The organism is Streptomyces sp. NPDC007264 (assembly GCF_042869095.1).
Classification (GTDB): domain Bacteria; phylum Actinomycetota; class Actinomycetes; order Streptomycetales; family Streptomycetaceae; genus Streptomyces.
The window spans coordinates 1-114,324 of record NZ_JBIAFD010000019.1 but is presented as its reverse complement, the minus strand read 5'-3'; the positions used below and the strand labels follow the sequence as shown (position 1 = coordinate 114,324).

Here is a 114,324-nt window from a genome sequence, read left to right as displayed (position 1 = left end):
CATCCGGCGGCTGGGCTCGCCGCTGCCAGGAGACGTCGCCGTCTCCGCGGACCACACCGACGCGCTGCTTCCCGCGCTGGCGGGCCGACTGCGCTCCCGGGAGGTGATGTTCTTCGACCACCATCTGTGCCATGCCGCCCAGGCGTACTGGATGAACCCGCACGCCACGGCGGACGTCCTGGTGCTGGACGGTTCCGGCGGCGCCTGCTCGACCTCGCTCTACCACGTGCAGGACGGCGGTTTCCGGCTGCTGGAGCGGTACCCGGCCAAGCACTCGCTGGGGATCCTCTACGAGGCCGCCGCCTACTACGCCGCCATGGGCTGGAACGCCGCGGGCAAGCTGATGGGGCTGGCCTCCTACGCCGCCCCGAGCGGACGGCGGCTGATGACCTTCGACCCGGCCGTCGGCGCGTTCGGCTTCGAGCCCGGCAGCCCCATGCCGGCCCGGCTGGCCTCCGAGGACGGCGGCGAGATCGCGAACGCCTGGCTGAGCATGTTCGAGGAGCGGGTCTTCCCCTACTCCGGGCGCTCCGGCAACGTCTTCGACTACGCGGGCTTCGCCGCCGATGTGCAGCTCACCCTGGAGGAACTCGGACTGGCGCTCGCCGAACGGCTGAAGAGGATCTCCGGCGCGGACCAGTTGCTGCTGTCCGGGGGCGTGGCGCTGAACGCCCACATGAACCGGAGGATCGCCGAGACGGGCTGGTACCGGGGCGTGGCCGGGACGGTCGCCCCGCACGACGGCGGCACGGCGGTGGGTGCGGCGATGCTGGCCGCGGCGACCCTCGGCGAGCCGGTTCGGCCGTGGTCCCCGGAGGCCGCCCTGCCGGTCATGCTGGGACCTCGGCCGGCTCCCTTCCCGGCGGCGACGGCCACCGCTCCGGGTGTGGCCGCCCTGCGGACCGATCCGGACAAGGCCCGGTCCGAGGCGGTGGAGGTGCTGGCCCGGGGTGGGGTCGTGGCCTGGTTCGACGGCCCGGCCGAGTTCGGTCCCCGGGCGCTCGGGGCCCGCAGCCTGCTGGCCGACCCGACCCGTCGCGAGACCCTGGACCGTGTCAACCACATCAAGGGCCGGGCCCCTTGGCGGCCGGCGGCGTTGTCCCTGACCGCCGACGGCTTCACCGCGCTGGGTCTGACGCCGCCGGTCACCGGGCTGAGCGAGTACATGCTCTGTGCCCACCCCGTGGCGGAGCAGGGCCGGCGGGCCGCCGCGGCCGGCGTGCACGTCGACGGCACGACCCGGGCGCAGCTCGTGCCGTCGGAGACCTCCTTCGGCCGGCTGCTGAGCGAGTTCGCGGCGACCACGGGTGCGGCCCCCGCCCTGATCAACACCTCGCTGAACACCCGCGGCGAGCCCATGGTGCTGCACGCGGACCAGGCGGTCGCGCTCATGGCGGAGTGCCCGGAGGTCGATCTGCTGGTCACGCCGGAGTGCCTCGTCCGGCGCTGAGCGGGGCCGTGCCGTGCCGTCCGGCCGGCACGCGGACGGCACGGCCCCGGGCGGGTCCGGTAGTCTCGTCGAGTGCGCTATTTCATCCAGTATCCGGCCGGAACCACCGATCTGGTGGCCGATGCCCTCTCGCATTTCGTCGATGATTTCAGCGTGCATTACAGCGACGACAGCGCCATGATTTTCGACTCCACGTCGAGCGCGGAGCAGGTGGCGCAGATCCCCTTCGCCAAGAACGCGTTCGTGGTGCTGGCGACGACCCCCCGCAAGGGAATCGACCAGAGCGCCCGCCAGTTCTCCGGAATGCTCGGCCGGGAGCATTTTCCCGCACTGCCCGGCCGCACTCCCGGTTTCCGTGTCATGGCGCACGTGGACGGCGAGCTCACCTCCCTCGACCCGGCGGCTCGCCGGGATCTGGAGAGGGCGGTGTCCGCGAGCACCGGCCGGCGGGTGGAGCCCCGGGGCAAGTGCCAGGAGTACTGGCTCATCGGCCGTCTCGACCTGCGGGAGCTGATGTTCTGCGCCCGGCTGCCCAAGCCCGCCCGGGCGAAGAAGGGACGCGGCGCCGTGTCCCACGAGCTGTCCTCGATGCTGGTTCTCGCCTCCCGGCCCGGCGACCGGGACGTGTATCTCGACCCCTTCGCGGGCAGCGGCTCCTTCGTCCTGGCCCGGCTGGACATGCCGGCGCACCGGATCATCTATTCCGACACGGATCTGAAATCCCATCGGGACGATTTCCCGGCCGAGCTGACCGGGGACCAGCGGGTGCGCCTTCTCTCGGAGGACGCCCTGACCCTTCCCTCCCTTGCGGACGGGGAGGTCGACGTCATCGTCACGGATCCGCCGTGGGGGGAGTACGAAGAGCTTCCCCTGCCCTACGCGGAATTCACGCGCGCCGTTTCCGAGTCGTTCGCCCGGGTGCTGGACGCGGAAACGGGCCGGTTCGTGCTGCTGTGCGCGCGCCGCGGCGCCCCCGACTACCGCACGAGCCTGGAGGCGGCGGGGCTCGCCGTCGAGGCGACCCACGAGATCCTCGTGAACGGCCACCCGGCCACGGTCTTCGTGGGCGGGCGCCCCTCCGACGGCCGGACGGAGCGGGAGGGGGAGCGGGAGGGGGAGGGGGAGCGGCGACGGGACGACGAGGGCCGCGCGGCCTCCCGTCAGGGCCCGCTGCTCGTGGGCATGAGCACCTATCGCCGCACGATGCGCCGCTTCTCGCAGTAGCACGGCGGCAGACGGGGCGGCGCCCCCGACGGCACGGCGGTCCACCTGTGTGGGCCGCCGCTTTCGTCTGCCCAACCCCTCCGCAAGGCACCGCCGTTCACGCCCGTCCCCCGGTATAGTACTTGTGTCTATACGGCAATCGGGATGACGATTGCTCGTCTATACAGCAATCGGGGGAATCGTGGCAGTGCCACCGCAGGGTGATGCTCCGCACGGACGCCGGCCGGCACCGGCGCTGACGGAGGACATGCTCATCCGGCAGAGCGCCCGCTCCGGCGGGCGCTCACGCAGTGCGTTCCGGCGCGGCAAGGCCGCCGAGCCGGCGCCGCCCGACGCCTGGCCGCCGGCTGCGCCCGCCGCCGCACAGGAGGCCGCCGCACAGGAGGCCGCCGGAGAGGCGGAGGCCGGGAAAGGCAAAGGGAAGGCCGGGGAAAAGGGCAGGAAGAAGGGCGGGAAGAAGGGCGGGGACAAGGGCGGGGACAAGGCCGGGCAGGCCGACGCCTCCGCCGGCAACGGCTGGTTCCACAACCCCTTCGCCAGGCCCGGGACCGCCACCGCGGCCGGGGACCGGTCCGGCGTCTCCTCCGCCCAGATGTGGGCGGGCCCGCGCCGCGGCATCCTGGTCCGCCGGCTGCTGGGCGCCTTCGCCGTCCTGCTCCTGCTGTTCCTGTTCGCCAAGGTGAACGGCAAGGCCAGCAAGGCGGACGTGCGGGCCGAGGTGGACGCGCGCGTCCGGTCGTCCGCGAGGACGTTCCCGCGCGGCGCGGCCCAACTGTGGGCGGCGCCGCTGGTGAAGCTCTTCACCACGTACGACCCGGACCACGCCGACGACCGTTCGCGCGCGCTGGAGCCGTACGCCATCAACGGCCTGGACGCGCAACTCGGCTGGAACGGCCAGGGCGCGCAGTCGGTCATCGACATGGTGGTGAGCGACGACGTCCAGGTGACCGGGCGGAGCCAGGGCGTCGTGCGGGCGACCGTCCAGGTGCAGGACGGCTCCTGGCGCTGTGTGGCCGTGCCCGTGTACACCGTGGAACGCGGCGGCTCGACCGCGTTCGGGCTGACCTCGGCTCCGGTGTACGTGCCGTGCGCGGGGCTGACCACGCCCCCGCGCGGCAGTTCCGAGAGCACGTCGAACGACACCGACCTGGCCGGGACCTTCAAGGACGACCTGCTGCCGCCGTTCCTGGCGGCGTGGGCGCAGAGCGACACCGACAACCTGAACCGCTATCTGCTGCCCGGGACCGTCTCGTTCGGGCTGGGTGGCGCCTACACCGGCTCCGACGACGGCGGGCGCCCGAAGGTCGACAACGTCTACATCCCGCAGGTCGGCAAGGGCGGGGACGCCGCACACCGCACGGTCACCTTCACCACGACCCTGCTGAGCACCGACGGCAAGGCGGCGCAGACGTCCACGTACCAGGTCGCCGTGGTGCAGAAGAACGGCCAGTGGTACTTCGCGTCCGACCCGACGCCCGCCGTGGGCTCGGCGGGCGGCGACCAGCTCCCGGACGTGCAGCCCTCGCAGGGCACGGGCGGAATGTATTCGCACAGTCCCGCTCCTTATCCCGGTGCAACAACATCGACAGACGTGCAACAGCCGACGCCCGGCGCATCCACCACACCGTGAACACCGTCTATACATAGCGATGTGATCGCGCACCGGCGGTCCCGACGGGGGAAATCCGGCTGCCGCATCCAGCTTGTGTATATACGATCAGCTCGCGCGAGTACGCAGCTCCATGCGCGCCCAGCAGAAGAGGAACGGACACCCACATGCTCAGCCACGCGCTCCAGGCCATGCCGGCCGACACGCACGTCTACCTCGCGGCCGCCAACCAGATCACCACCAAGACGAGCACCATCGGCAAGGCCATCCTCGCCGCCACCGTCGTCTTCGCCGTCGTCGCCGCCTTCTTCACGCAGGCGCAGCGCAAGTGGATGGTCGTCGTGACGATCCTGCTGATCGGCAGCTTCACCTTCATGATCGTCGACAGCCCGACCGCGCTGCTCCAGGACGGCGGCAACTTCATCAAGACCAACGTCTGGGACCCGATCCTCAGCTCCTGACGTCCCGGGTCCCTCGGCAGTAACCAACGGGAAGGGTGGGGGAGTTGAGCGACGACGAGACAGTGACGCTGCGGGACTACACCGAGGCGTTCAAGGTCAAGAAGGCGCTGCGCAAGGTCGGCAAGGCGAACATCCCGCTGAAGGAGGGTCTGTTCGTCGACGACATCAAGGTCTTCGCCCTCACCCTCTTCCTGTGGATCACGGCGTACAACATGATCCTCGCCCCGCCGATCAAGGTGGTCGCCCATCTCTTCGGGGCGAGCGCACCGGTCGGCATCCCCTATCTGTTCGTCCTGTTCGTGCCGCCGGTCTTCGCGGTGGCCCTCTCCCGCCGCCCCGTCCGCCACAACCTCGGCATCTTCGGCCTGGTCCGGGCGGTGGTGCGGGACTGGATGGACGACCCCGTGCACCGCAAGGGGGTGCCGGTCCGCAAGGGGCACGGGCCGGCGGCGTACCGCATCGTGCTGTGGCGGGCCCGGCCGGACCTGCTCCCCGGGCTGGCGCCCAGGACACCGCTGCCGAACGGCTTCGGGACGGTGCGGCCGGCTTCCGGGACGCAGCCGCAGACGAAGTCGCAGCCGCAGCCGCAGCCGCAGCCGCAGTCCACGAGCGCATGGAAGGCGTGACAGGTGAAGAACGTCGTCTCCCGTCTCATCCCGGACGGCTACCAGGCACCGTCCCGCATCGGCTACCGCTACCTCGACGATGTGATCCTGCTGGACGCCGACGGGGCGTACACACTGGTGAGCGTGCCCACCCGGAGCTGGGAGCTGATGAGCCCGCTCGACAAGCGGGCCGGGCTCGCCCAGGTGTACGCCGGACTGTCCGGACTGCCCCGCGGGGCGGCCCAGCAGACCCGGCTGATCACCACCGAGTTCCCCTTCAACGCCGACAGCTGGGCCGAGCGCCTGAACGAGCGCACGCAGAAGCACGGCATCCCGGCACCCGGCTGGTCCACGCTGCTGTCCGACACCCGCGACCGCATCAATGACGCCGCCTGGCCCATCAAGCGGGTCTACCTGGCGGTCCGGCTGGGCGACCGGGCCTCGTACAACGGAGCCTGGGGGCGGGTCCAGCGCCTGTGGGAGCAGGTGCGCAAGCCGCTCGACCTCGACGACCAGATGCCGGCCCTCGACGAGATCGAGGTGTGGCACGACCTGGCCGGCGACGTCCGCACCACCCTGGCCGGATCCCCGCTGCGCTGCCAGCCCGTGGGCCGGCAGGAGGCGGAGATGCTCCTGCTGCACCTCACCCACCCGGGACTGCCCGCCCCCGACCCCGCCGCCGTGACGCCGCAGCGCTACGGCCCGGGCGAACTGCAGGCGCTGTGCGGCGGGGAGCTCACCCGGGAGCCGCTCGGACGCATCGGCAAGTACGACTACAAGTGCCTGCGCCACGAGACGGTGACCGGTACCTCGTACCAGATCTGGTTCGCCTTCTCGCTCGGCCCCGAAGAGATCAACTTCCCCGGCACGCTGTGGCTGCACCGATCGGACGCGCTGCCCTTCCCCGTCGTGCAGTCCATCGGATTCGAGGTGCAGGAGCTGGCCGACACCCGCAAGGACGCGGACAAGGCGCTGCGCAACGTCGAGGAGCAGTTCTTCAACGACAAGGAAGCGGGCGTCGCCACCGACCTGACCTACCACCAGAAGCGCGAACTGGCCACGCAGATGAAGTACCTGGTGGACCACCACCGCACGCCCTTCGTGCGGATGCGCGCGCTGTTCGGTGTCGCCGCCACGGACAAGGAGCGGCTGCGGGAGCACGCACGGGATTTCGTCCGGTCGATGCGGGAGGCCGGCTACACGGTGGACGCGCCGCCCACCCACCAGAAGTTCTTCTTCTACGAGTCGCTGCCCGGCGGCCGCCCCACGGACAGCGACTACATCCGGCGTGTGCCGCTGGACTACCTGGCCTCCGGCATGCCGCACATCTCACCGTCGGTGGGTGACGGCGAGGGCCTCTACCAGGGCTACACCATCGGTGCGGGCGGCCTGCCGGCCGAGCCGGTCTTCGTCGACCACATGCTCTACGCCACCCAGTCGCAGCTCGCCCCGACCGAGGGCGTGCCGGGCGACCCCGGCGGCGGCAAGACCGTCAGCCGCGGCCTCAAGCCGGTCTGGGAGGACGCCCTGCGCGGCATCACCCAGGTGGTGTGGGATCCCAAGGGCGACTACCTGGTCCTCAAGAAGTACGCGGGTGAACTCGGCCTCAACCCCGACAAGATCATCTGTGTCAACGTCTACGACGCCGAGCCGGGCATGCTCGACCCGGCCGCCCAGGCGGAGACCCCGGAGGACGCCGCGCAGCTGATGCGCGAGACGCTGCTGCGGCTGGTCCCCGACCTGCTCGCGGGCCAGAACGGCAGCGACTTCGGCGACGTCATCCGGCAGGCGGTGGGCGCGGCCATCGCGGAGGGGCACGGTTCGACCTACCTCATGCGCGTGGTGGAGATCCTGGAGGCCTGGGAGAAGCTGCCGCCCTCGCCCCACAACATCAACCAGGAGCGCTGCCGCCAGTTCTCGGGCCCGCCCGGCCGCCGCTACCGCGAGGTCTCCCGCACCAAGCTGGGCCAGCTGGTCTTCGGCCGGGCGCCGCGGCCGTTCCGCATCCCCGTCGGCTACACGGTGATCTTCTGCACCCTGGGCCTGCAGATGCCGGACCCGGGCAAGCCGCCGGAGATGATGTCGGAGCGCGAACTGCTGTCGGACGTGATCTCGGGCCTGATGGCCGACAACACCTGGAACATCATGGCCACCCTCGACCCGGCGATCCCCAAGGCGATCACCTGGGACGAGTGGCACACCAGCAAGGACAATCCGCGCGCCCGCACGCTGGTGGACCGCATCAAGCGCCTGGGCCGCTCCCGCAACACCTTCCTGCGGCTCATCTCGCAGTCCGCCGGTGACTTCGACTCCAGCTTCGTCACCGGCGTCTGGGCCTTCGGCACGACGTCGAAGGACGAGGCCGTGAAGACGTGCGAGTTCCTCGGCGTCGAGCCGAACGGCGCGAACGTCGGCACGGTCCTGTCGCTCGGCGGCAGCGGGAAGGGCGTGTGCGTGTTCAAGGACCGCACGGGCAAACTCGCCCGCGTCAAGGTCGAGTTCGTCCACGACTTCGCGCTCGACATCTTCGACACGAACCCGGAGAAGGACCCCGAGAAGATGACCCGCATCATCGCCGAGATCTTCGGCGAGGAGGCGGCCGGGGCGCGGCGGGAGCTCGAGGCGAAGCGGGACGGCGCGAAGAAGGAGGCGGAGGACGAGGCGCAGGAGGAGGGGAAGGAGGAGGGCCGGGGCGCACCGGGGAGGGAGGACGACGACCCGGTGCCGCCGGAGGCGTTGCTCGGAGTGTGAGGCCGCCCCGTCGCCGGGACGGCCAGCCTCTGTGCCGGGGCACTAGGACGCCGGCACGTCGTAGACGAGGCGGGTGATCCGGCCCCTCGACGCCTGGGTGCCGTTGCCGACGGCCTGGCCGGTGAGCCACTTGCCGTCCGTGGTCCTCACTTTGAACGCGAACTTGTAGTCGGCATCGTCCGCATGGGGTACCGAGTCGGCACGGGTGACGGTCAGGGTCGAGGCGATCACCGTGTCGTCCCTGGTGATCGCCTTGAAGAAGGCGGTCTTTTCCGCCTTGCCGAGCTTGCCCGGATAGACCGGCACGTAGCCCTCGCCGGTGCGGTCCGCCCAGCCGGGATCACCGGCTCTGCGTGGGGTGTAGGTGAAGTCGTGGTTCCAGTAAGTGGCACTGTCCGACATCCAGGAGCGGTACCGCCCGTCCTGTGGAGTGCGCAGCGCGTTGAGGAGGTTGACGACCTGCAAGCGCCAGGGGGCTTTCCGGTACGGGTCCGCCTGCGCGGTCGGGGAGGCGGACGCCGTGTCCTTCGAACCGGACGCGTCGCCGCTCCCGCACCCTGCGAGCGCCAGCAGCGCTGCCGTCACGGCCAGCGCACCTTTGGTTCGGCTTGCCTTGAGCACACCGTCTCCGTTCTGTTCTCGGGTTTGCTGCAGGGGCGCGGGTCAGCCGTGGGAGGACGCGTCCGCCGCCGGGTACACCAGGCGCAGGATCACCGTCGCACCGGACGGCTTGGTGTAGCCCTCGGCCCGGCCCTCCAGCCATGCGTCGCCCTTCGCCGCTCGGGTCTTGACGACGAAGTCCACGCTCCAGCTACGGTCGCTGCCTGCGGACTCGGCCACCGCGAGGCTGGACGGCTGCACCGCGCCGCGGCGGGACACGGCACTGAGCACCGCAGCCGTGTCCCGCGCCGACAGGTCGTGGTAGGGCACATGGGCCAGGCCGTCCGGCCGGTCCGCACCGGGGTCCCGGGAGGAGAGCGGCGTGTAGGTCAGGCCGTCCCTCGCTGCGGCCGCCCCTGGGAACCACGCGTCGCCGTGGCCCCGGGCCGCATCGCCGAGGAAGGCGGCGAGCCGGTCCCGCCATACGGCGGCACCGCCGACGGAGGATCCGGGCGACGGGGAACCGCCCGCGCCGGACGTGCCCTCGGCGACCGCGGGCCGGCTCGGCATGTTCTGCTGGACGAAGACGAAGCCGCCCACCACGAACAGGGTCATCAGGCCGAACACCGCGCCGAAGAAGATCAGCACCGGCTTGGTGCCGCGCCGCAGATTGTCGAGGGCGGCCCGATGGATCGACGGGGTCCCCTCACGCCCCCGGTCGTCGTACCGCATCGCTCGCCCCCTTCGCCGCATGTGCCTCGTGCGCCGTGATGTGCCGTCATCCTGCCGTGCGGACACGGCAGTTGTGTCCGATCCGCGTGCTAACGTCTCTAGCGTATATACACATGAAGAGAAAGTCCTAGGAGTCACGGGGGATCCATATGGCCATCGCCTCGACAGCCGAGGCCCGCACCAGGATGACGTCGTTCCGTGACGTCCCTGCCGTGCGGCGGCCCCGATCCGGTGGCGGAGGACGTGCCCGCAGGCGCGTCCTCCGCCGACGGGCCGGGGCCGTCCTGCTCACTGTGCTGTCCACGTTCACACTGTGGTTCACGATGGCCACTCCCGCGCAGGCGATCACCGACGACCTGATCTCGATCTGCGGCCCGATGAACGTCCCCATACCCGAGAACCGCAGCTCGGGCATCGAGGCGTTCTTCGGCACGAACAAGCCGGATACGTCCATCCCGCCGTCGGAGTTCGAGACCTACATCCCCAAGGCGGACAAGCCGTACGACGGGCCGGCGCCCTCCTTCCACCGCTACGGGATGTCGGGTCTCACCTGGAACGTCTTCGGCTGGAACCCCGGCTGCTTCTCGGTCGGCCGGTTCATCAACTTCGTCCCGAACACGATCTTCAACGTCTCCAAGACCTTCGCCGCCTTCACCATGGCGCTGCTCGGCTGGTCCTTCGGCAAGGACCCGTTCAGCTTCCTGGAGGGGCCCATCGGCAACGTGGCAGGGGCCGTGTCGAACATCGCCACGCCGTTCCTCGGGCTGGTCGGGGCGCTGGGCGGCATCTATCTGGGCATCAAGAACTGGGGCCCCAACGGGCGGATCACCGCCGTGCTGAAAGGCTTCGGCTGGATGCTCCTGATCACGGGGCTCTTCTTCTGGTTCCAGGCCAATCCCACGGCCGCCGGCACCAAGATCAACAGCGTCGTGGGCGACGTGACGTCCACCGGCTTCCAGTCCCTCGCGGAGTTGCCGACCACCGGAGGAGCCGACAACACCTCGCTGTGCAACAGGGCCGCGGGGGACGGCTCCGCGTCCGCTGCATCGTGCGTCCAGGACGCCCTCTGGGTGCCGCTGGTGTACGACCCCTGGCTCTACGGCCAGGTCGGCAACGACGCCGCTGCGGCCAAGAAGTGGGGCCCCGAGATGCTCAACGCCCAGTTCGTGGGCGTGACCGCACAGGGGAGGATCGACGAGAAGGGCGCGAAGGTCGTCAGTGGCTCCGTCGAATGGAACGGCACCGACGACGAGGTGGGCGGCGACTCGAAGTCCGGCTCCAAGGCTTGGGACGGCTTCGTCGACAAGGTGCCCTACCTGAAGCTGTGGGCCAACGACCTGTGCCATGAGGACGGTGACAAGAACCTCCGCATCTGCTTCGGCGGTGAGGACTCGGGCTGGTTCTCGGACGACAAGCGGAAGGTGAAGGCCGAGGACGAGAACGCCATCGCCATCGCGGGCGGCAGCGACTACATGGCCCGGCTCTCCGCGGCCGCCATGAGCGTCATGGGCGGCATCGTCATCAACGCCTCCGTCTACTTCATCTGCGCCATGCTCCTGGCCGCCAAGCTGGGCGTGTTCGTCCTGATGATCTTCGCGCCCTTCTACCTCCTCCTGGGCATCTTCCCAGGGCCCTCCAGGGTGGCCGCGATCAAACTGGGCGAGCTGCTCCTCACCAATCTGTTCCGGCAGGTCGGCTGGGGTCTCGGCCTGGTGATCGTCACCTACCTGGACACGCTCATCCTCGCCCCCGGCGGCGACCAGAACTGGGTGCTGAAGATCCTCACCTGCGCTCTGATGACCGTCCTGCTCGGCGTCTACGCCAAGCCGGCGATGCGTGCCCTGTCCGGCATGGCGATGGGCGACAAGAGCGCCGGCGACGCCATCGTGGGCGTCGGCGCCGACTTCGCCAAGAAGGCCGCGCAGACCACCGTGCAGGCGGGCGTCGCGGTGGCGAGCGGGGGCGCCAGCCTCGCGATGGCCGGTGTGTCCGCGGGCGCGGCCGTCAAGGGCGCATCCACCGCGGCCGCCGCCTCCGGACAGCGCCTGTCGGCGGCCGAGGGGTTCAAGGCGGCCGGGCTGGGCGTGCTGAAGAACGCACCGAACCTCGGCCGGCGCACCCGCTCGGCGTTCGGCAAGTTCGGCGCCGCCAAGGAAGCGGGCAAGGAGAACTACGAGAACACGCAGAACCGCCAGGAGGAGAAGGCGGCCGGCGAGGCGATCAAGCGGAGCGAGGCCGCTCGCGAGGGCCTGGCCAGGCGTCGCTTCAACCGCACCCAGGAACCGGCGCACAGCGCCGCGCTGGATGCGATCCAGGAACGGCGGCGTCAGGGCGACCCGGCCGGGGCCGACGCCCTGGAGCGCCAGCACTACGACTCGCTGCGCGATCCGCGCACCGGCGCCCGGCATCCCGACGACCCGCTGCACCACAGCAACCTGCGGCGCAGCGCGACCGGTGGGGTCGACCCCAGCCGGCGGGTGCGGGCCACCGACCGCGGCGACGAGATACTGTCCGGCAATTTCTCGAACGTCCAGCAGGCGGCGGCCAACCTGGACCGCGTGCTGTCCCTGTACGGCAATCCGGCGCACATCGACCACAACCACCACGCGGGCGTCGCCCTGCGAAGCCTCGCCGTCCAGATCGACTCCGGCGGGCCGCACACCGAGGCGGCCCGGTTGACCGCCGCGCAGGCCGTCGCGCAGTACGGCCTGCCGGACAAGATCGACGCCGTGGGCCTGCCGGCCAACGCGCACGTCACCTTCGAGGTGATCTCCCGCGTGGCCAACGAGCTGCCGGTCACGCCCTCGGACGAGGCGCTCTCGCCGCGCGGGCGCATGGAGTTCCTCAACCGCGTCGAGGCACTTGCCCTGCAGATACCGGTGGCCACATCGATGTCCACGGCCCTGAACGACCTGCGGGAGACCCTCGCCAACATGAAGGCGCCCGCCACCCAGGTCGAGCAGGCGCTGCAGAACGTCCGTCAGGCGGCCGGCCTGGACAACGTGGCGCGGAACGGGAGTGGTGGCGCATGACCCACCGGGGCAGAAGGCTCGCGGTCCTCTTCATCACGCTGGTCGTCCTCGGACTCGCCCTCAACAACATCGCCGGCAGGGCGCGTTCCGGCCAGGGGCAGGCGGGCGGCGGCGAGACGGCGGCTCCGGGCGCCCGTCCGCTCGCCCCGCTCTACGTGCCCCGTCCGGCATCGCTCATCTCCGGCGGCTACGGCGGATCGCTGACCAGCGAGGCGACGCCACAGGAGGTGGCACGGGCGGTCGCCGGGGCGTACGTCAAGTACGACCCGGACCGCACCACGCCGCAGACCTTCGTCGACCGGCTGCCACGGGTCGCCCCCGCCGCCCGCGCGCAGTTGCGCCAGCAGATGGCCCAGGACTGGCAGGACCATCTGTCGAAGCTCTCCGGCGCCACCGCGACAGGGACCCTCAGCGCTCCGGACACGAGCGCGGAGCAGAGCGGGAAGACCGAGGTCACCGTGGACTTCGGCAAGGGCGAGAACTCCTCGGAACTGCTCCACGTCACTCTCGGTCTCGAACAGGGAGACGACGGCTGGGTCGTCACGTCGGTGAAGCTGGAAGAGGGGTGAGGCCCGTGGGAACGACGAAGACGGCGAAGGCCGTGAAGAAGGCGAGGACGACGAACGACAAGGCGGGCAAGGCCGCCCGGGGCAAGCCGAGCTGGCGCGCCCCGTCCGGGGCCGCCAAGGTACTGGAGCACCTGAAGGTCGCGTTCGCGTTCCTGGTCTGGATCGCCCTCGTACGACAGCAGGCGTCCGCGATCGTGAACTGGCAGATGTACTACGCCCACGCGCTGGTGGCCACGGCCGCGCTGGCGGTCGGCAGCGTCGTGGTGGTGTACACGTATCCGCCGCGGACGGCACGCTGGCGCACGATCGTGTGGACGTTCTTCGCGTCGTCCGCGGGCGGCGCGCTCGTGTACGCCGCGCTCGGCGGCCGTGCGGGCCTGTTCGGCGCCCTGCTCAGCGGCGCGGTGGTGCTGTGGGCGCGCGCCGAGGAACGCGGCCGGCGCGCGGTACGCCGACTGCGGGCCCGGTGATCGCAGGGGCGCCGTCGGCGACGGAGGCGTCGCCACCGGGAGACACGCGAGGTCCCGGGCGGCGATCGAGCTCTCCCTTTGGGGCAGGCGTCGCCGAGGCGACGCACCGTCCCAGTGCGTCGCCTCAGGCCGGATAGCGTGCGGCGATGTCCTTGCCCCGAGGCGTGTCGGGGTCCGGGGACTCCTGGGCCAGGGCGATGAGTTCGTCCAGGTTCAGGACGACGCCCTTGTCGTCCACCATCACCCGGTCCCGCAACGCGAGCAGGCAGGAGGTGCGGTACGCCTTGGGCCAGCCGCGATTGATGTTCCGCCACACCGACAGGGAGCCTTCCTCCCAGGTGACGCCGCCCGCGGGAGGCGGAGCAGGGGCCTCGGCAGGCACCACCGGTGCCGGCGCCCGTGGGGGCACCGGGGCCGGTGCCGAGACCGGCTGCGGTGCCGGGTCGGGCGCCGGAGCCGTCGACGCGGGCGCCGGGGCTGCCGCAACAGGCGCCACCGCTTCCGGCACGGCCGCCGCGTGATCCCGCGCGGTCCGCTCCGCGCGCATCCCGGCGCTCCCCCGCTCACGCTCCCCGGAGTCGCTGATGTGCAGCACGCGCTGCTCACCGGAACCGCTCGCGGTCAGCAGCAGCCGCACCCCGTGTCCGACCAGCGACTGGGCCCGCTCCAGCACGTCCCGCGCTCTGCGGCGCGTCAACTCCTCGGTGTGGAAGGAGCGTTCCTCGCTGACACCCTCCCCGTTCACCGTGCGCACCACGAGCCGGGCCCGGCCCCGGTCCCCGTCGACGTGCGCGTGCGCCAGCACGCCGTTGACCGGTGTGCACGAGGAGAGGTCGGCCGCCAGCCGGGCGGTGGAACCGCCGGGAGCGGACATCAGCCACAGGTCGACGGCCGTGCGCTCGACCTCGGCGAGCCAGGCGTCGTAGGCCCGGTCGCCCATGGCGCCCACCGCCTGAACGGCCATGCCGACCCAGGCCGTCATGCCCGCGCTGCTCGTGTTGCTCATGAAGCCCCCTCGTGAGTGTCAATACACAGTGTACTGTCGAAGGGCCCCCGTACCATGGCCGGGAAACAGCCTTCACCAACCCCGTACCGGACCGTCCACGCCCAACCGCCCGCGCTGCGGGACGAGCCGCGAAGGGGGCTCATGGACACCAATACCGCCTCGGAAGCCGGGACTTGGGAACCGCCCCGGCTGACCATCGTGGTGTACGCGAACGGGCGGGCGAGCGTCGGCGGCATCCCTGTGGTCGTCCCCGACGGCGGGGACCTGGCCGACGTACGCGCCGCCGCCATGCGAACCGCCGTCGACATGGCCGTACGGCAGGACCGGCCCGTCCATGCCCTCGCTCTCGAACCGGACGGCACCACATGGCCGTTGGTCATCCATCCGGACGGACGCGTGGAGGAGGACACCGGGGTGGGCCCGGGCGACCCCGGACCCGCCGCCGACGGTACCGGCGAGAGCGGACGTCCGGCGGAGCCGACACCCCCGGCCGCCCCCCGCAACCCGCGCAACCCGCGCACCGAGACGCTCGTGCTCACCGTGGAGGTCCAGGAGCCGGTGGAGACCCCGCCGCCGCCCGAGCAGTTGCGGGAGCGACTGGCGCGGATCGCCGAGGCCGGGGAGGGCGGGCGGCTCGAGGCCGCGATCACGCTCGCCGCGGACCTGGAACGGGAGGCGGCCCTGCTCTACGGGGCCACGCACCCCCACGTGCTGCACGCCCGTGCCGTACGGGCGCATGTGAGCACCCTCGCGCGGGACTGGGCCCGCGCCGCCGATCTCTACCTCGGGATCGCCACGGCCTGGCGGCGCATGTCCGACGACCGCGGTCCGCAGGTCCGGCGGAACGCAGCCAACGCCCATCACTGCTGGTGCCAGGTCACCGACGCGGCCGAGAGCGAGCGCATCGGCGAGGCCGTGGTCCGTATGTGGCTGGACGTGCGGGGCGCCGAGCGGGAGTCGGCCGCAGCCCGGCGGCGCTGCAACGCTCTGAGGCACCGGCTGAGCCTCGGCATCTGACCGTTTGCGACCCGCAACCGGCGTCTCACGCTTGACACCTTTCATTGATGCACAGAGAGGATCTCACTGTGTCTGAACGGTGACGCAATGAGTCCGATTCGCTGCCATGATGTTCCTGCTACGGGAGTTGCGGGCTCAATTGCCGCTTCTCCAAGGGCTGCTGTCGGGGGAGCTGTACTGTGAAGCGGAATGTCGTACACGGAATCACCCGGGGTTCTCTCACACTCGACGTCCAGGAATGGGAATGGTCCGCGCGGCTAACCAGCGATCTTGATCAAACCGAGCCCTCTTTGCTGCTGTCACTCCCGCGGGGCCTGTTTCTCGCCCACGACCGGGAGATGCGCAGGGTCGGCGCGCGCAGCGGACCGGCCGTACGGAGCGACGCCGAGTACGTGTCCGAGGTGTGGGGCTTCACCCGCGCCGACCGGGACGATGTGCTTGAGATAAGTGAGATTCCACTGGTCAGGGTACGGTTGGCCAGTGACCGTCTGGCCGTGGACCTGGCCGACTGCCCCTGGCTGCTGGGCCGGGGACCGCTCACCCTGCCCGAGGAATGGCGCCAGCCGGGCACCGATCGCTGGTGCCTGCTGGGAATCTGCTTCGGCGTGGATCTCGAGGCACCGGACGCCGGTGAGCGTTTTCTGTACGAACTCGCCGACGGAGGCGCGGTTTTGGGACAAGTGAAAACCGTGACGAAGCTGTAAGCGGGGGACGATCCACCTGGACCGAATGTCATGAGGTAACGTCTGTACACAACGTGTAGACCTCGTGCGCGGACAGTCCGGCCGGGTCGTCGATGACGTTACTGGAGGAGCCATGAGCACTTCGGACATTCCCCAGCGGACTCGGTCCCATCGGCGTCGCATGGTGACCGCGAAGGCGGCTCTGACCCGACGACCGGACGGAGTGGACGAGGACACCGCGCTGCCGGGCGAGCTCGAGCCTCTGGTGTGGACCCCCAACCGGGGCCCCATCACCGAGGAGGAGGCCCTGGGCGTGCTGCGCAGGCGCCGCCGCAACGAGCTGAGCCAGGCGCCCAAGCGCGAGGGCGCCAAGCGCCCGGAGATCCCCTCGGAGCTGCCGCCCGAGAACGCCCGCAAGGTGCCGGTCGTCAACCGCTTCCCGGCGCGCTACCTGGCCATGGCTCACGCGCGTGCCGAGGTCGAGGGCACCAATCTGACGGCCATCCTCGAAGAGATGCTGGTCAAGTACGCAACAGGCAAGCCCACCCGGCCTCAGGCCGTCAGCCGGCGACTGCTGTCCTTGTACACTCCCAAGGACTAGCCAGTCGGTTCGGTTGACGGCTTGCGGCCCGGCCGGGCTCGAAACGGTGGGGGAGAACAAGCGTGTCCGAGAACAGCGCCTTCGGCGCGTCGTCGGCCGCCGACCAGGACGAGGACGAACTGCCCCCGAGCCACGCGCGCACCCTTCCGGCCTCGGGCACGCAGCCGTCATCGGCACAGCAGGCGACTGTGCACCCAGCGGGGCCGGCACCGTCCCCTGCTCATGCTCCTTCCCCGGCGCCCGGGCCCGCACCGGTTCAACGGCCGCCGTCCGGGCGTGAACCGGCCCCGGGACCGGCCGCCACACCTGCGCCCGCGCCGCTGCCCGGGCCGGCCGGCGCCCCGGCGCCCGCGCCCGCCCCGCTCCCCAACGGCTCCTCACCCAACCCATACGTCAACCCGTACGCGGGCCAGTACCAGCCGCCCTCCCCGGCGGTCTCGGCGATCTCGACGGACGCCCAGCGCTCCGGGCTGCTGCGGCTCGTCGGCCGCGGCGGCGCACGCTCCTCCGGCCCCGAGCAGCAGCGGCTCGCCCGGCTGCAGACACCCGTGCCGCGTCCGTACCGGATCAGTGTCACCAGCATCAAGGGCGGCGTGGGCAAGACGACGACGTCGGCCATGCTGGGCCTGACCTTCGCGCACTACCGCGCCGACCGGACCGTCGTCATCGACGCCAACCCGCACGCCGGAACCCTCGCAGACCGGCTGCTGGGTGAGCGGATCATGCCGACCGTCCGCGACCTGGTCGGCGCCGAGCGACACCGCCGGGCCCTCGGCGGGCAGGGCCTGACCGACCCGCTGCACATCCACCAGTACCTCGGCCAGGCCGACCGGCTGATGGTGGCGGCGAGCGAACAGAGCCCGGACATCAGCGAGTTGTTCGACGAGGAGCAGTACCGCACCGCCCAGGACGTCCTCACCCGGGCCTTCGACATCGTCGTCACCGACAGCGGCACGGGCATGAAGCACTCCGCCATGAAGGGGACGCTGGCCACCACCGACCGCCTCATCGTCGTCGCGGCCCCGCGCTTCGACGCCGCACGCCGCGCCGCCAAGACGCTCGACGAGGTGTACGCGCAGGGCTATCCGCACCTGGTGCGCGACGCCGTGGTGGTGATCACGATGGACGCGCCGAAAGCCGTCGGCATCAACATGAACACGCTGGTGGACTACTTCCAGCAGTTGTGCACCCACGTGGTGCGGGTCCCCTACGACCAGCATCTGTACGCGGGCGGCACGATCCAGTACGACCGGGTCTCCCCGACCACCCGGGGCGCCTACATGGACCTGGCGGCCCTGCTGGCGGACGGTTTCGGGAACGTGCTGCCGGGCCGGTGACCGGCGCTTCGTGGCGCGGTCACCACCTCTGCGGGCGGGGTGCCCCGGACATCCGGGCGCTCAGGTCCCCTGGCGCCCGTCCACGAGCCACTTCCCGCCGCTCCGAGTGAGCTTCAGGACCATGCCGGTCTGCGACGACTCGCCGCCGTTGCTCCAACTGGTCCGCTCCGCGTACGAGACCTGCACCCACACCTCGCTGCCGGAGCGCGGCGCCTCGTCCGGAATCACCGTGTGGATCTCGTCGGCGCTGACCTCGACACGGCTCTTCCTGGCGGTCTCGCACGTCACGTCACAGCGGTCACTGCTGGAGTCCCGCAGCCGCTTCACATAGGCGGCGGTGGCGTACGGCCCGATCCGCTCGAGGTACGCACGCGGGCTCGGGTCCTGCCAGCTGTGCCGGACGTACGCCTGGACGTACGCGGCGGCCACCGCCTCGGGGTCGGTGTAGTCGAACCGTTCGCCACCGGGACTCGCCGAGGCTTCCCCGGCCGGGGTCGCCGTCACCTTGCCGGGGCCGGGGGCGGCGTTCACCGGCGGGGCGGAGGAGGACGGAGGGGCAGCGGGCTTCCCGGCGCCCTTCGTGCACCCCGCGGTGAGCACGGCGGCCGCCGCCACCGCCAGGCACAGGGCCGCCGCACGGCGCGCGACCGCGGTCACAGCGTCCCCCCGGCGAAGCCCGTACCGGCGGCGTCCTGAGCGGACCCGCCGTTGTCCTTCAGCAGCCGCGAACCACCGATCCACTGGTCCATCCAGTACCTGTTCCTGCTGACGTTCTGGACGATCTCCACCGTCTTCCCGGTCCGGGGCGCATGGATCATCTCGTCATTGCCGAGATACATGCTCACATGATGGATACCACCCACCGTGCCGTCACTGCTCCAGAACATCAGGTCTCCCGGTTTGAGGTCCGAATAGTCGCGTACCCGGCTGCCCGCCTCCCACTGGTCGCCCGTGTAGTGGCCCAGAGTGATGCCGACCTTGGCGTAGGCGTAGAGGGTGAGTCCCGAGCAGTCGAAGCCCTTGGAGACGCCCTGGGGGCAGTAGGAGGTGTGAGTCGGGCCGTTCGCGTCACCGCCGGCCCAGCAGTAGTCCACGCCGAGCTGCGCCTTAGCCGCCTGGATCACCTTGCCGACGTCCCCGCTCAGACCGACGTCCTCGCACTTGATGTCCTTGGCCCGGCCGACGATCTGGCCGGCTATCCCCTCCCACTTGGTGTATGCGTCGGGGTAGGCGGAGACCTGGACGGCCTGGGCGGCGGCACCCTTCTCCAACTGCTGCCAGCCGGGCACGCCGAGAAGACCGCGGGGGTGGGGCGGGCTGGGGTGGCTGGGGCCGCCGTAGAACGCCATGGACGAGTAGTCGGGGTCCATGATCTGGTCGTGTGTGCCCCAGCCGGCGGCGGGACGCTGCTGGAACAGGCCGATGCTGTCCCGGTCGCCGTAGTCGATGTTCCGCAGCTGGCTTTCCTGAAGGGACGTCATGATGGCGATGACGAGCCCGTCATCGGGAACCTTCTCCTTCTCCCCGACGTGAACGATGATGGCGGCGTTGCCCATCTGCTCGTCGGTGACCCGGTACGGGCCCACACCGGGCACGTTGGCGTGCAGGGTCTCGCCGCCCGGGTCGCACACGGTCCCGCCCGGCACACCGGCCCCACCGTCGTCACCGCCCCCGCCCACGGCGGCTCCCAGCATCCCCGCCAGGCCCACCACCGTTCCGGTCCCCGCGATGAAGAACAGGCCGCCACCGCTGAACAAGAACGCGCAGACCAGGATGATGCCTATGACCGTCTTCTTGTCCACAGCTTGACGTGCCCCCCGTCTGTGACACCCTGCGCGAGCGCCCCTGTGTATATACCTTACGAGCTAGTGTCTATACTGCCAATTGCCTTGGGTACTGACGGCATTGACTGGGAAGGGACCGACCCGTGACCGAACAGCCGCCGCCTCCCACCCCCTCCGCCCATGCGCTCGCCGTGGTGATGCGCGACTACCTCTCGTACGGCGAGAGCGGCATGGCAGACCTGAAGGAGGCGGTGCACTCCCGCAGTCGCAAGCCGGTCATCGGCGCGTTCTGCCAGGAGTTGCGGCAGATCCTCGCCGGTGAGGTGGCGGTGCCGACCGGCGTCATCAACCGGGAGTTCCGGCGGCGCGCCGAAGAGGACGCCGCGCTCGGCCAGGGCGACGGCGACGACCCCATGCACTACGACGACCAGCAGGCGTACGAGGCCCTCGCCGACCTCTGGGAGTACCTCGACCTGACCCCCGAAGGAGAGCCGCACGACGCCCACTCGGTGCTCAAGGCCACCGTGAAGAAGAGCCGTTCACAGCTCCTGTGGATCGACGGTGACCCGGTGCAGGCGCTGCGCACCTGGATGTCCTGGCGTTCCCTGGCGCTCTTCGTCGCCGGTGTCGTCGTCTGCACGGTGAGCTGGGCGGTCCGCGAACGGGTTGATGTCACCTTCCTGCGCAGCCTCCTCCTGCTGCTGACCATCGCCGGATTCGCGATGGCCGGCATCGGCGGCGGAGCCCTGTGGCTGCGCCGGGTCCGCTACGTCAATCCGGACGCGTTCCTGCCGACGGAGGACAAGCCGAAGGAAACGCGCCGCTGAACGCGACGGCGGCCCACCGGCGGTCCCGCCCCGGACCGCTGCTCCGGAACGCCGCCGTCTGAGCTGGGGTCACGGACCCACTCGCCGATCTCCGGAACAGCTCGCCGTTCGCGAGCGGTTCACGATGGTACTGCCCTGCCGAAGGTCAAACGCGAGGTCGGATTCCCGCCAGCCGCCGACGAGGGGGCCCGCAATGCTCGACGCCATGAACCAACTCGAAGGAAACGTGGCCTTGGTCACGGGCGGAAGCCGGGGCATCGGTGCGGCTGTGGCGGTACGGCTCGCCGAAGAGGGCGCCGACGTCGTCGTGACCTATGAGCACAACGCGGAACGCGCCACCGAGGTGGTGGAGCAGATCCATGCCAGGGGGCGCCGGGCGCTGGCCGTCCGGGCCGACAGCGCGGTCCCCGAGGAACTCACCGCCGCGGTGGACGAGGCCGCCGCGATGGCCGGCAGACTCGACATCCTGGTCAACAACGCCGGCGTCTTCCTCGTCGGCCCGCTCGAGGACCTGGGGCCGACAGAGATCGATCGCACCCTGGCGGTGAACGTCCGGGCACCGTTCACGGCATCCCGGGCGGCAGTGCGTCACATGGGCCGAGGCGGCCGCATCATCAGCATCGGCAGCAATGTCGCCGAGCGCGCGGTCTTCCCGGGACTGGCGCTGTACTCGATGAGCAAGACGGCTCTCGTCGGGATGACCAAGGGCCTGGCCAGGGAACTCGGCCCGCGGGGAATCACCGTCAACCTGGTGCACCCCGGTCCCACCGACACGGAGGCCAACCCCGCCGACGGGCCGAACGCCGAGACGATCGCCGGCTTCACCGCCCTCGGCCGCTTTGCGGAAGCGGCCGAGATCGCGGCCACCGTCGCCCATCTGGCGAGTGCGGACGGCGGATACGTCACCGGAGCCTCGATCCACGTCGACGGCGGCTTCACCGCCTGACACGCGGACTCGACGCGCGGCTACGACGCCCGGTCCGCGCCCTGGCCGACGGAGCGGTATTCCACCGGGGCCCGGTGGGCGCGGGGAACCGTCAGCCCCGTCGCGCAGGGTGCAGGAGGCCCCCGAAAACGCCACGGCGCCCGAGTCGGCCGAAGCCGACCCGGGCGCTGCGTAGCAGGTCGGAGGGGATGAACCCTCCCCCGCAGCCGTAGGCCCTGTGGGACTCGAACCCACAACCAATGGATTAAAAGTCCACTGCTCTGCCAATTGAGCTAAGGGCCCTGGCGTTGGTGCCTCCCCGAGCATAGCCGGAGGAGGGCCGGAGGCCGATCGGGTATCGGTGTCCCGGCCACACCAACGGCCGAGACCCTGCGCAGGGGCCCTCGTCCGGGGCGTGCCCGAGCGGCCCGCCCGCCGTCGCGGACACGAGCGCCGCGGCCCCGCCGAATCGGGGGCCGCGGCGCTCGTGTCCTCGGGTGCCGTGCTGCCGCCTGAGCGGTCGGCCCGGCCTGCGTCAGGCGTCAGCCGTTGCGCTTCCAGCGCGGCTTGTCCTCGCGGCGGCCGAACGTGCCCGTGCCGCGGTGGTCGTCACGGCGGCCGTAGGGGCGGTCATGGGTACCGCGGAAGCCGGGGCGGTCGCCCTGGCGGTCACGGTTGAACGGGCGGTCGCTGCCCCGGTGCCCGCCGCGCTCGTCGCGCCGCTCGAAGGGGCGACGGTCACGGTCGCCGTCGCGGCGGAAACCGCCACGGTCGTCACGCCGCTCGAACGAACGTCCGCCACGATCGCGGTCACCGTCCCGGCGCTCGAACCCGCGGTCGCCACGGTCACGGTCACGGTCCCGATCGCGGTCCCGGTCGAAGGGACGGCGGTCACGGTCACGGTCGCCGTCGCGGCGGAAGCCACCACGGTCGTCACGCCGCTCGAACGGGCGCGGCCGGTCGCCGTCACGACGCTCACGGTCGAAGGGACGGCGGTCACGGTCACGGTCGCCGTCGCGGCGGAAACCGCCACGGTCGTCACGCCGCTCGAACGAACGACCGCCACGATCACGGTCACCGTCCCGGCGCTCGAACCCGCGGTCGCCACGGTCGCCACGGTCACGGTCCCGATCGCGGTCGCGGTCCCGGTCGAAGGGGCGACGGTCACGGTCACGGTCACGGTCCCGGTCGAAACCGCCCCGCTCGTCACGCCGCTCACGGCGCTCGTACGACCACGATCCGGCCGTGCGCTCCTCGCGCTCGCCCCGGCCGGTCCGCTCCGCCCGCTCGGCGTCCTGCGCCGTCGGCTGCTCCGGCAGGGAGACCGCGGAGACCGGCGCCGCGTCGGCGACCGGGTCCGTGTGACCCGGTTCGGCGGCCGTCGAAGCCGCCGCGACCGCCGCCTCCGGGTCCTCACCGCGCTCCCGCGCGGCCCGCGCGACCAACCGGTCGGCCTCCTCGCGCAGTTCGGCGGCGCGCCGGGTGGCGCGCTCCAGCTGCTTCGTGAGCTGGGCGACCTCGCGTTCGGCCTGCTGTGCGGCGTTCCCGGCGGACTCGGCCTGGACCTCCGTCATGGAGCGGGCCCCGGTGATCTCGGCGACCTCGGGGTCGAACGCGGCGCCGCCCTGGATGATGTGGCGCGAGGCGTCCACGCCCGCGTCCTCCATCAGCCGGAAGATCTGCCGCCGCTGGTGCGGCAGGGCGAGGGAGACGACCGTGCCCGTACGGCCCGCACGCGCCGTACGCCCGGCGCGGTGCAGATAGTCCTTGTGGTCCCCGGCGGGGTCCACGTTGAGCACGAGGTCGATGCCGTCGACGTGGATGCCGCGCGCCGCGACGTCCGTGGCGACGAGCACGCCGACATAGCCGTCCTTGAAGTCGGCCAGCGTCCGGGTGCGCGCGCCCTGGGTCATGCCGCCGTGCAGCGCGTCCGCCCGCACACCGGCGTCGCGCAGCTGCTCGGCGACGCGGTCCGCGCCGAGCTGCGTGCGGACGAAGATGATGGTGCGCCCCTTGCGGGAGGCGATCGCGGCGGTGACCGGCGCCTTGTCCTTCGGCTTCACGATGAGGATGTGGTGCGACATCGTGGTCACGGCCCCCTGGGCCGCGTCCACCTCGTGGCTCACCGGCGCGTTCAGGTACCGGTCGACGAGTGTGCGGATCTCGTTCTCCATGGTGGCGGAGAAGAGCATCCGCTGGCCACCGGCCGGCACCTGGTCGAGCAGTTCGGTGACCTCGGGCATGAAGCCCAGGTCGGACATCTGGTCGGCCTCGTCGAGCACGGCGATCTGCACGTCCTCGAGGGAGCAGGCGCCGCGGTTGATGATGTCGCGCAGCCGGCCCGGCGTGGCGACCAGGACGTCCACCCCGCGCTCGAGGGCGTAGATCTGGTTCCCCATCGACGTGCCGCCGCAGACGACCTTCATCTTCAGGCCGAGCACGTCGCCGTACGGCTGCAGCGCGTCCGCGACCTGCATGGCCAGCTCGCGGGTCGGCGTGAGGATCACGGCCCGCGGCCGCTTCTTCTCGGTGTGACCGCCGGCCAGCGTGGCCAGGGCCGGCAGTCCGAAGGACAGCGTCTTGCCGGACCCGGTCCGGCCACGGCCGAGGATGTCCTTGCCGGCCAGGGCGTCCGGGATGGTCGCGGCCTGGATCGGGAAGGGGACGGTCACGCCGTTCTGCGCGAGCTTGCGGACGACGCCCTCGGGCAGTCCGAGATCGGCGAAGGTGACCTGGGGAGCGGCGTCGGCTGCCTCGGTTCCGGCCTCGACGGCCTCGGCGGCTTCGACGGCCTCCGTGGTCTCGACGGCCTCTGTGGTCTCGGTCAGGACGACGTGCTCACTACTGACGACAGACATGCGAAATGCGAACCTTCCGGAGTTCACGGCACGCGCCCAAACATCCGTGAAGTCGCAATCGACCGCCTCTATGCGGTCCGGCCACGGCAAGGGAGAGTACGCGCCACACGCGGCGCGTCATTACCGGCGCCGGGCAAATGGGATCAAACGATCTACCACCATACGCACCTGACCCCGCCCGGCGCAAACCGAGCCCGCCCACCGGCGGGTGACCCTCACCACAGGACGGCCCGCGGGGCGGCCGTCCCGCGCAGCGCCGCCACGGCCCGTCCGTCAGCGGGAGGCGGAGCGGCGGACGGGCCACCGGCGGCCGCGGACCGGCTCGCCCGCCCGGGGCGCCGGCACCCGCGTGCCCACCATCTGGGCTGCCTGCTCGTGGGCGGAGGACGACGGCTCCGCGGTCGTCGGGGGCGGCGACGACGGATCCGGCTCCTGTGTCGGCGAGGGATCCGCCGACGTCTGCGTGGGGGTCGGCTCCTGATCCGTCGGCGCGGGCGGCGGCACCGTCCCGCCGCCCCCCTTGCCGTTCCGCGACGGCCCCTTGTCCGTCGGCCGCCCCTTCCCGCCCTCGGCGCCGGGCCCGGACGCCGACACGGAGGGCGATCCGGAGGTCCCGGACGCGTCCGGCTCGGGCGAGCCCCCCTTGGGTGCCGTGCCGTCCGGGTTCCCGATGACGCGCCCGGACGCCCCCGGCGCCCCGTCCCGCGGGGCCCTGCCGTGCCGGCCCGCCGAGTGGGACGGGGAGGGGCTGCCCGCGTCGTCCCCCACGCTCATGCAGCCGACGGCCGCGGCGGCGCCCAGGACCGTGGCGGCCAGACGGACGAGTACGTAGCAGGCGCGCACGGGCAGCCACCTCCGATGGGGCTCTCCCGCTCGAGCACGGCCGAGAGCTTGGGGAAGGTTCGGAAAGTCCCCCTGCCCAACTCCCGCCGTCCGTGCGAGGACACGCGGCCCGCACGGAGAACGTCACGCGATCCGGAAACCGAGGTCACCCGTATCCGAGCGCGTGCAGCCGGGCGTCGTCGATCCCGAAGTGGTGCGCGATCTCGTGCACCACCGTCACCTCGGTCTCGGCCACCACGTCCTCACGCGTCTCACACATCCGCAGGGTCGGCCCCCGGTAGATGGTGATGCGGTCCGGCAGCACTCCCGCGTACCACTCACCCCGGTCCGTCAGCGGAGTGCCCTCGTACAGTCCGAGCAGCTCCGAGTCGCCGGCGGGCGGCTCGTCCTCGACGAACACCGCCACGTTGTCCATCAGCCGCGTCAGCTCCGGCGGGATCCGGTCGAGCGCCTCGGCGACCAGTTCCTCGAACTCCTCGCGCGTCATCTCCAGCACAGGCCCATTGTCCGGCACCGCGCCCCCGAAGGAGACGCGTGAACCGTCCCGCATACCAACCGCCGTACCTGGGCATATGGGATCAATGGCCCGTGTCCCCGCCACAGCTCTGCACCGCATACGAAGGGCGTCAGGCACGTTCACCCGGCACTACCGCTCGCTCCGCCCGCACCCGTCCGCCGAACTCGTCCCGCAGCCCCACCCCTGGCTCCGGGCGCTCGGCATGGTCGCGGTCGTGCTCCTGGGTGCCTGGCTCGGCCTGCTGATCGTGGGCGACGTGCGCGTCCCGGTGGGTCCCATGAACACCACCATGACCCTGCACCCCTCCGTCACCGGCGGCACGAAGATCAGCGTGTCCCCGCTCGGCGCCCTGGAGCTGGACAGCCACAAGGCCCCCGTCCGCCTCGACGTCAACGTCGACCAGCTCGACCCGGTCCGCGCCCAGGCCCTGGTCGACCACCCCGAGCGGATCTCCGGCCTCCAGCAGGAGATCACCCAGGACGTCGAGCACGGCACCCTGGACCTCGCCGCACGCTCCTGCGTGGCGGTGGTCTCCGGCGCCACCGCCCTCGGCCTGGCCGTCTACCGCCGCCCCCGCCGGGCGGTGGCCGCGGGCGGCCTGGCGCTCAGCCTCCTCGCCGCCTCCGGGGCGAGCGCGTACGCCACCTGGAACCCGAAGTCGGTCCTGGAGCCGAAGTTCTCGGGTCTGCTCTCCTCCGCTCCGTCCCTGGTCGGCAACGCACGCAGCATCGTCACGGAATTCGACGTCTACCAGAAGGAGCTGGCGCGCCTGGTGACGAACGTGACGAAGCTGTACGACGTCACGTCCACCCTCCCGGCGTACGAGCCCGACCCGACGACCATCCGGGTCCTGCACGTCTCCGACATCCACCTCAACCCGGCGAGCTGGAAGATCATCGCCTCACTGGTGCGCCAGTACGACGTCAATGTGATCGTCGACTCCGGCGACACCATGGACCACGGCACGGCGGCGGAGAACGGCTTCCTGGACCCCGTCGCGGACCTCGGCGCCCCGTACCTCTGGGTCCGCGGCAACCACGACTCCCTCATCACCCAGCGCCACCTGGAGCGCATCAAGAACGTCCGCGTCCTGGACGACGGCAGGGCGATCACGGTCGCGGGCCTGCGCTTCGCCGGGATCGGCGATCCGCAGTTCACCCCCGACCGCTCGGTCGCGCCGGGCGGCGACCGTGCCGAGGAGCTGGCGGGCGCGCGCCTGGCCTCCGCCCTGCGCGACCAGAGGGCCGCCGGGACGCCCGTCGACGTCGCGATCGCCCACGAGCCGACGGCGGCCCGCCAGGCAGACGGCGAGGTACCGCTGGTCCTGGCCGGCCATCTGCACCACCAGCACATGGAGGTCATGAGGTACGGCACCCGGCTGCGGCTGGAGGGATCGACGGGCGGCAGCGGGCTGCGCGCGGTCGAGGGCAGGTACCCGGCCCCCATCGAGGCGTCCATCCTCTACCTGGACCGGGGCACCCGCCGCCTCCAGGCATGGGACGAGATCAGGCTCGGCGGCCTGGGCCGCACGACCGCGGAGGTGACCCGCCACCTGCCCGAGGAGAACCAGCCGGGCGCACGCCCCGCCCCCAGCGCCACCTCCCCCTCCCCCAGCGCCGCCTCCCCCGGCACCGGGCCCTCGACCGGCCCGGCCCGCGCCCGCGCGACCCCCGCGCCGACCACCCCGTAAACCGTTTTGGCGAACCCTCCCCCCATCCCATATGCTTCTCACGTCCCCGACGCGCTGAGAAGCGCCCAGGCGGGCCGATAGCCCTCATCGTCTAGCGGCCTAGGACGCCGCCCTTTCAAGGCGGTAGCACGGGTTCGAATCCCGTTGGGGGCACGCACCACCATGTGCGACACTGTCGTACACCACGCTTGGTCCTGTGGAGCAGTTTGGAGTGCTCGCCACCCTGTCAAGGTGGAGGCCGCGGGTTCAAATCCCGTCAGGACCGCTGAGGTTTCACGTGAAACCTCGTGGCTGGGTAGCTCAGTTGGTACGAGCGTCCGCCTGAAAAGCGGAAGGTCGCCGGTTCGACCCCGGCCCCAGCCACAACCGCCCCCACCAGGGCACGAGCCCCTCTCCGTCACCACCGGAGAGGGGCTCTTTCATGTCGGCCGGCCTCCGGAGCGTCTTCACCGGCGCATCAGTGACTGGCGGGCACCTGACGTACCCTCACGCGGAACGCTCTCTCATCCACCGTTCGCCGAAGGGACGTCAGATGCGCCGTCGTGTCATGATCACGCTCGCAGTCCCGCTCATCGCCGGCCTCCTGCTCACGGGCTGTTCGTCCGGCGGCGGCCACTCCGGGTCCACGGCATCGCCGAGCGGCAACTCCGAACTCATCGAAGCGTGCGCCAAGGCTCGGGACCACCGACACGGATCGGAGTGCGAGGCGCTGATTCCAGCATGCAGCAAGGAGGCCGAACGGACGGAGGACGAGGGCGTCGGCTCGCCCGAATGCCTGTACCTGCCGCTCGAGCTCTACATACGAGCGGTGCGAGAAGCCCGCAAGGCCGGCAAGGACCCGCGGCCGTCACGCCCGGGCTCGGCGACGACACCTGAGCCGGTACCCGCAGCAAGCGCTCGTCCACGACGATGAATCCGCGGCCACGGCCGGGCCGCAGCCGCACACGACGAGCAGACACCCGTCCTTTCGGGTAGTGGTCCGTACATGACGGATGGCGTGACGGATGTCAGGACGGATGTCAGGACGGATGGCGTGGCAGAAGGACCGCGGACGGCTGGACGGGCGCGGTCCCGGTGGGTACACCACTCGGTGATGTCGGGCTCGGTGGTGCTCCTCTACGCAGGCGGCGCCGCCCTCTTGCACATCTGGGTGGGGCTGCCATGGGTCGATGCCTTGCGGGCGGGCGCCGCGGCGGTGGCCGCATGGCTGGTGGCCGGGGGAGTCCGGGCGGGCAGGAGCCGCAGGCGGGCCGGCCCCCGTCGCCGTCACCGCTCACGCCTGCTTGGCATGTCCCCTTCCGGGCGCTACGTTCGGCCCGTCCGGGGCGGCCACGGAGACACGGGGGAATCATGAGCCACGACGAGGCGGGCATCGACTGGGATCTCGAGCTGGAGAGGAACCGGGCCCGCTACGGACTGCTCGCGGTGGTCGTCACGAACCTCGCGATCGCCGGCGTCGCGATCTTCGGGGTCTGGCGGCTGGGCGGCGACAAGTCGGTGATCGTGGGGGTGCTCACCGCCGCCTTCACCGCGGTCAGCGGGGTGACGACCGCGTATCTGGGCATCAAGGCCGTCTCCAACACCGCCAAGTCGATGGCCCGGGCGAGAACACCGCACACCCCGGGCCAGGCACCGGCCCCGGGCCAGGCACCGGTGCCCCGGCAGCCGGACGGCCGCTGAGCCGGGCGGAGACGACGCGCCCCGCATGGGTGCGGCGGGAGCGGGAACGACGGCGGCGCGGGCCGGCCGCCCGGGGCCGTGGCACACGCCCGGGCGCCCGGCCGGGCCGTCGAGGACAAATCGTTAGCCACGCATTTCGCCGGGATGAGATCCTGGACCGCGTATGTCTACGCATCCTGCCCCCGCACTCGGCACCCTCGCCCCCCGCCTGACCGAGCTGTCCCTGCGCGACGCGCACCGGCTCGGCCGCAGGCTCGAAGGCGCGCGCAAGATCCGCAAGCCCGAGGCCCGGGCCGCCGTACTCGCCGAGATCGAGGCGGAGGTCGCCAAGGCCGAGGACAGGATCGCCGCGCGCACCGCCCGCGTGCCCTCCGTGACCTACCCGGAGCAACTCCCCGTCAGCCAGAAGAGGGACGAGATCGCCGATGCCATACGCGACCACCAGGTCGTGATCGTGGCCGGCGAGACGGGCTCCGGCAAGACCACCCAGATCCCCAAGATCTGCCTGGAGCTGGGCCGCGGTGTCCGCGGCATGATCGGCCACACCCAGCCCCGCCGCATCGCCGCCCGCACCGTCGCCGAACGCGTCGCCGAGGAGCTCGACACCCCGCTGGGGGAGGCCGTCGGCTGGAAGGTCCGCTTCACGGACCAGGTGAACCAGGACGCCACCTTCGTCAAGCTGATGACGGACGGCATCCTGCTCGCCGAGATCCAGACGGACCGCGAGCTGCGCGCCTACGACACGATCATCATCGACGAGGCGCACGAGCGGTCCCTCAACATCGACTTCCTGCTCGGCTACCTCGCCCAGCTGCTGCCCCGGCGCCCGGACCTCAAGGTCGTCATCACCTCGGCGACCATCGACCCGGAGCGCTTCTCACGCCACTTCGGCGACGCGCCGATCGTCGAGGTCAGCGGCCGCACGTATCCGGTGGAGGTCCGCTACCGCCCGCTCCTCGAAGAGGACTCCGAGGACGCCGACCGCGACCAGATCACGGCGATCACGGACGCCGTGGAGGAGCTGATGACCGAGGGCCGGGGCGACATCCTGGTCTTCCTCTCCGGTGAACGCGAGATCCGCGACACCGCGGACGCGCTCGCCAAGAAGCAGTACCCCCGCGCCGCAGGCGCTCATTGGCAGGGCACGGAGATCCTTCCGCTGTACGCCCGGCTCTCCCACGCCGAGCAGCACCGGGTCTTCCAGCCGCACACGGGCCGCAGGATCGTCCTCGCCACCAACGTCGCCGAGACCTCGCTCACCGTTCCGGGCATCAAGTACGTCATCGACCCCGGCTTCGCCCGCATCTCCCGCTACAGCCACCGCACCAAGGTCCAGCGCCTGCCCATCGAGCCGATCTCGCAGGCGAGCGCCAACCAGCGCAAGGGCCGCTGCGGCCGCACCAGCGACGGCATCTGCATCCGCCTCTACTCGGAAGAGGACTTCGAGGCCCGCCCGGAGTTCACCGACGCCGAGATCCTCCGCACCAACCTCGCCTCCGTCATCCTCCAGATGACCGCCGCCGGCCTCGGCGACATCGAGAGGTTCCCCTTCATCGACCCGCCGGACCACCGCAACATCCGCGACGGCGTGCAGCTCCTCCAGGAACTGGGCGCGCTGGACCCGGCCCAGAAGGACCCGCGCAAGCGCCTGACGGACACCGGCCGCAAGCTCGCCCAGCTGCCGGTCGACCCCCGTCTCGCGCGCATGGTCCTGGAGGCGGACCGCAACGGCTGTGTGCGCGAGGTCATGGTGATCGCCGCCGCGCTGTCCATCCAGGACCCGCGCGAGCGCCCCGCCGACAAGCAGGCCCAGGCCGACCAGCAGCACGCCCGCTTCAAGGACGAGTCCAGCGACTTCCTCGCCTACCTCAACCTGTGGCGGTACATCCGCGAGCAGCAGAAGGAGCGCGGCTCGTCGTCGTTCCGCCGGATGTGCAAGCAGGAGTTCCTCAACTTCCTGCGCATCCGCGAGTGGCAGGACATCTACGCGCAGCTGCGGACCGTCGCCAAGCAGATGGGCATCCACCTCAACGAGCAGGACGCCCCCGCCGACCACATCCATGTCTCGCTCCTCGCCGGCCTGCTCTCGCACATCGGGATGAAGGACGTGCGGGAGTCCAAGGACTCCGGCGCCGGCGCCCGCAGGGACGGCGGCGGACGGGGCGAGTACATCGGCGCCCGCAACGCCAAGTTCGCGATCTTCCCCGGCTCGGCCCTCTTCAAGAAGCCCCCGCGCTTCGTGATGTCCGCGGAACTCGTCGAGACCTCCCGGCTCTGGGCCCGCGTCAACGCGAAGATCGAACCGGAGTGGGTGGAGCCCCTCGCCGGCCACCTCCTCAAGCGGACGTACAGCGAACCGCACTGGGAGAAGGACCAGGCGGCCGTGATGGCGTACGAGAAGGTCACGCTGTACGGCGTCCCGATCGTCGCCCAGCGGAAGGTGAACTACGGCCGCATCGACCCGGAGACGAGCCGCGAGCTGTTCATCCGCAACGCGCTCGTCGAGGGCGACTGGCGCACGCACCACAAGTTCTTCGCCGACAACCGCCGGCTCCTCACCGAGGTCGAGGAGCTGGAGCACCGCGCGCGGCGCCGCGGCATCCTCGTCGACGACGAGACGCTGTTCGACTTCTACGACCAGCGGGTGCCCGAACACGTCGTGTCGGGTGCCCACTTCGACTCCTGGTGGAAGCACAAGCGGCACGAACAGCCCGACCATCTCGACTTCGAGCGCGAGATGCTCATCAACGAGAAGGCGGGCGCGGTCACCAAGGACGACTACCCCGACACCTGGCGCCAGGGCGGCCTCAAGTTCAGGGTCACCTACCAGTTCGAGCCGGGTGCGGACGCGGACGGTGTGACCGTCCACGTCCCGCTGCAGGTCCTCAACCAGGTCACGGACGAGGGCTTCGACTGGCAGATCCCGGGGCTGCGGGAGGAACTGGTCACCGAGCTGATCCGCTCCCTGCCCAAGCCGATCCGCCGCAACTACGTCCCGGCGCCCAACTACGCGAAGGCGTTCCTGGAGAGGTCGGTCCCCCTCCAGGAGCCGCTGACCGTGACCATGGCCCGGGAGCTGAGGCGCATGGTCGGCGTGCCGTTCGGGCCGGAGGACTTCGACCGGTCCAAGGTCCCCGACCACCTCAAGATCACCTTCCGGATCGTCGACGAACGGCGCCGCAGACTCGCCGAGGACAAGGACCTCGAGGCGCTGAAGCTCCGGCTGAAGCCGAAGGCGCGCCAAGCGCTCTCGCAGGCGGCCGCGGCCACCGCCGAGCGGTCGGGCGGGGAGTCCCTGGAGCGTAGGGGGCTCACGGACTGGACGATCGGCTCGCTCACACGCATCTTCGAGACCCGGCGCGCCGGCCAGCCGGTCAAGGCGTACCCGGCCCTGGTCGACGACGGCGACACCGTCTCGGTGCGGCTCTTCGACACGGAGGAGGAGCAGGCCGAGGCGATGTGGAAGGGCACACGGCGGCTGATCCTGCGGAACATCCCGGTGAATCCGGCGAAGTTCGCGTCCGAGAAGCTGACGAACGCCCAGAAGCTCGCCCTCTCCGCGAACCCGCACGGCTCGATCCAGGCCCTGTTCGACGACTGTGCGACGGCGGCCGCGGACAAGCTGATCGCGGACCTGGGCGGACCGGCGTGGGACGAGGAGTCGTACCGCAAGCTGTACGACAGGGTCCGCGCGGAGATCGTCGACACGACGGTCCGTACGGTCGGGCAGGTGCAGCAGGTGCTGGCCGCGTGGCAGGCGTGCGAGCGCCGTCTGAAGGCGGTACGCAGCCCGGCGCTGCTGCCGAACCTGGCGGACGTGCGGACACAGCTGGACGCCCTCGTGAAGCCCGGCTTCGTCACGGAGGCGGGCGTACGGCGGCTGCCGGACCTGATGCGCTATCTGGTCGCCGCCGACCGCCGTCTGCAGCAGATGCCGACGAACGTGCAGCGGGACACGACGCGCATGGCGAAGGTGCACGAGATGCGCGACGAGTACGCGTGGCTGCTGGAGCAGTTGCCGCAGGGACGGCCCGTTCCCGCACCGGTGCTGGACATCCGCTGGATGATCGAGGAGCTGCGCGTCAGCTACTTCGCACACGCGCTGGGCACCGCGTATCCAGTCTCCGACAAGCGGATCGTGAAGGCGATCGACGCCGCGGTTCCGTGACGGTCCGGTCACACCCGGTCAGTTCGACCAGGCGCTCACCCTCCTGTACAGTCTCTTCTCGCAGCGCACCGCACGCAGGGCCGGGCCTCCGGATCCGGTGGGCGGGTGCCGCGACACGAGGTCCTGTGGAGCAGTTTGGAGTGCTCGCCACCCTGTCAAGGTGGAGGCCGCGGGTTCAAATCCCGTCAGGACCGCACCAGGAAGCCCCGCATCCACGCGATGCGGGGCTTTTTCGTGCCACGCCCCTCGCCTTCTCGCGGGGCCGGGCGCTCACGACACCCCACCGGGCACCCTGCCGCGCTCCGGGCGCCCCTCGGCCGTCGGCGGCCGTCCGGCCGCGGGGCCGGCCGCCCCGCACCGCCCCGCACCAGGGGCCCCTCGGGCGTCACCCCCACCAGTGGTACCCGTCAAGACCCCCTCGCCGGGGCGAGCCGGGGCCCGGCCGGGTGGCGTATGCCTTTCGGGGCGTCTTGACGGCGTCACATTCCACCGGTACCCCGTAATGCAGGGCACCGACTGCCCGGTCTCCGGGAGGTGGCGTATGGCGGCGTCCGCTCGGCACGAGACGCGTGCTCTGCTCCGTGCCCATCTGTCGGCCGCTTCCGGGTACCGCCATCTGACCCGGCACTGCCCGGTCTGCCACCAACTGCTGCGCCTGGCCATGGAACCCTCCCAGCAATCCGGCGAGGAGCACACCGAGACGCCGTCCGAGGACGACAGTCCCTCCACCGTGTGAAGCGGCGGCCCGGGAGGTTCGCACCGCCTCCGTGTGGGCACTCCTGGACGTACGTCCGCCCAACACCCGCCCCGCACCGGCGTGTTCCTCTAACAAAGACAGCACCGGCGCGACAAGCACCCTGCACTGTGACGGGTGTCACTGTAGAAGTATCAGAGGACACCCCCCTTACCGCCCCCCTATGCCCAGTCAATTTAATATGTGCAATTGCACCTCTGGTCCGAGGTCGCCCACAGCAGATCCGACACCCCTCCCCAGACTCCGACAAGGCCGCTCACCGACCGGCCCCCGCCCCACGGACCGGGGCACAAAAAAGATCGCGCTGGACCCGGCGGAGTCCAGCGCGATCGACGACGCACCCATGTCGTGCCTCTGATGAGCCCGGGCGAGAGCCCTGTTGGGGCAGGACCCGCGTCGCTTGGAGCTGTTGTCCGGACGTCGCGGCAGATTGGGGGAACCTGCCGGTGTGCCCGGCTATGCGATTGTTCAGGCCTCGCTGCGCTGCTGCGGGATACCCGCCAGCAGGGCGCGGACCTCGGCCTCGCGGTAACGGCGGTGTCCGCCGAGCGTACGGATCGACGTGAGCTTGCCGGCCTTCGCCCACCGCGTGACCGTCTTCGGGTCGACGCGGAACATCGTGGCGACCTCAGCCGGGGTCAGCAGCGGCTCGGCATCAGGGGTGCGAGCGGTCATGAGCGGCCTCCTCGGGAGAACCGAACCTTCTCGGTTCTTTCCTCTAAATTCTGCACCTTGACCCGCGTTGCCCGAAATGGCGGACGCGAGTCGAGTCGGTTATAGGACGAACGGCTTGTCCTCGGCACTACAACTACACCATCTGTCCAGCCGCGTCGGCCAAACCGATGGAATTGCCCTCCCAGGTGTTCATCAGCGACGGAAGCCGATGGACCATGCCATAACGGACAGTCACGCCACTGTGACGATCAGTCACAGCGCGATCAGGAGGCACCAGACCCCCCAAAGCCTTCGGATGTCGACTTTCCGCCCATAAATGGACAGAGAGAGCATTCCCCGGGCTCCTTGTCCTATTTTGGCACGAGGAGGGCCGTACGACGCAAGGTCCTTGTAAGTGCCGTCCGTCACGCTTGACGGCATAAGCCCGGATCGGACCCTACGTCCCCCGTAGGACCTGTGATACGTCAACCATGGGCCAAGGGTTGTCACTTCACCATGTCACGCGGGTCACAATTCGCGCACCGGTTCGCCGGAGCCCGGGGCTCAGTTCGCCGACCGGCGGTCCCGCACGGCCCGCCAGCGCTCCACCAGCCGCCCGTACGCCTCCCCGGCCGCCGCGCCGTCCCCCTGCCGCAGGGCCTCGATGCCCTTGGCGACGTCCGCGGCCGAATGGTCCCCGTCCAGCTCCGCGGCCGGCAGGACATGGACGAGGCCGCCGTAGTCCAGCTCGACCAGCGACCGCGGATGGAACTCCTCCAGCCAGCGCCCCACGTCCACCAGGCCGTCGATGAGCGGCCCCTCGTCGATCGTCTCCCGCAGCGTCCGCAGCGCCCGTGCGGTGCGCCGCCGCGCCTGCACCATGGGCGTGCGGTAGCGCAGCATCGGAGGAACCTCGCCGGAGCCCTTGTCGTAGCGCCGCTCGGCGTCGGAGACCAGCACGAACCAGTTCAGCGGCACCTGCCAGGTCGCGGTGCGGATCCACGGACGGGCATCCGGGTTGCTCGCGAGCCAGCGCTCGTAGTCCTGGGCGGCCTGGCCGCGCACGACGGGCGGCAGCACCGCGTCCAGCACCGGCGGCGGCAGCTCCTCCGCCAGCTCCCCCAGCGCCTGCCAGCCGCGCAGCCGGGTGCGCCAGGGGCAGACGTACAGCACCGCCTCGACCTCGGTCACGAAGGCGTCGCTGCTCTCGTGCACCGGCACCGGGATCGGCGGGGTGGGCAACAAGTCCGCCAGGGACCGCCGCAGTTCGTCCTGGTACGAGGGGCGGTCGGGGCGCCGGGCGTAGCGCGTCCAGTGGCTGCGTTCCGGCTCGGGGAAGGCGGCCAGCGGCTCGTACACGCGCAAGTAGGACGCGTACGGGACGATCACCGAGGACACCTTGGGCACGCCTGCTCCCTCCCCATCGGACCGGACCCGAAACCCGCCCGAGCAGGGCCCGGGCAGGGTGGAAAACCACTGCAAATCGTCCCACGAACCCGCCGCGGCGTACTCCGAGGGAGGGTGATCCTCGGCACTGCGCGGCTGGCGGGCGCGCTCACGCTCTACCCTCATGCCCACGGGCCCCGCCACCCGCACGGGACCCGCCCTTCAACCGCCGCTACACCACCGGGAGTCACCACAGTGACCGACGTAACCGACGGCGTCCTGCACACCCTGTTCCGCTCGGATCAGGGAGGTCACGAGCAGGTTGTGCTCTGCCAGGACCGGGCCAGTGGCCTCAAGGCCGTCATCGCGATCCACTCCACCGCGCTGGGCCCCGCCCTGGGCGGTACCCGCTTCTACCCGTACGCGACCGAGGAGGCGGCCGTCGCCGACGCGCTGAACCTCGCGCGCGGGATGTCGTACAAGAACGCCATGGCCGGACTCGACCACGGCGGTGGCAAGGCCGTGATCATCGGTGACCCCGAGCGGATCAAGACCGAGGAGCTGCTGCTGGCGTACGGCCGTTTCGTGGCCTCGCTGGGCGGGCGCTACGTCACCGCGTGCGACGTCGGCACCTATGTGGCCGACATGGACGTCGTGGCGCGGGTGTGCCCCTGGACCACCGGCCGCTCCCCGGAGAACGGCGGGGCGGGCGACTCGTCCGTCCTGACCGCCTTCGGTGTCTTCCAGGGCATGCGGGCCTCGGCCCAGCACCTGTGGGGCGACCCGACGCTGCGCGGCCGCACGGTCGGTGTCGCCGGTGTCGGCAAGGTCGGGCACTACCTGGTGGAACACCTGCTGGAGGACGGTGCCCGGGTCGTGATCACGGACGTGCGGCCCGACGCCGTGCGCCGGGTCACCGACGCGCACCCCGAGGTCGCCGTGGCCGCCGACACCGAAGCCCTGATCCGGGGCGACCACTCCTTCGGGGCGCTGGACATCTACGCCCCGTGCGCGCTGGGCGGGGCGCTGGACGACAACTCCGTGCCGGTGCTGACGGCGGCGGTCGTGTGCGGCGCGGCCAACAACCAGCTCGCACACCCGGGCGTGGAGAAGGACCTCGCCGACCGCGGGATCCTGTACGCGCCGGACTACGTCGTCAACGCGGGCGGCGTCATCCAGGTCGCCGACGAGCTGCACGGCTTCGACTTCGAGCGGTGCAAGGCGAAGGCGGCGAAGATCTTCGACACCACGCTGGCCATATTCGCACGTGCGAAGGCGGACGGTATTCCGCCGGCCGCCGCGGCCGACCGGATCGCCGAGCAGCGGATGGCGGAGGCCCGTGGTCGCTGACCCTCCCGGCCCGGCCGTCCGGGTTTGACCGGTACCCGCCGATGGGCAGTTAGAGAGAACTCTCACTCTTATCGGCGGGTCGTCCGCGGATAAGTGGTTAAAATCGGCCGTGACCAGCGAGGACGGGGCGCCTCGGTGGTCTTGGGCACACGCCCGTCCTGCGGGCGACGTACCGTATGGGCGCGGGCTCAGGTACCGTGGAAGCCCTACGGACCGGCCTCTCCACGGAGAGTCCGTTCCGGATCATGAACGCGTGTCAGACTCTGGGGCCGTTGAGCCCCGTCGTTGAGGGGGTCGAGCCATGGGGCGCGGCCGGGCCAAGGCCAAGCAGACGAAGGTCGCCCGCCAGCTGAAGTACAACAGCGGTGGGACGGATCTCTCACGCCTGGCCGAGGAGCTGGGCGCATCGACGTCGAACACGTCGCCGAACGGCGACCGGTTCGAGGACGATGAGCAGGACGACGACGTGTACGCACGGTACGCCGACCTTTATGAGGACGACGAGGAGGACGAGGACGACCAGTCCTCGCAGCACCGTCGCGGCGCTTGACCCTGCGCTGAGCTTTCACCCGGTCCGTGGCCCCGGCCACGGACCGGCTTCTGTGCTGTCCGCCGGGCTCAGCCCGCGTAGTCACCGACCAGTGCGGCACCCGTGCCGTGCTCACCCCGGGCGGTGATCTCGCCGGCGACCCATGCCTCGACCCCGCGGTCGGCGAGGGCGTCAAGAGCGACCTGCGCCGATTCCTCGGGCACGACGGCGATCATGCCGACGCCCATGTTCAGCGTCTTCTCCAGCTCCAGCCGCTCGACGTCGCCCGTCCTCCCGACGAGTTCGAACACCGGCGCGGGAGTCCAGGTGGAGCGGTCGACGACCGCGTGCAGGTCGTCCGGGATCACGCGGGCCAGGTTGGCGGCGAGTCCGCCGCCCGTGATGTGGCTGAACGCGTGCACCTCGGCGGTGCGGACGAGGGCCAGACAGTCCAGCGAGTAGATCTTCGTGGGCTCCAGCAGTTCCTCGCCGAGGGTGCGGCCCAGTTCCTCGATGTGCCGGTCGAGGCCGAGCTTCGCCCGGTCGAGGAGGACGTGCCGGACGAGGGAGTACCCGTTCGAGTGAAGCCCGGAGGCCGCCATGGCGATCACCGCGTCACCCTCACGGATGCGTTCCGCGCCGAGCAGCCGGTCGGCCTCCACGACGCCCGTACCGGCCCCGGCGACGTCGAAGTCGTCCGGAGCGAGCAGTCCGGGGTGTTCGGCCGTCTCGCCGCCCACCAGGGCGCAGCCGGCCAGGACACAGCCCTCCGCGATGCCCTTCACCATCGCGGCGACGCGCTCCGGGTGGACCTTGCCGACGCAGATGTAGTCGGTCATGAACAGCGGCTCGGCACCGCACACCACGATGTCGTCCATGACCATGGCGACCAGGTCGTGGCCGATGGTGTCGTAGACGCCCATCCGGCGCGCGATGTCCACCTTCGTGCCGACGCCGTCGGTGGCGGAGGCGAGGAGCGGACGCTCGTAGCGCTTCAGGGCGGAGGCGTCGAAGAGGCCGGCGAAGCCGCCGAGGCCGCCGAGGACCTCGGGGCGCTGGGTCTTCTTCACCCACTCCTTCATCAGCTCGACGGCGCGGTCGCCCGCTTCGATGTCGACGCCCGCGGCTGCGTAGCTGGCACCTGTGGTCTCAGGCATGGCTGAAAACTTTCGTGTCGTACGGCAGGTCTTACGGGCTGGCTACGGGCGACGGATCGCGTCGGTCGCGGCCGTGGCGGCCGGACCGGCCGCCAGCTCGGTCTCCAGCAGTTGCTTGCCCAGCAGCTCCGGGTCGGGCAGTTCCATCGGGTACTCGCCGTCGAAGCAGGCGCGGCACAGGTTCGGCTTGGCGATGGTGGTCGCCTCGATCATGCCGTCGATGGAGATGTATGAGAGGGAGTCGGCGCCCAGCGAGGTGCCGATCTCCTCGATGCTCATGCCGTTGGCGATCAGCTCGGCCCGGGTGGCGAAGTCGATGCCGAAGAAGCAGGGCCACTTCACCGGCGGCGAGGAGATCCGGATGTGCACCTCCGCCGCGCCCGCCTCACGCAGCATCCGCACCAGCGCCCGCTGTGTGTTGCCGCGGACGATGGAGTCGTCGACGACGACCAGTCGCTTGCCCTTGATGACTTCCTTCAAGGGGTTCAGCTTCAGGCGGATGCCGAGCTGCCGGATGGTCTGCGAGGGCTGGATGAACGTGCGGCCGACGTACGCGTTCTTGACCAGTCCGGCGCCGAACGGGATGCCGGAGGCCTCCGCGTAGCCGATCGCGGCGGGCGTGCCGGACTCGGGCGTCGCTATGACGAGGTCGGCGTCCACGGGCGCTTCCTTGGCGAGGCGGCGGCCCATCTCGACCCGCGAGAGGTACACGTTCCGGCCGGCGATGTCGGTGTCCGGGCGGGCCAGGTACACATACTCGAAGACACAGCCGCGGGGCTTCGCTTCCGCGAACCGGGACGTCCGCAGGCCGTTCTCGTCTATCGCGATGAACTCGCCCGGCTCGATCTCGCGCACGAAGCTGGCGCTGGTGATGTCGAGCGCGGCGCTCTCGGACGCGACCACCCAGCCGCGCTCCAGGCGGCCGAGGACCAGCGGACGGATGCCCTGCGGATCGCGGGCGGCATACAGCGTGCCCTCGTCCATGAAGACGAGCGAGAAGGCGCCCCTGACCTGGGGCAGGACCGTGATGGCCGCCTCCTCCACGGTCAGCGGCCTGCCGTCCTCGTCGGTCTGGCCGGCGAGGAGGGCGGTGACGAGGTCGGTGTCGTTGGTGGCGGCCACCTGGGGCGCGCGGCCGTTCTCCTTGGGGAGGTCGGCGACCATCTCGGCGAGCTGCGCCGTGTTGACGAGGTTGCCGTTGTGGCCGAGCGCTATGGAGCCGGTCGCCGTGGCGCGGAACGTCGGCTGGGCGTTCTCCCATACGGAGGCCCCGGTGGTCGAGTAGCGGGCGTGACCGACCGCGATGTGACCCTGGAGCGAGCCGAGCGAGGTCTCGTCGAAGACCTGGGAGACCAGGCCCATGTCCTTGAAGACGAGGATCTGGGAGCCGTTGCTGACCGCGATACCCGCGGATTCCTGGCCCCGATGCTGGAGGGCGTACAGCCCGAAGTACGTGAGCTTTGCGACCTCTTCACCCGGAGCCCAGACACCGAAGACGCCACACGCGTCCTGGGGGCCTTTCTCGCCGGGGAGCAGATCGTGATTGAGTCGACCGTCACCACGTGGCACGCCACCGAGTGTAGGCGAGATCGCGCAGTGGTCCGAATCCGGTCATCCGGCTCGTACGGCGCCCCGGATCGCGGTGCCTTCGGGGTCACCGCTCCGCGATCGCACTGATCCCCTTGCCGTTTGCGCTGGTCAGCGAGATGCCGCGGTGATCGATCCGGTAGGCGAGGGTCCCGTGGAGGAGCTTGCCCAGCGTCTTCTCGGTGTCCATGAGTGAGCCGTCGCACATCCTGCGAGTGGTGCGGAGGGCGCCCAGGGTGAGGTGACCGTCGCGTACCGTCGCCTTCGCCGTGAACCGGTTGCAGCCGAGGCTGCCCGACGCCGTGCGGGTCTTCGCGTCGAGGCTGAACCACGCCTTGCCGGCGGCCGCCGCGGGCAGCGAGGAGGCGACGTCGCCGTCGACCAGCGACGTGACCTGCCAGCGCGTGCCGTACAGCGGCGCGTCGCTCTCCTTGGTCAGGCGCACCCGGTCGCCGTCCTCGGTGGTGAGGGTCAGCCGGTCCCGCTCGACGGCCGCGGTGAGGGAACGTCCGGCGAGCGTGCGGGAGAAGGCCGCCTCGAACGCCATCGGCGCCTTCTCGCAGGCCATCTCGGTGGACTGCGCGGGGCCGAAGTCGATGCGGTCGCCCCGGACGGTGGCGGAGGCGCCGAAGCTGTTGCAGCCGTAGTTGCCGTGGACCTGCCCGTGGTCGTCGATCTGGAGGTAGGCACCGGTGGGGGCGGCCTTGGTGGTGCCGCCGCTGGTAAGGCTGTCGACGCGCCAGTGGACGCCCATGACGGCCGGAGTGCCCGAGGTCGAGCCGCCGGAGCCGCTGCCGCCACCGGGGCCCGCTTGCGTTCCGCAGGCCACGGCGAGCGGGAGGAGCGTCAGAACGGTGAGGGTCAGTCGGTGCTTGTCCATGGCGGTGGGACGGCCGGCACTCGGGGCCGGTTCCCCGACGGGCAACAGGACGCCCGATCCCGACCGACCGCCGGACCGCCGCCCCCGCACAGGAGCCGGACCACCACCCCCGCACAGGAGCCGGACAGGCGACCCCACGCAGGAGCCGGACCGCCGACCCCGCAGGGTCGGCCCCGTCGCCCCGACCTGGGCACCGATCCACCGGCCCCGGAGGGGCGCCGGAAACCGCCGGCCCCGGCCGAGCCCGGACGGTCGACCCCCGCCGAGCCCGGACCGCCGGCCCGGAAGAGAGCCGGGCTGCCAGGCCGGACGGTCAGCCCGGACGCGTGTCGGACGGGCGGCCGCGCGCGGGCGCCGCTCCGTGGTCGTGTCGGTGGGTCCGGGACGTCATGCCATGAGGGGCAGGAGCCCGCTGAGGTCGGCTCGTTCGCCGCTCGCGCCGACCTTGGCGTCGGCGAGGGCGGAGCGCCAGTCCGTGCGACCGGTCGCCAGCCGGATCCAGGTCAGCGGGTCGGTCTCGACGACGTTCGGCGGTGTGCCGCGGGTGTGGCGGGGGCCCTCGATGCACTGCACGACCGCGTACGGCGGGATGCGGACCTCGGTCGAGGCGCCGGGTGCCTTCACGGCGAGGGCGTCGGCCAGCAGCCGGGTGCAGGCGGCGAGGGCCTGGCGGTCGTACGGGATGTCCAGCCCCGGGACGGCGGCGTTGAGGTCGTCGGTGTGGACGACGAGCTCGACGGTGCGGGTGACCAGGTAGTCGGCGAGGGTCATGGCACCCGTCCGGGCGGCGAGCAGGCGCGTGCCCGGCGCGGCGGCCAGGCGCTCGGTGAACCGCTCCTCGGTGCGGGCGTAGAGGGCGTCGAGGTCCGGGGTGTCCGCGGCGAGCCCGCGCGTGCCCTCGGCGATGTCGGCGGCCCGGACGGCGGTGGCGAAGGGCCAGTCCAGCAGGGCGAGCTCCGGCTTCGGCGGCTCGTCCCGGTCGAGGTTGCGGCTGACCGTCTCCACGGCCATGGTCACGTGCGCGGCCAGCTCCCGCACGGTCCACTCCCCGAGCCGCGTGGGGCGCGCGAGCTGCTCGGGGGTGAGCGTGCCGACCGCCTTCCGCACGTTCCCGAACTGGGTGAGGATCGCGGAACGGATCGTGGCGGGGTCGTAGGTCCGGGTGCGCTTCTTCGCCGGTGGCATGGGGCGAGCCTATGCCGTCACGGCGCGGTCCTTCAGGCCCCTGCCGGACAGGCCGGCGCCCACCAGGCCGACGGCATGGACGGCGGCATGGACGGCGGCATGGACGGCGGAAGGCCCCGCCCGGCGAACCGGGCGGGGCCTTCGGCACGTACCTGCCGCCCGCTTGCCGTGGGGTTACCCGAGCAGCGCCGGGATGGTGCCCTCGTGCGCCTCGCGCAGCTCCTCCAGGGACAGCTCGAACTCGCCCTGCACCTCCACCGAGGCACCGTCCACGACACCGATGCGGGCGGCGGGCAGCCCCCGCGCGCCGCACATGTCGTTGAAGCGGATCTCCTCGGAGCGCGGCACGGCCACGACCGCGCGGCCGGCCGATTCCGAGAAGAGGAAGGTGAAGGCGTCGAGCCCGTCCGGCACGACCAGCCGCGCGCCCTTGCCGCCGAGCAGCGCCGACTCCACGACCGCCTGGATCAGGCCGCCGTCGGACAGGTCGTGCGCCGAGTCGATCATGCCGTCGCGGGAGGCCGAGATGAGGATCTCGGCCAGCAGCCGCTCGCGCTCCAGGTCGACCTTCGGGGGCAGACCGCCGAGGTGGTCGTGGATCACCTGCGACCAGGCCGAGCCGCCGAACTCCTCCCGCGTGTCGCCGAGGAGGTAGAGCAGCTGGCCCTCCTCCTGGAAGGCGACGGGCGTGCGCCGGGCGACGTCGTCGATGACGCCCAGGACCGCCACGACCGGCGTGGGGTGGATGGCCGCCTCACCGGTCTGGTTGTAGAGGGAGACGTTGCCACCGGTCACCGGGGTGCCCAGCTGCAGGCAGCCGTCCGCGAGCCCGCGGACGGCCTCCGCGAACTGCCACATCACGGCCGGGTCCTCGGGCGAGCCGAAGTTCAGGCAGTCGGAGACGGCGAGCGGCTTGGCCCCGGTGGTCGCCACGTTGCGGTACGCCTCGGCGAGCGCGAGCTGCGCGCCCGCGTACGGGTCGAGCTTCGCGTACCGGCCGTTGCCGTCGGTCGCGAGGGCGACACCGAGCCCCGACGCCTCGTCGATGCGGATCATCCCCGAGTCCTCGGGCTGGGCGAGCACCGTGTTGCCCTGCACGAAGCGGTCGTACTGGGAGGTGATCCACGCCTTGGACGCCTGGTTGGGGGAGCCGACCAGCTTCAGGACCTGCTCGCGCAGCTCCTCGCCGGTCTGCGGGCGCGGAAGCTCGTTCGCGTCGTCGGCCTGAAGGGCGTCCTGCCACTCCGGACGGGCGTACGGGCGCTCGTACACCGGGCCCTCGTGCGCGACCGTCCGCGGGTCGACGTCGACGATCTTCCCGCCGTGCCAGTAGATCTCCAGCCGGTCGCCGTCCGTCACCTCGCCGATCACGGTGGCGATGACGTCCCACTTGTCGCAGATCTCGAGGAAGCGGTCGACCTTGTCCGGCTCGACGACCGCGCACATCCGTTCCTGCGACTCGCTCATGAGGATCTCCTCGGGCGAGAGCGTCGAGTCGCGCAGGGGCACGTCGTCCAGGGTCACGCGCATGCCGCCGGAGCCGTTGGAGGCCAGCTCGGAGGTGGCACACGACAGACCGGCCGCGCCCAGGTCCTGGATGCCCACGACCAGCTTCTCCCGGAACGCCTCCAGGGTGCACTCGATGAGCAGCTTCTCCTGGAAGGGGTCGCCGACCTGGACGGCGGGGCGCTTGGACGGCTTGGCGTCGTCGAAGGTCTCGGAGGCGAGGATCGAGGCACCGCCGATGCCGTCGCCGCCCGTGCGGGCGCCGTACAGGACGACCTTGTTGCCCGCGCCGGACGCCTTCGCGAGGTGGATGTCCTCGTGCCGCATCACCCCGACACAGCCGGCGTTGACCAGCGGGTTGCCCTGGTAGCAGGCGTCGAAGACGACCTCGCCGCCGATGTTGGGCAGGCCCAGGCAGTTGCCGTAGCCGCCGATGCCCGCGACGACGCCCGGCAGCACGCGCTTGGTGTCGGGGTGGTCGGCCGCGCCGAAGCGGAGCGGGTCCACGACGGCGACCGGGCGGGCACCCATCGCGATGATGTCGCGCACGATGCCGCCGACGCCGGTCGCGGCGCCCTGGTAGGGCTCGACGTACGACGGGTGGTTGTGCGACTCGACCTTGAAGGTGACGGCATAGCCCTGGCCGACGTCCACGACACCGGCGTTCTCGCCGATGCCGACGAGCAGGGCGTCGTTCTCGGGGGCCTTCTCGCCGAACTGGCGGAGGTGGACCTTGGAGGACTTGTACGAGCAGTGCTCGGACCACATGACCGAGTACATGGCGAGCTCGGCGCCGGTGGGGCGGCGGCCCAGGATCTCCACGATCCGCTCGTACTCGTCCTTCTTCAGACCGAGTTCGGCCCAGGGCAGCTCGGCGTCGGGGGTCGCGGCCGCGTGCTCGACCGTGTCCAGAGGCGTCCGGCTCATGTGGTGACCAGCTTCTTGAGGATCGAGGTGAAGAACGGGAGGCCGTCGCTGCGGCCGGTGCCGATCAGCGGCTCGACGGCGTGCTCGGGGTGCGGCATGAGGCCCACGACGTTGCCGGCCTCGTTGGTGATGCCGGCGATGTCGCGGAGCGAGCCGTTGGGGTTGAAGTCGACGTAGCGGAAGGCGACCCGCCCCTCGGCCTCCAGCTTGTCGAGCGTGTACTCGTCGGCGACGTACCGGCCGTCCATGTTCTTCAGCGGAATGTGGATCTCCTGGCCGGGCGTGTAGTCGCCGGTCCAGGTGGTCCCCGCGTTCTCCACCCGCAGCTTCTGGTCGCGGCAGATGAAGTGGAGGTGGTTGTTGCCGAGCATCCCGCCCGGGAGGAGGTGGGCCTCGGTGAGGATCTGGAAGCCGTTGCAGATGCCGAGTACGGGGAGGCCGGCCTTCGCCTGCTCGATGACGGTCTCCATCACCGGCGAGAAGCGCGAGATGGCGCCGGCGCGCAGATAGTCGCCGTAGGAGAATCCGCCCGGCAGCACCACGGCGTCGACCTGCTTGAGGTCCTTGTCCTTGTGCCAGAGCGCGACGGGTTCCGCACCGGCGAGACGGATCGCGCGCTGCGTGTCCCGGTCGTCCAGGCTGCCGGGGAAAGTGACGACGCCAATACGAGCGGTCACTTTGCGGCCTCCGCGACTTCCTCCACCTTGACGGTGAAGTCCTCGATCACGGTGTTGGCGAGGAAGGATTCCGCGAGATCATGGATGCGGGCGAGGGCGGCGTCGTCGACGGGCCCGTCCACCTCGAGTTCGAACCGCTTTCCCTGACGTACGTCGGAGATGCCTTCGAAACCCAGCCGCGGCAGTGCGCGCTGCACCGCCTGGCCCTGGGGGTCGAGGATCTCCGGCTTGAGCATGACGTCGACTACGACGCGTGCCACTGGCACTCCCGGTGTGTGGTGCTGAGCAGGTCCCTTCAGACTACCCGCACGGAATTTCTACTCGCGTAGATTCGTAGTATCCTACGTGACCACCATCACGATCCGGCATCGGCGCGGGCCCTCACACGGAAAATCCTCGGAAAAATCGCAGAAGGGCGACAGTCGGTCATTGCCCGTGGACACGCGGAAGTATTCCTCCGGGCTTCCCAATGCATTGCCGAGCACTGTACAAAGGAAAAGGCAATAGCCGATACTTTGCTCAATTACTGCCGGACAGTCGACATCTCCTCGACATACCCCGGACGTCTGTGCACGTCATGGTGTGATCGCTGAGGTGCCGCACGAAGGGACCGATATTCGTGGCGCAGCGTGTCGTGGTCACTCTCTTTGACGACATCGACGGCTCAGAAGCGGCGGAAACGATCGTCTTCGGACTGGACGGCAAGTCGTACGAGATCGACCTCAATCAAGCCAATGCCAAGAAACTGCGTAAGGCGCTGGCACCCTACGTCGAGGCCGGCCGCAAGAAGGCCAAGTCCGGGAAGACGTACACGCACACGGCACTGACCCCCGACCCGGCCGCGGTCCGGGCCTGGGCACGCTCCCACCAGATGGACGTGCCGCCGCGGGGCCGCATCCCGAAGAAGGTGTACGAGGCGTTCGCGCAGGCCCACTGAGCCGTGCGGCGGCCGGCCGCCGGGCCCCTGGTTCGGCGGCCGGCCGCGTCGGCCCCGGACGCCCCACCGGGCCCCGCACGCAACCGACTTGCACAGCACCCCTGCTGATCAGCTAGAGTCTGGAGCACGCCGAGGGGCAAGGCCGGAAGGCCGAGACCCGAGGAATCGTGCGGGTGTAGTTCAGTAGTAGAACACCCCCTTTCCAAGGGGGAGGCGCAGTGTGCAATCCCTGTCACCCGCTCCACGGCACCGGTCCCACCATTCATGGGGTCCCCCTGCTCGAGCTTGTCGAGAGCCGGGGAGACGATCAGGTAGGCTGGTGCCCGCACCGATCGGTGAAAGCCGGTCGGGGGCCATGCGGACGTAGCTCAGTTGGTAGAGCGCAACCTTGCCAAGGTTGAGGTCGCGAGTTCGAGCCTCGTCGTCCGCTCCAGGAAGAAGGGCCCCGGTCGGACGACCGGGGCCCTTCTCGCGCGCCCCGCCCGCAACGCGCCGCCACCGCCATACCGTTGCGGGCGCTGCATACCGGCGCGCGGCTGCGCCGGACCCTCGTCGGCCGGGGCGGCCCATGTGAGGGTCACCACATCCTCGGGCGCCGAACTGCCCGGGAAGCACCTGTGGATCGTGCCCCGCCACGGGCGGCCGGCGCATCCGGAGCGGGCGCGGGAGGCGGGTGCGCGCGGCGTCGGGGCCGAGACCGTCCGTGCCCGGCGGCGCGCGGAGACCTCCGTACGGTGCGGGCGGAAACCGCCGCAGGACAGCCGAGTTGGCCGCGCCGGCCCTCTCCGTCCGGGGTTCCCGGGCGGCCGCGGCGGACGGCCGGGGCCTCCGTGTCCGCCGCGGCCGGGACGCCCGTGGCGGAGCTCGCCGAGCGGACCGCACGGTCGTGCCGGACCGCGCGCGACGACCTTCCAACGGCCTTCCGCGCCCGGGGCGGCGGACCGTCGTGCGGCAGTGTGTCCCGCACCGGCAGCGCGGTTGGGTATAGTTGCTGTCGCGCAGCGCGCAGTGCGGACGTAGCTCAGTTGGTAGAGCGCAACCTTGCCAAGGTTGAGGTCGCGAGTTCGAGCCTCGTCGTCCGCTCGTGAGAGAAGCCCCCCGGCCCGGGCCGGGGGGCTTCTTCGTGTGTCCGGACCGTGGGGGCCGTCACCGGGTGGGCCCCACGACCGGGAGGGCCGGTCGCCGGCCCCACCCGGTGACGGCTACGACCAGCGAAGGCCGGTCAGGCGCTCGTACGCCTCCACGTACTTCGCCCGGGTCGCCTCCACGATCTCCCGCGGCAGCGGCGGCGGGGGCTGCTCGCTCGTGCGGTCCCAGCCGGAGGCGGGGGAGGTGAGCCAGTCCCGCACGAACTGCTTGTCGAAGGACGGCTGGGCGCGGCCCGGCTGCCACCGGTCGGCCGGCCAGAAGCGCGAGGAGTCCGGGGTGAGGACCTCGTCGGCGAGGACGAGGGTGTCGCCGTCGTAGCCGAACTCGAACTTGGTGTCCGCGAGGATGATCCCGCGGTCGCGGGCGATGTCGCGGGCGCGCCCGTAGACGGCGAGGGTGGCCTGCCGCAGGAGGGCGGCGGTCTCGGAGCCGACCTGGCGGGCGACCTCCTCGTAGGAGACGTTCTCGTCGTGCTCCCCGACCGCGGCCTTGGTCGCGGGGGTGAAGATCGGCGCGGGCAGTTCCGAGCCGTCGACCAGGCCCTCGGGCAGGGCGAGGCCGCAGACGGTGCGGGATTCCTTGTACTCGGCGAGACCCGAACCGGTGAGGTAGCCGCGGGCCACGCACTCCACCGGGACCATGCGCAGCGACTTGCAGACCAGGGTGCGGCCGGCCCAGTCGGCGGGCGCGCCGGGCGGGAGCTCGCTGCTCAGGACATGGCTCGGGACCAGGTCGGTGAGCTGGTCGAACCACCACAGCGACAGCTGGGTGAGGATCCGGCCCTTGTCCGGGATCTCGGTCGGCAGCACCCAGTCGAACGCCGACGTGCGGTCGCTGGCGACCATGACGAGGTCGCCCGCATCGTTCTGGTACAGATCGCGCACCTTTCCGGTGTGCAGATGCACCAGACCCGGCACCTGCACGGGCTCGGGCTTTTCGACGAATCCGGACACGGTTCCTCCCCGTGGTTCTTTCTCTTGCCTCGATTCTCCCGTATGCGGGCGGAGAACCCGTGCAGGGGGGCCGGTACGGAGGGACTCAGTCCCGTTTGCAGATGCGGTCCAGAAGGTTCGCGGTCGCCTGCTGGACACGGGCGTCCACGTGGCCGGGGCGGTCCAGCGCGGGGGACCAGGCGAACGTTCCGGCCGCGAAGACCAGTGCGCCGGAGGGAGCGCGGTAGAGAGAGGACTCCTGGTGGCGCAGGGCGCCGTCGCCGTCGCGGTAGGGGGAGTGGGCGAGCAGGATGCGGCCCTGGTGCTCGGGCAGCGGCGCGCGCGGGAAGTAACGGTCCGCCTCTCCGGCGACCATGCCCTCCAGTTCGTCGCCCTCGTGGGCTCCCGTCGACTCCCACAGCCAGTGGCCGGCGTTGCGCACGACCAGAGGGTGGGGCTCGGGCACCCGGCCCGCGTACTGGATGCCGACCAGTTCCTGCTCGGGACGGTCGATCTCCCGCCACAGCACGGGCCTGCCGGGGCCCCGCCGCTTGCGGCAGGTGAGCAGCCGGTCGGGGACGCCGGACGGGGACGGGCCCAGCTCCACCTGCCAGTACATGGTGTTGGCGGAGAGGAAGACGAGCGAGGTGCCGTGATCGCGGGCGAGCTCCACGGTGCGGCGCATCGCGGCCGACCAGTACTCGTCGTGGCCCGGGAAGACGAGGCCGCGGTAGCGGGTGGGGTCGACGCGGCCGGCGTGCAGATCGCACGCGTCGGCGTAGGCGAGGTCGTAGCCGTAGCGCTCGGCCCAGCGGATGACGTCGTAGGCGTGGCCGACGTGCAGGGGAAGTCCCGCGCCGGCGTACGGGCGGTCGAAGGAGACCGTGGTGGCGGCGTCCGCCTCGCCGAGCAACCGGCCGTGCTCGTCCCAGGCGTGGTACAGGCTGGCGCCGGTACGGCCGTCCTCCGGGTACAGGTTGTACGCCTGCCACGTGATGTCCGGGAGCAGCAGGAGGAGGTCCGCCGGACGGTTGTCGCGCACCGTGAAGGGCACGTGGGAGCGGTAGCCGTCGGCGGTGGTGAGGACGGCGACGTAGGCGCCGATGTTCCAGTACGAGGGAACCTGCAGTCGCCAGGAGAGCCACCAGTGGTGGCAGGACACCGTCCGGTCGGCGGTGAGCGCGGGCGGCTGCACGATGCCGGAGAGACGCGGACTGGTGGTGATCTTGGCCGCTCCGTCGCCGCCGTAGTGACCGATCCGGTAGATGTCGACGGCGAACTCCTGGGGCGGGTCGACCGTGATGCGGAAGTCGATGGCCTCGCCGGGGGCGACCGCTCCGGTGGAGGTGAAGCCCTTGATCTGCCGGTGGACGTCGTCTGCGGAGCGCGGGCCGCTGCTGCGGGGGGCCGGGATGCGCGCCCCTGCGGGGCCCTGGGCGGGGACGTGGGGCGGGGCCGGGTCCACGTACCAGGGGACCACATGGCCCGTGTCGTCGAAGTAGGTCTCGCTGCCCCGGAGCCAGGGCACCGGGCCCAGGCCGAAGGGGTCCGACACGGCGTGCGCGAGGGCGCCCGACTCCCAGCGGCGAATGTGTTCCGACCCCATGATTCCCCTCCCTCATCCCCCGCGAGCGGTATCGGCGTCCTTCGTGTGCCTCGTGTGCCTCGCCTTGTGCGCGATCGGTCCCAGCACATCACATTACGCACGCACTCCGTCACCGTTCGTCGCGAATTGACGTGAACGGAGTGGGAGCCTCCGGCCAGCAGTCGGGGTTGCGGCGGCGCGATACAGGGTGTTGTCGCAGGTGGGGGAGGGAAAGGGGAGCGGCTGTCGCCGGACCCTCGTCGAGGGCCGACCGGGGCGGACCGGGGCTGGCGGGCGTCCGGCGCACCCTCTCCGAGGGCCGACCGGGGCGGACCGGGGCTGGCGGGCGTCCGGCGCACCCGCGCCGGGCCTGCGGGGAGGAGCCGGTCCCGGGCGCCGGACCGGGGCACCGGACCAGGGGCCGGTCCAGGGCCGGTCCAGGGCCGGTCCAGGGCCGGTCCAGGGGCCGGTCCAGGGGCCGGATCAGGGCCGGTCCAGGGGCCGGACCGGGGCGTTGCCGCCCGGCGGGGCAGCCGGTGTCATACCAGCCGGACCGGCTTGTCCGGGCGTATGCCCAGCTGAAGGAGCCAGGTGCGCAGCGGGGCCGGGTCGCCCTCCTCGACGAGCGAGAGGACCTGGGGCGCCAGGTCGGTCGCCCGTTCGCCCCTGACCAGGAGGGACGGACCGTCCAGCCAGTCGAGCCCCGGCACCGCCCCCGCGGTGTCCATCGCGGCGCAGCACACCATCGCGGTGACGTGGTCGATGAGCAGTTCCCGGCCGGTGCGGGGCGGCTGGAGCGGGAACAGCGGGAGCGTGGCGTCGTCCCACAGCGTGCCGTCCGCCGGCGGCTGTCCCGCGGAGGCTCCGCCCGGTATCGCCTCCTCGGTCACCTCCTCCCGGGCCAGTTCGGCGCTGAGCCCGGCGGCGAGAACCGCCGTGCGCGCGCTCGCGACGGCGCCGTCGTCGTCAAGGACGGCCACGCCCTCCCGCACGCCACCCTCCCGCACGCCGCCCTCGCCCTCGGCCGCCCGGACCGTCAGGTACTCCAGCACGCGCTCCAGCGTCGGCCCGTCCGCGCCCGGTGCCGTCCTGCGGCGGGTGTGGCGGGCGCCCAGGGCGTTGAGGACACGGTGGAGGCGTGCCGCGTCCGTGCGCCATTTGCGGTCGACGACCTCGTCCGGATACTCCTGCCAGTTCACCGGGGCCCAGTCGGGGCCGGACTCGGCCCGGCTCCCGTGGAAGAGACGGGCGGCGAGCAGCGACGCGGCCTCGTCCACCACGCCGGGCTCTTCGAGCAGGTCACAGGCCGGGCGCTCACCCAGCCGGGAGGTGAAGCCTTCGGCCAGACGGTCCCGGCGGGACAGCTCCGTGAGCGCCGCGACCACACCGGCGTCCAGACGCGAGGGCCAGCGGCCCATCCGCCAGGCCGGCAGCGCAACCCGTGTCAGGAGCCGGTCCCAGCCCGCATAGGCCAGGCCCACCTGCTCCTGGGCGACGATTCGCAGTCCGTAGTCCACAGCCTGTGCACGCTCGGCCGCGGCCGCCGCCACTCCCCGTTCCATCTCCGCGGCGTGCCCCCGGCAGCTCCGCAGCAGCAGGCGGGCCACCCAACCGGTCCCGGCCAGCACCGCACGGGTCACGGGGCCGCGCGCTGGCGCGGACGTCACCGCCACCGCGGCGTCCAGCCCTCGTATGAAACGGCGCGCCGCCGCTATGTCCGGGTGCGCCGACGGTCCCGTACCGGCGACGACCGGGGCGAGGACCGCACGCAGCTCACCCACCCGCATCCACCACAGGAAGGGCGAGCCGATGACGAGCACGGGCGCGACGGAGGCCCGGTGGTGCCGGGTGGTGGGCAGTCCCCGTATCCCCCGCGCCCACGGTGCCCCGGTCCCGTCACCGGAGCCGGACGGCGGCGGGCCGTGGGCGGGGTGGGTACGGTCCTCCAGCCAGCTGTCGCAGTCCGGCGTGAGCGCTATCGCCGAGGGGGCGGGGACGTCGAGGCGGTCGGCCAGGTCCCGGACCATTCGGTACAGGTCGGGCGCCGCGGTCTCGCTGATCGGGACCGTGGGGCTCACGGCCGGTCGGGCCCGGGTGACGACGAGGGCGATGCCGGCGGCGCAGAGCAGGACGACCGCGGCGATGCCGGTCACCACCCAGCGCGCGATCCCCCAGCGTCCACCGCTGATGTGGCCGGTGGCACCCCCCGCGAGCAGCACGACGGCGACGGCGGCGGGCAGCAGGGCGACGGCCAGCGCCCTGCTGCGGATCCGCAGCACGGCGAGAGCCCGGGAACGCGCGGCCTGCGCGCCCGCTTCCACGGCCATACCGGTCACGATCGGACGTCACCCCCTCTGTCCCGCCTCCGACCCACGCGACGCGCCCTGTGACGATGCACGTCACAGAGGTCGCCGGTGGATGCCCGTGCGTTGCTCACTCCCCCACTGTGGCACCCGTCACCGACATCGCAATGCCGGTGGGCCAAGTGCCGGAACGCTTGCGCCGCACCCTAGTTGGGGCCCCGGCCCTCGTCAGCCGGATGGGTCACCGCTCACTCGATGGAATGGCTTTGGGGAGAGGTGGATGACGCAGGGCGAGGAGCAGGCCCAGGGTCGTATGCCCTGGCACAAGCGGAGGATCCCGACCCCGGAGACGGATTCGGGGCCCACGGGGTTCACCGCCCGGCCGGATCGCCGGGCGGGACGCCCGGCCGGTGCATCGGGCCGCGTACCCGGCCGGAGTAACGGGCCGCGTACCCGGCCGGGCCGTCGGTCGGCGTGCCGTGCCGCGGCACGGGACGCCGACCACGGCAGCGGGTGCCCGACCACCGCACAGGACACGGGGCCTGGGGCATGGGGCATGGGGCATGGGGCATGGGCCACTGGGCCATGGCGCAGGGCATCGGGCCCGTGCCTCGCGTACCGAACGCGGCGGTGCGCCGGACTGCGCGGTGCGTCGGGCCGGCACGGCGGCGCACGCCGGGCCCGGCGGCCGGATCAGACGCCGGCGCCCGCTGCCTTGGCCGCGATGTCCGTACGGTGCTGGGAACCCTCGAGTCCGATGCGGCCCACGGCCGCGTACGCCCGGCTGCGCGCCTCGGCGAGGTCCGCGCCGGTCGCGGTGATCGACAGCACGCGGCCGCCCGCGCTCACCACCGCGTCGCCCTCACGCCTCGTCCCGGCGTGCAGGACGTATGCGTGCGGGGCGTCCTGGGCCGCCACCTCGTCGAGCCCGGTGATCGGGTCGCCGGTGCGCGGGGTCCCCGGGTAGTTGTGGGAGGCGACGACCACGGTGACGGCCGCGTCGTCGCTCCAGCGCAGGGGCTCCAGATCGGCGAGGGTGCCGTTCGCGGCGGCCAGCAGCACGCCGGCCAGCGGGGTCTTCAGACGGGCGAGGACGACCTGGGTCTCGGGGTCGCCGAAGCGGGCGTTGAACTCGATGACCCGGACGCCCCGCGAGGTGATCGCCAGCCCCGCGTACAGCAGTCCGGAGAACGGGGTGCCACGACGGCGCATCTCGTCGACGGTCGGCTGCAGAACGGTCTGCAGGACCTCCTCGACCAGCTTCGGGTCGGCCCACGGCAGCGGCGAGTAGGCGCCCATGCCGCCGGTGTTGGGCCCCTCGTCGTTGTCGAGGGCGCGCTTGAAGTCCTGGGCGGGCTGGAGCGGGAGGACCGTCTCGCCGTCCGTGATGGCGAACAGGGACACCTCGGGGCCGTCGAGGAACTCCTCGATGACGACGCGCTCGCAGTGGGCCGCGTGCGCCTTCGCCGCCTCCAGGTCGGGCGTGACGACCACGCCCTTGCCGGCGGCGAGCCCGTCGTCCTTCACGACGTACGGGGCGCCGAAGGCGTCGAGGGCCGTGGCGGCCTCGGCGGCGTTCGTGCAGACGTACGAACGGGCCGTCGGCACGCCCGCGGCCGCCATCACGTCCTTCGCGAAGGCTTTGGAACCCTCCAGCTGCGCGGCCTCCCGGGAGGGGCCGAAGACGGGGATGCCGGCCTCGCGCACGGCGTCGGCGACACCCGCGACGAGCGGCGCCTCCGGGCCGACGACGACCAGCCCGGCGTCGAGCTCGCCGGCCAGCGCGGCCACGGCCTTGCCGTCGAGGGCGTCGACCTGGTGCAGCCGGGCCACCTCGGCGATGCCCGCGTTGCCGGGGGCGCAGTGCAGCTCGGTGACGGCGGGGTCGAGGGAGAGGGAACGGCACAGGGCGTGTTCGCGGGCACCGTTGCCGATGACGAGGACCTTCACGGGGGTCAGCCTAACCGGCGGAGACGCACGGCCTTGTGCGGGCCGCCGAAGGAGGCGTGGGCGACGGTGTGTGGCTTCGTCCGGAGAACGGCCGCTCGCCGCTCTCCGGACCAGTGCTTCCGGCCCCGGCCGGGCCCGGCCGGGGCCGCCCGTGCGGGACGGCCGCCGTCCTACTCGTGGGAGATCTCCTCCACCACCGTGGCACCCAGCTCGCGGACGATCAGTTCGTGGCCCGACAGAGCCGACTCGTCGAGATCGGGGTCGTCGTCCTCGGGCATGTCGTCCTCGGGCGCGACCACGCGCCGCTGCGGCACGGGCGGCGAGGCCGCGGCGGGGGCCGCCGAGGCGGGACCCGGAGCCGGAGCCGCCGGGACGGCGGGTGCGGCCGGACGCGCCGCCGGGGCGGACTGCGAGGGCTCGGGACGCACGGCGGCCGGTGCGACGCCGGCGCCGTGGCGACCGCCTCCGCCGTTGAAGCCGCCGCCGGGACCGGGGCCCGCGGGCGGCGGGGCCGAGCCGCCGGACGGGTCGACGACCGCCTCGATCTTCCACTGCACGTTGAACTGCTCGGCCAGCGCCTGGCGCAGGACGTCCTCGCTGCCGCTGCTCGCGAAGTTGTCCCGCGCGCCCGCGTTCACGAAGCCGAGCTGCAATATCGTCCCGTCGAAGCCGACGACCTGCGCGTTCTGGCTGAGCAGGATCCAGGTGAAACGACGGCGGTTCTTCACGGCCTCCAGGATGTTCGGCCACAGCATGCGGGGGTCGAGCCCGCCCGGTGCCGACGCGGGCGCCGCGGCCGGAGCGGACGCGGGCGGTGGGGTGGGCGTTGCCGTCGGCTGCGGGGGCGCGGCCGGGGACTGCCGGCCGCCCGCCGGCGCCGCAGTGGGCCATCCACCGGGCCGTCGACCACCGCCGGTGGGAGCAGCGGTGGGCCAGGAGCCGGGAGCCGCGGAGGCCGGAGCGGCCGCGGCCGCGGCCGCGGCCTGCGGCGGGGGCGCCGGGGCGGCGGGCACGGAGTCCCGTGACACGGCCGGCGGCCCGGGGACGGACGTCGCCCCACCGTCGGCCGTTCCCGGTCCCGTACCCGCACCCGCACTCGCACTCGCACCCGCACTCGGCGCGCCGCCGGTCGCTGCGGCGCCTCCGCCGTTCCGCACGGCGGCGCGGGCCGCCGCGGCGCCACCGCCGGGTGCGGCGGGCGCCGCCCCCTGGAGCCCCGGTCCCCCGGGCGTCCCGCCGTGCGCCTCGGGGCCCGGCACATATCCCATGGCCGGTCCCGCGCCACCGCCGGAGAAGTCGACGCCCCGCTCGAGCCGGTCCAGGCGGGCCATGACCGACCGCTCGTCCCGGTAGGCGGCGGGCAGCAGCACCCGCGCGCAGATCAGTTCGAGCTGCAGCCGGGGCGAGGTGGCCCCCCGCATCTCGGTGAGGCCCTCGTTGACGAGATCGGCGGCGCGGCTCAGCTCGGCCGGGCCGAAGACGCCCGCCTGCGCCTGCATCCGCTCCAGCACGTCGGCCGGGGCGTCGATGAGGCCCTTCTCGGCGGCATCGGGCACGGCGGCGAGGATCACCAGGTCCCGCAGCCGCTCCAGCAGATCGGCGACGAACCGCCGCGGATCGTTGCCCCCCTCGATCACGCGGTCGACGACCTCGAAGGCGGCGGCTCCGTCCCCGGACGCGAAGGCTTCGACGACGGAGTCGAGCAGCGACCCGTCCGTGTATCCGAGGAGCGAGGTGGCCATGGCGTAGGTCACACCGTCGGCACCCGCGCCCGCCAGCAACTGGTCCATGACGGACATGGAGTCACGCACGGACCCGGCACCCGCCCGCACGACCAGGGGGAGGACCCCCTCCTCGACGGGGATCTCCTCCTTCTGGCAGACCTCGGCGAGGTAGTCGCGGAGGGTCCCCGGCGGCACGAGCCGGAACGGATAGTGATGGGTCCGCGACCGGATGGTGCCGATGACCTTCTCGGGCTCGGTGGTGGCGAAGATGAACTTGAGGTGCTCCGGCGGTTCCTCGACGACCTTCAGCAGCGCGTTGAACCCCGCCGACGTGACCATGTGGGCCTCGTCGATGATGTAGATCTTGTACCGGCTGCTCGCGGGCCCGAAGAACGCCTTCTCGCGCAGGTCACGGGCGTCGTCGACACCACCGTGCGACGCGGCGTCGATCTCGATGACGTCGATGGACCCCGGCCCGTTCCTGGCCAGGTCCTGGCAGGACTGGCACTCGCCGCACGGCGTCGGGGTCGGCCCCTTCTCGCAGTTCAGGCACCGCGCCAGAATCCGCGCGCTGGTCGTCTTCCCGCAGCCGCGCGGTCCGCTGAACAGGTACGCGTGATTGACCCGGTTGTTCCGCAGCGCCTGCTGCAGCGGGTCGGTGACATGCTCCTGCCCGATGACCTCGGCGAACGACTCCGGGCGATAGCGGCGGTACAGCGCGAGAGACGACACGCATACGAGGTTATAGGCGCCCACCGACAACGTGCGGCGCCCGAGCCGCTCCCCCTCGGACCCCTTCCCGGGCGCCCGTCCCCCGCCATGCAGAAGACCCCCCACGCACCCGCCAGAGCCGACCTACCCTTGCTGCCTTCCGGCCCTGGGGGAGTTCAGTCAGATAGCGCCGCGTGAGGGGCTGGGGCCCAGCGTACCCGATCGCGGGGGCGCCGAACGAGTTCGCTAGCACTCCCCACCGTCATGTAATGTTTCCGGCGGAGGATTCGCCTAGAGGCCTAGGGCGCACGCTTGGAAAGCGTGTTGGGGGCAACCCCTCACGAGTTCGAATCTCGTATCCTCCGCTCCCGCCTGAACAGGCGAAACGGAGTGCCGGACCGCAGCTCGCGGTCCGGCATTCCGTTGTGCTCTGGTCTCAGTTTTGGTCTCATTTATTTCCGACATTCAGCCTATTTCGCTCGCACGGCGCACCGCTCCCCTGGTGACCAGCAATCGCCCATCGACGTGCGCCCCGGGCCGGGGCCCGGGGCCCCCCGAAGTAGTCGTCTGCTCGCCTCATCCCAGAGTGGGTAGCCCAGGGCGCGAGTGGCCTCGCGAAACGCAGGCAGCTGCTCAGGGGAGACCACGAGTGGGAGCGCGGTGGCCTGGGCCGGGCGCAGCCCCAACGCCTTCGCGATCCGCTTCGGCGCGCTGCCGCGCTCCCTCATCTCCCGGACCCGGGCCAGCAGTTCCTCGTCGTACGCTGTCACCGTCACAGTCGGGCACCTCCGTGTCACCCAGTGTGAAGTACAGGGTGCGCCGGCGGTGCTGCCATCCTGGGTTCGGGTGATACGGGATAAGAACCGAACGGGCAGGTCAGCATGGGTGAGACAGTGGGCGGGGCCGTCGAGCAGGTGCGAGCGCTGGTCGGTTGGGTCGGCACGGGCCGCAGGCTGACCCAGACCGGCCGTGTGACGCTTGCCGACGCGCGAGCGCTGGTGGAGGTTCTGGACACCGGCGACCGGATGGACCCGGTGATCGGAGACCGTACGTTCAAGACGAAGTCCAGCGAGGAGCTGTACCACCTCACGCTGCTGGTCGAGTGGGCGAAGGCGGCACGACTGCTGCGGACCGCGGGCGGGCGCCTGCTGCCGGTGAAGAAGAACGCCAAGCTGCTGGACCGACCCGACGAGCTACGTGGCGCGCTGTTCGCCGCGCTGCCCCACATCGGCCCGGCCGTGACGGTCTCCGGCTGGCTGGAGTCCCTGTTCACGCACGAGTACGACCGGGGCCTGCGGGCGTTGCTGCAGCAGCTGTACGCGGCCATGACCCCGGTGCCGCTCAGTGACCTGTACGAGGTGGTGTGGCAGGCGGTCAGCCCGCTGTACGTGCTCGACGACCTGTCCCCCGACCGCCTCCGGCATGTGCGTGCCGCCAACGACCACGACGTCCAACGGGTCCTGAAGGCCATGGCCTCCTTGGGCACCGTCCTCCTCACCGAGGACACCGCCGAACTGACGGCGGACGGACGCACCGAGACAGCCCGGATGCGCGGCGAGCCCGAGCCCGGCGACGCGGTGCTGCGGATCCGCGTCGAGCTCGCCGACGTGGACGATCCGCGGGTTTGGCGGCAGCTGCTGGTGCCCGCCGCCATCCACTTGGACAGGCTTCACTCCGTGATCCAGGCCGCGATGGGCTGGCAGAACTGCCATATGCACGCGTTCACCATCGACGGCGTCCAGTACGGCCGTCCCGACAGCGAACTCGGGTTCCGCGACGAGCGGACCGCCACACTGGGCGCCCTGCTCACGCCGGGTGCCCACTTCGTGTACACGTACGACTTCGGGGACTCCTGGGAGCACCTCATCACCGTGGAACAGGTCCAGCAAGCCTCAGCCGGGCTTCACTATCCGCACTGCGTGGTCGGTGCCGGGGCGTGCCCGCCCGAGGACTGCGGCGGCGGCCCCGGCTACAGCGATCTCAAAGTGATCCTCGCCGACCCCGCGCATGAGGAACACCACGACATGCTGATGTGGCTCGGACTCCGGTCCGCCGCGGAATTCTCCCCTGACCGTTTCGCGCCGGACGAGGCCAACGCGCGGCTGCTGCGCCTCACGGCACCATGAGCGACAAGCCGTCCGGCCACGCCACCACTCGCGGCTCTGGGTGCTACGGACTGGTCCACCGACCCCGCTACGCCGCGCTCAGACAAGGCGCACGGGCCGACCTCACATCCCCGACGTTCAGGTCCTGGGCGTCGGCTACACGGCAACGAGGCGCACTCTGTCGCCGCAGAGCTTCGTCATGTCGTCGATGTCCGAGGTGAGCATGACGACCGGGCGGCGCTGCCGCAGCGCCATCTCGGCCACAGCGGCGTCGATGGCGTATTTGTGACCATGAAGCCCGGCGTTGATCAGCATGGCTGAGGCGGCCTTGGCCTCCTCGTCACCGATGTGCACGATCCGGACGCCGGACAGGACCCAGGCGAGCCGCGCCTTCTCGGTCCGACGATGCACCGCTTCGATGATGGTGAGTGCGCTGATGACCACCTCCATGCCCCGCTTGCGGGCTTCGGCGATGAGGGCGACGACGGGCTCATGATCACTGACGAACTTCGACAGGCCCTCGCAGTCGAGAACGAGGGTGCCTTCGTGGCTCAGCTTGCGGCGGGCCACTGCCCCTCCTCGGCGAACACCTCGTCGAAGACCCGGCGTGCCCGCTCCTGCTCGTGCTCGGAGATCGGCCCCTGGCGGCGTTCGTAGTCGGCCAGGTACTCATCCAGGATCTGACCGCGCAGCTCGCGCTCCACCGCTTCGGTGATGAACGCGGAGAACTCACGCTTGCCGACCCGTCGGCGGATCGCCTCCGCCGTCCCCTCGGGGAGGGAGAGGCTGACCCTGGTGGCTGGCCCTTCACCGACGCTGTAAGAAATCTCGCCCATGGGGCCGACATTATCAAACAAGTAGGAATTTGGCCTGGGCGCAGCATCCGCCGAACGACGCGAGCCGCCCACCCGTCGCCTCGTGGTCTCAGTTCTGGTCTCATTCACCTACGTTCAGCCGTGTCCGGACGCCGCTGATCAGTCCGCTCCACGGCAGGTCAGGACGCCCACGACCACCTTCGAACCCCCAAACGAACATTTGGAAAGCGTGTTGGGGGCAACCCCTCACGAGTTCGAATCTCGTATCCTCCGCAGCCGCCTGTACAGGCGAAACGAAGCGGCCCCGCTGATCAAGCGGGGCCGCTTCGTTGTTCACTCAGCCGTCGGTGTCCTGGTTCTTGTCCACAGGCGGTGTTTCCGGCGCTCCCCAGACGGCTCGCTCGATCTTCCGAGCCGCCTCCTTCACCATGGGGTCGGTCACATGCAGGTACCGCGCCCGCATCCTGGCGGCGCCTCCCGCCTCCCACCCCCATGATCTGGTCGATGACCCGGTCAGGGACCCCGAGCAGCATCAGGACCGTGCCGGCCGTGTGGCGGGCGTCGTGCAGTCGACCGTCATGGACCCCCGCGTTTCCAGCAGTCGCTTCCCGTCGTGACAGTCCGTGTTCGGACTGAGCGGGCCACCCAGCCGCTCGGTGAACACGTACTCCGACTCCCCCCACAGGTTCTCGGCAGTCTCGCGCTCTCGCTCCTGCGCTTCCTTGTGAGCGCGGAGCATCACGACCAGGGCGCCGGGGAGGGGAACCCAGCAGGTTTCCGGGCTCATCTCCTTGGCCGTGAAGGAAGATGGCCGTCATGACGGGTGGGAAGAGTGAACTGAGCGAACTGCTCCACCGCGCCGGCCTGGAGGTGGTCGGGCACGGCCGGGTCTCCAACGCGCGGCCCACAGCGGCCGCTTGGCGCCCAGTGGTCGCGGGAAGCACAGAGCCCACGCTCGCGGTGCCGGGCGACCATGCCGACCTGGTCGCCGAGTTGAACCGGCAATGGCACCGAATCGCCGTCGAGCACGACGTGATCAACATGGACGGAGAGTTCCTGATCAGCGTCGCCAACCAGGGCTGCACCTGCTGCGAACATGGCCATTGGACCAAAGTGCGGCTGGCGGAGCACTGGGATCTGGCCGGGCTTCTCGGCCCGAAGGCGGGACAACCGGAGTTCGTGGCCATGTCCCTGGACGGAGAGAGCGTCCTGGGCGCCACCACCGAGGAGTACGCGGTCTGGTTCGTCGCCATCACCCCGTTCACCGACTGGCTGGAGTCGTCGGCACAGGCGCGGGCTGCGGAGAGCCCGGAGGAGCGGGAGGCCGGCTGGAACACTGTCCTGCGGCGGAAGACCGCCTCGGCCGGGCTGCACCGAGCATGGCGCGACGGGCTGGCCAGAAACCGCTTCGCGTCCTCGTCCGTGCTGCTCCGTCTCCTCGACGTTGCTCCCGAAGAGCGGCCCTCATCCTGGCTCGTCCATCGGGAACTCCCCGAAGACGTGGTCCGGGCCTGGGTCGCGCACCCCGAGTGGCGGGTACGCAAGGCGCTGGCGGAGCGATGGCAGCTCAGCGCCGAACAGCGCGCCGAACTCTTCCACGATCCCGATCCCCGTCATCGGTGGATCCTCCTCACGTGCGCAGTGGGCGGCCGATCAGCGCTCACCGCCACGACGTACGCCCAGCTCGCCGCCGATCCCAGCCCGCGCGTGCGCGCCGAGCTGGCCCTCCACCGCGACCTGCCGGTGCGGCATCTAGCCGCGCTCGCCGCCGACCCGGACCCCCAGGTACGCAAGGTGGCCGTCCCACGTGCCTGGATTCACCTGGCCCCTTCGGCGCAGGCAGCCCTCCTCGCAGACCCGGATGCCGAGGTGCGAACCGAAGCCTTCCTGCAGTACCACTGTTCCGCCCCGCTCTCGGCGGCCGACTTCGCCGAACTCCCCAGCGACGGTGCGCGAGAACGCGCTGCCCGTACCTGCCTGCTCTCCCGTGAGCTGGCCGAAGATCTCGTCCACGGCACCGAGACCGTTCTGCGCAGCGCCACCGCGCAGAACCCGAACCTGGACACCGACTTGGTGGCCCTGCTCGGCCAGGACCCGGAGCCCAACGTTCGCCGGCCGGTCTCCGTCCGCCCGGACCTCACCGAAGCGGAACGCTCCCGAATAGCCGTCGAGTTCGACCCCACCGCCCGCTGCAATCCTCTCCGGTGGGTCCGGGACCTGGAGGACGACGAGGAGGCCATGCGCCGCTGCGCCACCTCCGCGCACGTGATGCTCCGGCGCAGCGCCGCGTGCGCGAAGAACCTGCCACCCGACGTGGTCGACCTGCTGGCGCACGACGAGGACTGGGTCGTCCGGCTCTTCCTGGCCGAACACTGTGCCCAGGCGCCGGCCGACGTACTGCTGGAGATGGCGCAGAGCTGGAACGGCTACTCAGCCGCACGGATGATCGAGCACCCCAACTTCCCCCGACAGGGAACCCTGCGCTACGCGGACGATCCCAACCCCCGTACGCGCGAGTTCGCCCTCCTCGATCCGAAGTCGACCGCCGAGCTGGTGGAACGGTTCAGCCGGGACGCGGACTCAGGCATCCGCTGGCTCGCCCTGCGCGACCAGCGCCTGTCCGCCGCATCCGTGATCCGAATGCTCGACGACCCCTACCACGGCATACGGGACGAGGCAGCCGCCGACCCGCGCCTGCCCACCCGTGTCCTGGCCGCCCTCCTGCACGACACTGCGACCGCAGCCAGCGCCGCCGCCAACCCCGCCATCCCCGAAGCCGTCATGCACCACCTTCTGGATCGGTGACGGAACGCACTGTCGGTCAGACGAATTCCTGGGCGGCGCACAGGCCTACCGCCAGGGGCCGCCTCCCGTGGGAGGCGGCCCCTTGGACGGGGATGTGATCCTCGGCATCGGTACCGGCGACCCGTCTCGGCAGGATCCGTGGCATCGCCCCGTCCTCGACGGCTTGGCCCCCGCTCGGCGTCCAGGCGGACGGTCAGCGCGCCGAACAGACATTCCTTGACGAAGCCTCGGTGACGGTCATGCCGATGTCCCCGTGAGCGGGATCAGTTGGCCGGTGCGGTGACCGCCCAGTCTCCCGCGGGCAGGGACTCGGTGCCGTCGGCGGCCACGGCGGTCAGCCAGTAGTAGGACGTGGTCCCGCGCCGGACGCCGGTGTCGAAGTACTCGAAGGCACCGGCACCGAGGTCGGCGATCTTCTCGTACGCGCCGGTGGCCGGGTTCCAGCGGTGGACGCGGTAACCGCCCGCGGCCTGCGGGGCGTCCTTGCTCAGCCCGCTCCAGGTCAGCCGGTTGCCCTCGCCGCCCTCCGCGCCGGTCGCGTCGAGCGTCAGCGGCGAGCCCTCCGGTGTCGCCACGCTCGGCGTCATGTCGAGCTCGGTCGCGATCACGACCTGGGCCTCGCCGGTCCACTGGAAGGAGGAGTTCCAGGCGTCGTCGACGGCGTCGACGGCGTCGACGACGAAGCAGGTCTCCTCGCCGTCCGGGAGGACGGTGTACGAGTACGAGGTGGTGTCGGCGGACACGTAGTAGCCGGAGTAGAGGGAGCACATCCGCTCCTCCCCGTCCCCGAGCAGCTCTCCCCGGCGCACCACGTACCTCGCCAGGTCGGCGGTCGGGTTGGCGTCCCAGCGCACCTCGAAGCCGTACTCGGTCGGGGTGACGGTCACCCCGGTGACAGCGGACGGCGGGGTGAGGTCCTTACGCGTGCCGCCGACGGCGACGGACCGTGCGGACTCGTTGCCGACTGCGTCGAGGGCGGTCACCCGGTAGTAGTAGGCGGTGTCCTCGGCGGCCGAGGTGTCGACGTACGAGACCTGGTCCGTGGTGCTCCCGACCCTGGCGTACGTCCCGTCCGCACTCGGTGCACGGTACACACCGTACGACGCCGCCCCCTCGACCCCGCTCCATCCGACCCGCAGCCCCTCCGGCTCGGAGGAGGTGTTCAGTCCGGTGGGCACGGCGGGCGCGGTGCGGTCGACGGTGGTCACGGGCTGGTCGGCTGTGCCCGTCGACACGTTGCCGGCCTTGTCGTAGGCGCGGACCTCGTAGTAGTACGTCGCGCCGGTCATCGGCGGGGTGTCGGTGTACGAGGTGGCTGTTGTGGTAGTCAGCCTCGTCCAGCTGCTGCTGCCCTGGAGACGGCGGTAGACACGGTAACCGGCAAGGTCCATCTCCTTGTTCTTCGCCCAGGTCAGCCCGGCCTTGCCGGTGGTGGTGTCGTACGACGCCGAGATCCCGGTCGGGGTGAGGGGCTTGACCGTGTCGACCGTCGCCGAAGTGCGGGGCGCGTAGGAGAACTTGACGTTCGCCGTCCCGGTCCAGTTGACGAAGTCGACGCGCAGGGTGTGTTTGCCGGACGGGATGGTGACGTTGACGGTCTTCGAGACCGTGGACGAGACGTTCTTCCACAGGTCGATCTTGCGGACGCCGTCAAGGTACACACGGATGCCGTCCTGCGCGGAGGCGGTGAAGGCGAACGGGCCGCCGGAGCCGAAGTCGCGGGTCACCCCCCAGCGGACGCCGAAGTAGTTGGACGGCAGGCCGGTCGCCGGGGCGCCCGTGCCCCAGTTCTGGTCGATGACGCTGGCGCAGTCGGTCTTCTTCGGGTTGCCGGAGAAGGTGGTGTTCGTGAAGAACTCCCGCTTGAAGACGGGCGATGTGCAGGTGGTGGCGGCGGAGGCGGGGGCGGCCGTCGCGGTGAGCAGGGCGCCTGCGGTGGCGAGCACGACGGCGGTCGCGGCCGCGGCGGTCGTGCGTCTGGCTGGGGTCATCTGGTCCTTCGGTTCTGGTGCCGGAACGCCGTGATCGCGACCGTGGTCGTGATCTGCATGCCTTGAACGTCGGCGCCGAGAGATGTCCGCCGACGATGATCAAGACCCTTGAGGCGGGAGGATGGTTGTAAGGCTGGTGTGAGGCTTGCTGTCACGTGCCGGACGGTCGTCCGCCGGACGGGTCGTCTGCCGGACGGGTCGTCTGCCGGACGGGTCGTCAGTCCCAGGGCGCCGATGGCGGTTGCGTCCCGAGAAGTGGTGTACGACTCCCACTCGAACCGGATTCGCAGTACGGCTGGAGGGGCCGGTTCGTCCACGATGTCGAGGAAAGGGCGGGCCCGGCCGTCTCGGAAGAACGGCCGGGTCGGCCAGTGGGGCCAGGACTGGGCTAGGACAGCTTCCACTCACCGGTCTGGTCGGCCATCCCGGAGTCCATGGTGAACTGCGCGGTGGCCAGCTTGGAGCCCTTGGGGACCTCGAAGACGATCCACCCCAGCGCCTTGGCACCGGGCTTCAGCTTCACGTCGCTGGACATGGAGGGGCCCGCGGTGATGTCGGCGAAGGTGGACTCGAACTGCTGACCGTCGGTGTCGGTGATCTGCGCGCCGTTGCCGGGGCTGTCGCCGTAGGTCGCGGTGCCCGTGTTGACCAGCTTGAACTGGACGCCGACGTATCGCTTGCCGGACTCGGGCGTCATGAACTCGTTGCCGGGCTTCGCCGGGTCGACGACCTTGACGAGGGTGACGTCGAGCTTGCTGCCGTCCTCCATGCCCTTCAGCGCGATGGTGTCGCCGACCTCGGCGACGTCGGGCGTCGCGGTCTTCTTGGCGCTCGGCTTCTTGCCGCCGGTCTTGTTCGCCGACGCCTTGGCCTTGGGCTTGTTCGTGACGGTGTCACCGGTGTTGCAGGCGGTGAGGGCGAGCGCGCCGATGCCGACAGCGGCGACGGCGGCGACGAGTCTGGTGCGGGTGCTGTTGTTCAAGGTCTCCCCAGGGTTTCGTGGTGTGCATGTGAAGGACCCGCAAAGGAACCGTATGGTTGCATGCTCCATCGAAAGAAGTCGGCGGGCCGAAGCAACCTGGATGCCACGTCTGACGTCAGAGGTACGTCGAGGACGCATGCCGCGGTCCTCCGCGATCAACCACCCGGGAGGGGGCCAGGCGTGGGGCCGGCCGCGCAGGGAGGGACGTGCCTCAGGGCCGGCCGAGCCAGCGCAACTCGCCGGCGCGCACGCCGGCCTGGAACCGTGAGGCCGCGTCGAGGGCGTCGAGCAGGCCGGCGACGCGGCGACGGTAGGTTCGCACCGACATGCCGAGCTGCCGTGCGGCCGTCTCGTCGGTGGCGCCCGATCCCAGGGCCCGCAGGACCGTCCGGCTCTCGGCGTCGAGGTGAGGGTGCTCGCCCCGCAGCAGGACCTGGAGATCGGTGGCGGTCTCCCAGGCGGCTTCGAACAGCGCGTACACGCCGCCGACCAGGGTGGGCGCGGTGGTCAGGGTGTATTCGCGGCCGCCGGGGGCGGCGGAGCCGGCCAGGATCGCGAACCGGCGGTCGATGATGATCGTCTCGTGGGGGAGGGCGGTGGCGGCGATCCGCACCTGGGCGCCCTGGTCGACGAGCCTGCCGAGGTGCTCGCGGCTGCGCCGGTCGGCGAGCGAGGCCGGGCTGAACAGCTTGCGGATCTGCCGGATGCTCCCGTCCGGGAGCCGGTCGCCGGCGGCCTGCCGGGTCTCCGGGCGGGACCAGGTGTCGAGGTCGCGGGCGGCACAGACGAACTCCTCTCGGACGGAGGAGAAGACGTGCTCGGTACGGGCGAGGAGCTCCAGGTCACCGCGGATCGTCACGACGTCTACGTCTGCCACTTCGTCATTCTGCCCGATGGCAGCAAGCTGCCACGGGTTCCCGGCCCGCGCCCGCCGCGGTCCAGGCTGGATCCATGGCAAACGACTTCCGCCTCGGCGGCGACCTTCCGCTCAACCGCATCGGCTTCGGGGCCATGCGCCTGCCCACCGACAGCTTCTTCGGTCCGGCGCGCGATCCCGGTACCGGCCGCGCCGTCCTGCGCCGTGCCGTGGAGCTCGGCGTCGACCACATCGACACCGCCGCCTTCTACACCAGCGGCGACAGCACCGTTCGTGCCAACACCCTGATCCGGGAGGCTCTGCACCCCTACCCGGCCGGCCTGGTCGTCGCCACCAAGGTCGGTCCGGCCCGCACCCCCGACGGCGGCCTGGCCGCAACCACCGACCCCACGGTCCTGCGGCCGATGGTCGAGGAGAACCTCGAGACCCTCGGCGTGGATCGCCTCGACCTCGTCTATCTGCGCATCGGGGGCATCCTGCCGCCGCCGCACGACGAATCCGTCGCCGAACGCTTCGAGGTACTGGCCGCGCTGCGCGAGGAGGGCCTGATCCGCCATCTCGGTCTGAGCAACGTCCACGCCGGCCACCTCGCCGAGGCCCGCACGATCGCACCCGTCGCGGCCGTCCAGAACCACTTCCACGCCGCCAAGCGCGATGACACGGAGGTCCTGGCGGCCTGCGAGGACGCCGGCATCGCCTACGTGCCGTTCTTCCCGCTGGGCGGCGGCCTGAGCGACCTCACCGGTGACCGCCTGGTCAAGGTCGCGGAGCGGCACGGCGCCACGGTCCGGCAGATCGCCCTGGCCTGGCTGCTCGCATCCTCCCCCGTCGCCCTGGCCATCCCCGGCACCGGCTCCCTCGCCCATCTCGAGGAGAACACCGCGGCCGGGTCGATCGCCCTCACCCCCGGGGATCTCTCCGACCTCTCCTGACGGCAGGGCCGTTCGCCGCCGCGCACGGGTGGCTCCCGCCGCGGCCGGATCGGTGCCGGCGTCCTGTGCGACGATCGGAACGTGTCACCCTCTTGGCCCGAACGCGTGCTCGACGAGCCGAACGTCGTGCTCCGCCTCGTCGTCCTGCTGCTGGTCACGGTGGGAGACCTTGCTCTGCTGCAGACCGGCGACCGGTCGTCGGCGACCGACTGGGGCTTCGCGCTCGCGGCGGTGGCGATCGGCCTGTTCGGCGCCGTCCGGCCGCTGACCACCACCCTCTGCCAGGCGGCCCTGCTGCTCGCCGCGGACGCGTACGGCACCTACGAGCACGGTCCGGCGGCCCTGGTGAAGTACATCGCCGTTCTCTCCCTGCTGGAGCTGGCGATCCGTCGGCCGTGGCGGCAGGCGTCGATCGGCGCCGCCGCGCTGGCCGCGGTGTACCTCGTGCACACGAGCGACGACCTGCCCGCACAGGTGCCCTCCCTGCTGTACCGGGTGGCCGTGACGGTGATCGGGCCGCTGCTGCTGGGCGGCTGCATACGCGCCACCCGTCAGGCCGCCTGGCACGCCCGCAGGCGCGCGGAAGAGGAGAGGCGCGGCCATGAGCTGCGGGTGCGCACGGCGCGGGTGGCCGAGCGCACCGCGATCGCCCGGGAGCTGCACGACCTGGTGGCTCACCATGTCTCCTCCATGGTGCTGAGGGTGGGGGTGGCCCGGCACGTGCTGCCGCATCCGGACCAGCGGGTGAGCGATGTCCTCGACGATCTGCACGCCACCGGCCTCGCGGCCCTGACGGACCTGCGCCGTCTGGTGACCGTGCTGCGCGACCCGGAGCAGATGCCTCAGGAGGACGGCGCGGCTGCGCTGGTGGCCCCCGACGGGCTGCCCGCCGCCCTGCACGCGGTGATCGAGCAGGGTCGGCGGATCGGGCTCGACATCGAGGAGTCGACGGACCCGGAGATCGGATGCCTGGACGCCGTGCGCGGCCTCGCCGTCCTGCGGCTGGTCCAGGAGGGCCTGGCCAACGTCGCCCGGCACGCCGGTCCGTCGGCGCGTGCGAGGGTGGCGGTGGGCCTGGCGGAGACGGGCGCCGTCCGCGTGCGCATCTGTGACAGCGGCGCGGTGCCCGGGGACGATCGGAACATGCCGACCGTGGGCGGGCCGGGGCTCGGGCTGGTCGGCATGCGGGAGCGCGTCAGGCTGCTCGGCGGGTCGCTGAGCGCGGGACCGGCCGACGGCGGCTGGCAGCTCTCCGCGACGTTCCCGGCCGACCCGGCGGGGCCGACAGACCCGGCCGACCCGGCGGGCCCAACAGGGCCGGTGGACCCAACAGGGCCGGCCGACCCGGCGGACTCCGCAGGCCCGGCTGACGCGACGGGCCCAGCCCACCTGGCGGGCCCAGCGGACCCAACAGGGCCAGCCGACCCGGCGGACTCCGCAGGCCCAGCCGACCCGGCGGGCCCAGCCCACCTGGCGGGCCCAGCGCACCTGGCGGGCCCAGCCCACCTGGCGGGCCCAGCGGACCCAACAGGGCCAGCCGACCCGGCGGACTCCGCAGGCCCGGCTGACGCGACGGGCCCAGCCCACCTGGCGGGCCCAGCGCACCTGGCGGGCCCAGCGCACCTGGCGGGCCCAGCGGACCCAACAGGGCCAGCCGACCCGGCGGACTCCGCAGGCCCAGCCGACCCGGCGGGCCCAACCGACCTGGCGGGCCCAGCCCACCCGGCGACCCCGGCCCACCCGACGGGCCCAGCCCACCCGGCGGGCCCAGCCGACCCAGCGGCCCCGGCCCACCCGGCGGCCGCAGCAAGCCTGGCCGACCCGGCCGACCCGCTGGGCCCGGGTCACCGCCGCCCGGACGGTGTGCGGTCGGGAGGCATGCGTGAGGACGGAGGCCGGAGATGATCCGCGTGCTGCTCGTGGACGATCAGCAACTGGTTCGTGCCGGGCTGCGGATGCTGTGCGAGGCCGCCCCCGACGTGCGGGTCGTCGGCGACGCCGAGAACGGCCGGCAGGCGGTACGTCTCGCCGAGGAGCTGCGACCCGAGGTGATCCTCATGGATCTGCGCATGCCCGGCGTCGACGGCATCACGGCGACCCGCCGGATCCTCGCCGCCGATCCGTCCATCCGGATCGTCGCGCTGACCACCTTCGACGACGACGATCACCTCTATCCGGCGCTCGCCGCCGGCGCCTGCGGCTTCCTCGTCAAGGACGCCGCACCGGCCGAGCTGCTGGACGGCGTACGACGGGCCGCGCGCGGGGACGACCCGTTCAGCACGTCCGTGCTGCGCCGTCTGGTCGGCCGGGCCGTACAGGCGCGTGACGGCGAGGGCGAGCGGCGGGCCGAGCCGCCCGCCGATCTCACGCAGCGCGAGCGGGAGGTGCTGTCCCTGGTCGGCGCCGGACTGTCCAACGGCGAGATCGCCGAACGACTGCACGTCGGAGTGACCACCGTCAAGACGCATGTCTCCAGCCTCATGGCCAAGACCGGCGCCACCAACCGGGTCCGGCTCGCGGTGCTGGCGGCCCGGACGGGAGCCACGCCCGGTTGACCGGCCCGCGGGCGGACCCGCGGCCGGAAGAGCGGGCGACGGCGGGGCCGTACGGCCGACGGCACCGGGCCGACGGCACGTCGGCGCACACGGTGGGGCACGGCCCGGGACCGGCCGTCGGCCGTCGCCGCCCCCGGGCCTACTCCTCCCCGGTCGGTGTCCAGCGGAAGAACACGACCGCGAGTACGGCACCCGCGACCGCCCAGATCCCGAGCACCGCCAGGTGGCCCCACTCGAATCCGGCGCCGGTGGTGTGGGGATCGAACGCGGTCAGCATGGCGAGGAAGAAGTGCCGCACCGGCAGGAGATCCGCGACCCCGCGCATGGCCACGGGCAGGTCCTTCCCGGGGAAGAAGTTCCCGGAGACGAAGAACAGCGTCAGGCCGGCCCCGAAGGCCATGGGCAGGGACGCGGACGCCTTCCTGACCAGGACGCTGAAGGGGAAGGCCAGGAGGCAGCAGGCGAGCGCTCCCACCAGCACGGTGACGAAGGCCGCCGGGATCCGCGGCCCCGGGAACGGCACGTCGAAGACGAGCACGCCCAAGCAGGTGACGAGGCCGGAGAGCATCAGCGACATCACGGTGGCGGTCACCACATGCCCCGCGAGAAAGACCGGTGCGGGCACCGGTGTGCTGCGCAGGCGCTTGAGCACCCCGTACTCGCGGTCCTCGACGAGGGTCATCGTCAGGTTCTGGAACGTTGCGGAGACGACACCGATGACCACCACCGAGGCGGTCATGATGGTGGAGACGTCGAGGGTCCAGGACCGGTCCGGGGCATGGACCTGTTCGCCGTCGAAGATCGAGGCGATGACGAACAGGTACAGCAGGGGCAGTACGACGACCAGGAACGCGGTCTGCGGGTTGCGCAGCACGACCTTGGCCGCACAACCCGTCTCGCGTCGCAGCAGCGCGGCGGTTCCGGTGCTCATCGCGTCTCCTCCGCACGGTCCGTGTGTTCCTCGGTGACGGCCAGGTAGATGTCCTCGAGGGAAGGCCGGCGTACCTCGAGTCCCGGAAGACCGGTGCCGCGTGCACGGGCCCAGTCCATGAGCGGACCGAGTCTGCCGACCGGGTCCGCGGTGCGCAGGGTCACCGGCCGGCCGACCTCCGCCGGGGTGGCGCCGTCCAGCAGGGCAGGGTCCATCCCCTCCGGACGGCGGAAGCGGATCTCGCAGGGCATCGTCTCCCGTCCGCCGAGCGTGGCGGGCGGCCCCAACGCCACCACCTGTCCGCGCACGACGATCGCGACACGGTCGGCCAGGGCCTCTGCCTCGTCCATGTAATGGGTGGTCAGGAAGACGGTCTTGCCGAGCTCACGGACCGCCTCGATCAGGGACCACGCCTGGCGCCGCGCAGCCGGATCGAAGCCCGTCGTGGGCTCGTCGAGAAAGACGAGTTCGGGGTCGCCGACCAGCGCCAGCGCCACGTCCAGCCGCCGCTGCTGCCCGCCGGAGAGTCTGCCCACCCGGCAGTGGCGTTCACCGGCGAGCCCGATCAGCTCGATCGTCTCGTCGACGTCGCGTGGTGCCGGGTAGTAGCCGGCGTGACGCGCGACCAGTTCCCGCACGGTCAGCTCGGGCGGCATCCGGGAGGACTGCAGCACCAGCCCGACGCGTGCTCGCCAGGCGGCCGTCGGACGCGCCGGATCGACGCCGAGGACGCGCACGTCACCGCCGCTGCGGTGTCGGTTGCCCTCCAGGATCTCCACCGTGGTGGTCTTGCCGGCCCCGTTGGGCCCGAGGAACGCGAAGACCTCACCCCGCCTGACGGTGAGGTCGAGCCCGCGTACCGCCTCGAACGTGCCGTAGGACTTGCGCAGTCCCCGCACGCGAATGGCCTGGTCCGGCAGGTCGTCCTCCTCTTCGTCGGCCACCGCCGCCGAGCCCGCTGCCGTCACCGCCGCCTGCTGTGTCAGGATGTCCCGCTCCGTGCCGCTGTTCATGCGACGGACGCTACGGAGACCCGGCACGGCCCCGTATCCGCCCCGCGGCCGGTCTTCCGGCCAGTGGGAGGAGTCCCGGCCTCGAGCGGAGATCCGCGCCACCCCGCCCGCCCGCACGCCGTGCCGCGGTCCACGGTCCGTGGTGCGCGGTTCGTGGTCCGTGGTCCGTGGTTCGCGGTGCATGGTTCGCGGTCCGTGGTTCGCGGTGCATGGTTCGCGGTCCGTGGTTCGCGGTTCGTGGTCCGTGATCCGTGGTTCGCGGTGCATGGTTCGCGGTCCACGGTCCGCGGTGCATGGTCCACGGCCCGCGGTGGAGAGCTCCCGGTGCGGGCGGGCGCCCGGGGTTCAGGCGCCGTCCGGCTGGCAGCGCGGGCACCACACGGTGCCGCGGCCCGCGATACGGGACCGCCGCAGCGGGGCGCCGCAGCGCGGGCAGGCCGGTACGGGGTCGTCGCGGTGGCCGGTGAGCCAGGAGTCGCGCGGCGGGACGCAGCCGGCGGTGACCGCGGAGCGCAGGGTGCGGCGCATCTGGACGTACAGGCGGCGGCGTTCCGCCCCGGTGAGATCGGACGCCCGGCTCGCGGGCCACACCTGCGCCCGCCACAGGATCTCGTCGGCGAGCAGATTGCCGAGCCCGGCCAGGGCGGACTGGTCGAGGAGGACGGTCTTGACCCTGCCGCGGCGCGAGGTCAGTACGGCGTCGAACTCCTCGCGGTCCACCGCCAGCGCGTCGGGGCCCAGGCGCCCCAGCCGCCGGGCGACGTCGGAGTCGTCGTCGGCCAGCCAGAGGCCCTGGAGCTTGCGCTGGTCGCGGTAACGGAGTTGGCGGTCGCCGTCCACCGTGAACAGGACCCGGTCGTGAGCCTCGGGCGCGTCGCCGGGACGGCAGCAGACCAGTGAGCCGGTCATGCCGAAGTGCAGCATGAGGGTGGGGCCGTCGCCGGTGCGGGCGAGCAGCCACTTGCCGTGCCGTTCCGGCTCGGTGAACCGCCGGCCCTCCAGGACGTGGCGCAGCCGCCGCGCGCTCACCCCGCGCAGCACGCCCGCGTCGCGCACCTGGACGCGTTGGACGGTCCTGCCCGTCGCGCAGGCCCGGAGCACCTCGCAGAACCCTTCCACGTCGGGCAGTTCGGGCATGGGGGGCGTCCTTCTGCGGGGTGACGGACGGAAACCCGGGGGGTTCATCGAAGCACGGAAGCGGCCTTCGGCTCCCTGCGGCGGACGGCGTGTTGCCGTCCCCCGCGAATCCGCTTCTCTATAGGGTCGAGCGGGCTGGCGGTGGACGGGTGGAGTGGACATGACCGGTGACGAGCGCCACGATCCGGGCCCCAGAGGCACGCGCCGCCTGCCCGAGATCAACCCGGCTCTGCATGCCACCGCCACCGCGGCCGCGGGCGGAACGCTCGTCATCTGGTGGCCCGCGTTCACGCTCGGCGCGTACAGGGCCGTCTTCTTCGACGACGTGATGACCCTCTGGGCGGTGGCCACGGCCGTGCTCTTCTCGGGAGTGCTGCTGCACCGGAAAGTGGCCGTGCCCTGGAGCGGCTGGATCGTCCTGGTGGTGCCCTCGCTCTGGATCGTCCTGGCCATGGTGACGCCGAGGAGCTACGGCGCCTACCTCCACTACCTCATGGTGGGGATCACCATGCTGGGCGCTCCGACGCTGACCTGGCTGCTGTCGAAGATCCTCCTGACCGACTACGCGCACCTGCCCACGAGCCAGCGCCTCGCGGCCGTCGGTGTGACGGTCGCCGTCGGGGTCCTGGCCTATCTGCTCGGCCGATTCAACTACCTGTTCCTCACCTGTGCCGATTTCGACGTCAGCGGCAACAACACGCCCCCCGGCTGCGCCCCGGGCCCGCCCTTCCATCTCACCTGAGACGTCCGGCCCGGCTCAGCGGTCCAGGAGGAAGTCGAACACCGCCTGGCGGCCCATGTCGCTCACTGCCCTGCTCTGCACGGAGTGCGCGGCTCCCGGCACCACCACGACCCGGGCCCGCGGCGTCAGCTTCCTCTGGTCGTACAGCCACTCCAGCGGCGTCGACAGGTCCCGGTCCCCGCCGAGCAGCAGCACCGGAACTCCCGGGAGCCGGCGATGCCTCGACGGCAGCGGCGGCACCAGTGTGCGGGGCCAGTACAGACAGCTGAGCATCGTACCGAGGCCCGTCGCCGTGGCCGCGTCGAACGGGCCGTAGTCGGCCGGGGTCAGCTCCGCGCCCGCCTCGCGCAGGGCCTCCTGGCGCCCGGCGACCGGCGCGTCCGCCCTGCCCCACGGATAGCGGCCGTCCAGGCACAGGGTCGAGGCGTGCAGCCCCTGGCTCAGCTCCTCCGCCGTCGCCGCGCTGCCCTCTCGTACGCCCGCGATCAGGCCCCGCAGCGGGCCGGGGTCACCGCCCGCGGCCGTGTGCAGGGCGTCGATCATCGCCGCGTAGTCCGGGTCCACGAACTCCCAGGTGGTCAGGGCGTCGAGCACATCGACGCCGTTGTGGTAGGTGCGGACGACCTCGGCCAGGTCCGCCGCCGGGTCGGTGCGGCAGCCGATCGCCGCGCACGCAGCCGTCAGGACGCGCGGCGCGGCGCGCAGGGCGGCGCGGTCCATGGGGTCGTAGCCGGTCTGCGGCACCACCGAGTCCAGCACCAGCCGTGCCACGTGGTGCGGGTGCGCCAGGGCGTAGCGCTCGGCGGTGTACGTGCCGTACGAGACGCCGTCCAGCGTCATCTTCCGTACGCGCAGGGCCCGGCGCAGCAGGTCCAGGTCGGCGACCGTGTCACCGGTGCCGTAGAAGCGGCGGTTCGGTCCGATGGCCGCGGCGCAGTCCGTCACCGCGCGCTCGGTGGGCGGCGTGAGGTCCGACGAGCCCATCTCCTTCTGCAGTTGCGGGCACTGCAGCGCGCCCCCGCCGGTACCGCGCTGGTCGATCATCACCAGGCGGTAGTCCGTCAGCAGCGGCGCCAGTTTCTTGCGCAGCCGGTCCACCAACGGCACACCCGGCTGGCCCGGACCACCCGTCAGGAACAGCAGGACGCCCTTCGGGGCCCGCGCGTTGTCCGCCAGCGCGACCTTCAGGCCCAGCGTGCCCGCCACGCGGCCGCTGTGGTCGAGCGGAACGGTCAGGGTGGCGCAGCTGAAGCCCGCCACGCCGGGGCAGGGCGCGGTGCCGGAGAGTCCCCTGTGCTCTCCGGCAGGCGCCGCGGTCCCCCGGTCCTGCGCCGTCGAGGTGCACGTCCCCGACAGCACCAGCGCCCCGGCGACGGCCAGTGCGGCCGCCGCCAGTGCCCTCGGTCTCCGCGTCCTCCCCGTCTCCTGGCCCCTCCCCGCCCTCCACCGGGTCCTGTCCATCCGTTCCGCCCTGTCCTTCTCGCCCGTCCTGTCCGCCACGCCCGTCCTGTCCGCCACGCCCGCCCGGGCCGTCGCGTCCGCCATGGCCGTCGTGCGCGTCGTGCGCCTCCGCAGCATCCCCGTACCTCCCCCGTCTCCTGCGCTTCGTGACACCCCGTCATCCGCGTCGGCCACCACAATGCGCCGAGCGGCCCTGCCACAGGGAGCTTCCGTGCCAGGATTCGAGCAGTTTCGAAAGGACGCGCGCCACGGGACAGGCGGCGGGAGACGGGCAAGAGGCGACGGGCAAGAGGCGACGGGCAAGAAGCCACGGAAGACACCGGGAGGGCCGTGATCGAACTCACTGTCGACGCCTGCGGGCTGGCAAGGTCCCGTTTCGCGGTCTCGCCGCTGCACGAGGTCGTGGCGACGCTGCTGCCGTGGGGTCTGCACCCGGGCGGGGCCGCCGATCCGTGGGTGGCGCGTGCCCAACGGGTGCTGCGCCGGGCGCGGCTGCCGCTGCTGTCGGAACTGGCCCTGGACGCCGGGGGGTATGTGCCCGACTTCCTCAGCCCGCACCCGTCCGGTCCCTCACCCACCGTCGAGGAGGAACTGGAGCGGGTCCGCTCCACCCCGCCCGAGCGCGTCATGGGCGAACTGGCGGCGCTGCGCGACGGCCGCCCGTGCACCGGCCTGACCGGGTCGCAGCTGCCGCCGGAGGTGCGGCGGGCCATGGCCCGGGGCGGCGGGCACCTCGCCCGGCAGGCCGCGGACGAACTGCGGCGCTACTGGGACCTGGCCTTCGCCCCGCACTGGGCGGCCGCGAAGGCCACTCTCGACTCGGAGGTGGACCGGTGCGCCGGGGTCCTGGCCCGGCGCGGTGCGGCGGGGCTGTTCAACTCGCTGCACCCCGGCATCCGGTGGGCCGACGGCACGCTGCGCGTCGACAGCCGGTTCACGGTGGAGCTGGCCGTGCCCCTGGTGGTCGTGGTGCCGTCGCTGGTGGCGGCCGGGCCGGGCGTGGCCGTGGACCCGGTGCCGGGTGGGGGGGCGGCCGCCGATGGTGGCCTTTCCGGTACGCGGCAGAACCACCGCCGCACCGGCGACCCCCTCCGCCGAACTCGCCCGGCTGCTCGGGCCCACCCGCGCCGGGCTGCTGGCGGCGCTGGCGCGGCCGGCTTCCACCGGGGAGCTGGCGGCACGTCACTTCCTGAGCCCCGCCACGGTGTCGTACCACTTGGGGGTGCTGTACCGGTCGGGTCTCGTCTCCCGCGCCCGGTCCGGGCGGTCGGTGCTGTATCACCGCACCCCGGCGGGGTCACGGCTGTCGAACGGCGGGGAGGGGACCCGGCGCGAAGGTGGTGCGTGATCCTGCGCGGCCCGGGGACACCGGCGGCGGTGCGGAAGCCGTCACGGAGCGCGGCGAGGCAGGACGGGGGCTCGTGCAGGGCGTGCGGGCCGCTCCGCGCCAGGACGCGGGCCACGTCCCTCCGGCCACGTCCCTCGGGCCACGCCCCCTGGCACGTCCCCCTGGGCCGTCCCCCGGCACGTCCCCCCGGGCCGTCCCGCGGCGGCGGCTACTCGTCGTCGAGGGGTTCGCCCAGGTTCTCGGCGAGCCGGAACAGGGCGGGCAGCGCGCCCGAGATGGCGGTGCGCTCGGCGTCGTCGAGGGCGGACAGGGCGGCGGCCATGCGGCGTTCGTGCGCGGCGGTCCAGGCGGCGAGCTGTTCGCGTCCGGCGTCGGTGAGCGTGACGACGGAGGCGCGCCGGTCGGCGGGGTCCACCTCGCGCACGACCAGTCCGGCGTTGATCATCTGGCCGATCAGTCCGCTGACGGTGCTCGGGGCCAGCCGCTGGCGGGCGGCGAGGGCACTGATCCTGGCGGGTGAGTGCCGGCCCAGCACCTGCAGCAGCTCGACCTGGGCCATGGGAAGGCTCTCCCACGGATAGTCGGTCCGGATCGAGGCGCGCAGCGCACGGCGCAGCCGGGTCACGGCCTCGGTGAGCAGGCGGGCGTCCGGTGCCTCGCCGGTGGGCCGGGGCAGGGAGACCTCGGGGCGGGGCTGCGCGGACATGGGGCAAGGGTATCCGGGCCCGGGGGGCGGGGCCGCCCGGTCAGCCCGCGGCCGGCGGCCTGGTCAGCCCACGGCCCCGTCAGCCCACGGCCCTGTCGGCTCCCGCCCCGTCAGCCCACACCCCTGCCGGTTCCCGCCCCGTCAGCCCGCGGCCCGGCCGGTTCCGGGTCCGTGGCCAGCCGGGCCGAGGCGATGGCGACACCCGAGACGCCCGCAAGGATCAGTGCGGACCACCGGGCCCCGGCCTCCACCCCCGCGCCGGACGCCAGGTGCAGGGCGAGGGTGACCAGCGCGACGCCCAGCGCGGTGCCCAGTCCGCGGGCCATGTTCACCAGGCCGCCGCCCGTGCCGGACGACCGGGCGGGGATCGCCCGCATGATCATGGTGTTGTTGGCGGGGGTGAAGGCGCCGAGCCCCAGCCCGGAGAGCGCCAGCACGGGCACCACCCAGGCGGCCGTCAGGGGGACCGCCGCCAGGGCGGCCATGGCGGTGGTGAAGACGGTGGCGCCCAGCAGGCACCTGGCCCGGTCCGTCAGGGTGCGCGGCAGCAGCCGTTCGCCGCCGGCGGCGGCCAGCGCGAAGCCGGCGGGCAGCGCGGTCAGGACCGCTCCTGCGATCAGCTCGGAGGAACCGCGCGCGGTCAGCACGACCGGTACCAGGACCAGGGGGCCGAAGAGCACCAGGTACCCGCTCAGGGCCCCGGCGAGACCGAACGCCACCGCCCGCACCCGCAGCAGGGCCGGATCCACCAGCGGCGCGGCGGCGCGCCGCTGGTGGCGGGCGAAGCCCCAGCCCGCCGCGCCCGCCACGGCGAACAGCACGGCCACGGCCCAGCCGGGCACCGCGAGTCCCGAGGCCGCCGACACGCCCAGCAGCGCGCCGGTGGTCGTCAGCGCCAGCAGCCCGAGCCCGGCCCGGTCGAAGCGTGCGACGCGGGTACGGGCCCGGGTGCGCGGGAGCAGATAGTGCCCGCCCACCAGGGCGAGCAGCCCGATCGGCACGTTCACGCCGAACACCCAGCGCCAGCCCAGCGTGGACACCAGTGCGCCGCCGACCGTCGGCCCCAGTGCCAGCCCCAGCGCCTGTGCGGCGGCCTGCACGCCGAGCGCGCCGCGTATCCGCTCGGGCGGAGCGCTGGTCGTCACCAGCGCCACGCTGTTGGCCTGCATCAGGGCCGCACCGGCGGCCTGCAGGACGCGGAAGCCCACGAGCGCCGCCAGCGAGGGTGCGAGACCGCAGGCGGCGGAGGCCAGCGTGAACAGGGCGAAGCCGTACAGGTACAGCAGCTTGCGGCCGTGTGCGTCCGCCAGCCGCCCGGCCGGCACCAGCAGGGCCACCAGGGTGAGCAGATAGGCCAGCGACACCCACTCGACCGCCGCGAGCGAGGCGTGGAACCCGGTGCGCAGGCTGCCGTAGGTCAGCGTGACGATGCTGGCGTCCAGCTGGCCCATGAACGCCCCGAAGCACACCGTGCCCACGGCCAGCCACCAGGCGTTCGGCCGCGACCGGATCCCCTCCGGACGGGGCCGCTCCGCGGTGAGGACGGCGGACCAGCGCCGCCCGGTGGGGCGAGAGGTGAGACGGGTGGCCATGTCCCCAGATTACATCGGTGACCGAATTGTTTTGCCACCGTTCAATGACGTTGCCGGGCAGCCCGTGCGTCAACCCTGCGAAGCGACCGGCCACCCCTGGCCGCGGCGGCGCGGACACCCGGTGTGGAGAGCCCCAAGAGCGCCTCAACTGCCGTACACAGTAGGGCCGTTGACCGTACCGGGAGGTAATCGTCGCATGCCGGGGGGATCCTGTGCCGGCCCCCTCGAAGCCCCGCCGGGCGGGACGCCGCCGAGTACACTCCGTCACCGTTGCACAACCGCGTGTATCACGCGGCGGGGAGTGGGGCGGTGCTCGTGGCGCCAGAGGCCGGGGACAGGGTCGCCGACCGGTATCAGTTGCAGGAGCCCATCGGCAGGGGCGGAATGGGGGTCGTCTGGCGGGCGTGGGACGAACGGCTGGAGCGGGCGGTCGCCGCCAAGTGCGCGCGATTCGACGACCACCCGGCCGCGCGACGGCTGATGAAGGAGGCGCGCAACGCCGGGCGGGTCAGCCATCCGAACATCGTGGCGGTCTTCGACTTCGAGACCAGGGACGACGCCTGCTGGATCATCATGGAGTACGTGCCCTCGCGCAGCCTGGCGCAGATCATGGCGGACCGCGGCCCGCTCACGCCCGAGGAGGCCGGGTCGATCGGCAGCCAGATCGCGGACGCGCTGGCCACATCCCATGGCGAGGGCGTGGTGCACGGTGACGTGACACCGGAGAACATCCTTGTCACCGACCGGGGCGTCGCCAGGCTGACCGACTTCGGGATCTCCCGGGCGCTGTGGAGCGAGGCCACCCAGACCACGACCGGCGGGGTGCGCGGCAAACCCCGCTACCTCGCCCCCGAAATGGCCAGGGGCCGGCCGGCGGACATGAAGTCCGATGTCTTCTCGCTGGGCGCCACGCTGTGCGCGGCGGTCGAGGGCCGGTCGCCGTACGGCGAGTTCGAGCACGTCATGGGGTACTTGGCGCGGGCCCTGGAAGGCCGGGTCGAGCCGCCCCGCCGAGCCGGCCCGCTCACCGGACCGCTCACCGCGATGCTGGAGGTGGAGCCCCGGCGCCGCCCCGGCGCCGCCGAGGCGAAGAAGCTGCTGAACCGCGCCGCCCCGCCACCCCCGCCCGTCCGGAAGTACATCCGGCAGCAGCTACAGGCCCCCGGTCGGCAGGACGGCGTCCCGCAGGGGGACGGCCATGACCACCATGACGGCCATGACCACCATGACGGCCATGACCACCATGACGGCCATGACCACCATGACGGCCATGACGGCCATGACGGCCATGACCGACCACAGGGCGGCCGCACCCTGCACCTCACGCGCCGCCTGCCGCGGCCCCCGCGCCCCGGCCGCCGCCGACTGGTGATCACGGCCACGGCGCTGACCGCGGCGGCGGCCCTCGTGACCGGTCTGATCCTCTACGGTCCGTGGCGTCCCGACCGTGGCGGCGACGGCAAGGCGGGCGCGACGGACGGGGCCACCGTACGGCCCTCGGTCACCGCGCAGGCCGGCGCCATCGGCGTCGCCCGCACGGCCGATCCCTGCGCCCTGCTCGACGCCGCCTCGCTGAGCCGCTTCGGCGACACCGAACTCGACCCGGACTACGGCGAGCTGGACCGATGCGACGTGCTGGTGCGGGGGAACGGCGGGGACGACGTCGCCGACGTGGAGGTCGACTTCTCCCGCACGCCGGCGCACTTCGACGGCGGAGTGCGCACCAGAAGAGCCGGCAACGTCCGGATCGCGGCGATGCAGCGCAACGGGGACGAGTGCGTGCGGTTCGTCGCCAGCCCCGACGACCAGCAGATCGTGGTCATCGGGAAGCGGCTGGCCTCCCCGGCGCCCGCCCCGTGCGCCCTGGCCGACGCCGCCACCGATCATCTGGTGGGCGTGCTGGACGAGGGCCCGGTGCCGCGGCGCGCGTCGCCGCCCGCCGCCGACTCCCTCGCCCGCCTGGACGCCTGCGCGCTGCTCGACGGGACCGCGCTGAAGCGGCTTCCGGGCGTCGGGCGGCAGCCGGCGGACCGCGGATTCGGCGACTGGTCCTGCGGGTGGGCGAGCCCGGACGGCGAATCGGCCTGGGTGCAGCTTCAGTTCACCCGCGACAACGACCTGAAGGACGATGGCGGCCCGGCGGCCGTGGCCGGCACGACGAGCTATGTGTCACCGAAGGAGGACGGTGACGACAGCTGCGTCGTACGCACACCGCACCGGACGTACACCGACTCCGTCGGCGACCGGACGATCGAGTTGTTCAGGCTGTCCGTGAGCGAGCGGCGGCGGCCGGGAACCGGCGGGACCGACAAGCCGTGCGACGCCGCCCGGAAGCTGTCGGCCGCGGTGGTCAGGAGCATCGCGAGAAGTCTGCCGGGGACATGAGGCCGCCCACCCGCCGACCGCATCCCGGGACCGCTCCCGGGATGCGCCCCTGCCCTCCGCCCGCCATGACACCGCGCACACCCCGCCCATCCCGGATCCGGGGCGTCAGCCCTTGTTGGCGCCCAGGGTCAGGCCGCTGACGAACTGGCGTTGCAGCGCGAAGTACACGATCAGCGTCGGGATCGCGGTGAGCAGGGCGCCGGCGGCGACGAGGTTGGGGTCGGTGAAGTACTGCCCGGACAGGTTCTTCAGGGCGGAGGTGATCGGCATGTTCTCGCCGGTCGAGATCAGCACGATCGCCCAGAAGAAGTCGTTGTAGATCCAGATGGACAGCAGCGTGGCCAGGGCCGCCATGGCGGGGCGGCACAGCGGCAGCACGATCTGCCAGTACATCCGCCACACCGACGCCCCGTCCACGAGCGCGGCCTCGGTCAGCTCGTGCGGCAGCATGCGCATGTAGTTGCTCAGCACGAAGGCGCAGAAGCCGGACTGGAACGCCACGTGGATGAGCACCAGGCCGAGCGCGGAGTCGTACAGCTTGCCGCTGACGGTGATGCCCGGCAGGTCGACCAGGAGGTAGAGGCGGTACAGGGGGGTGATGACGACCTGCTGCGGCAGCAGGTTGCCCGCCGTGAAGACCAGCAGCAGCGCCAGGTTGAGGCGGAAGTCGAAACGGCTGACGTAGAAGGCGACGCACGACGACAGGAACAGCGTCAGCAGCACGGCCGGCACGGCGATCAGCAGCGTGTTCCCGAAGTAGCGCGTCATGTCGGACTGGGTGAACGCGTTCGTGAAGTTCTCGAGGCTCAGCTTGTCCGGCCAGGACACATAACCCTTGGTGCTGGTCTCCGAGTACGGCCGCAGCGCGGCGTACATCGCCCACAGCAGCGGCGCGAGCCAGGCCAGCGCCGTCCCGGCGAGGAAGACGTGCAGCAGGACCCGGGCGGGGCGGACGGGCGGACGCCGCTTCGGTGTCACGGCCGCCGGCGGCGTCGTCGTGACGGTGGAGGTGCTCACGAGCGGCGCTCCTTCCGGAAGGTGCCGACCAGATACGGAATGATCACGCCGAGCGAGATCAGCAGCAGGACGACCGCGATCGCGGACCCGTATCCGATGCGGCTGGACTCGCCGATGATGTTGTTCGTCACCAGGATCGACAGCAGTTCGGTGCCGTGGGCCCCGCCGTTGAAGACGAAGACGAGGTCGAAGGCGCGCAGGGCCTCGATGATGGTGACCACCAGGACGATGGTGTTGGTGGGCCGCAGCGTCGGGAAGATGACGTTCCTGAAGGTCTGCCACTCGTTGGCGCCGTCCAGGGCCGACGCCTCGCGCAGGGACGGGTCGACGCCCTTCAGCCCGGCCAGGTAGAGGATCATCATGTAGCCGGTGTGCCGCCAGGAGGCGGCGATGAGGACCGCCCAGAGGTTGAGGTCCGGGTCGCCGATCCAGTCGATGTAGTGGCCCGGCTTGTTGGCGTCGAACAGGCTGTTGATCAGGCCCGTGTCGGGGTTGTAGACGAGCTGCCAGACGAAGCCGATGACGGCGAAGGAGACCACGACCGGCAGGAAGAACGCCGTCTGGTAGACCCTGCTGAACCGGATCCTCTTGTCCAGTTGCACGGCCAGGAAGAGGCCGAGCGGGGTGGGGATCAGGATCAGGACGACGAACCAGATCACGTTGTGCTGGACGGCGGGCCAGAACTGCGGGTTGTTGGTGAACAGTTCCTTGAAGTTCTGCAGCCCGACCCAGGTGATCGAGTCGAAGCCGATGCCGTCCCAGGTGGTGAAGGCCAGGGCGACGGAGGCGAGGGCCGTGATCCATACGAGCGTGACGTGCAGGACCGTCGGCACACCCGCCATCAGGCCCAGGACGAGCCGGTCGCGGCGGGTGAGCAGGCGGCGGTGCCCTCGGGGGGCGCGTTTCGTCTCGCGCGCGCCCGGAGGCGGCACGGCGGCCGCCTCCGGGGTTCGGGTGCTGGTGTCGGTGGTCATGAGGAGGCGAAGATCGTCTTCTTCTGGCGCTCGATGGACGAGAGCAGACCGTCGATGCCCTTCGGGTTGCGGACGAAGTTCTGCAGCGAGGGCTGCATCACCGTGGAGGTGAAGTCCGGGCGGCTGTCGCGGTCCATGAACTGGGTGAGGCTCTTGGCGCCGCTGATCATCTCGTACGCCTTCTTCTGCAGGGCGGTGTACGAGGAGGTGTCCGCCTTGCTGGAGGCGGCCACCACGCTGGAGTCGGACTTCAGGTAGATCTGCTCGGCGGCGGGAGTGCCCAGGTACTCCAGCAGCTTGCGGGCGCCCGCCTTGTTCTTGGGGGCCTTGCTGAGCATGAAGCCGTCGGTCGGCGCCTCGACGGTGTCCTGGCCGTAGGCCGGGTTGATCTCCGGGAAGGCGAAGAAGTCGAGGTCGTCGAGGTCGGCCTTGTCGGTGAACTGCTGCGCCACGAAGCTGCCCAGCAGGTACATGCCGGCCTTCTTGGCCACCAGTGTCTGGGCGGCGTCCTGCCAGGTGCGGCCGACCGCGCCGTCCTGGTGGTACGGCAGCAGCTCGGCCCAGTGGTCGAAGACGGCCTTCACCTTGGCGTCGGTCCAGTCGGCCTTGCCGGCCATCAGCTGGACGTGGAAGTCGTAGCCGTTGAGGCGGAAGTTGATCTGGTCGAAGGTGCCCATCGCGGGCCAGGCGTCCTTGTCGCCGAAGGCGATCGGGATCAGCCCGTCCTTCTTCATCTGCTTGCACAGCGCGACGAGTTGGTCCCAGGTGGTGGGGACCTGGTAGCCGTGCTGCCGGAAGACGCTCTTCCGGTAGAAGATCGCCCAGGGGTACGTGTACAGCGGCACGAAGTAGTACTTGCCGTCCTCGCCCTTGCTCAGGGCCTTCATCGCGTCGGGGAAGTTGCCCCCGATGGTCTGCCACACGTCGTCGATCGGGGTGGCGAGCTTCTTCGCGGCGAAGAACTGCATGCGGTAGCCCGCGAACCAGGTGAACACGTCGTCGGGCGTGCCCTGGAGGTAGGAGTTGATCTGCTCCTGGAACGTGTTGTGGTCCTTGGTGTTCACGTCGACCGTGATCCCGGACTTCGTCTTGTAGGCCGCGTAGATGTCGGCGAACGCCTTCTTCGGCACGGCGTCCGAGGCGTTGGAGCCGAGGGTGACGGTCTTCGCGTCGCCCGCCCCGGTGCTGCCACCGCAGGCGCTCAGCAGGGGTACGGCCGCGCCGAGCGCTGCGGCGCCGCCTATGCCGCGCAGCAGGGTGCGCCGGCTCGGGCCGGGGAGGGAGAGACCGGACGGAGAGGGGTGCATGACGGCTCCTGGAGGCGAGGGTCGGTCACGATGCGCCGTATCGAGTTAGTCATAATCGATCAGAAACCAACTTGACCAAACATCGTGGCGTAATAAGAGCGGTACGTTCGGTATCCCGTCAAGGGCTGGGGGCCGGATTTGTGGAAACGTAATCGACACAAGCCCGATCACTGCCGCTCACCGTCGGACAGCCCGGGACGCCCTCCCAAATGGGGCCAACTCCCCCGGAGTACGGGTGCTCGCACCCCTGCGGAGGGCCTGGTGCCGTGAGCGGAGAGATTCACCGGCTCGCGACGCCCGGCCCGCCCGGCTCGGCTCGGCTCGGCGCTAGCCGATCCGCACCCTGCGCGAGACGGTGACCTGGTCGACGTCCGTCGTGCGGATCGTCGCCTTCATCGTCCAGGTGCCCGGCAGCGGGAGGTTCACCGAAGCCGCGGCCCAGTAGCCGCCCCGGTCGGTGACCTTCGCGTCGAGGGGGCCGATGCTCCGCTCCTCGAGCGTGAAGGTCAGCCGCAGTTCGGGAACGGTCGCGATGCCGCCGTCGGGTCCGAAGACCAGTGCCTGGACCGCGTTCTCCCCCGCCCTGGCCGGGGTCAGTTCGATCTGCGCCCTGCCGCGCCCACCGGGCGTACCCATGTCGAAGGGGACGGTGGCGGTCAGGCCCAGGGGCTGCTCGGCCGCGGCCCTCGACGCCGCCTCCTCGGCCGCCGCGCGTCCCGGCTGGGCACCCGTCAGCAGCGTCGTGATCACGAGCACCACGATCCCGGTCGCGACCTCGGCCAGTACCGAACGGCGCAGCTCCCGCCGGGAGGGCACCGGCTCCGCATCCGCCGCCGCGTCCACCGCGCCGCCGTCGCCCGCCGCGCCGTCGCCCGCCGCGCCGTCGCCGGCCGCGCCGTCGCCCGCCGCGCCGTCGCCGGCCGCCGCGTGGTCTTCGTGGGGGACGGCGGCCACCGCGCGCCCCGTCGCCGCCCCCACGGACTGCCGCACCCGCTCCGGCAGCGTGGCACCCGCCGCACCGGCCCCCGCCCCCGCCGCGGCCCACCGTGCCGTCCAGCGGCGCGAGGACGCCGCCGCCGCCAGCAGCACCACCACCGCGACCAGTTTGGCCGTCAGCAGCCTGCCGTAGGTCGTGGAGGTGAGCGCGTCGAACGAACCGAGCCCCCGCCAGGACTGGTACGCGCCGGTGGCGGCCAGCACGACGACCGCCGCGAAGGCCAGGCGCGAGAAGCGCGCGACCGCGGACGGCGGGAGGGCCTCGGGCGTCCGGTGCAGCGCCGTGAGCAGGGCCGCCAGGCCGCCCAGCCACACCGCCATCGCCAGCAGGTGCAGCACCGCCGAGGTCATGGCCAGGGGGACCTGGGTGCCGGCGGCGGCATGCTCGGACACCGCCCAGGTGACGGCCAGCGCGAGCGACGACAGCCCCACCGTCGCAGCGTGCCGCCCCTTGCCGTGCCCCGCCCCTCCCGTCCGGCCCAGGGCGACCGCCGCCACCGCCAGCACGACCACCCGTGCCAGCAGGGCGAGTCCGGGGCGGCTCGTCACGGTGTCGCGCAGCACGCCGAGGTCGAGGGCCGTCGCGGGGCCGCGCCCCCGCTCGTACGGGCCGCGGAGCAGCAGGAGCGCCGAGGTGGCGGCCATCAGCGTCCACCAGCCGCCCACCAGCAGCCCGGGGGCCGCGGCCACACCGGTGACCCGGGTGAAGACGACGGTGCCCAGCAGCAGGGCGAAACCGCCGTACGCGACATAGCGGGCGATGTCGTAGAGCATCGTGGAGGCCGCGTCCTGGGCCGTGTCGGACGGCAGGACGGCCGTCGTCGCGGACCGCTCGCCCACGGAGAACGTGAGGGCACCGGACGCGGGGTGGCTGTCCGCCGACACCACCCGCCAGGCCACGATGTACGTGCCCTGGGCGAGGCGGGCGGGGAGTGTGACACGCGCGGTGTTCGCCCGGCCGGCCGCGTGTTCCTGTCGGCCGGTGTGCACCCGCCGGTTGCCCGGGTCGATCACACGGACGGAGTCCTCCAGCAGCCCGACCGACTCGGAGAAGGTGAGGGTGACCGCCTTCGGCGCAGTCCTCAGCAGGGTGCCGTCCGCCGGGTCGGCGTTCTTCAGCACGGCGTGCGCGGACGCGGAACCGGCGCCCGCGAGAAGCACGAGGGGGAGCAGGGGGATCAGCAGCAGCACGAACGCCAGGCGCCGCGGGCGCCGCCCGCGCGCGACCGCCGCCGAACTCCCGCCGCCCCCGCGTGCTCCGCCCACGTCATGTCTCCCGCATCGCCTGTCCCGGGTCCCGGTTACGTACGGACGCGGGGAGCGCCGTGCTCAACACGGCGGCGGCGCCGGGCGCCCGTACGAGGTCACGCCATCATGACCGGCGGCCGCGTCACCAGGTGGGCCGGGCCGACATCCCGCCGTCCACCACCAGGTCGTGGCCCGTGATCCAGGACGCGAGCGGCGAGGCCAGGAACACACAGGCGTCGCCGACGTCCTCCGGGCGCCCCAGCCGGCCGGTGGGCACCGCCTCCCTCCACCGCCGCACCCCCTCCGGCCAGTCCTCCGCCAGGCCCTCCCGATCGACGAGGCCGGGCGAGACGGTGTTGACGCGGATGCCGAGGGGGCCGTACTCGAGCGCCGCCGACCGCGCGTGCATGACGACGGCCGCCTTCGACGCGCAGTAGTGCGCGTGCAGCGGGGCGGGGTGCGTGGCCTCGACGGAGGCGATGTGGGTGACGGTGCCGCCACCCGTCTCCCGCATGACCTCCACCGCCGCCTGCGTGCACGCGAACACGCTCGACAGGTTGGCGTCCACCACGGCCCGCCAGTCGGCGACCGTCATGCCGGCCAGCTCCTGCACCGGCTGCACCCCCGCGTTGTTGACGAGGGCCGTCAGCCGGCCGCCACCCCACTCGGTGGCGTCCCCCACCAGGCGCCGGCACGCGTCCTCGACGGTCAGGTCGGCCCGGAGCACGACCGCCCGGCCGCCCGCCCCACCGATGCGCGCGGCCAGGTCGCGCGCCGCCCCCACCGCCGTGCGGCAGTGGACCGCGACGGCGGCCCCCTCCTCGGCGAACCGCAGTGCGACACCGCGGCCGATGCCGCCGCCCGCCCCGGTCACCAGGGCCACCTGCCCCTCCAGCAGGCCGCTCACGGCCGGCACAGCCCGGCGATCCGGGCCGCCTCCGCCGGGTAGCGCGCGGTCAGTTCGGCCGCCTCGCCGTGCTCGTACCCTTCGGAGGAGAAGCCCGGGGCCATCGTGCACCCGAAGAGCACCCAGGACCCGCCCGCGGCGACCCGCCCGCCCATCCACGTCCCGGCCGGCACGGTCAGCTGGACCTGCTGGCCGCCGAGGACGTCCGGTCCCAGGACGGCCGTACGGGCGCCGCCGTCCGGGGCCAGGAACAGCAGCTCCAGGGGGTCGCCCAGGTAGAAGTGCCAGATCTCGTCCGCCGGGAGGCGGTGCAGTGCCGAGTAGTCGTCCGGTGCGGCCGTCAGCAGGGCGACGATCGCGGTGCCTTCCGGCCGCCCGTCGGCCCGCACCGGCCCGGCCCAGGTCCGCCGGAACCGCCCGCCCTCGCGGGGAATGGGCTCCAGGCTGTAGTGGGCGATCAGCTCGTCAGGGGTCACGGCACGCAGGCTAGTGCCCCGACAGGCAACGTCCGCCGGGGCACTGGTGCCGTGACCGGAAGGTTCCCCGGCTCGCGACGCCCGACACGGCGTGTGCCGGGGCGTGTGCCGGGCACGACCCGTCAGCCGGCCGGACCCGCCCGGCTGGCGGCCCGTTCGTCGCCGGCCTCAGCATGGATCATGACCGAGTCATCGAGCGGTGCTTCCTGGAACCCGGAGTACGACGACCGGCGGGTCCACGCCCAGCGGAGTCAGCACCGGACCGCGCCACCGGAACCCGAAGGCCCCTTCCACCTCCTGAGCCGTGCCGCCTGGCAGGCCGTCCTGATGACCGGTGTCGCGTCCCTGGTCCTGGGGGTCCTGGTCCTGGTCTGGCCGGGCCCGTCCCTGCTCGTGGCCGGGGTCCTGTTCGGGCTCTACCTGCTCATCAGCGGCATCCTCCAACTGGTCGCCGCGTTCGGCACGCACAGGGCGACCTCGCTGCGCGTCCTCGCGTTCATCAGCGGCTCGCTGGCGATCCTGCTGGGCCTGTTCTGCTTCCGGGGCCCCATGGAGTCGATCCTCCTGCTCGCCCTGTGGATCGGCATCGGCTGGCTGATCCGCGGGATCACCCAGACCGTGGCCGCCGCCCACGACCCGACGGTGCCCGCGCGCGGCTGGCAGATCTTCCTCGGCCTCGTCACCTTCCTCGCCGGGGTCGTGCTGATCATCTCTCCCTTCGCGTCGCTCGCCGTGCTCACCCTGGTCGCCGGCTGGTGGCTGGTGGTGGTCGGCGTCGTCGAGATCGTCACGGGGATCCGGATCCGCGGCCACGCCGAGGAGATCCCGCACACCGTGTGACCCCGCCGGCCCCGCACCCCGTACGACCAGCGTCAACATCACACCTCGCCGATCCCTCGTGCGAGCGAACCTCGCCGCCGACACGGTGAACGAGGCGTGCCGGGCGGGGAGATGACACTCATGAGCCCCACCCCGCACGGCCCTCGCACCGTTCGTCGGTATGCCTGGCTGCGGGTGTTCGTGGTGCTCGTCGCGCTGCTCGCACTGGGCGCGCACACCGAGGCGGTGGCGGACCCGGCCCTCTCCGCGTCCGCGTCGGCGTCGACGGGGACGGGGACGTGCGACACCGAGCACGACGTGCTCGACGGGGCACTGCGGCCCACGGCTCCCCAGGGGCAGGGCGGTGTGACACCGCAGCGCCCCGGGCCGCGGACCGGCGACGTGCCGTCGGCGCCGGCCCCGCCGTCCCGCACCCTCGTGCGGCCGCCGTACTCCCCCGCCCTGCGGGCCCTGCACACCGTGGTCCTCCTCTGCTGACAGGTCCGGCTCCCGGAACCATCACCCCCCATCAGCAAGGCGAGGACACACTCATGCCCAGTGACCCCTACGCGGCTCTGCACGCCCTGGTGCTCGCGGAGGCCGTGCGCACCACGAAGCCCAACCCGGAGCGGGACCCGGAGCCCGGGGAGGAGCCCCTGCCCCCGGCCGCCCACGAGCAGGAGCACGAGTAGCACCGACAGCGGCCGCCCGACCGATCGGGCGGCCGCCCTCGCCCACCAACTTCGAGCACCTGTTCCCCTTTTGCGCCCGTTTACCGCGTCTTTTCCGGCGTCGTACTCGGTCGCCATGGCTGCGCCCGGAAGGTCTTGACCGGTAGGCTTTCCGTGTGATCTTCAAGCGCATCGGAAACGGCCGGCCGTACCCCGACCACGGCCGGGAAAGCACCCGGCAGTGGGCGGATGTCGCGCCGCGCCCGGTCCGCCTCGATCAGCTCGTGACGACCAAGCAGCAGCTCGACCTCGAAACCCTCCTCGCCGAGGACTCGACGTTCTACGGCGACCTCTTCGCGCACGTCGTGAAGTGGCAGGGCGACCTGTACCTGGAGGACGGTCTCCACCGCGCGGTGCGCGCGGCGCTGCAGCAGCGCCAGGTCCTGCACGCGAGGGTCCTCGAGCTCGACTGAGCGCCGCGGACGCGTCCGCGTGGCCCGCTCGTTGATCCTTTCGGTTGGACTGTGCGGCATCCAATGATCATCTAGTAGGCATTGCCGCTCCGGCCCACTACGCTGCGCTCATGAGCATGCTGACTCCCCCCGGCATGGGCGGCCAGTACCGGATCACGGGGGACAAGTACCCGCGGATGCGTCGACCGCGGCGCCGCGGCAGGCTCGTGTTCGCCGTCGTCGCGTCCGTCGCCGCCATCGGGGTGATCGGATGGGGAATCCTGCAGCTCATCGACGTCTTCACGGGCGGCGGCGGCACGTCGTCGGCGTCCGGTGGGAGAGCGGGCTGCGCGGCCAGGGCGAAGACGGCACCGACGGCCGCCGCACGGGCGCTGCCCCGGCCCGGCCAGATCACGGTCAACGTCTTCAACGCCACGACCCGCGCCGGCCTCGCCAAGGAGACGGCGGACGAGCTGAAGAAGCGCGGCTTCCGCATCGGCGACGTGGGCAATGCGGCGAAGGAGTACGACAAGAAGGTCAAGGGCGCCGGGGTGCTGATCGGCCCCAAGGCGTCCCTCGACACCTCGCTGCCCGTCCTCGGCACGCAGCTGGCGGGCGCCGAGCACCGCGCGGACGCCCGCACGAACACCACGGTCGATCTGGTCCTGGGCGACGGCTTCAAGTCGCTGGCGGACAAGGCGGCCGCGAACAAGGCCCTGACCGTGCTGACCACGTCGGCGAAGGCGTCACCGGCGGGCGGCGGCGGCAAGAAGGACTGCTGAGCCCGGGGCGGGCGCCCGAGCCGCGAACGGGGCGGCGACGGACGACCGCGTGTCGTCCGGCCGCGCCTCGACCGGCCTCACCCCGTCTCGTGCGGCCGCCGCCCGTCCTGGAAGTCCGCCGCTCCTACTCCTACTCCGCCGCGCCGTAGAGCCGGTCCCCGGCGTCGCCCAGCCCCGGCACGATGTAGCCGCTCTCGTTGAGGCGCTCGTCGACCGCGGCCGTCACCACCGTGACCGGCCGCCCGGCCAGTTCGCGCTCCAAGACCTCGACACCCTCCGGGGCGGCGAGCAGCACCACGGCCGTCACGTCGTCGGCGCCGCGCCTGATCAGCTCCTCGATGGCCGCGACGAGCGTGCCGCCGGTCGCGAGCATCGGGTCCAGGACGTACACCTGACGCCCCGAGAGGTCCTCCGGCATGCGTGTCGCGTAGGTGGACGCCTTGAGCGTCTCCTCGTTGCGGATCATGCCCAGGAAGCCCACCTCGGCGGTCGGCAACAACCGGACCATGCCGTCGAGCATGCCGAGGCCGGCCCGCAGGATCGGCACGACCAGCGGGCGGGGATGGGAGAGCTTGACGCCGGTGGTGGGGGCGACCGGCGTCTCGATGTCGACCTGCTCGGTGCGCACGTCCCGCGTGGCCTCGTAGGCGAGCAGGGTGACCAGCTCGTCGGCGAGCCGACGGAAGGTCGCGGAGTCGGTGCGCCGGTCGCGCAGCGTGGTGAGCTTGTGGGCGACCAACGGGTGGTCGACGACGTGGAGACGCATGGCCCCCACAGTAACGGGGCCCTCCGCGCCCGCCCGCGCCGCCGTCCGGCAGCGCATCCCGCTCCGCCGGCGGGCGTCCCGCCCCCGTCGCGCGCTCTGGACGGGACCTGGGGGCGCCGGTCGCGCCCCTTCCGTCCGGGCCTGCATCAATCCCCCCATCAGAGGGAAAGTGAAGGGGACGCGACTGGGGTGGTGTGCCTATGCCCGACCGGGAGTCCCACGAGCAAGCCGAAGCGCAGGAGACCGACGCCGAACGCAGGCGGCGCCGCGCCCTGTTCCTGCGCGAACTCACGGAGGCGCGGGAACTGCGCGACCGCGTCCAGCCCCGGCGCGCCAAGGCCGCGCGACTGCGTCACGCCCTGCGCATGCGCACATTCCGCTGGTAGTGGCGCGCCACGTGGGGGGTGGCCGTGCGACCACACCGCCCCGGGCCGCGTACGATCCGCAGGTGGCGGCAATGAGCGCACTGGTGAGCCGACCGCTTTGATCGGAGCATCCGCGATCGAAACGGCCAGACACAGGGAGCCGAAGACGTCCCCTGAACGCCTTGTTTCTGCCACGATTCCGAGTGGGTGGGGCTCGGAGAAGCACTCCCCGCCCGCAACCTCCGCCGGGGGGACCCCCAACCGGCACGCCTATGACCAGTGGGAGAGTCACGGTGTACTTCGCCGCACTGCTCGCGCGCACCGAAGACGGGTGGGAAGCGAGCGACACAGAGCTCGACGATGTGGAAACCCTGTCGGATCTGACCGACCTGGCCCGTGACGCCTCCGTCGACGAGGACACGGTGCTCGTCCTCATCGAGCAGGAGGACGCCTGGTTCGGGGTCGTCCGCGTGGACGGCGAGGACGACCCTCGCATCTACGTCTCCGACGCCGCGGCCGCGGCCCGCAGCTCGTACGGCGAGATCCTGCTCACGGACGAACTGCTCGGGAGGGAGCCCGGCGACGACGGCGCCGATCTCGACTCCCTCGACCTCGACGGCACGGAGGACGGTGAGCCCGAGGCCGACGACGAGGACGGAGCCGGCGCGGACAGTTCCGTGCCGCACGGCCCCGTCGGGGACAGCGAGATCCTCGACGACCTCGGCGTCGGCGAGAAGGAACTGCGCGCCCTGGACGCCGAGGACGCGCTCAACACGATCGCCGAGGCCCTCGGCGCCTCGGAGGTCCTGGAGACCGTCCGCTAGGCACGCGAGATGACGGACGACAGGACGCCGGCCCCCGATCCGGTGCGCGACCGGTGGCGGGCCGCGATGCGGCTCGCTCTGGACGAGGCCGGGCGGGCCGTCGAGGGCGGTGACGTCCCGGTGGGCGCCGTCGTGCTGTCGGGAGACGGCTCGGTGCTCGCCACCGGGCACAACGAGCGCGAGGCCACGGGCGATCCGACGGCCCACGCGGAGATCCTCGCGCTGCGCCGGGCCGCGAGCGCGCTCGGCGCATGGCGGCTGGCCGGCTGCACGCTCGTCGTCACCCTGGAACCGTGCACGATGTGCGCGGGCGCGCTGCAGCAGTCCCGGGTGGACCGGGTGGTCTACGGCGCGCGCGACGAGAAGGCCGGAGCGGTCGGTTCGTTGTGGGACCTGGTGCGCGACCGGCGCCTCAACCACCGGCCCGAGGTGATCGAGGGCGTGCTCGCCGACACGTGCGCACGGCTGCTCACGGACTTCTTCCGGACCCGCTGAGGCCCCTCCCGGACGAACCGGGAAACGGATTTCAACGCACGGCCCCCGGTGGGGTAGGGTCTCCCTCGGTAGCGTGTCCGAGCGGCCGAAGGAGCTCGCCTCGAAAGCGAGTGTGGCGCAAGTCACCGAGGGTTCAAATCCCTCCGCTACCGCCGAAGAAGGGCCCCGTCGAAGGACGGGGCCCTTCGCGCGTCCGGAGCGGAGGGCTCACCCGTACGGGCAGCGCCCGCGTCCCCGGGCCGATGGCGGAGCCGGGCCGCGCGCGGGGCGTGGACGCGGCACGGCGGGTTGCGCGTCGGGTTGCGCGGCGGGGCCGGCGTCCGGGGCCCGAGGCCGGCCCGGAAAGGTCGTGTGCCGAGTCGGGGCCACAGCAGGGCGCGGACTCTCGGTGTCCGGGCCCGGGGCTACGCGTCAGCGGCGTTCAGCCAGGCGCCGACGCCCGCCAGGGTCCCGTCCCCCGAGTCGGATTCGACGTCGGCGGCCAGGTCCGCGATGGTGACGGCCCGCAGGGCCTCCCTCCGCGCCGTCTCCGCCGCGGCCATCGCGCGGGCGATGGCGCAGGGCTCGGTGCACTCCTCGGGCCTCGCCGCCAGCGGGCCGCGCTGCCGAACCTCCGTGCACACGAAGGCCGCGCCGGGCCCTTCCACCGCGTCGACGACGTCGAGCACCGTGATCTGCGCCGGGGACCGGGTCAGGACGTAGCCGCCCGACTTTCCCTGAAGCGATCGCACCAGTCCGGCCCGCGAGAGGGCCTGGAGCTGCTTGGCGAGGTAGGTGGGCGAGACGTCGTGCAGCTGCGCCAGCCGCGCGGCGGGGACGGGCTCACGCACGGACGTCAGCACGACACAGCAGTGCAGGGCCCACTCCACACCACCGGACATCTTCACGTCGGCATCGTAACAACGCCCACCTTGACTCGGATACACGTTGTCCGAGTATTGTTCTCGGACAAAGAATGTCCGAGTTCAAGTCCGGGGCGCCACCCGGCCCCCCATGAGGTACATATCGGACAACCAGTCTCGAGAGCAGGGACAGCCATGAAGATCGCAGTAGTCGGGGGAACCGGACTGATCGGGTCACAGGTCGTGGAGGACCTGAAGGCGGCCGGACACCGGGCCGTACCGCACTCCCTGTCCACAGGCGTCGACATCATCACAGGCCAGGGCCTGGACGAAGCCGTGACAGGCGCCGACGTCGTCGTCAACCTGACCAACTCCCCGACGTTCGACGACGCCTCGCCCGAGTTCTTCCGCACCTCGATGGCCAACCTGCTGGCCGCGAGCGAGAAAGGCGGCGTCGGCCACTTCGTCGTGCTCTCCATCGTCGGCGTGGACCAGGTGCCCCAGCTGGCCTACTACCAGGCCAAGGCGCTCCAGGAGAACCTCCTCGCCGACGGCCCGATCCCGTACTCCATCGTCCGGGCCACGCAGTTCATGGAGTTCATGGACGCGGTCCTGTCATGGACGGCGGACGCCGAGACGGTCCGTCTGCCGCGCACGCCGATCCAGCCGATCGCCGCCGCCGACGTCGCCGCCACCGTCGCCGAAGTCGCCGCGAACACCCCCCTGAACGGCATCCTCAACGTCGCGGGTCCCGACGTCTACACCCTCGACGAACTGGGCCGGATCACCCTCACCGCCAAGGGCGACGGACGTTCGGTCGTCGTCGACGACACCGCCGGCATGTTCGCGGCCGTGGAGGGAGACGTCCTGATCACCCACGGCGACGCCCGCATCGCCCCGACCCGCTACACCGACTGGCTCGCCTGAGCACGGTGGACTCCGGCCGGCGCCGGGGGTCGACGCCCTGGCACCCGGGCCGAGTAGTGCCCGAGCGGGGAGAGCCCCGGCCGGGGGACGCGTCAGGTGTCCCCCGGCCGGGGAGCGCATCGGCCCACCACAGGGACCGCCACAGGGGCCCCGGCCCCTTGCCGGGACCGGTCGCAAGGACCGCTTGCGGACACCGCCCGCAAGGACCGCCCGCAGGGACCGCTTACCGGAATCACCCGCAATCGCCGGGAACGTCCGCGGGGGCCGTCCCTCAGGGACTCCCGCCGGCCACGACCGCCCGGCCCGAGCCGCTCGGCGGAACCGCCCGCGGCGCTCTTGTGGGCGCGGTGCTCGGCGGCACGACGAAGCCCCGGCGCCGCTCGTTCGCCGGGGCCTCTTCCGGTGACGGGGAAGGCGGCTACGGGGGTCGAACCGCCTTCCCCGGTGAGGAATCGGGCCCCAAGCCCACGCCACGTCTCGGGGAAGCCCGCGGCGCGAACCCCGCAGTCGGGTCCGGTCCCGGCCCTCGGGACTCCTGCCAGATCCGTCGGGTCCACACCATCCTGCGACCGCGGACCACCCGCGTGGGCGGGACAAAGGGCCCAGGCCCCCGGGCCGTTGGTCCCTAAAGACCACATAAAGAAGATCGACGCGAGGGCATGGTGCATACGTGATCTTTTGCGGACCCGAACACCCGGTCGGGTTACACTCGGCCGCGGCAAGCCGGGCCCCGCGGGGCGGAGGATACGGGGGAGGCCGCGGTGGCGGTGCAGGGAAAGAAGATCGCACTGTACGCGCTCGTGGTCTTCGCGCTCTACGTGATCATCACCGACCCGGCCAAGGCCGCCGGCTACGTGCAGATAGGGTTCGAGGGCATTTCGAGTGCCGCCAAGGCCATCGGCCACTTCATGACGTGGCTCGCCGACGGCGCCAAGTGAGGCGTCCCGCCGCACCCACGGCCGGGCGGCCGCCGTCGTACCCCTGGGAGCACCCGTGATCCGCCATCTGGTCCTCTTCAAGCTCAACGAGGGCGTCCAGCGCGACGACCCGCGCGTCGTCGAGGGCGTGCGCGCCTTCGAGTCCCTCGACGGCCTGGTCGACGACCTGCGCTTCTGGGAGTGCGCCTGGAACATCAGCGACCGGCCCATCGCCTACGACTTCGCGATCAACTCGGCGGTCGACGACCTGGACGCGCTGCGGCGCTACCTCGAGCACCCGGCGCACCAGGCGGGTGTCGCGCTGTGGCGCGAGTTCGCCACTTGGGTGATCGCCGACTACGAAATCTGAGCGACACCGCCCCCGGATTCCGGGGGCGCACCCACGCACGGAGCCCCTCACCGCAACGATGGGGACCACCCACGTCCTCCGCATCAACTCCCCCTCAACACGGAGTTATGCGGTGCTTGCACACAGTGTCCATTTCTTGTGATGCTATGACCGCTTTTGACGTGAATTGATGGATGCGTGGACGGATGAAGAGGTGGCGTTGACCGTGTCGGCCAGTACTGCGCCACCCCAGGACGAGGCTCCGGCCCCGGCTCCCGACCGGGCACAGACACCCGCCACCGCTCCCGCCCACCCCCGGGGACCGTCTCCGGCCGCCACCCCCCAGAAACGCCGGGGTGCCGACACCCGGGCGCTCACCCAGGTGCTCTTCGCCCAGCTCAAGGAGCTGGAGCCGGGCACGCCGGAGCACCACCGCGTGCGCGGGGCGCTGATCGAGGCGAACCTCCCGCTCGTGCGCTACGCGGCCGCCCGCTTCCGCTCCCGCAACGAGCCCATGGAGGACGTCGTCCAGGTCGGCACCATCGGCCTGATCAACGCCATCGACCGCTTCGACCCCGACCGCGGCGTGCAGTTCCCGACCTTCGCGATGCCCACCGTCGTGGGGGAGATCAAGCGGTACTTCCGCGACAACGTCCGCACCGTCCACGTCCCGCGCCGGCTGCACGAGCTGTGGGTGCAGGTCAACAGCGCGACCGAGGACCTGACGACCGCGTACGGGCGCTCTCCGACGACCTCCGAGATCGCCGAGCGACTGCGCATCACCGAGGAGGAGGTGCTCTCCTGCATCGAGGCCGGCCGCTCCTACCACGCGACCTCTCTGGAGGCCGCCCAGGAGGGCGACGGCCTGCCCGGCCTGCTCGACCGGCTCGGCTACGAGGATCCCGCGCTCGACGGGGTGGAGCACCGTGACCTCGTACGGCACCTGCTCGTCCAGTTGCCCGAGCGCGAGCAGCGGATCCTGCTGCTGCGCTACTACAGCAACCTCACCCAGTCACAGATCAGCGCCGAACTGGGCGTCTCCCAGATGCATGTGTCAAGGCTCCTCGCCAGGAGCTTCGCGCGGCTACGATCCGCAAACAGGATCGATGCGTAGCTCACAAGAGCGAATCACCTGAACCTTCCCTTGCCGGGGGTTCTCCGCTGAATAACCCTCAGAACCCTTCCAACCAGGGCGCATTCGACTTTCACATGTCGACATGTCACTACAGCGTGTTGCCGACATGTGACATTCTTCCGGAAGCGCGTTTGCCGCAGCCTCGCGGCCGGTATTCAGGTGGAGGCTGCGTTCCTCCGACGGGAGCGTCCGCCGCGACCGTCCCGCGACCCAAAGGGGGTGGCATGTCCGCAGATCAGGGCAGCTCGAAGGTGCTCACGCTCGCGCAGAGCGACTCCGCGCCCGACGCGCTTCAGGACCTTCAGGCCCCTCAGGACCTCCCGGCTGCCGAGACCGTCCCGGCTCCCGAGGCCCAGGACCTGCCGTCATCGGAAGCCATCGACACCCGCACCCTGTCCCGCTCCCTCTTCCTGCGGCTCGCCGCACTCGACGAGCACAGCCCGGAGCGCGCCTACGTCCGGGACACGCTCATCGAGCTGAACCTCCCGCTGGTCCGCTACGCGGCCGCCCGCTTCCGCAGCCGCAACGAGCCCATGGAGGACATCGTCCAGGTCGGAACCATCGGGCTGATCAAGGCGATCGACCGCTTCGACTGCGAACGGGGCGTGGAGTTCCCGACGTTCGCGATGCCGACGGTCGTCGGTGAGATCAAGCGGTTCTTCCGGGACACGTCGTGGTCGGTGCGGGTGCCGCGCCGCCTCCAGGAGCTGCGCCTGGCCCTCACCAAGGCCAGCGACGAACTGTCGCAGAAGCTGGACCGCTCCCCGACGGTCGGCGAACTCGCCTCCGTGCTGGGGGTCTCGGAGGAGGACGTGGTCGACGGCCTCGCCGTCGGCAACGCGTACACGGCGTCCTCGCTGGACTCCCCGGCCCCCGAGGACGACGGCGGCGAGGGATCGCTCGCGGACCGGCTGGGCTACGAGGATTCGGCCCTGGAGGGCGTGGAGTACCGCGAGTCCCTCAAGCCGCTGCTGGCCAAACTCCCGCCCCGGGAGCGGCGGATCATCATGCTGCGGTTCTTCGCGAACATGACCCAGTCGCAGATCGGCGAGGAGGTCGGCATCTCGCAGATGCACGTCTCCCGGCTGCTGACCCGCACGCTGGCGCAGCTGCGGGACGGACTCATCTCCGACTGACGCACGGGGCCCGCCGGGGTGTTCGGGCATCGGCCCGTGCCCGCCGGGCTTCCCGTGACTTCCGGGGGCTTCGCGGGGCTTCCGGGGGCTTCGCGGGGCTTCCGGGGGCTTCTCGGGTTTCCCGGGATTTCTCGGGGTTCCCGCGACTTCCGGGGCTTCCCGTGGTTTCCGAAGCCTTCCGAATTGACGGTCCGTCAGCGACACTGGCGCGATGCTGCGAGCGACATGGTTGCGGGGCCGCCGACGGGCCGTGGTCGGCGCCTCCGCGGTTCTCGCGTGCCTGGCCGGACTGCCGGCCGCGTGCGCGGGCGGCGCGGGCAGGGACGGATACGTCGCGGTCGGGCCGGCGGGCGGCGCCCCCGCCGCCTCCGGTACGGCGGTGGCGCCCACGGGAGACGTCACGCTGGTGCCGCTCCAGGGGCAGGACCGGCCCGGTGGCGCCGGCGGCCACGGCAGCCGCACGGCCGAGTCCGCGGGGTCGTCGACGGCTTCGGGGGATGCGCCGAGCGGTGGTTCGTCCGCGGGTGCGCCGGGCGGCGGCCCGGGCGGTACCCCCGGCACGGGTGGCGCACCGGGCGGCACGAGCGCCTCGCCTCCCGCCACCGCGCCCGCAGGCGCGGACCCGGGACCGTCCTCCCCGACGCCGACGCCCTCTCGTACGACACCCGCCGGACCCGCCGTGCTGAGCGTGGGCGAGCCCGTACGGGAGGCCACGGACCAGCGGTGGTGCGAGAACGTCACCGTCTCCTTCGGCAACGCCGGCGGCAGCGCGGTGGGTTCGGGCACGGTGACTTTCGGGACGCACATCATCGGGGCGCTCGGGATCGACTGGGCGACGATCGAGTCGACTTGGACGCTGCCCGCGCCGATCGCCGCCGGAGCGACCGTGAAGAAGACCTGGACGGTGTGCGTCGACGCCTGGCGGGTGCCGCTGGGCATGCACATCGAGACGCGCGACGTGTCCGTCCGGTGGGCGTAGGGCCTGGGCCAGGCCCAGGCCTGTCGGCTTACTTCAGCGCGAGCCAGGCGACCGCGGCGACGATCGCCACGGCGACGACGACGCCGAGGATCAGACCGACGCGGGGCCCCGACGAGGCCGCCTCCTGCCGACCGCCCTGCGGAGACTCGTCGACGAAGGCACGGAACATCTGGGTGCTGCCCGCGGGGTCGTAGTTGCCCTGGGGGCCCTGGGTGTTAGCCATGGCCGGACACTAGCGAATACGTGCGGCGGTGCCCAAGTGGGGGCCGCGCCGCCGTGCCCCGCTTCGTCCCGGAAGGGCACCCCCTCGAACACCGGATCCCCCGCGCTTCCCCCGGCCCACCTGCTGATGTGCGCCCGCCCACATGTGCCTTTGCCAATTTTTTAGCCCGTACCGCACGCTTTCATTTGCCTGCAGCAACCAATTTTCCTTATGGTTGCCCAAAGCAACGAAGCTGGGAGGGGACATGGCCGAGCGGGCGCAGTACGAGGAGCTGGCGCGTCAGCTCAGCGGGGCCGGTGCCGTGAAGAGGGACCTCGGCCGCATCCTGCCGCCCGACTGCCCGGGCGGCTCCGCCGCCGTGCTCACCCTGCTCGGCCGCCACGGCGACATGCGCATCAGCAAGCTCGCGGAGCTGCTCGCCGTCGACATGTCGGTGACCAGCCGCCATGTCGCGCACGTCGCGGACCGCGGCTGGATCGAACGCTCCCCCGACCCCGCGGACAAACGCTCACGCATCCTGCGCCTGACACCGCCCGGCCGCGCCCAGCTCGACGAGCTGTCCCGGCGCACCACCGAACTGCTGGCCGAGCGGCTGAGCGACTGGTCCGACGACGACATCGGCCGGCTCACCCGGCTGCTGGCGCGGCTGCGCCAGAGCTTCGGCGACTGCCGCTCCGCACCTCGCCCGGCGCAGGCCGCGCTCGCCGCGGAACCCGTTGCCGAACGGACCCCCCGTACACCCACAGACAGAACATAGGAAAAGGAAGCCCATGGCAACGACCACACCGGCCGGTGTGCGGGCCCACGCCGAACCCGGGGGAGGCTCCCCCGACGGCGCTCCGATGACGCATCGGCAGATCATGGAGGCCCTCTCCGGGCTGCTGCTCGGCATGTTCGTGGCGATCCTGTCGTCCACGATCGTCTCCAACGCGCTGCCGCAGATCATCGGCGACCTCGGCGGCGGTCAGTCGGCCTACACCTGGGTCGTCACCGCCTCGCTGCTGGCCATGACCGCGACCACCCCGCTGTGGGGCAAGCTCGCGGACCTGTACAGCAAGAAGGCGCTCGTCCAGACAGCCCTGGTCGTCTACGTCCTGGGCTCGATGGCGGCGGGCCTGTCGCAGAACCCCGGCACGCTGATCGCCTGCCGGGTGGTCCAGGGCATCGGCGTCGGCGGCCTGTCCGCACTGGCGCAGATCGTCATGGCCGCGATGATCTCCCCGCGCGAGCGCGGCCGGTACTCCGGCTACCTCGGCGCCACCTTCGCCGTCGCGACCGTCGGCGGCCCGCTGCTCGGCGGCGTCATCACCGACACCTCCTGGCTCGGCTGGCGCTGGTGCTTCTACGTGGGCGTGCCCTTCGCGGTGATCGCCCTGATCGTGCTGCAGAAGACCCTGCACCTGCCCGTGGTGAAGCGGGACGTGAAGGTCGACTGGGCCGGCGCGTTCTTCGTCTCCGCCGCGGTCTGCCTGCTGCTGCTCTGGGTCACCTTCGCCGGTGACAAGTACGCGTGGCTGTCGTGGCAGACGTACACGATGGTGGGCGGCGCGATCGTCCTCGGACTGGCGTTCGTCCTCGTCGAGTCCAGGGCCGCGGAGCCGATCATCCCGCTGCGGCTGTTCCGCAACCGCACCATCACGCTGTCGTCGCTCGCCTCGCTCTTCGTGGGCGTCGCGATGTTCACCGGCTCGATCTTCTTCGCGCAGTACTTCCAGCTGGCCCGGGACAAGTCGCCGACGATGTCCGGGGTGCTGACGATCCCGATGATCGGCGGCCTGTTCGTCTCCTCCACCATCTCCGGCCAGGTCATCACCAAGACCGGCAGGTGGAAGGCATGGCTGGTCGGCGGCGGCGTGCTGGTGACGGCGGGTCTGGGGCTGCTGGGCACGATCCGCTACGACACGGCCTACTGGAAGATGGCGGCCTTCATGGCGCTGCTGGGGCTCGGCATCGGCATGATGATGCAGAACCTGGTGCTGTCCACGCAGAACCAGGTGTCCCCGACGGACCTCGGCGCGGCCAGCTCGACGGTCACCTTCTTCCGGTCCCTCGGCGGTGCCGTGGGTGTCTCCGCGCTCGGCGCGGTCATGGCCCACCGGATCACCGACTACGTCAAGGACGGCCTCGCGGCCCTCGGCCCCAAGTACGCGGCTCTCGCCGCCGGTTCGAGCTCCAACAGCTCCATCCCGGACATGGACAGCCTGCCCGCGCCGCTGCGCACGGTCATGGAGAGCGCGTACGGCCACGGCATCGCCGACGTCTTCCTGATCGCCGCCCCCCTTGCGTTCGTGGCCTTCCTGATCACGCTGTTCATCAAGGAGGTTCCGCTGCGGACCAGGGGCGCCCTCGCGCAGGCCGCGTCCGAGTCCGCCGAGCCGCCCGCCGCCGCGGAGCCACCCGCCCCGGCCGCGGAGCAGGCGCCCGTCGCGGAGAAGGCGCCGAGCCGGGCGGTGGCGGGCCCGGAGCCGGGCGCCGAGGCAGCGGGTCCGGACACGGACGCGGGCCGGAGCGACCCGCACACCGGCCCGTAGTGGGTCCGCACCCGGCCCGTAGTGGTCCGCACACCGGCCCGTAGTGGTGGCCGCACACCGGCCCGTGGCGGCGGCGCTCCGAGCGGCGGGCGCGACCCCACGGGCCGGTTTCTCCGCCCTGCGGACGCGCCCGCCGCCGGCCCACCGGCTCGGGCGCGAACCGTGCCGCGAAGAGAATCCCCGACCCAGACGTAGGCACCGCAGGGTCACGCTCCGCGGTGGTCCCAGCGCCTAGGCTGCGTCCCATGGCACCGAACATCGCGACCAACACCGCCGTGACGCTGGACGAACTGCTGGACTTCGTACGACCCCGTCATCGCGCGATCCTGCTGACGCGGCGCACCGACGGGAGCCCCCAGGGGTCGCCCCTGACCTGCGGGGTCGACGACTCGGGGCGGATCGTGGTCTCCACGTACCCGGAGCGCGCCAAGACGCGCAACGCCAAGCGGGATCCGCAGGTCAGCCTGATCGTGCTGAGCGACGACTGGAACGGGCCGTGGGTCCAGGTCGACGGCACCGCCGAGGTCATCGACGCGCCGGACTCCGTCGAGCCCCTGGTCGAGTACTACCGCACCATCGCGGGCGAGCACCCGGACTGGGACGAGTACCGTCAGGCCATGGTCAGGCAGGGCAAGTCGATCATCCGGGTCACCCCGCGGCGATGGGGCCCGGTGGCGACGGGCGGCTTCCCGGCCCGCCTCACATCCTCGGACGACCAGGCCCTGTCCTGACAGGCCCTAGGAACGCGGCTGGTCGCTAGGAACGCGGCTGGTCGCGGCCGACCATCGCCTCGATGCCCGCGATCAGCATCTCCAGCGCGAACGCGAAGTCGCGTTCGCGCATCTCCTCCACCGTGTCGCCGCCGCGGGCCTCCATGAGGTCCGCGGACCGGTGCACGACCTCGCTCAGCTCGGGGCTCCGGGTCACCGCGCTCATGGCATGGCGGAAATACTCGTCCTGGCTCATCCCGGCCGCGGCGCAGCGCTCGATGAAGTGGCCCTCGATCGTGCCGAAGCCGTACACGAACTGGAAGACCGCCGAGATCGCGCCCATCTGGCCGTGCGCGGGCAGCCCGGTCAGCCGGATCACCCGCTGCACGGCGAGCGAGAAGTCGATGGAGTGCGGGCCGATGTTGAGGAAGGTCCCGGCGAGCGGCGACAGCCAGGGGTGGCGCACCAGCAGCGCCCGGTACTCCGTGGCGAGCGCCCGCAGTTGGTCGCGCCAGTCGTCGTCCGAGTCCGAGTCCGAGTCCGCGACCGGCAGCCGCATCTCGCCGAAGACCGCGTCCAGCGCCAGCTCCAGCAGGTCGTCCTTGGTGTCCACGTACCAGTAGACCGACATCGCCGTGACGTTCAGCTCCGCGGCCAGGCGGCGCATGGAGAACCTGGCGAGGCCCTCCGCGTCCAGCAGCCGTACGGTCGCCTCGGTGATCCGACCGCGGTCCAGGCCGGACGGCTGACCGCCGCCACCGCGCGATCCCCCGCCCCGGGACGCCTTGCCCTCCAGCCAGACGCTGGTCCGTGCCGGGCGCCCCGCCCGCTGGGCTGCCTTCACCATGGCGCACCTTCCTCGACACTCCGACCGCTGGTCACGATGCTAGGCCCTGCCGGAACGCGCGGATCCGCACCTCGGTCGGAGCGTCCCACGCTCGTCCGGCCACGTTGCGGACCGGGCTCCCCGGCGACCGTTCCTTGCGAGTCTGCCCGCTGCGCTCCGTGCGCCAACGCCGCCGGAGAAGCCCGTGGGCGGGGCACCGGAGTGCCCCGCCCACGGCCTTCACGGCGAACCGTCAACTCCCGCCCGTCTTGCGGGTCAGGTCGTAGAAGGTGGACGAACCGGCCGTCACCTTGGTGAAGTTCTTCTCGACCCAGGTGGTGATCTGCGAGGACACCGAGGTCCCGCCGTTGCCGTTGCCCCCGCCGCCGAGGCCACCACCGGCGATGAAGTAGTGGATCCGGCCCTGCGCCACGTACTTCTGGAACTGGGCGAGTGTGGGGGACGGGTCGCTGCCGTTGAACCCGCCGATCGCCATCACCGGATCGCCCGTGGCGAGCTGGTAGCTGGCGGCGTTCTGGGACCCGATGGACGCGGCCACCCAGGTGTAGTCCCCGGCGTCCTTCTCCAGCAGCTTCCGGGCCGCGGAGCCGACGTTCGCGCCGTTGAGCAGACCGCCGATGCCGCCGGCGCCGCCCATGCCGCCCTCGCCCGTCCGGCCACCACCGGGGAAGCCGCCCTGCTGGTTCGGGCCGGTGCTGTTGCCCTGCCCGTTCTGGCCGTTCTGGCCGTTCTGGCCGTTCTGGCCGTTCTGGCCGTTCTGGCCGGGCGCGCCGCCGGGGAAGCCTCCGGTGCCGCCGCCCGGGAGGCCGCCGCCCTGCCGGCCGTTGGGGAGTTGCGCGGTGCCGTTCGGCTGGTTCCGGCCGGGCATGCCGCCCCCGAAGCCACCGGGCATGCCGCCGCCCGGACCGCCGCGGCCGCCCATCATGCCGGCGCCCGCCGGACCGGCCGTGACGATCGAGCCGGTGTGGCCCTGGTTCACCGTGGTGAGGGTGTACGCCGTCGGGCCCGCGAGGCAGGCCACGAGGCTCACGCCCACCGCCGCGAGGGCGAGCCGCCGCCCGATCCTGCCTGCGAAGACCAGACCGAGGGCACCGGCCAGACCGCCCACCAGGACCAGCCACCTCAGCCAGGGCAGATAGTCGGGCGTGCGGTTGAGGAGGACGTACCCCCACGCCGCCGTGGCCGTGACGGCGGCCGCGAGCGTGAGCGACACCCACGTCCTCGACCGCTCCTCCCACAGGACCGTGACGCCCATGCCGACCAGGGCGGCGATGTACGGGGCCAGCGCCACCGTGTAGTACTGGTGGAAGATGCCGGCCATGTAGCTGAAGACGGCCAGGGTGATCACCAGCGAGCCGCCCCAGGCGAGGAACGCGCTGCGGACGGTGTCCGTGCGGGTGGCCGTGCGGGTGTCCGTGCGGGTGGCCATGGGGGTGGCCATGGGGGTGCCCCCGCTCGAGCGAAGTCGAGAGTGGGGAAGGGTGAGCACCAGGCCCGCGGCGAGCAGGATCAGCGCGGCCGGGAGCAGCCAGGAGATCTGGCCGCCGATCTCCGCGTTGAACATCCGGTCCCAGCCGGTCTCGCCCCACTGGCCGCCGTTGCCGCCGCCGCCGCCACCGCCACCGCCACCGCCACCGACGCTGCCGGTCTCGTCGCCGTTGATGCGGCCGAGGCCGTTGTAGCCGAACGTGAGCTCCAGGAAGGAGTTGTTCTGCGAGCCGCCGATGTACGGGCGGGACGACGCCGGCCACAGCTCGACGATCGCGACCCACCAGCCGCCCGCCACCACCAGCGCGACGGTGGCGAGGGCCAGCTGCGCGAGCCGCTTCATCGGCTTCACGGGTGCGCAGACGCCGTACACGGCCGCCAGCGCCGGCAGGATCAGGAACGCCTGGAGGGTCTTGGTCAGGAAGGCGAAGCCGACCGCGACGCCCGCCCACACCAGCCACTTGGTGCGGCCGTCCTCCAGGCCCCGGAGCACGAAGTAGACCGCGAGCGACATCAGCAGCGCGAGCAGCGCGTCCGGGTTGTTGAACCGGAACATCAGGGCCGCGACCGGTGTGAGCGCCAGTACCGCGCCCGCGATCAGCCCGGCGGCGGGGCTGAAGCGGCGCCGGACCGCCGCGTACACGACGGCGACCGTGAGGACGCCCATGACGGCCTCGGGGACGAGGATCGCCCATGAGGTGAGGCCGAAGATCCGCACCGACAGCGCCATCGGCCACAGCGCGGCCGGGGGTTTGTCGACGGTGATCGCGTTGCCCGCGTCCAGCGAGCCGAAGAAGAACGCCTTCCAGGACGTGCTGCCAGCCTGGACCGCGGCCGAGTAGAAGGAGTTGGCGTACCCGGACGCGCTCAGGCCGTACACGTACAGCACCGTGGTGGCGAGCAGCAGGCCCACGAAGGCGGGGCGCACCCAGCGCGGGTCCTCGGGCCGGCCGCGCCGGAGTCTGTGCGCCGGCGGCGGCTGCTGCGGCTCGCCCGCCGGGTGGGGCGGCGGCCCCCATGAGGAGGGCGCCGTGTCTCCCGGAAGGGTGGTGCGGGGGTGGTCAGTGGTCATCGTGGTTCCTCGCATCGGTGGTCTGCGGGCGCACCGGCTGCAGTGGCATGGTCGCGTCCCTCCAGGTGGTGCCGTCCGCGTCGGCACCGGCACCGGCACCGGCACGGAACCCGGTCGTGCCGTACGTGTCCGGGGTGGCGTACGGGTGCTGCCGGCACTGTGGGTGCTGCGGGTGCAGGTCGTGGCGCAGGCGGGTGGCGGCGGGCGGCGCGGAGTCCTGGGAGCCCTCGTGCCGGTCCGGGAACACCCACGCCCTGAAGAGCAGGAACCTGAGGACCGTCGCGGCGAGGTTGGCGGCGATCAGCACCGCCAGTTCCGTGGCGTGCGAGGGGTCGCTCGTCGCCTCGTTCAGGGCGGCGAGGGAGCCGCTGGTGAGGGCGAGGCCGATGCCGAAGACGACCAGGCCCTGCGCCTGGTGGCGGACGACACCGCCGCGGCCCCGCACACCGAAGGTGAGCCGGCGGTTGGCCGCCGTGTTGGCGACCGCGGAGACCAGCAGGGCGAGCGCGTTGGCGAACTGAGCGCCCGAGACCTGGCGGAAGAGGCTGTAGAGCGCCAGGTAGAAGACGGTGGACAGACCGCCGACCACACAGAAGCCGACGAGCTGGCGGGCCAGGCCCCGCGGCACGTCCTTGATCTCCCGGTCGCGCGGATCGTCGCCGAAGGGCCGGGCGAGCCGGTCCAGCGGCAGCGAACCGGTGGCCAGGGCCCTGCCGATGCGCCACACGCCCTTGAGGTCCTCGGTCGCCGTCCGCGCGATGTGCACCGTGGAGTCCGGGTCGTCGACCCAGTCGACCGGCACCTCGTGGATGCGCAGGCCCGCGCGCTCGGCCAGGACCAGCATCTCGGTGTCGAAGAACCAGCCGGTGTCCTCGACCAGCGGCAGCAGCACCTGGGCCACGTCACGGCGGATCGCTTTGAAGCCGCACTGCGCGTCCGAGAAGCGGGCCTGCAGCGAGCCCCGCAGGATCAGGTTGTAGGCGCGGCTGATGAACTCTCGCTTGGGTCCCCGCACCACGCGGGAGGCGCGGGCGAGCCGGGAGCCGATCGCCAGGTCGGAGTGGCCGGAGATGAGCGGCGCCACCAGGGGCAGCAGCGCGTTGAGATCCGTCGACAGGTCGACGTCCATGTAGGCGAGGACCGGGGCGTCGGAGGCGGACCAGACGGTCCGCAGCGCCCGGCCCCGGCCCTTCTGCTCCAGCCGGAAGGACGTCACCTCGGGAATCCGCGCCTCCAGCCGCGCGGCCACCTGCGGGGTGGCGTCGGTGGACGCGTTGTCCGCGACCGTGATCCGGAACGCGTACGGGAACGTGCGCTTGAGGTGCTCGTGCAGTCGGAGCACGCATGGCTGGAGGTCCTTCTCCTCGTTGTAGACGGGGATCACTACGTCCAGGACAGGCGTACCGGCTCCGGCGGCCGGGAGGTGCTCCCGCGCCGGCAGCGTGCCGGGAGAGGAATCGGTTCGCATGGCACCGACTCTTCTCAAGCGCCCTGTCGCACCCGTGTGGTGGCGCTGTGGTGCGGCTGTGAGTGGCGTTGCGGTTCCGTTTCCGGGCTGTGCGGCGGCACATCGGCGGTGAGCGCCGGTACGTGCACGGTGAACACGGTGCGGCCGGGCACGCTGTCCACGGTCACGGCACCGCCGTGCGCGGCCGCGACGGCCTGCACGATGGCGAGCCCGAGTCCGGTCGAGCCGGTGGCCCGGGACCGTGCCGAGTCGCCGCGTGCGAACCGCTCGAAGACGTGCGGGAGCAGACCGCGCGGAATGCCCTGGCCGTCGTCCTGGACGTCCACGCACAGCCAGGGCCCGCTCCGCCGCACCCGTGCGGTGACGGTCGTGCCCGCAGGGGTGTGGTTGCGCGCGTTGGCGAGCAGGTTGACGAGGACCTGTTGGAGCCGGGCGGCGTCGGCCGACACGAGCGCGGGCTCGTCGGGCAGGTCGAGCCGCCAGTTGTGGTCCCGCCCGGCGGCGCGCGCGTCGCTGACGGTGTCCACGACGAGCGGGACGAGGTCGGTTCGCTCGAACTGGAGCGGTCGCCCGGCGTCCAGCCGCGCGAGCAGCAGCAGGTCCTCGACGAGCAGGGTCATGCGCCCCGCCTCGGACTCGATCCGTCCCAGGGCGTGCCGCGTGTCGGGGCCGGTCTCCTCCCGCCCCCGCCGGGTCAGCTCGGCGTATCCGCGGATGGAGGCGAGCGGGGTGCGCAGTTCATGACTGGCGTCCGCGACGAACTGCCGTACGCGCATCTCGCTCTGCTGCCGTGCGTGCAGCGCGCCGTGGATGTGGTCGAGCATGCGGTTGAGTGCGGCCCCGACCTGGCCGACCTCGGTGTGCGGATCGGTCTCGGACTCCGGTACACGCTCGTTGAGGGTCACCTCGCCGGCGTGCAGCGGCAGTTCGGAGACGCGGGTGGCGGTCGCGGCGACCTTGCGCAGGGGGCGCAGGGCGAGACCGACGAGCACGGAGCCGGCGATGCCGGCCGCCACCAGACCTGCGGCCGTGACGCTGACCTCGACGATGACGAGGGTGTCGATGGTGTTGGTGACGTCCGCGGTCGGCACGGCCGCGTAGAAGCTTCCGTTGGCGCCGGCCCGGTATTCGACGCGGTACTCGCCCAGACCGGGGATGTCCGCGGTGTGCGGCCGGCCGTCCCTGGGGACGGAACCGAGCGCGGCGACCTGGGCCGCGCTCAGGGTGCGCGCGCTCGACTGGGGGACGCCGTTGGCGTCCTTGTACCGCTTGCCGATCCTGGCCTCGGTGATGCCGCCGTTCTCGACCTTCGCGGCGATGGTGTTCATCGGCTGCGGGCCACGGGCGACGAAGTCCTCCAGCGTGAACGTCTCGTTCAGGTGCTCGGGCACCCCTTCCTCGGGCCTGTCCGGGCCCACCATGGGCCCGCCCGTCGCCCGCGCCGCCACCTCGCCCAGCCGGCTGTCCAGTTGCTGGTACAGGTGCTGGCCGAGCGCGATCGTCGTCACCGTGCCGATCACGACGCACACCACGGCGATCAACGCCACCGCCGAGAAGACGAGCCGCGTCCGCAGCGTGCGCGGCTGTCGTCCTGCCCTTCGGGCACGCGACCGCCGTCGTCCGCTCATGACACTGCGGGCTTGATCAGATAACCGGCGCCGCGCCGGGTGTGGATCATCGGCTCGCGCCCGGCGTCGATCTTCCGCCGCAGGTAGGAGATGTACAGCTCGACGACGTTGGCCTGCCCGCCGAAGTCGTAGGACCACACGCGGTCCAGGATCTGCGCCTTGCTGAGCACGCGCCGCGGGTTGCGCATCAGGAACCGGAGCAGTTCGAACTCGGTGGCGGTGAGGTGGATGTTCTCACCGGCCCGCGACACCTCGTGGCTGTCCTCGTCGAGGGTGAGGTCGCCGACGACGAGCACGGAGTCGGAGCGGCGGTCGGCGGCACCGGACCGCCGGATCAGTCCGCGCAGCCGCGCCACGACCTCCTCCAGGCTGAACGGCTTGGTGACGTAGTCGTCGCCGCCCGCGGTCAGACCCGCGATGCGGTCCTCGACGGCGTCCTTCGCGGTGAGGAAGAGGACCGGCACGTCGGGCAGTTCGCGCCGCAGCCGTCCCAGCACGGCCAGGCCGTCCATGTCCGGGAGCATCATGTCGAGGACGACGGCGTCGGGCCGGAACTCTCGCGCGGTCTGGACGGCGCCATGTCCGTCACCCGCGCTGCGGATCTGCCAGCCCTCGTAGCGCAGGGCCATGGACAGCAGTTCGGTGATCGACAGCTCGTCGTCCACCACCAGCACTCGGACGGGGCTCCCGTCCGGCCTCAGCAGTTCGGTGCGCCCCTGGGGCGAGGTCATGGTCATGCTGGACACCTTGTCGGGGCCCGCTGAGAGCGCCCTTTCACCCGTCTGTGATTTCTCTGAGAAACGCACAGGCACCTCTCAGGAAACTCCTGGGATCCACGGAACCGCACCTGGGGCGCACCCGCCTGACGGCACGTCACCATGGGCCGCGCTTCGATTGCCGCCTCCCCACCGCCTGCGGCACCGCCCGCGCGCACCGAAACGTGTGGCTGCCCTCGGCCCCGGCGACGCGCACCGCGTACGCCTCGGAGGAGTCCCCGGGAAGCCGCGGTGACAAGTCAGAACAGCCCTTCCTGCGCCGCCGCGTCCCCCACCTCGCGCACCGGCACGGTCAAGGCGTCCCGGTCGGCAGCCGTCAGGTCCCATCCCGTCATCAGGCGCGTGTCCAGGACGACGGCCCCGCGCCCGGTGGCCAGATGGAGGTCGGGCCCGGCGGCGGCCAGCACATCCCCACTCACCACTCCGCCCGCGACCAACTCGCTCACCACGCCGTCCGTGCGCGGCAGCCCCTCGAACCCGAACACCGCGCCGTGGTCGACGGCCCGGAACGGCGCCCGCTCCAGCGTCTCCGGCCAGCCGTCGAGCGCCAGCGCCCGCGCATGCAGCTCCGCCAACTCGGCCACCCGCTCCCCGGCCGGCGGCAACGCGGCCCGCACCGCCCGCTTGTCGGCGTACGGAATCCGGTCCGGCACCCGGAGCGCGGCCCGCAGCACTTCCTCCGTGCGCCGGGCCGCCATCAGCGGCCCACACCCCAGCCAGCTGAAGGTGACGGCGCCCTGCTCCAGCAGCCGCGCCGGTCCGCGCCCGACCGCGGTGATCCCGACCTTGACCATGCCGGGACCGAACCACGCGAGGTAGACCCGGTACGGCCGCGGATCGTCGGCCAGCGTGTCGGCGGCGACCGAGTGGGCCCGGTCGAGGCGCGCGCACTCCTCGCACCGCGCACCGGTGCTCCGTCCCGGCACCCCGGCCCGCGCCGGACACCCGTGCCCCCGCGCGCCCACGCAGGTCCGCACGCCGCCCGCCACGACCGCGAAGGCCACCCGCTTGCCCCGCCCCAGACCACTGGACCGCCCGCCTTCCCACGCCAGCACGGGCACGCCGTCACCCCACCGCAGCCCCGCGCATCGCCACACCTGTGCCATCACCACCGAGCGTAGGGGCCACCACTGACAACGCCGGTGCCGGACGCCTTTCCCGGCCGGGGCGTGGGCGCCCCCGTCCTCAAACACACGCCCTGCGGCCATACCGCCGACCGACGGGCCAGACAGCCGGGCAGCCCGGCCCGTCGAACGCGCCCGTGGCGAACTACGCTGACAACCACAGCCGAAGGGGGCACATCATGACCGCTCCGCTTGGGCGTCCCGTCCCGACGCCACGGCAGTCCGACGCCGGCCACCGGGACGTACGCCGTGCCTGGCTCTCGCTGGTCCTGCTGCCCGTCTCCTTCGTGGCCGCCGCGTTTCTCGGCGACTGGCTGCTGTCGCTGCAGGGCTATCACGGCGGTGACGACTCGATTCCGGTGTCCGCGTCGCTGTGGGCCGGTGGCCCCTCCCTCCTCGTGCTGGTCATCCCCCCGGTCGCCACCCTGTTCTTCGGCCTCCGGGCCCGGAGGAAGGGCGCCGCCCGATCCGGCACCGGAGCCGTTGTCGTCGGGGGTGCCGCCGCGACCGGCCTGGTCGTCCTGAACCTGCTCGCACTGTTCACCGGACGCTGAGCTTCGACACCCGGGCCGACGGAGCAGTCCCGCCCGACAGCTGACGCAGACGATGACGCTGGACACGTACGCGCACGGGATGGGGACGACGCTGCGGGCCGCCGCCGGGTCGGCTGGACGACGCGTCGGGGCTCGACGACGGGGACGAGACGGAAGACGACAGCGCGGCCTGAACGGCACTGCGCGGGGGCGTTGATGCCACCCGCTGATGTCAGAAGCCCCGCCGGAAGAACCGGCGGGGCTTCTGACCTGTGCGCACTCGGCAGAATTGAACCTGCAACCTTCTGATCCGTAGCTCTGGAGAGATCGGTCATTGGTGGTCATACAGGCTACTGCTTCATTGATCTGCTCCTGAAAGCCCTCGCACACCTTGCCAAGATCTGTGCGGCCTGGCGCCACCATCCTGCGCGCTGGAGCACCGACCGAGCGCTGGTCACAGAATGGCCACCCCTCCTACACACTCTGCACACACGACCCTGCCGAGCACTACGGTCGCTCCACCCGAAACATCCTGGGGGACGAGATGACCAACCCGTACACCACACCCATACCGCCGACACCACGCCCACCAGACACCCGTCCGCTCCACAAGCGCGTACTCGTGTGGGTCGGCGGCACGGCCCTGCTCATCACGGGCGCGCTCATCGGCTCCGCCGGGGGCGACGGGCAACAGCCCGTCGAGACCAAGGTCAAACCCGCGACGACCATCACCGCGACCGTCACGGCCAGGCCCGAGCCCGGCCCGACCGTCACTGAGACCGTCAAGGCCAAGGCGAAGCCCGGCCCCACGGTCACTGTCACCAAGACCACCACCGCCAAGGCCGCCAGTAGCGGCAGCGGGAGTAGCGGCGGCCAGGACAGCACCGGCACGTGCTCGATCGTCTCCAACGCGGGAAACTGCTACTCGGCGGGACAGTTCTGCCGGAACAGCGACCACGGCGCCATTACCACCACCGCGGGCGGCACGAAGATCAAGTGCACTTACAGATCAAACGCATGGCGCTGGACCTACATCTAACCTCGATCTTGCATGACGGTCCGCCGACGGAGTCGGTGGGCCGTCATGTAGGGTCGGGGGCTGGCGCGGTGGCGTAGTACGTACGCTCCGTTTCCAGCCCCCGCCTCATCGAACCGTGCGTGCGGTTCTCCCGCACACGGCTCACCGACGCCGTTCACCACCGGCATTCGGCCTGCCCCGCCAGTCCCGGAAGGGTCTGGGTGCAACGACGGTCCCGTGCAGGGCGACCAGCCCCAACGAGTCGGAGGCCGCGTGGGCGACCACCGACCAGCCGAACTTCCGGCTGCGCCGGTGCTTCTTGGCGATGAACCCGCCGATCCGCATCCGTGCGTACGAGCTGATCTGGTCAAAGCGATGGGCCGAGTTCCCGAACCGGAAATACGCGCCCCATCCACGCAGGAACGCGTTCACATCCTCCACGATCACTTTGACCGGCCGCAGCATCCTGCGCCGTTCCGTGAGTTCACGGATCCGGTCACGGGCGTGCTGCACTGCCCTGTCCGAGGGCCAGCGAGCGAGGAAGGCGATCGGATGCCGCCCGCCGCGAGGCCGGGACGTGACCCACCGGTGATGGAAGCCGAGGAAGTCCACTCCCCCACCTCCGACCTCCAGGTGCACGATCCTGGTCTTGGCCGCCTTCGGCTCCAGGCCGAGTTCGGCCAGCAGGACCTTCAGCTGCCCAAGGGCAGCCTCGGCCTGCTCGCGGGTACTCAGGTTGAATCCGCGATGTCCGGCTGGTTGATCAGGCCCTTGAGGTCCAGGCCGGTGGTCGGCAGGCAGCCCTCGATCAGGTGCGGGCGGT

Annotated in this window: 98 protein-coding genes, 10 tRNA genes, 1 other RNA gene and 1 pseudogene (1 of these 110 only partly in view); 58 read left to right on the top strand and 52 right to left on the bottom strand. The window is 71.7% G+C overall.

Translation table 11 applies throughout. The features are described from left to right. From ACFYMU_RS27890 to ACFYMU_RS27865, 6 genes are all read left to right on the top strand, one after another. On the top strand, positions 1-1,450 hold the 3' portion of the coding sequence (locus ACFYMU_RS27890) for a carbamoyltransferase C-terminal domain-containing protein (RefSeq protein ID WP_388378675.1). 239 nt of this gene lie to the left of the window's left edge; the window shows 1,450 of its 1,689 coding nt (coding positions 240-1,689); its start codon lies beyond the left edge, outside the window; it ends in the stop codon at positions 1,448-1,450. A 72-nt stretch (positions 1,451-1,522) separates the two neighbouring features. Further along, positions 1,523-2,674 carry a TRM11 family SAM-dependent methyltransferase gene (locus tag ACFYMU_RS27885; RefSeq protein ID WP_388378672.1) on the top strand — a complete coding sequence of 384 codons (1,152 nt, stop codon included), beginning with the start codon at positions 1,523-1,525 and terminating at the stop codon, positions 2,672-2,674. Positions 2,675-2,921: 247 nt separating this feature from the next. Beyond that, positions 2,922-4,304, top strand: coding sequence for a conjugal transfer protein (locus ACFYMU_RS27880; RefSeq protein ID WP_388378670.1), 1,383 nt, complete (start codon positions 2,922-2,924; stop codon positions 4,302-4,304). Between the two features lie 146 nt (positions 4,305-4,450). Next, entirely contained in the window at positions 4,451-4,744 is a 294-nt protein-coding gene (locus tag ACFYMU_RS27875; protein WP_388378667.1) for a TcpD family membrane protein, read from the top strand. A gap of 44 nt (positions 4,745-4,788) precedes the next feature. Further along, on the top strand, positions 4,789-5,370 hold the full coding sequence (locus ACFYMU_RS27870; RefSeq protein ID WP_388378664.1) for a hypothetical protein: 582 nt from the start codon (positions 4,789-4,791) through the stop codon (positions 5,368-5,370). A gap of 3 nt (positions 5,371-5,373) precedes the next feature. Further along, positions 5,374-8,100 (top strand): ATP-binding protein, encoded by a 2,727-nt coding sequence (locus ACFYMU_RS27865; RefSeq protein ID WP_388378661.1) that lies wholly within the window; start codon positions 5,374-5,376, stop codon positions 8,098-8,100. A 42-nt stretch (positions 8,101-8,142) separates the two neighbouring features. On the opposite strand, the gene ACFYMU_RS27860 is transcribed toward ACFYMU_RS27865, so the two are convergent. Together ACFYMU_RS27860 and ACFYMU_RS27855 are read right to left on the bottom strand one after the other, a co-directional pair. Then, the gene (locus tag ACFYMU_RS27860; protein WP_388378659.1) at positions 8,143-8,685 is read right to left on the bottom strand and encodes a hypothetical protein; all 543 of its coding nucleotides are present in this window, start codon (positions 8,683-8,685) and stop codon (positions 8,143-8,145) included. A gap of 78 nt (positions 8,686-8,763) precedes the next feature. Then, positions 8,764-9,432 carry a hypothetical protein gene (locus ACFYMU_RS27855; RefSeq protein ID WP_388378656.1) on the bottom strand — a complete coding sequence of 223 codons (669 nt, stop codon included), beginning with the start codon at positions 9,430-9,432 and terminating at the stop codon, positions 8,764-8,766. A gap of 323 nt (positions 9,433-9,755) precedes the next feature. Between ACFYMU_RS27855 and ACFYMU_RS27850 the strand changes: the two genes are divergently transcribed. From ACFYMU_RS27850 to ACFYMU_RS27840, 3 genes are read left to right on the top strand one after another with little or no spacing between them, the layout of a single operon-like run. Continuing rightward, a complete protein-coding gene (locus ACFYMU_RS27850; protein ID WP_388378653.1) occupies positions 9,756-12,464 on the top strand; it encodes a hypothetical protein in 2,709 nt (902 codons plus the stop codon). Continuing rightward, the gene (locus ACFYMU_RS27845; protein ID WP_388378650.1) at positions 12,461-13,033 is read left to right on the top strand and encodes a hypothetical protein; all 573 of its coding nucleotides are present in this window, start codon (positions 12,461-12,463) and stop codon (positions 13,031-13,033) included. The genes ACFYMU_RS27850 and ACFYMU_RS27845 overlap by 4 nt, the downstream gene beginning before the upstream one ends. Positions 13,034-13,038: 5 nt before the next feature. Next, positions 13,039-13,503 carry a hypothetical protein gene (locus ACFYMU_RS27840; RefSeq protein WP_388378647.1) on the top strand — a complete coding sequence of 155 codons (465 nt, stop codon included), beginning with the start codon at positions 13,039-13,041 and terminating at the stop codon, positions 13,501-13,503. A gap of 124 nt (positions 13,504-13,627) precedes the next feature. On the opposite strand, the gene ACFYMU_RS27835 is transcribed toward ACFYMU_RS27840, so the two are convergent. Further along, positions 13,628-14,509, bottom strand: coding sequence for a hypothetical protein (locus ACFYMU_RS27835; RefSeq protein ID WP_388378644.1), 882 nt, complete (start codon positions 14,507-14,509; stop codon positions 13,628-13,630). Between the two features lie 141 nt (positions 14,510-14,650). On the opposite strand from ACFYMU_RS27835, the gene ACFYMU_RS27830 reads away from it, so the two are divergent. The 4 genes from ACFYMU_RS27830 to ACFYMU_RS27815 all read left to right on the top strand — a co-directional run bounded on the left by ACFYMU_RS27830 (position 14,651) and on the right by ACFYMU_RS27815 (position 18,147). Further along, positions 14,651-15,526, top strand: a complete 876-nt coding sequence (locus tag ACFYMU_RS27830) for a hypothetical protein (protein ID WP_388378641.1) — start codon at positions 14,651-14,653, stop codon at positions 15,524-15,526. A 179-nt stretch (positions 15,527-15,705) separates the two neighbouring features. Beyond that, positions 15,706-16,230 carry a hypothetical protein gene (locus tag ACFYMU_RS27825; RefSeq protein WP_388378638.1) on the top strand — a complete coding sequence of 175 codons (525 nt, stop codon included), beginning with the start codon at positions 15,706-15,708 and terminating at the stop codon, positions 16,228-16,230. A 160-nt stretch (positions 16,231-16,390) separates the two neighbouring features. After that, positions 16,391-16,810: a hypothetical protein gene (locus ACFYMU_RS27820; RefSeq protein ID WP_388378636.1), complete on the top strand. Its 420-nt coding sequence runs from the start codon at positions 16,391-16,393 to the stop codon at positions 16,808-16,810. Positions 16,811-16,872: 62 nt separating this feature from the next. Further along, positions 16,873-18,147, top strand: a complete 1,275-nt coding sequence (locus tag ACFYMU_RS27815) for a MinD/ParA family protein (protein ID WP_388378634.1) — start codon at positions 16,873-16,875, stop codon at positions 18,145-18,147. A 60-nt stretch (positions 18,148-18,207) separates the two neighbouring features. On the opposite strand, the gene ACFYMU_RS27810 is transcribed toward ACFYMU_RS27815, so the two are convergent. Together ACFYMU_RS27810 and ACFYMU_RS27805 are read right to left on the bottom strand one after the other, a co-directional pair. Then, positions 18,208-18,804 (bottom strand): hypothetical protein, encoded by a 597-nt coding sequence (locus ACFYMU_RS27810; RefSeq protein WP_388378631.1) that lies wholly within the window; start codon positions 18,802-18,804, stop codon positions 18,208-18,210. Continuing rightward, positions 18,801-19,949 (bottom strand): C40 family peptidase, encoded by a 1,149-nt coding sequence (locus tag ACFYMU_RS27805; protein ID WP_388378629.1) that lies wholly within the window; start codon positions 19,947-19,949, stop codon positions 18,801-18,803. Before ACFYMU_RS27805 ends, ACFYMU_RS27810 begins: the two co-directional genes overlap by 4 nt. Positions 19,950-20,074: 125 nt before the next feature. On the opposite strand from ACFYMU_RS27805, the gene ACFYMU_RS27800 reads away from it, so the two are divergent. Beyond that, positions 20,075-20,758, top strand: coding sequence for a hypothetical protein (locus ACFYMU_RS27800; protein WP_388378625.1), 684 nt, complete (start codon positions 20,075-20,077; stop codon positions 20,756-20,758). Positions 20,759-20,963: 205 nt separating this feature from the next. After that, a complete protein-coding gene (locus tag ACFYMU_RS27795; RefSeq protein ID WP_388378622.1) occupies positions 20,964-21,704 on the top strand; it encodes an SDR family NAD(P)-dependent oxidoreductase in 741 nt (246 codons plus the stop codon). Between the two features lie 209 nt (positions 21,705-21,913). On the opposite strand, the gene ACFYMU_RS27790 is transcribed toward ACFYMU_RS27795, so the two are convergent. The 4 genes from ACFYMU_RS27790 to ACFYMU_RS27775 all read right to left on the bottom strand — a co-directional run bounded on the left by ACFYMU_RS27790 (position 21,914) and on the right by ACFYMU_RS27775 (position 25,880). Continuing rightward, a tRNA-Lys gene (locus ACFYMU_RS27790) sits at positions 21,914-21,986 on the bottom strand. A 239-nt stretch (positions 21,987-22,225) separates the two neighbouring features. Then, entirely contained in the window at positions 22,226-24,541 is a 2,316-nt protein-coding gene (locus tag ACFYMU_RS27785) for a DEAD/DEAH box helicase (protein ID WP_388378619.1), read from the bottom strand. A 273-nt stretch (positions 24,542-24,814) separates the two neighbouring features. Further along, on the bottom strand, positions 24,815-25,384 hold the full coding sequence (locus ACFYMU_RS27780; RefSeq protein WP_388378617.1) for a hypothetical protein: 570 nt from the start codon (positions 25,382-25,384) through the stop codon (positions 24,815-24,817). A 145-nt stretch (positions 25,385-25,529) separates the two neighbouring features. Continuing rightward, positions 25,530-25,880, bottom strand: a complete 351-nt coding sequence (locus ACFYMU_RS27775; RefSeq protein WP_388378614.1) for a metallopeptidase family protein — start codon at positions 25,878-25,880, stop codon at positions 25,530-25,532. 85 nt (positions 25,881-25,965) lie between these two features. Here ACFYMU_RS27775 and ACFYMU_RS27770 point away from each other — a divergent pair, with 85 nt between their 5' ends. From ACFYMU_RS27770 to ACFYMU_RS27735, 8 genes are all read left to right on the top strand, one after another. Beyond that, positions 25,966-27,591, top strand: coding sequence for a metallophosphoesterase (locus tag ACFYMU_RS27770; RefSeq protein ID WP_388378611.1), 1,626 nt, complete (start codon positions 25,966-25,968; stop codon positions 27,589-27,591). Between the two features lie 80 nt (positions 27,592-27,671). Beyond that, a tRNA-Glu gene (locus ACFYMU_RS27765) sits at positions 27,672-27,744 on the top strand. A 37-nt stretch (positions 27,745-27,781) separates the two neighbouring features. Further along, positions 27,782-27,856 (top strand) — tRNA-Asp (locus ACFYMU_RS27760). 24 nt (positions 27,857-27,880) lie between these two features. Then, a tRNA-Phe gene (locus ACFYMU_RS27755) sits at positions 27,881-27,954 on the top strand. 987 nt (positions 27,955-28,941) lie between these two features. Continuing rightward, positions 28,942-29,271: a hypothetical protein gene (locus tag ACFYMU_RS27750; protein ID WP_388378608.1), complete on the top strand. Its 330-nt coding sequence runs from the start codon at positions 28,942-28,944 to the stop codon at positions 29,269-29,271. Between the two features lie 163 nt (positions 29,272-29,434). Continuing rightward, the gene (gene hrpA, locus ACFYMU_RS27745) at positions 29,435-33,439 is read left to right on the top strand and encodes an ATP-dependent RNA helicase HrpA (RefSeq protein ID WP_388378605.1); all 4,005 of its coding nucleotides are present in this window, start codon (positions 29,435-29,437) and stop codon (positions 33,437-33,439) included. Positions 33,440-33,558: 119 nt separating this feature from the next. Beyond that, positions 33,559-33,633: transfer RNA gene (locus ACFYMU_RS27740), tRNA-Asp, on the top strand. A gap of 347 nt (positions 33,634-33,980) precedes the next feature. Next, entirely contained in the window at positions 33,981-34,175 is a 195-nt protein-coding gene (locus ACFYMU_RS27735) for a DUF6274 family protein (protein WP_388378602.1), read from the top strand. A gap of 486 nt (positions 34,176-34,661) precedes the next feature. Here ACFYMU_RS27735 and bldC read toward each other — a convergent pair whose 3' ends face one another. After that, the gene (gene bldC / locus ACFYMU_RS27730) at positions 34,662-34,868 is read right to left on the bottom strand and encodes a developmental transcriptional regulator BldC (protein ID WP_003949541.1); all 207 of its coding nucleotides are present in this window, start codon (positions 34,866-34,868) and stop codon (positions 34,662-34,664) included. Between the two features lie 543 nt (positions 34,869-35,411). After that, a complete protein-coding gene (locus tag ACFYMU_RS27725) occupies positions 35,412-36,254 on the bottom strand; it encodes a hypothetical protein (protein ID WP_388378599.1) in 843 nt (280 codons plus the stop codon). 234 nt (positions 36,255-36,488) lie between these two features. On the opposite strand from ACFYMU_RS27725, the gene ACFYMU_RS27720 reads away from it, so the two are divergent. Both ACFYMU_RS27720 and ACFYMU_RS27715 read left to right on the top strand, forming a co-directional pair. Continuing rightward, a complete protein-coding gene (locus tag ACFYMU_RS27720; RefSeq protein WP_388378596.1) occupies positions 36,489-37,583 on the top strand; it encodes a Leu/Phe/Val dehydrogenase in 1,095 nt (364 codons plus the stop codon). Between the two features lie 301 nt (positions 37,584-37,884). Further along, positions 37,885-38,133: a DUF3073 domain-containing protein gene (locus tag ACFYMU_RS27715; protein ID WP_388378594.1), complete on the top strand. Its 249-nt coding sequence runs from the start codon at positions 37,885-37,887 to the stop codon at positions 38,131-38,133. Positions 38,134-38,201: 68 nt separating this feature from the next. On the opposite strand, the gene purM is transcribed toward ACFYMU_RS27715, so the two are convergent. The 7 genes from purM to purS form a co-directional block, all read right to left on the bottom strand. Next, the gene (purM, locus tag ACFYMU_RS27710; RefSeq protein WP_388378591.1) at positions 38,202-39,269 is read right to left on the bottom strand and encodes a phosphoribosylformylglycinamidine cyclo-ligase; all 1,068 of its coding nucleotides are present in this window, start codon (positions 39,267-39,269) and stop codon (positions 38,202-38,204) included. A gap of 42 nt (positions 39,270-39,311) precedes the next feature. After that, entirely contained in the window at positions 39,312-40,838 is a 1,527-nt protein-coding gene (gene purF / locus ACFYMU_RS27705) for an amidophosphoribosyltransferase (RefSeq protein ID WP_388378589.1), read from the bottom strand. An 85-nt stretch (positions 40,839-40,923) separates the two neighbouring features. Then, entirely contained in the window at positions 40,924-41,736 is an 813-nt protein-coding gene (locus ACFYMU_RS27700) for an META domain-containing protein (RefSeq protein WP_388378586.1), read from the bottom strand. A gap of 387 nt (positions 41,737-42,123) precedes the next feature. Next, positions 42,124-42,921: a sterol carrier family protein gene (locus ACFYMU_RS27695; RefSeq protein ID WP_388378583.1), complete on the bottom strand. Its 798-nt coding sequence runs from the start codon at positions 42,919-42,921 to the stop codon at positions 42,124-42,126. Between the two features lie 174 nt (positions 42,922-43,095). After that, positions 43,096-45,354 carry a phosphoribosylformylglycinamidine synthase subunit PurL gene (gene purL / locus ACFYMU_RS27690; RefSeq protein WP_388378580.1) on the bottom strand — a complete coding sequence of 753 codons (2,259 nt, stop codon included), beginning with the start codon at positions 45,352-45,354 and terminating at the stop codon, positions 43,096-43,098. Next, positions 45,351-46,031 (bottom strand): phosphoribosylformylglycinamidine synthase subunit PurQ, encoded by a 681-nt coding sequence (gene purQ, locus ACFYMU_RS27685; RefSeq protein WP_388378577.1) that lies wholly within the window; start codon positions 46,029-46,031, stop codon positions 45,351-45,353. Before purQ ends, purL begins: the two co-directional genes overlap by 4 nt. Further along, positions 46,028-46,291, bottom strand: a complete 264-nt coding sequence (gene purS / locus ACFYMU_RS27680) for a phosphoribosylformylglycinamidine synthase subunit PurS (protein ID WP_019982969.1) — start codon at positions 46,289-46,291, stop codon at positions 46,028-46,030. The genes purQ and purS overlap by 4 nt, the downstream gene beginning before the upstream one ends. A 359-nt stretch (positions 46,292-46,650) precedes the next feature. Here purS and ACFYMU_RS27675 point away from each other — a divergent pair, with 359 nt between their 5' ends. The 4 genes from ACFYMU_RS27675 to ACFYMU_RS27660 all read left to right on the top strand — a co-directional run bounded on the left by ACFYMU_RS27675 (position 46,651) and on the right by ACFYMU_RS27660 (position 48,051). Beyond that, positions 46,651-46,968: an Lsr2 family protein gene (locus ACFYMU_RS27675; RefSeq protein WP_388378574.1), complete on the top strand. Its 318-nt coding sequence runs from the start codon at positions 46,651-46,653 to the stop codon at positions 46,966-46,968. A 169-nt stretch (positions 46,969-47,137) separates the two neighbouring features. After that, positions 47,138-47,212, top strand: a tRNA-Gly gene (locus tag ACFYMU_RS27670). Positions 47,213-47,325: 113 nt separating this feature from the next. Continuing rightward, positions 47,326-47,401 (top strand) — tRNA-Gly (locus ACFYMU_RS27665). Positions 47,402-47,978: 577 nt separating this feature from the next. Continuing rightward, a tRNA-Gly gene (locus tag ACFYMU_RS27660) sits at positions 47,979-48,051 on the top strand. A gap of 119 nt (positions 48,052-48,170) precedes the next feature. Here ACFYMU_RS27660 and ACFYMU_RS27655 read toward each other — a convergent pair. From ACFYMU_RS27655 to ffs, 6 genes are all read right to left on the bottom strand, one after another. After that, a complete protein-coding gene (locus ACFYMU_RS27655; RefSeq protein ID WP_388378571.1) occupies positions 48,171-49,070 on the bottom strand; it encodes a phosphoribosylaminoimidazolesuccinocarboxamide synthase in 900 nt (299 codons plus the stop codon). Positions 49,071-49,155: 85 nt separating this feature from the next. Continuing rightward, positions 49,156-50,655, bottom strand: a complete 1,500-nt coding sequence (locus ACFYMU_RS27650; RefSeq protein ID WP_388378568.1) for a N,N-dimethylformamidase beta subunit family domain-containing protein — start codon at positions 50,653-50,655, stop codon at positions 49,156-49,158. 518 nt (positions 50,656-51,173) lie between these two features. Then, positions 51,174-52,961, bottom strand: a complete 1,788-nt coding sequence (locus ACFYMU_RS27645) for a hypothetical protein (protein WP_388378565.1) — start codon at positions 52,959-52,961, stop codon at positions 51,174-51,176. 669 nt (positions 52,962-53,630) lie between these two features. Beyond that, entirely contained in the window at positions 53,631-54,887 is a 1,257-nt protein-coding gene (gene purD, locus ACFYMU_RS27640; protein WP_388378561.1) for a phosphoribosylamine--glycine ligase, read from the bottom strand. Positions 54,888-55,057: 170 nt separating this feature from the next. Then, positions 55,058-57,343: a DNA polymerase III subunit gamma and tau gene (locus tag ACFYMU_RS27635; protein WP_388378558.1), complete on the bottom strand. Its 2,286-nt coding sequence runs from the start codon at positions 57,341-57,343 to the stop codon at positions 55,058-55,060. 92 nt (positions 57,344-57,435) lie between these two features. Continuing rightward, an RNA gene (gene ffs / locus ACFYMU_RS27630) (signal recognition particle sRNA small type) lies at positions 57,436-57,526 on the bottom strand. A 76-nt stretch (positions 57,527-57,602) separates the two neighbouring features. Here ffs and ACFYMU_RS27625 point away from each other — a divergent pair. Both ACFYMU_RS27625 and ACFYMU_RS27620 read left to right on the top strand, forming a co-directional pair. After that, positions 57,603-57,687: transfer RNA gene (locus tag ACFYMU_RS27625), tRNA-Ser, on the top strand. A gap of 516 nt (positions 57,688-58,203) precedes the next feature. Continuing rightward, a complete protein-coding gene (locus ACFYMU_RS27620) occupies positions 58,204-59,448 on the top strand; it encodes a plasmid pRiA4b ORF-3 family protein (RefSeq protein WP_388378555.1) in 1,245 nt (414 codons plus the stop codon). Between the two features lie 135 nt (positions 59,449-59,583). Here ACFYMU_RS27620 and ACFYMU_RS27615 read toward each other — a convergent pair whose 3' ends face one another. The 3 genes and pseudogenes from ACFYMU_RS27615 to ACFYMU_RS27605 all read right to left on the bottom strand — a co-directional run. After that, complete coding sequence (locus ACFYMU_RS27615) at positions 59,584-59,997, bottom strand: DNA-binding protein (protein ID WP_385677596.1); 414 nt, start codon at positions 59,995-59,997, stop codon at positions 59,584-59,586. After that, complete coding sequence (locus tag ACFYMU_RS27610; protein WP_206346789.1) at positions 59,979-60,263, bottom strand: hypothetical protein; 285 nt, start codon at positions 60,261-60,263, stop codon at positions 59,979-59,981. Before ACFYMU_RS27610 ends, ACFYMU_RS27615 begins: the two co-directional genes overlap by 19 nt. Positions 60,264-60,579: 316 nt before the next feature. After that, positions 60,580-61,008, bottom strand: a pseudogene (locus ACFYMU_RS27605) (tyrosine-type recombinase/integrase); the annotation flags it as partial. Positions 61,009-61,058: 50 nt separating this feature from the next. Here ACFYMU_RS27605 and ACFYMU_RS27600 point away from each other — a divergent pair. Next, positions 61,059-63,047, top strand: a complete 1,989-nt coding sequence (locus ACFYMU_RS27600) for a PE-PGRS family protein (protein ID WP_388378551.1) — start codon at positions 61,059-61,061, stop codon at positions 63,045-63,047. A gap of 263 nt (positions 63,048-63,310) precedes the next feature. Here the strand turns inward: ACFYMU_RS27600 and ACFYMU_RS27595 are convergent, their stop codons facing one another. The 3 genes from ACFYMU_RS27595 to ACFYMU_RS27585 all read right to left on the bottom strand — a co-directional run bounded on the left by ACFYMU_RS27595 (position 63,311) and on the right by ACFYMU_RS27585 (position 66,897). Next, positions 63,311-65,038, bottom strand: a complete 1,728-nt coding sequence (locus ACFYMU_RS27595) for a fibronectin type III domain-containing protein (RefSeq protein WP_388378548.1) — start codon at positions 65,036-65,038, stop codon at positions 63,311-63,313. Between the two features lie 388 nt (positions 65,039-65,426). Then, positions 65,427-66,020, bottom strand: a complete 594-nt coding sequence (locus tag ACFYMU_RS27590) for a DUF4352 domain-containing protein (RefSeq protein ID WP_388378545.1) — start codon at positions 66,018-66,020, stop codon at positions 65,427-65,429. A gap of 211 nt (positions 66,021-66,231) precedes the next feature. Further along, a complete protein-coding gene (locus ACFYMU_RS27585) occupies positions 66,232-66,897 on the bottom strand; it encodes a DNA-binding response regulator (RefSeq protein WP_388378543.1) in 666 nt (221 codons plus the stop codon). 74 nt (positions 66,898-66,971) lie between these two features. Between ACFYMU_RS27585 and ACFYMU_RS27580 the strand changes: the two genes are divergently transcribed. From ACFYMU_RS27580 to ACFYMU_RS27570, 3 genes are all read left to right on the top strand, one after another. After that, entirely contained in the window at positions 66,972-67,829 is an 858-nt protein-coding gene (locus tag ACFYMU_RS27580) for an oxidoreductase (RefSeq protein ID WP_388378541.1), read from the top strand. Positions 67,830-67,910: 81 nt separating this feature from the next. Continuing rightward, positions 67,911-69,734 carry a histidine kinase gene (locus ACFYMU_RS27575; protein WP_388378538.1) on the top strand — a complete coding sequence of 608 codons (1,824 nt, stop codon included), beginning with the start codon at positions 67,911-67,913 and terminating at the stop codon, positions 69,732-69,734. After that, on the top strand, positions 69,731-70,384 hold the full coding sequence (locus tag ACFYMU_RS27570) for a response regulator (protein ID WP_388378536.1): 654 nt from the start codon (positions 69,731-69,733) through the stop codon (positions 70,382-70,384). The genes ACFYMU_RS27575 and ACFYMU_RS27570 overlap by 4 nt, the downstream gene beginning before the upstream one ends. 139 nt (positions 70,385-70,523) lie before the next feature. Here ACFYMU_RS27570 and ACFYMU_RS27565 read toward each other — a convergent pair whose 3' ends face one another. From ACFYMU_RS27565 to ACFYMU_RS27555, 3 genes are all read right to left on the bottom strand, one after another. After that, a complete protein-coding gene (locus ACFYMU_RS27565; protein WP_388378534.1) occupies positions 70,524-71,315 on the bottom strand; it encodes an ABC transporter permease in 792 nt (263 codons plus the stop codon). Further along, complete coding sequence (locus tag ACFYMU_RS27560) at positions 71,312-72,328, bottom strand: ABC transporter ATP-binding protein (protein ID WP_388378533.1); 1,017 nt, start codon at positions 72,326-72,328, stop codon at positions 71,312-71,314. The genes ACFYMU_RS27565 and ACFYMU_RS27560 overlap by 4 nt, the downstream gene beginning before the upstream one ends. A 345-nt stretch (positions 72,329-72,673) precedes the next feature. Beyond that, positions 72,674-73,465, bottom strand: a complete 792-nt coding sequence (locus tag ACFYMU_RS27555; RefSeq protein ID WP_388378530.1) for an Fpg/Nei family DNA glycosylase — start codon at positions 73,463-73,465, stop codon at positions 72,674-72,676. Positions 73,466-73,625: 160 nt separating this feature from the next. Here ACFYMU_RS27555 and ACFYMU_RS27550 point away from each other — a divergent pair, with 160 nt between their 5' ends. Then, positions 73,626-74,207, top strand: a complete 582-nt coding sequence (locus tag ACFYMU_RS27550; RefSeq protein ID WP_388378526.1) for a hypothetical protein — start codon at positions 73,626-73,628, stop codon at positions 74,205-74,207. Positions 74,208-74,222: 15 nt separating this feature from the next. On the opposite strand, the gene ACFYMU_RS27545 is transcribed toward ACFYMU_RS27550, so the two are convergent. Beyond that, positions 74,223-75,785, bottom strand: a complete 1,563-nt coding sequence (locus ACFYMU_RS27545; protein ID WP_388378524.1) for an alpha/beta fold hydrolase — start codon at positions 75,783-75,785, stop codon at positions 74,223-74,225. A gap of 922 nt (positions 75,786-76,707) precedes the next feature. Here ACFYMU_RS27545 and ACFYMU_RS27540 point away from each other — a divergent pair. After that, the gene (locus ACFYMU_RS27540; protein WP_388378521.1) at positions 76,708-77,016 is read left to right on the top strand and encodes an ArsR/SmtB family transcription factor; all 309 of its coding nucleotides are present in this window, start codon (positions 76,708-76,710) and stop codon (positions 77,014-77,016) included. 208 nt (positions 77,017-77,224) lie between these two features. Here the strand turns inward: ACFYMU_RS27540 and ACFYMU_RS27535 are convergent, their stop codons facing one another. Both ACFYMU_RS27535 and ACFYMU_RS27530 read right to left on the bottom strand, forming a co-directional pair. Beyond that, positions 77,225-77,722 carry a MarR family winged helix-turn-helix transcriptional regulator gene (locus ACFYMU_RS27535; protein WP_388378519.1) on the bottom strand — a complete coding sequence of 166 codons (498 nt, stop codon included), beginning with the start codon at positions 77,720-77,722 and terminating at the stop codon, positions 77,225-77,227. Positions 77,723-77,832: 110 nt separating this feature from the next. Next, positions 77,833-79,314, bottom strand: coding sequence for an MFS transporter (locus ACFYMU_RS27530; RefSeq protein WP_388378517.1), 1,482 nt, complete (start codon positions 79,312-79,314; stop codon positions 77,833-77,835). A gap of 309 nt (positions 79,315-79,623) precedes the next feature. Here ACFYMU_RS27530 and ACFYMU_RS27525 point away from each other — a divergent pair, with 309 nt between their 5' ends. Next, positions 79,624-81,699, top strand: coding sequence for a serine/threonine-protein kinase (locus ACFYMU_RS27525; RefSeq protein ID WP_388378514.1), 2,076 nt, complete (start codon positions 79,624-79,626; stop codon positions 81,697-81,699). A gap of 105 nt (positions 81,700-81,804) precedes the next feature. On the opposite strand, the gene ACFYMU_RS27520 is transcribed toward ACFYMU_RS27525, so the two are convergent. The 6 genes from ACFYMU_RS27520 to ACFYMU_RS27495 all read right to left on the bottom strand — a co-directional run bounded on the left by ACFYMU_RS27520 (position 81,805) and on the right by ACFYMU_RS27495 (position 88,624). After that, positions 81,805-82,716: a carbohydrate ABC transporter permease gene (locus tag ACFYMU_RS27520; RefSeq protein ID WP_388378512.1), complete on the bottom strand. Its 912-nt coding sequence runs from the start codon at positions 82,714-82,716 to the stop codon at positions 81,805-81,807. Then, entirely contained in the window at positions 82,713-83,690 is a 978-nt protein-coding gene (locus ACFYMU_RS27515; RefSeq protein ID WP_388378509.1) for a carbohydrate ABC transporter permease, read from the bottom strand. The genes ACFYMU_RS27520 and ACFYMU_RS27515 overlap by 4 nt, the downstream gene beginning before the upstream one ends. Then, complete coding sequence (locus ACFYMU_RS27510) at positions 83,687-84,997, bottom strand: ABC transporter substrate-binding protein (protein WP_388378506.1); 1,311 nt, start codon at positions 84,995-84,997, stop codon at positions 83,687-83,689. Before ACFYMU_RS27510 ends, ACFYMU_RS27515 begins: the two co-directional genes overlap by 4 nt. A 327-nt stretch (positions 84,998-85,324) precedes the next feature. After that, positions 85,325-87,259 (bottom strand): copper resistance CopC/CopD family protein, encoded by a 1,935-nt coding sequence (locus ACFYMU_RS27505; protein WP_388378504.1) that lies wholly within the window; start codon positions 87,257-87,259, stop codon positions 85,325-85,327. Between the two features lie 124 nt (positions 87,260-87,383). Further along, entirely contained in the window at positions 87,384-88,157 is a 774-nt protein-coding gene (locus ACFYMU_RS27500; protein WP_388378501.1) for an SDR family NAD(P)-dependent oxidoreductase, read from the bottom strand. Next, positions 88,145-88,624 carry a cupin domain-containing protein gene (locus ACFYMU_RS27495; RefSeq protein ID WP_388378498.1) on the bottom strand — a complete coding sequence of 160 codons (480 nt, stop codon included), beginning with the start codon at positions 88,622-88,624 and terminating at the stop codon, positions 88,145-88,147. The genes ACFYMU_RS27500 and ACFYMU_RS27495 overlap by 13 nt, the downstream gene beginning before the upstream one ends. Before the next feature lie 180 nt (positions 88,625-88,804). Here ACFYMU_RS27495 and ACFYMU_RS27490 point away from each other — a divergent pair, with 180 nt between their 5' ends. From ACFYMU_RS27490 to ACFYMU_RS27470, 5 genes are all read left to right on the top strand, one after another. Beyond that, positions 88,805-89,464, top strand: coding sequence for an HdeD family acid-resistance protein (locus ACFYMU_RS27490; RefSeq protein WP_388378495.1), 660 nt, complete (start codon positions 88,805-88,807; stop codon positions 89,462-89,464). 120 nt (positions 89,465-89,584) lie between these two features. Further along, the gene (locus ACFYMU_RS27485) at positions 89,585-89,941 is read left to right on the top strand and encodes a hypothetical protein (RefSeq protein WP_388378493.1); all 357 of its coding nucleotides are present in this window, start codon (positions 89,585-89,587) and stop codon (positions 89,939-89,941) included. 53 nt (positions 89,942-89,994) lie between these two features. Next, positions 89,995-90,135, top strand: coding sequence for a hypothetical protein (locus ACFYMU_RS27480; protein ID WP_388378491.1), 141 nt, complete (start codon positions 89,995-89,997; stop codon positions 90,133-90,135). A 155-nt stretch (positions 90,136-90,290) separates the two neighbouring features. Next, entirely contained in the window at positions 90,291-90,587 is a 297-nt protein-coding gene (locus ACFYMU_RS27475) for a type II toxin-antitoxin system VapB family antitoxin (protein ID WP_004943146.1), read from the top strand. Between the two features lie 110 nt (positions 90,588-90,697). Next, the gene (locus tag ACFYMU_RS27470; RefSeq protein WP_388378487.1) at positions 90,698-91,348 is read left to right on the top strand and encodes a LytR C-terminal domain-containing protein; all 651 of its coding nucleotides are present in this window, start codon (positions 90,698-90,700) and stop codon (positions 91,346-91,348) included. A 130-nt stretch (positions 91,349-91,478) separates the two neighbouring features. Here the strand turns inward: ACFYMU_RS27470 and upp are convergent, their stop codons facing one another. Then, complete coding sequence (gene upp, locus ACFYMU_RS27465) at positions 91,479-92,114, bottom strand: uracil phosphoribosyltransferase (RefSeq protein ID WP_388378484.1); 636 nt, start codon at positions 92,112-92,114, stop codon at positions 91,479-91,481. Positions 92,115-92,314: 200 nt separating this feature from the next. Here upp and ACFYMU_RS27460 point away from each other — a divergent pair, with 200 nt between their 5' ends. The 4 genes from ACFYMU_RS27460 to ACFYMU_RS27445 all read left to right on the top strand — a co-directional run bounded on the left by ACFYMU_RS27460 (position 92,315) and on the right by ACFYMU_RS27445 (position 93,950). Beyond that, positions 92,315-92,500 (top strand): hypothetical protein, encoded by a 186-nt coding sequence (locus tag ACFYMU_RS27460; RefSeq protein WP_388378481.1) that lies wholly within the window; start codon positions 92,315-92,317, stop codon positions 92,498-92,500. Positions 92,501-92,772: 272 nt separating this feature from the next. Then, positions 92,773-93,303, top strand: coding sequence for a hypothetical protein (locus ACFYMU_RS27455; protein WP_388378746.1), 531 nt, complete (start codon positions 92,773-92,775; stop codon positions 93,301-93,303). 9 nt (positions 93,304-93,312) lie between these two features. Continuing rightward, positions 93,313-93,798: a tRNA adenosine(34) deaminase TadA gene (tadA, locus tag ACFYMU_RS27450; RefSeq protein WP_388378479.1), complete on the top strand. Its 486-nt coding sequence runs from the start codon at positions 93,313-93,315 to the stop codon at positions 93,796-93,798. A 67-nt stretch (positions 93,799-93,865) separates the two neighbouring features. Beyond that, positions 93,866-93,950, top strand: a tRNA-Ser gene (locus ACFYMU_RS27445). Between the two features lie 252 nt (positions 93,951-94,202). Here ACFYMU_RS27445 and ACFYMU_RS27440 read toward each other — a convergent pair. Beyond that, positions 94,203-94,679, bottom strand: a complete 477-nt coding sequence (locus tag ACFYMU_RS27440) for an RrF2 family transcriptional regulator (protein WP_388378743.1) — start codon at positions 94,677-94,679, stop codon at positions 94,203-94,205. A gap of 156 nt (positions 94,680-94,835) precedes the next feature. Here ACFYMU_RS27440 and ACFYMU_RS27435 point away from each other — a divergent pair, with 156 nt between their 5' ends. The 6 genes from ACFYMU_RS27435 (at position 94,836) to ACFYMU_RS27410 (ending at position 100,083) form a co-directional block, all read left to right on the top strand. Beyond that, complete coding sequence (locus ACFYMU_RS27435; protein ID WP_388378476.1) at positions 94,836-95,567, top strand: SDR family oxidoreductase; 732 nt, start codon at positions 94,836-94,838, stop codon at positions 95,565-95,567. Positions 95,568-96,328: 761 nt separating this feature from the next. Then, entirely contained in the window at positions 96,329-96,505 is a 177-nt protein-coding gene (locus tag ACFYMU_RS27430; protein WP_388378473.1) for a hypothetical protein, read from the top strand. Between the two features lie 55 nt (positions 96,506-96,560). Beyond that, positions 96,561-96,854 carry a Dabb family protein gene (locus ACFYMU_RS27425; protein WP_388378470.1) on the top strand — a complete coding sequence of 98 codons (294 nt, stop codon included), beginning with the start codon at positions 96,561-96,563 and terminating at the stop codon, positions 96,852-96,854. 169 nt (positions 96,855-97,023) lie between these two features. Then, positions 97,024-97,947 carry a SigB/SigF/SigG family RNA polymerase sigma factor gene (locus tag ACFYMU_RS27420; protein WP_388378467.1) on the top strand — a complete coding sequence of 308 codons (924 nt, stop codon included), beginning with the start codon at positions 97,024-97,026 and terminating at the stop codon, positions 97,945-97,947. Between the two features lie 245 nt (positions 97,948-98,192). After that, the gene (locus ACFYMU_RS27415) at positions 98,193-99,104 is read left to right on the top strand and encodes an RNA polymerase sigma factor SigF (protein ID WP_388378464.1); all 912 of its coding nucleotides are present in this window, start codon (positions 98,193-98,195) and stop codon (positions 99,102-99,104) included. Between the two features lie 211 nt (positions 99,105-99,315). Then, positions 99,316-100,083, top strand: a complete 768-nt coding sequence (locus ACFYMU_RS27410; protein WP_388378461.1) for a hypothetical protein — start codon at positions 99,316-99,318, stop codon at positions 100,081-100,083. 28 nt (positions 100,084-100,111) lie between these two features. On the opposite strand, the gene ACFYMU_RS27405 is transcribed toward ACFYMU_RS27410, so the two are convergent. Further along, entirely contained in the window at positions 100,112-100,306 is a 195-nt protein-coding gene (locus ACFYMU_RS27405; RefSeq protein WP_388378458.1) for a hypothetical protein, read from the bottom strand. A 244-nt stretch (positions 100,307-100,550) separates the two neighbouring features. On the opposite strand from ACFYMU_RS27405, the gene ACFYMU_RS27400 reads away from it, so the two are divergent. The 3 genes from ACFYMU_RS27400 to ACFYMU_RS27390 all read left to right on the top strand — a co-directional run bounded on the left by ACFYMU_RS27400 (position 100,551) and on the right by ACFYMU_RS27390 (position 103,568). Further along, positions 100,551-101,063, top strand: coding sequence for a MarR family transcriptional regulator (locus ACFYMU_RS27400; protein ID WP_388378455.1), 513 nt, complete (start codon positions 100,551-100,553; stop codon positions 101,061-101,063). A gap of 13 nt (positions 101,064-101,076) precedes the next feature. After that, complete coding sequence (locus ACFYMU_RS27395; RefSeq protein WP_388378452.1) at positions 101,077-102,837, top strand: MDR family MFS transporter; 1,761 nt, start codon at positions 101,077-101,079, stop codon at positions 102,835-102,837. 245 nt (positions 102,838-103,082) lie between these two features. Further along, positions 103,083-103,568: a PPOX class F420-dependent oxidoreductase gene (locus ACFYMU_RS27390; RefSeq protein ID WP_388378450.1), complete on the top strand. Its 486-nt coding sequence runs from the start codon at positions 103,083-103,085 to the stop codon at positions 103,566-103,568. Between the two features lie 25 nt (positions 103,569-103,593). On the opposite strand, the gene ACFYMU_RS27385 is transcribed toward ACFYMU_RS27390, so the two are convergent. From ACFYMU_RS27385 to ACFYMU_RS27360, 6 genes are all read right to left on the bottom strand, one after another. Continuing rightward, positions 103,594-104,394 (bottom strand): TetR/AcrR family transcriptional regulator, encoded by an 801-nt coding sequence (locus ACFYMU_RS27385; RefSeq protein WP_388378447.1) that lies wholly within the window; start codon positions 104,392-104,394, stop codon positions 103,594-103,596. A gap of 232 nt (positions 104,395-104,626) precedes the next feature. After that, the gene (locus ACFYMU_RS27380; protein ID WP_388378444.1) at positions 104,627-106,954 is read right to left on the bottom strand and encodes an ArnT family glycosyltransferase; all 2,328 of its coding nucleotides are present in this window, start codon (positions 106,952-106,954) and stop codon (positions 104,627-104,629) included. After that, positions 106,944-108,422 (bottom strand): glycosyltransferase, encoded by a 1,479-nt coding sequence (locus tag ACFYMU_RS27375; protein ID WP_388378441.1) that lies wholly within the window; start codon positions 108,420-108,422, stop codon positions 106,944-106,946. The genes ACFYMU_RS27380 and ACFYMU_RS27375 overlap by 11 nt, the downstream gene beginning before the upstream one ends. Positions 108,423-108,436: 14 nt before the next feature. Next, a complete protein-coding gene (locus tag ACFYMU_RS27370) occupies positions 108,437-110,050 on the bottom strand; it encodes an ATP-binding protein (RefSeq protein WP_388378439.1) in 1,614 nt (537 codons plus the stop codon). Then, entirely contained in the window at positions 110,047-110,787 is a 741-nt protein-coding gene (locus ACFYMU_RS27365) for a response regulator transcription factor (protein WP_388378437.1), read from the bottom strand. The genes ACFYMU_RS27370 and ACFYMU_RS27365 overlap by 4 nt, the downstream gene beginning before the upstream one ends. 278 nt (positions 110,788-111,065) lie before the next feature. Further along, positions 111,066-111,932, bottom strand: coding sequence for a DUF2797 domain-containing protein (locus tag ACFYMU_RS27360; protein WP_388378434.1), 867 nt, complete (start codon positions 111,930-111,932; stop codon positions 111,066-111,068). A 197-nt stretch (positions 111,933-112,129) separates the two neighbouring features. Between ACFYMU_RS27360 and ACFYMU_RS27355 the strand changes: the two genes are divergently transcribed. Both ACFYMU_RS27355 and ACFYMU_RS27350 read left to right on the top strand, forming a co-directional pair. After that, complete coding sequence (locus ACFYMU_RS27355) at positions 112,130-112,504, top strand: hypothetical protein (protein ID WP_388378431.1); 375 nt, start codon at positions 112,130-112,132, stop codon at positions 112,502-112,504. 523 nt (positions 112,505-113,027) lie between these two features. Next, positions 113,028-113,522 (top strand): hypothetical protein, encoded by a 495-nt coding sequence (locus tag ACFYMU_RS27350; protein ID WP_388378428.1) that lies wholly within the window; start codon positions 113,028-113,030, stop codon positions 113,520-113,522. A 141-nt stretch (positions 113,523-113,663) separates the two neighbouring features. Here the strand turns inward: ACFYMU_RS27350 and ACFYMU_RS27345 are convergent, their stop codons facing one another. Next, positions 113,664-114,014: a group II intron maturase-specific domain-containing protein gene (locus ACFYMU_RS27345; RefSeq protein ID WP_388378425.1), complete on the bottom strand. Its 351-nt coding sequence runs from the start codon at positions 114,012-114,014 to the stop codon at positions 113,664-113,666. Positions 114,015-114,324: the final 310 nt, after the last annotated feature.

Bases quoted from the DNA above. Each gene is read 5' to 3' on its own strand.
- ACFYMU_RS27365 (WP_388378437.1), bottom strand. From the start codon at position 110,787: ATGACCATGACCTCGCCCCAGGGGCGCACCGAACTGCTGAGGCCGGAC.
- ACFYMU_RS27405 (WP_388378458.1), bottom strand. From the start codon at position 100,306: ATGGCTAACACCCAGGGCCCCCAGGGCAACTACGACCCCGCGGGCAGC.
- ACFYMU_RS27535 (WP_388378519.1), bottom strand. From the start codon at position 77,722: ATGTCCGCGCAGCCCCGCCCCGAGGTCTCCCTGCCCCGGCCCACCGGC.
- ACFYMU_RS27415 (WP_388378464.1), top strand. From the start codon at position 98,193: ATGTCCGCAGATCAGGGCAGCTCGAAGGTGCTCACGCTCGCGCAGAGC.
- ACFYMU_RS27560 (WP_388378533.1), bottom strand. From the start codon at position 72,328: ATGAACAGCGGCACGGAGCGGGACATCCTGACACAGCAGGCGGCGGTG.
- ACFYMU_RS27600 (WP_388378551.1), top strand. From the start codon at position 61,059: ATGACGGGTGGGAAGAGTGAACTGAGCGAACTGCTCCACCGCGCCGGC.
- ACFYMU_RS27460 (WP_388378481.1), top strand. From the start codon at position 92,315: ATGCCCGACCGGGAGTCCCACGAGCAAGCCGAAGCGCAGGAGACCGAC.
- ACFYMU_RS27550 (WP_388378526.1), top strand. From the start codon at position 73,626: ATGACCGGTGACGAGCGCCACGATCCGGGCCCCAGAGGCACGCGCCGC.
- ACFYMU_RS27395 (WP_388378452.1), top strand. From the start codon at position 101,077: ATGGCAACGACCACACCGGCCGGTGTGCGGGCCCACGCCGAACCCGGG.
- ACFYMU_RS27735 (WP_388378602.1), top strand. From the start codon at position 33,981: ATGGCGGCGTCCGCTCGGCACGAGACGCGTGCTCTGCTCCGTGCCCAT.
- hrpA (WP_388378605.1), top strand. From the start codon at position 29,435: ATGTCTACGCATCCTGCCCCCGCACTCGGCACCCTCGCCCCCCGCCTG.
- ACFYMU_RS27490 (WP_388378495.1), top strand. From the start codon at position 88,805: ATGACCGAGTCATCGAGCGGTGCTTCCTGGAACCCGGAGTACGACGAC.
- ACFYMU_RS27555 (WP_388378530.1), bottom strand. From the start codon at position 73,465: ATGCCCGAACTGCCCGACGTGGAAGGGTTCTGCGAGGTGCTCCGGGCC.
- ACFYMU_RS27785 (WP_388378619.1), bottom strand. From the start codon at position 24,541: ATGTCTGTCGTCAGTAGTGAGCACGTCGTCCTGACCGAGACCACAGAG.
- ACFYMU_RS27380 (WP_388378444.1), bottom strand. From the start codon at position 106,954: ATGACCACTGACCACCCCCGCACCACCCTTCCGGGAGACACGGCGCCC.
- ACFYMU_RS27515 (WP_388378509.1), bottom strand. From the start codon at position 83,690: ATGACCACCGACACCAGCACCCGAACCCCGGAGGCGGCCGCCGTGCCG.
- ACFYMU_RS27610 (WP_206346789.1), bottom strand. From the start codon at position 60,263: ATGGGCGAGATTTCTTACAGCGTCGGTGAAGGGCCAGCCACCAGGGTC.
- ACFYMU_RS27350 (WP_388378428.1), top strand. From the start codon at position 113,028: ATGACCAACCCGTACACCACACCCATACCGCCGACACCACGCCCACCA.
- ACFYMU_RS27695 (WP_388378583.1), bottom strand. From the start codon at position 42,921: ATGCCACCGGCGAAGAAGCGCACCCGGACCTACGACCCCGCCACGATC.
- ACFYMU_RS27750 (WP_388378608.1), top strand. From the start codon at position 28,942: ATGAGCCACGACGAGGCGGGCATCGACTGGGATCTCGAGCTGGAGAGG.
- ACFYMU_RS27855 (WP_388378656.1), bottom strand. From the start codon at position 9,432: ATGCGGTACGACGACCGGGGGCGTGAGGGGACCCCGTCGATCCATCGG.
- ACFYMU_RS27470 (WP_388378487.1), top strand. From the start codon at position 90,698: ATGAGCATGCTGACTCCCCCCGGCATGGGCGGCCAGTACCGGATCACG.
- ACFYMU_RS27580 (WP_388378541.1), top strand. From the start codon at position 66,972: ATGGCAAACGACTTCCGCCTCGGCGGCGACCTTCCGCTCAACCGCATC.
- ACFYMU_RS27435 (WP_388378476.1), top strand. From the start codon at position 94,836: ATGAAGATCGCAGTAGTCGGGGGAACCGGACTGATCGGGTCACAGGTC.
- ACFYMU_RS27420 (WP_388378467.1), top strand. From the start codon at position 97,024: ATGGATGCGTGGACGGATGAAGAGGTGGCGTTGACCGTGTCGGCCAGT.
- ACFYMU_RS27830 (WP_388378641.1), top strand. From the start codon at position 14,651: ATGGACACCAATACCGCCTCGGAAGCCGGGACTTGGGAACCGCCCCGG.
- ACFYMU_RS27440 (WP_388378743.1), bottom strand. From the start codon at position 94,679: ATGTCCGGTGGTGTGGAGTGGGCCCTGCACTGCTGTGTCGTGCTGACG.
- ACFYMU_RS27795 (WP_388378622.1), top strand. From the start codon at position 20,964: ATGAACCAACTCGAAGGAAACGTGGCCTTGGTCACGGGCGGAAGCCGG.
- ACFYMU_RS27545 (WP_388378524.1), bottom strand. From the start codon at position 75,785: ATGCTGCGGAGGCGCACGACGCGCACGACGGCCATGGCGGACGCGACG.
- ACFYMU_RS27510 (WP_388378506.1), bottom strand. From the start codon at position 84,997: ATGCACCCCTCTCCGTCCGGTCTCTCCCTCCCCGGCCCGAGCCGGCGC.
- ACFYMU_RS27385 (WP_388378447.1), bottom strand. From the start codon at position 104,394: ATGGTGAAGGCAGCCCAGCGGGCGGGGCGCCCGGCACGGACCAGCGTC.
- ACFYMU_RS27400 (WP_388378455.1), top strand. From the start codon at position 100,551: ATGGCCGAGCGGGCGCAGTACGAGGAGCTGGCGCGTCAGCTCAGCGGG.
- purL (WP_388378580.1), bottom strand. From the start codon at position 45,354: ATGAGCCGGACGCCTCTGGACACGGTCGAGCACGCGGCCGCGACCCCC.
- ACFYMU_RS27820 (WP_388378636.1), top strand. From the start codon at position 16,391: ATGGTGACCGCGAAGGCGGCTCTGACCCGACGACCGGACGGAGTGGAC.
- ACFYMU_RS27700 (WP_388378586.1), bottom strand. From the start codon at position 41,736: ATGGACAAGCACCGACTGACCCTCACCGTTCTGACGCTCCTCCCGCTC.
- ACFYMU_RS27390 (WP_388378450.1), top strand. From the start codon at position 103,083: ATGGCACCGAACATCGCGACCAACACCGCCGTGACGCTGGACGAACTG.
- ACFYMU_RS27770 (WP_388378611.1), top strand. From the start codon at position 25,966: ATGGCCCGTGTCCCCGCCACAGCTCTGCACCGCATACGAAGGGCGTCA.
- ACFYMU_RS27645 (WP_388378565.1), bottom strand. From the start codon at position 52,961: ATGGCCGTGGAAGCGGGCGCGCAGGCCGCGCGTTCCCGGGCTCTCGCC.
- ACFYMU_RS27565 (WP_388378534.1), bottom strand. From the start codon at position 71,315: ATGAGCACCGGAACCGCCGCGCTGCTGCGACGCGAGACGGGTTGTGCG.
- ACFYMU_RS27355 (WP_388378431.1), top strand. From the start codon at position 112,130: ATGACCGCTCCGCTTGGGCGTCCCGTCCCGACGCCACGGCAGTCCGAC.
- ACFYMU_RS27530 (WP_388378517.1), bottom strand. From the start codon at position 79,314: ATGGCCACCCGTCTCACCTCTCGCCCCACCGGGCGGCGCTGGTCCGCC.
- ACFYMU_RS27570 (WP_388378536.1), top strand. From the start codon at position 69,731: ATGATCCGCGTGCTGCTCGTGGACGATCAGCAACTGGTTCGTGCCGGG.
- ACFYMU_RS27480 (WP_388378491.1), top strand. From the start codon at position 89,995: ATGCCCAGTGACCCCTACGCGGCTCTGCACGCCCTGGTGCTCGCGGAG.
- ACFYMU_RS27485 (WP_388378493.1), top strand. From the start codon at position 89,585: ATGAGCCCCACCCCGCACGGCCCTCGCACCGTTCGTCGGTATGCCTGG.
- ACFYMU_RS27375 (WP_388378441.1), bottom strand. From the start codon at position 108,422: ATGCGAACCGATTCCTCTCCCGGCACGCTGCCGGCGCGGGAGCACCTC.
- upp (WP_388378484.1), bottom strand. From the start codon at position 92,114: ATGCGTCTCCACGTCGTCGACCACCCGTTGGTCGCCCACAAGCTCACC.
- ACFYMU_RS27875 (WP_388378667.1), top strand. From the start codon at position 4,451: ATGCTCAGCCACGCGCTCCAGGCCATGCCGGCCGACACGCACGTCTAC.
- ACFYMU_RS27715 (WP_388378594.1), top strand. From the start codon at position 37,885: ATGGGGCGCGGCCGGGCCAAGGCCAAGCAGACGAAGGTCGCCCGCCAG.
- ACFYMU_RS27880 (WP_388378670.1), top strand. From the start codon at position 2,922: ATGCTCATCCGGCAGAGCGCCCGCTCCGGCGGGCGCTCACGCAGTGCG.
- ACFYMU_RS27410 (WP_388378461.1), top strand. From the start codon at position 99,316: ATGCTGCGAGCGACATGGTTGCGGGGCCGCCGACGGGCCGTGGTCGGC.
- ACFYMU_RS27370 (WP_388378439.1), bottom strand. From the start codon at position 110,050: ATGAGCGGACGACGGCGGTCGCGTGCCCGAAGGGCAGGACGACAGCCG.
- ACFYMU_RS27595 (WP_388378548.1), bottom strand. From the start codon at position 65,038: ATGACCCCAGCCAGACGCACGACCGCCGCGGCCGCGACCGCCGTCGTG.
- ACFYMU_RS27540 (WP_388378521.1), top strand. From the start codon at position 76,708: ATGGTGGCCTTTCCGGTACGCGGCAGAACCACCGCCGCACCGGCGACC.
- ACFYMU_RS27850 (WP_388378653.1), top strand. From the start codon at position 9,756: ATGGCCACTCCCGCGCAGGCGATCACCGACGACCTGATCTCGATCTGC.
- ACFYMU_RS27360 (WP_388378434.1), bottom strand. From the start codon at position 111,932: ATGGCACAGGTGTGGCGATGCGCGGGGCTGCGGTGGGGTGACGGCGTG.
- ACFYMU_RS27845 (WP_388378650.1), top strand. From the start codon at position 12,461: ATGACCCACCGGGGCAGAAGGCTCGCGGTCCTCTTCATCACGCTGGTC.
- ACFYMU_RS27835 (WP_388378644.1), bottom strand. From the start codon at position 14,509: ATGAGCAACACGAGCAGCGCGGGCATGACGGCCTGGGTCGGCATGGCC.
- bldC (WP_003949541.1), bottom strand. From the start codon at position 34,868: ATGACCGCTCGCACCCCTGATGCCGAGCCGCTGCTGACCCCGGCTGAG.
- ACFYMU_RS27650 (WP_388378568.1), bottom strand. From the start codon at position 50,655: ATGGGGTCGGAACACATTCGCCGCTGGGAGTCGGGCGCCCTCGCGCAC.
- ACFYMU_RS27620 (WP_388378555.1), top strand. From the start codon at position 58,204: ATGGGTGAGACAGTGGGCGGGGCCGTCGAGCAGGTGCGAGCGCTGGTC.
- tadA (WP_388378479.1), top strand. From the start codon at position 93,313: ATGACGGACGACAGGACGCCGGCCCCCGATCCGGTGCGCGACCGGTGG.
- purM (WP_388378591.1), bottom strand. From the start codon at position 39,269: ATGCCTGAGACCACAGGTGCCAGCTACGCAGCCGCGGGCGTCGACATC.